The sequence below is a fragment of the Photobacterium sp. 270122K genome (assembly GCF_059941365.1).
The window spans coordinates 115,343-230,685 of the sequence record NZ_JBPOEN010000005.1 but is presented as its reverse complement, the minus strand read 5'-3'; the positions used below and the strand labels follow the sequence as shown (position 1 = coordinate 230,685).

General features: G+C 47.1%; 102 protein-coding genes, 1 tRNA gene and 1 pseudogene (2 of these 104 running past the window's edge). 57 read left to right on the top strand and 47 right to left on the bottom strand.

Annotated elements, in window-relative coordinates; all coding sequences use genetic code 11:
* The 7 genes from ACSF8W_RS11550 to ACSF8W_RS11520 form a co-directional block, all read left to right on the top strand.
* Positions 1 to 37: the 3' end of a TolC family protein gene (locus ACSF8W_RS11550; RefSeq protein WP_500847557.1), read on the top strand. The gene continues 1,625 nt to the left of window position 1, outside the view; the window shows 37 of its 1,662 coding nt (coding positions 1,626–1,662); its start codon lies beyond the left edge, outside the window; its stop codon occupies positions 35 to 37.
* 14 nt (positions 38 to 51) lie between these two features.
* A complete protein-coding gene (locus ACSF8W_RS11545; protein ID WP_500847556.1) occupies positions 52 to 255 on the top strand; it encodes a DUF1656 domain-containing protein in 204 nt (67 codons plus the stop codon).
* Between the two features lie 48 nt (positions 256 to 303).
* A complete protein-coding gene (locus ACSF8W_RS11540) occupies positions 304 to 1,206 on the top strand; it encodes an HlyD family secretion protein (protein WP_500847555.1) in 903 nt (300 codons plus the stop codon).
* A complete protein-coding gene (locus tag ACSF8W_RS11535; protein WP_500847474.1) occupies positions 1,199 to 1,912 on the top strand; it encodes a potassium channel family protein in 714 nt (237 codons plus the stop codon). Before ACSF8W_RS11540 ends, ACSF8W_RS11535 begins: the two co-directional genes overlap by 8 nt.
* Positions 1,905 to 3,002 carry an AI-2E family transporter gene (locus ACSF8W_RS11530; protein ID WP_500847554.1) on the top strand — a complete coding sequence of 366 codons (1,098 nt, stop codon included), beginning with the start codon at positions 1,905 to 1,907 and terminating at the stop codon, positions 3,000 to 3,002. Before ACSF8W_RS11535 ends, ACSF8W_RS11530 begins: the two co-directional genes overlap by 8 nt.
* A 152-nt stretch (positions 3,003 to 3,154) precedes the next feature.
* Entirely contained in the window at positions 3,155 to 4,324 is a 1,170-nt protein-coding gene (locus ACSF8W_RS11525) for a YcjF family protein (protein ID WP_500847473.1), read from the top strand.
* The gene (locus tag ACSF8W_RS11520; RefSeq protein WP_500847472.1) at positions 4,305 to 5,882 is read left to right on the top strand and encodes a GTPase family protein; all 1,578 of its coding nucleotides are present in this window, start codon (positions 4,305 to 4,307) and stop codon (positions 5,880 to 5,882) included. The genes ACSF8W_RS11525 and ACSF8W_RS11520 overlap by 20 nt, the downstream gene beginning before the upstream one ends.
* Before the next feature lie 69 nt (positions 5,883 to 5,951).
* Here the strand turns inward: ACSF8W_RS11520 and cra are convergent, their stop codons facing one another.
* Complete coding sequence (gene cra, locus ACSF8W_RS11515) at positions 5,952 to 6,986, bottom strand: catabolite repressor/activator (protein ID WP_500847471.1); 1,035 nt, start codon at positions 6,984 to 6,986, stop codon at positions 5,952 to 5,954.
* 387 nt (positions 6,987 to 7,373) lie between these two features.
* Between cra and fruB the strand changes: the two genes are divergently transcribed.
* Genes fruB through fruA form a run of 3 tightly spaced genes read left to right on the top strand, consistent with a single transcriptional unit; the run spans position 7,374 to position 11,216 of the window.
* On the top strand, positions 7,374 to 8,492 hold the full coding sequence (fruB, locus tag ACSF8W_RS11510; RefSeq protein WP_500847470.1) for a fused PTS fructose transporter subunit IIA/HPr protein: 1,119 nt from the start codon (positions 7,374 to 7,376) through the stop codon (positions 8,490 to 8,492).
* Position 8,493: 1 nt separating this feature from the next.
* The gene (gene pfkB, locus ACSF8W_RS11505; protein WP_500847469.1) at positions 8,494 to 9,438 is read left to right on the top strand and encodes a 1-phosphofructokinase; all 945 of its coding nucleotides are present in this window, start codon (positions 8,494 to 8,496) and stop codon (positions 9,436 to 9,438) included.
* Positions 9,439 to 9,458: 20 nt separating this feature from the next.
* A complete protein-coding gene (fruA, locus tag ACSF8W_RS11500; RefSeq protein ID WP_500847468.1) occupies positions 9,459 to 11,216 on the top strand; it encodes a PTS fructose transporter subunit IIBC in 1,758 nt (585 codons plus the stop codon).
* A gap of 376 nt (positions 11,217 to 11,592) precedes the next feature.
* Here fruA and ACSF8W_RS11495 read toward each other — a convergent pair whose 3' ends face one another.
* From ACSF8W_RS11495 to ACSF8W_RS11480, 4 genes are all read right to left on the bottom strand, one after another.
* A complete protein-coding gene (locus ACSF8W_RS11495) occupies positions 11,593 to 12,270 on the bottom strand; it encodes a hypothetical protein (RefSeq protein WP_500847467.1) in 678 nt (225 codons plus the stop codon).
* Between the two features lie 308 nt (positions 12,271 to 12,578).
* On the bottom strand, positions 12,579 to 14,435 hold the full coding sequence (gene malZ / locus ACSF8W_RS11490; RefSeq protein WP_500847466.1) for a maltodextrin glucosidase: 1,857 nt from the start codon (positions 14,433 to 14,435) through the stop codon (positions 12,579 to 12,581).
* 150 nt (positions 14,436 to 14,585) lie between these two features.
* Positions 14,586 to 15,041, bottom strand: coding sequence for a DUF4174 domain-containing protein (locus tag ACSF8W_RS11485; protein WP_500847465.1), 456 nt, complete (start codon positions 15,039 to 15,041; stop codon positions 14,586 to 14,588).
* A 182-nt stretch (positions 15,042 to 15,223) separates the two neighbouring features.
* On the bottom strand, positions 15,224 to 16,147 hold the full coding sequence (locus ACSF8W_RS11480; protein ID WP_500847464.1) for a LysR family transcriptional regulator: 924 nt from the start codon (positions 16,145 to 16,147) through the stop codon (positions 15,224 to 15,226).
* Between the two features lie 218 nt (positions 16,148 to 16,365).
* Here ACSF8W_RS11480 and ACSF8W_RS11475 point away from each other — a divergent pair, with 218 nt between their 5' ends.
* Entirely contained in the window at positions 16,366 to 17,559 is a 1,194-nt protein-coding gene (locus ACSF8W_RS11475; RefSeq protein WP_428477626.1) for a glycine C-acetyltransferase, read from the top strand.
* A 108-nt stretch (positions 17,560 to 17,667) separates the two neighbouring features.
* Entirely contained in the window at positions 17,668 to 18,699 is a 1,032-nt protein-coding gene (gene tdh, locus ACSF8W_RS11470) for an L-threonine 3-dehydrogenase (RefSeq protein ID WP_500847463.1), read from the top strand.
* A gap of 142 nt (positions 18,700 to 18,841) precedes the next feature.
* Here the strand turns inward: tdh (ACSF8W_RS11470) and ACSF8W_RS11465 are convergent, their stop codons facing one another.
* The 6 genes from ACSF8W_RS11465 to ACSF8W_RS11440 form a co-directional block, all read right to left on the bottom strand.
* Complete coding sequence (locus ACSF8W_RS11465) at positions 18,842 to 19,684, bottom strand: AraC family transcriptional regulator (protein ID WP_500847462.1); 843 nt, start codon at positions 19,682 to 19,684, stop codon at positions 18,842 to 18,844.
* A 146-nt stretch (positions 19,685 to 19,830) separates the two neighbouring features.
* Positions 19,831 to 20,049 carry a hypothetical protein gene (locus tag ACSF8W_RS11460; RefSeq protein ID WP_500847461.1) on the bottom strand — a complete coding sequence of 73 codons (219 nt, stop codon included), beginning with the start codon at positions 20,047 to 20,049 and terminating at the stop codon, positions 19,831 to 19,833.
* Between the two features lie 10 nt (positions 20,050 to 20,059).
* Positions 20,060 to 21,205 carry an FMN-binding protein gene (locus tag ACSF8W_RS11455; RefSeq protein ID WP_500847460.1) on the bottom strand — a complete coding sequence of 382 codons (1,146 nt, stop codon included), beginning with the start codon at positions 21,203 to 21,205 and terminating at the stop codon, positions 20,060 to 20,062.
* A gap of 119 nt (positions 21,206 to 21,324) precedes the next feature.
* A complete protein-coding gene (locus ACSF8W_RS11450) occupies positions 21,325 to 21,636 on the bottom strand; it encodes a VcrB family reductive dehalogenase putative membrane anchor (protein ID WP_500847459.1) in 312 nt (103 codons plus the stop codon).
* Complete coding sequence (locus ACSF8W_RS11445) at positions 21,636 to 23,153, bottom strand: reductive dehalogenase (protein ID WP_500847458.1); 1,518 nt, start codon at positions 23,151 to 23,153, stop codon at positions 21,636 to 21,638. Before ACSF8W_RS11445 ends, ACSF8W_RS11450 begins: the two co-directional genes overlap by 1 nt.
* 18 nt (positions 23,154 to 23,171) lie before the next feature.
* Positions 23,172 to 24,281: a tetratricopeptide repeat protein gene (locus ACSF8W_RS11440; RefSeq protein ID WP_500847457.1), complete on the bottom strand. Its 1,110-nt coding sequence runs from the start codon at positions 24,279 to 24,281 to the stop codon at positions 23,172 to 23,174.
* A 288-nt stretch (positions 24,282 to 24,569) separates the two neighbouring features.
* Here ACSF8W_RS11440 and tdh (ACSF8W_RS11435) point away from each other — a divergent pair.
* The 9 genes and pseudogenes from tdh (ACSF8W_RS11435) to ACSF8W_RS11395 all read left to right on the top strand — a co-directional run.
* Positions 24,570 to 24,758, top strand: a pseudogene (gene tdh, locus ACSF8W_RS11435) (L-threonine 3-dehydrogenase); the annotation flags it as partial.
* 248 nt (positions 24,759 to 25,006) lie between these two features.
* Positions 25,007 to 25,591 (top strand): hypothetical protein, encoded by a 585-nt coding sequence (locus ACSF8W_RS11430; protein ID WP_500847456.1) that lies wholly within the window; start codon positions 25,007 to 25,009, stop codon positions 25,589 to 25,591.
* 59 nt (positions 25,592 to 25,650) lie between these two features.
* Positions 25,651 to 26,046 (top strand): hypothetical protein, encoded by a 396-nt coding sequence (locus ACSF8W_RS11425; protein WP_500847455.1) that lies wholly within the window; start codon positions 25,651 to 25,653, stop codon positions 26,044 to 26,046.
* 571 nt (positions 26,047 to 26,617) lie between these two features.
* Entirely contained in the window at positions 26,618 to 27,037 is a 420-nt protein-coding gene (locus tag ACSF8W_RS11420) for a hypothetical protein (RefSeq protein WP_500847454.1), read from the top strand.
* A gap of 70 nt (positions 27,038 to 27,107) precedes the next feature.
* Positions 27,108 to 27,854 carry a nuclease-related domain-containing protein gene (locus tag ACSF8W_RS11415; protein WP_500847553.1) on the top strand — a complete coding sequence of 249 codons (747 nt, stop codon included), beginning with the start codon at positions 27,108 to 27,110 and terminating at the stop codon, positions 27,852 to 27,854.
* Positions 27,855 to 27,952: 98 nt separating this feature from the next.
* Positions 27,953 to 28,249 (top strand): hypothetical protein, encoded by a 297-nt coding sequence (locus ACSF8W_RS11410; RefSeq protein WP_500847453.1) that lies wholly within the window; start codon positions 27,953 to 27,955, stop codon positions 28,247 to 28,249.
* Positions 28,250 to 28,321: 72 nt separating this feature from the next.
* Positions 28,322 to 28,708 (top strand): SMI1/KNR4 family protein, encoded by a 387-nt coding sequence (locus ACSF8W_RS11405; RefSeq protein ID WP_500847452.1) that lies wholly within the window; start codon positions 28,322 to 28,324, stop codon positions 28,706 to 28,708.
* Positions 28,709 to 28,772: 64 nt separating this feature from the next.
* Positions 28,773 to 29,069 (top strand): hypothetical protein, encoded by a 297-nt coding sequence (locus ACSF8W_RS11400; RefSeq protein ID WP_500847451.1) that lies wholly within the window; start codon positions 28,773 to 28,775, stop codon positions 29,067 to 29,069.
* Between the two features lie 306 nt (positions 29,070 to 29,375).
* Positions 29,376 to 29,561, top strand: coding sequence for a hypothetical protein (locus ACSF8W_RS11395; RefSeq protein ID WP_500847450.1), 186 nt, complete (start codon positions 29,376 to 29,378; stop codon positions 29,559 to 29,561).
* 170 nt (positions 29,562 to 29,731) lie between these two features.
* On the opposite strand, the gene ACSF8W_RS11390 is transcribed toward ACSF8W_RS11395, so the two are convergent.
* From ACSF8W_RS11390 to ACSF8W_RS11365, 6 genes are all read right to left on the bottom strand, one after another.
* Positions 29,732 to 31,177, bottom strand: coding sequence for a xanthine/uracil/vitamin C permease (locus ACSF8W_RS11390; protein WP_500847449.1), 1,446 nt, complete (start codon positions 31,175 to 31,177; stop codon positions 29,732 to 29,734).
* A 152-nt stretch (positions 31,178 to 31,329) separates the two neighbouring features.
* A complete protein-coding gene (locus ACSF8W_RS11385) occupies positions 31,330 to 32,478 on the bottom strand; it encodes an iron-containing alcohol dehydrogenase (protein WP_500847448.1) in 1,149 nt (382 codons plus the stop codon).
* Between the two features lie 147 nt (positions 32,479 to 32,625).
* Entirely contained in the window at positions 32,626 to 33,522 is an 897-nt protein-coding gene (locus ACSF8W_RS11380; protein ID WP_428478057.1) for a sulfite exporter TauE/SafE family protein, read from the bottom strand.
* Positions 33,523 to 33,586: 64 nt separating this feature from the next.
* Positions 33,587 to 36,091, bottom strand: coding sequence for a (2S)-3-sulfopropanediol dehydratase (gene hpfG, locus ACSF8W_RS11375; RefSeq protein WP_500847447.1), 2,505 nt, complete (start codon positions 36,089 to 36,091; stop codon positions 33,587 to 33,589).
* Between the two features lie 194 nt (positions 36,092 to 36,285).
* A complete protein-coding gene (gene hpfH / locus ACSF8W_RS11370) occupies positions 36,286 to 37,260 on the bottom strand; it encodes a (2S)-3-sulfopropanediol dehydratase activating enzyme (RefSeq protein WP_500847446.1) in 975 nt (324 codons plus the stop codon).
* A 519-nt stretch (positions 37,261 to 37,779) separates the two neighbouring features.
* On the bottom strand, positions 37,780 to 38,760 hold the full coding sequence (locus tag ACSF8W_RS11365) for a LacI family DNA-binding transcriptional regulator (protein WP_428478054.1): 981 nt from the start codon (positions 38,758 to 38,760) through the stop codon (positions 37,780 to 37,782).
* A 499-nt stretch (positions 38,761 to 39,259) separates the two neighbouring features.
* Here ACSF8W_RS11365 and ACSF8W_RS11360 point away from each other — a divergent pair, with 499 nt between their 5' ends.
* Positions 39,260 to 39,751 carry a hypothetical protein gene (locus tag ACSF8W_RS11360; RefSeq protein WP_500847445.1) on the top strand — a complete coding sequence of 164 codons (492 nt, stop codon included), beginning with the start codon at positions 39,260 to 39,262 and terminating at the stop codon, positions 39,749 to 39,751.
* A 521-nt stretch (positions 39,752 to 40,272) separates the two neighbouring features.
* On the opposite strand, the gene ACSF8W_RS11355 is transcribed toward ACSF8W_RS11360, so the two are convergent.
* The gene (locus tag ACSF8W_RS11355; RefSeq protein ID WP_500847444.1) at positions 40,273 to 41,289 is read right to left on the bottom strand and encodes a helix-turn-helix transcriptional regulator; all 1,017 of its coding nucleotides are present in this window, start codon (positions 41,287 to 41,289) and stop codon (positions 40,273 to 40,275) included.
* Between the two features lie 212 nt (positions 41,290 to 41,501).
* Here ACSF8W_RS11355 and ACSF8W_RS11350 point away from each other — a divergent pair, with 212 nt between their 5' ends.
* Together ACSF8W_RS11350 and ACSF8W_RS11345 are read left to right on the top strand one after the other, a co-directional pair.
* Positions 41,502 to 42,779 carry an ADP-ribosylglycohydrolase family protein gene (locus ACSF8W_RS11350; protein ID WP_500847443.1) on the top strand — a complete coding sequence of 426 codons (1,278 nt, stop codon included), beginning with the start codon at positions 41,502 to 41,504 and terminating at the stop codon, positions 42,777 to 42,779.
* 688 nt (positions 42,780 to 43,467) lie between these two features.
* Positions 43,468 to 44,277: a YeeE/YedE thiosulfate transporter family protein gene (locus ACSF8W_RS11345; protein ID WP_500847442.1), complete on the top strand. Its 810-nt coding sequence runs from the start codon at positions 43,468 to 43,470 to the stop codon at positions 44,275 to 44,277.
* 87 nt (positions 44,278 to 44,364) lie between these two features.
* Here ACSF8W_RS11345 and ACSF8W_RS11340 read toward each other — a convergent pair whose 3' ends face one another.
* From ACSF8W_RS11340 to ACSF8W_RS11330, 3 genes are all read right to left on the bottom strand, one after another.
* Entirely contained in the window at positions 44,365 to 46,626 is a 2,262-nt protein-coding gene (locus ACSF8W_RS11340; RefSeq protein WP_500847441.1) for a carbohydrate binding domain-containing protein, read from the bottom strand.
* A 113-nt stretch (positions 46,627 to 46,739) separates the two neighbouring features.
* Entirely contained in the window at positions 46,740 to 48,167 is a 1,428-nt protein-coding gene (gene melB / locus ACSF8W_RS11335) for a melibiose:sodium transporter MelB (protein WP_500847440.1), read from the bottom strand.
* Positions 48,168 to 48,291: 124 nt separating this feature from the next.
* Complete coding sequence (locus tag ACSF8W_RS11330) at positions 48,292 to 49,644, bottom strand: alpha-glucosidase/alpha-galactosidase (protein ID WP_500847439.1); 1,353 nt, start codon at positions 49,642 to 49,644, stop codon at positions 48,292 to 48,294.
* 355 nt (positions 49,645 to 49,999) lie between these two features.
* Here ACSF8W_RS11330 and melR point away from each other — a divergent pair, with 355 nt between their 5' ends.
* From melR to ACSF8W_RS11310, 4 genes are all read left to right on the top strand, one after another.
* Positions 50,000 to 51,010, top strand: coding sequence for a transcriptional regulator MelR (gene melR, locus ACSF8W_RS11325; RefSeq protein WP_500847438.1), 1,011 nt, complete (start codon positions 50,000 to 50,002; stop codon positions 51,008 to 51,010).
* Positions 51,011 to 51,239: 229 nt separating this feature from the next.
* Positions 51,240 to 51,635, top strand: a complete 396-nt coding sequence (locus ACSF8W_RS11320; protein ID WP_428478049.1) for a hypothetical protein — start codon at positions 51,240 to 51,242, stop codon at positions 51,633 to 51,635.
* A gap of 82 nt (positions 51,636 to 51,717) precedes the next feature.
* The gene (locus ACSF8W_RS11315) at positions 51,718 to 52,257 is read left to right on the top strand and encodes a DinB family protein (protein WP_500847437.1); all 540 of its coding nucleotides are present in this window, start codon (positions 51,718 to 51,720) and stop codon (positions 52,255 to 52,257) included.
* 87 nt (positions 52,258 to 52,344) lie between these two features.
* Positions 52,345 to 52,812: a GNAT family N-acetyltransferase gene (locus ACSF8W_RS11310; protein WP_428478047.1), complete on the top strand. Its 468-nt coding sequence runs from the start codon at positions 52,345 to 52,347 to the stop codon at positions 52,810 to 52,812.
* Between the two features lie 38 nt (positions 52,813 to 52,850).
* Here ACSF8W_RS11310 and ACSF8W_RS11305 read toward each other — a convergent pair whose 3' ends face one another.
* Complete coding sequence (locus ACSF8W_RS11305) at positions 52,851 to 53,399, bottom strand: TetR family transcriptional regulator (RefSeq protein WP_428478046.1); 549 nt, start codon at positions 53,397 to 53,399, stop codon at positions 52,851 to 52,853.
* A gap of 191 nt (positions 53,400 to 53,590) precedes the next feature.
* Here ACSF8W_RS11305 and ACSF8W_RS11300 point away from each other — a divergent pair, with 191 nt between their 5' ends.
* The 3 genes from ACSF8W_RS11300 to ACSF8W_RS11290 all read left to right on the top strand — a co-directional run bounded on the left by ACSF8W_RS11300 (position 53,591) and on the right by ACSF8W_RS11290 (position 56,634).
* Positions 53,591 to 54,208 (top strand): hypothetical protein, encoded by a 618-nt coding sequence (locus tag ACSF8W_RS11300; RefSeq protein WP_428478045.1) that lies wholly within the window; start codon positions 53,591 to 53,593, stop codon positions 54,206 to 54,208.
* Between the two features lie 247 nt (positions 54,209 to 54,455).
* Positions 54,456 to 56,051: an ABC-F family ATPase gene (locus ACSF8W_RS11295; protein ID WP_500847436.1), complete on the top strand. Its 1,596-nt coding sequence runs from the start codon at positions 54,456 to 54,458 to the stop codon at positions 56,049 to 56,051.
* A 130-nt stretch (positions 56,052 to 56,181) separates the two neighbouring features.
* Complete coding sequence (locus ACSF8W_RS11290; protein WP_500847435.1) at positions 56,182 to 56,634, top strand: YaiI/YqxD family protein; 453 nt, start codon at positions 56,182 to 56,184, stop codon at positions 56,632 to 56,634.
* Between the two features lie 86 nt (positions 56,635 to 56,720).
* On the opposite strand, the gene ACSF8W_RS11285 is transcribed toward ACSF8W_RS11290, so the two are convergent.
* The gene (locus ACSF8W_RS11285; protein WP_500847434.1) at positions 56,721 to 57,293 is read right to left on the bottom strand and encodes a hypothetical protein; all 573 of its coding nucleotides are present in this window, start codon (positions 57,291 to 57,293) and stop codon (positions 56,721 to 56,723) included.
* A gap of 182 nt (positions 57,294 to 57,475) precedes the next feature.
* Here ACSF8W_RS11285 and ACSF8W_RS11280 point away from each other — a divergent pair, with 182 nt between their 5' ends.
* Positions 57,476 to 57,958, top strand: coding sequence for an NUDIX domain-containing protein (locus ACSF8W_RS11280; RefSeq protein ID WP_500847433.1), 483 nt, complete (start codon positions 57,476 to 57,478; stop codon positions 57,956 to 57,958).
* Positions 57,959 to 57,998: 40 nt separating this feature from the next.
* Here ACSF8W_RS11280 and ACSF8W_RS11275 read toward each other — a convergent pair whose 3' ends face one another.
* Entirely contained in the window at positions 57,999 to 59,162 is a 1,164-nt protein-coding gene (locus ACSF8W_RS11275; RefSeq protein WP_500847432.1) for a ParB/Srx family N-terminal domain-containing protein, read from the bottom strand.
* A 148-nt stretch (positions 59,163 to 59,310) separates the two neighbouring features.
* Positions 59,311 to 59,670 carry a glutathione S-transferase N-terminal domain-containing protein gene (locus ACSF8W_RS11270; protein WP_500847431.1) on the bottom strand — a complete coding sequence of 120 codons (360 nt, stop codon included), beginning with the start codon at positions 59,668 to 59,670 and terminating at the stop codon, positions 59,311 to 59,313.
* 280 nt (positions 59,671 to 59,950) lie between these two features.
* Here ACSF8W_RS11270 and ACSF8W_RS11265 point away from each other — a divergent pair, with 280 nt between their 5' ends.
* From ACSF8W_RS11265 to ACSF8W_RS11230, 8 genes are all read left to right on the top strand, one after another.
* Complete coding sequence (locus ACSF8W_RS11265; RefSeq protein ID WP_500847430.1) at positions 59,951 to 60,994, top strand: response regulator; 1,044 nt, start codon at positions 59,951 to 59,953, stop codon at positions 60,992 to 60,994.
* Positions 60,994 to 61,986, top strand: coding sequence for a sensor domain-containing diguanylate cyclase (locus ACSF8W_RS11260; RefSeq protein WP_500847429.1), 993 nt, complete (start codon positions 60,994 to 60,996; stop codon positions 61,984 to 61,986). The genes ACSF8W_RS11265 and ACSF8W_RS11260 overlap by 1 nt, the downstream gene beginning before the upstream one ends.
* Before the next feature lie 128 nt (positions 61,987 to 62,114).
* The gene (locus ACSF8W_RS11255) at positions 62,115 to 62,474 is read left to right on the top strand and encodes a DUF3802 family protein (protein WP_500847428.1); all 360 of its coding nucleotides are present in this window, start codon (positions 62,115 to 62,117) and stop codon (positions 62,472 to 62,474) included.
* A gap of 152 nt (positions 62,475 to 62,626) precedes the next feature.
* Complete coding sequence (locus ACSF8W_RS11250) at positions 62,627 to 63,349, top strand: tRNA-uridine aminocarboxypropyltransferase (protein ID WP_500847427.1); 723 nt, start codon at positions 62,627 to 62,629, stop codon at positions 63,347 to 63,349.
* Between the two features lie 203 nt (positions 63,350 to 63,552).
* Positions 63,553 to 64,464, top strand: coding sequence for an N-acetylglucosamine kinase (nagK, locus tag ACSF8W_RS11245; protein ID WP_500847426.1), 912 nt, complete (start codon positions 63,553 to 63,555; stop codon positions 64,462 to 64,464).
* A 180-nt stretch (positions 64,465 to 64,644) separates the two neighbouring features.
* Positions 64,645 to 65,892: a DEAD/DEAH box helicase gene (locus tag ACSF8W_RS11240; protein WP_500847425.1), complete on the top strand. Its 1,248-nt coding sequence runs from the start codon at positions 64,645 to 64,647 to the stop codon at positions 65,890 to 65,892.
* Positions 65,893 to 66,156: 264 nt separating this feature from the next.
* Positions 66,157 to 67,458, top strand: coding sequence for a GGDEF domain-containing protein (locus ACSF8W_RS11235; protein ID WP_500847424.1), 1,302 nt, complete (start codon positions 66,157 to 66,159; stop codon positions 67,456 to 67,458).
* 114 nt (positions 67,459 to 67,572) lie between these two features.
* Positions 67,573 to 68,553, top strand: coding sequence for a Gfo/Idh/MocA family protein (locus ACSF8W_RS11230; protein WP_500847423.1), 981 nt, complete (start codon positions 67,573 to 67,575; stop codon positions 68,551 to 68,553).
* An 85-nt stretch (positions 68,554 to 68,638) separates the two neighbouring features.
* On the opposite strand, the gene ACSF8W_RS11225 is transcribed toward ACSF8W_RS11230, so the two are convergent.
* The 4 genes from ACSF8W_RS11225 to ACSF8W_RS11210 form a co-directional block, all read right to left on the bottom strand.
* Positions 68,639 to 70,009 carry an SLC13 family permease gene (locus ACSF8W_RS11225; protein ID WP_500847422.1) on the bottom strand — a complete coding sequence of 457 codons (1,371 nt, stop codon included), beginning with the start codon at positions 70,007 to 70,009 and terminating at the stop codon, positions 68,639 to 68,641.
* Between the two features lie 650 nt (positions 70,010 to 70,659).
* A complete protein-coding gene (locus ACSF8W_RS11220; protein WP_500847421.1) occupies positions 70,660 to 71,331 on the bottom strand; it encodes a SanA/YdcF family protein in 672 nt (223 codons plus the stop codon).
* Between the two features lie 152 nt (positions 71,332 to 71,483).
* A tRNA-Pro gene (locus ACSF8W_RS11215) sits at positions 71,484 to 71,560 on the bottom strand.
* A gap of 161 nt (positions 71,561 to 71,721) precedes the next feature.
* On the bottom strand, positions 71,722 to 72,735 hold the full coding sequence (locus tag ACSF8W_RS11210) for a ribonuclease T2 family protein (protein ID WP_500847420.1): 1,014 nt from the start codon (positions 72,733 to 72,735) through the stop codon (positions 71,722 to 71,724).
* Between the two features lie 503 nt (positions 72,736 to 73,238).
* Between ACSF8W_RS11210 and ACSF8W_RS11205 the strand changes: the two genes are divergently transcribed.
* From ACSF8W_RS11205 to ACSF8W_RS11195, 3 genes are all read left to right on the top strand, one after another.
* Complete coding sequence (locus tag ACSF8W_RS11205; protein WP_500847419.1) at positions 73,239 to 73,547, top strand: hypothetical protein; 309 nt, start codon at positions 73,239 to 73,241, stop codon at positions 73,545 to 73,547.
* A 412-nt stretch (positions 73,548 to 73,959) separates the two neighbouring features.
* Entirely contained in the window at positions 73,960 to 74,850 is an 891-nt protein-coding gene (locus ACSF8W_RS11200) for an ABC transporter ATP-binding protein (protein WP_500847418.1), read from the top strand.
* Complete coding sequence (locus tag ACSF8W_RS11195) at positions 74,847 to 75,692, top strand: ABC transporter (protein WP_500847417.1); 846 nt, start codon at positions 74,847 to 74,849, stop codon at positions 75,690 to 75,692. Before ACSF8W_RS11200 ends, ACSF8W_RS11195 begins: the two co-directional genes overlap by 4 nt.
* 150 nt (positions 75,693 to 75,842) lie before the next feature.
* Here the strand turns inward: ACSF8W_RS11195 and ACSF8W_RS11190 are convergent, their stop codons facing one another.
* The 4 genes from ACSF8W_RS11190 to ACSF8W_RS11175 form a co-directional block, all read right to left on the bottom strand.
* Positions 75,843 to 76,046, bottom strand: a complete 204-nt coding sequence (locus tag ACSF8W_RS11190) for a helix-turn-helix domain-containing protein (RefSeq protein ID WP_500847416.1) — start codon at positions 76,044 to 76,046, stop codon at positions 75,843 to 75,845.
* Between the two features lie 100 nt (positions 76,047 to 76,146).
* The gene (locus tag ACSF8W_RS11185) at positions 76,147 to 78,981 is read right to left on the bottom strand and encodes an Hsp70 family protein (RefSeq protein WP_500847415.1); all 2,835 of its coding nucleotides are present in this window, start codon (positions 78,979 to 78,981) and stop codon (positions 76,147 to 76,149) included.
* 208 nt (positions 78,982 to 79,189) lie between these two features.
* Entirely contained in the window at positions 79,190 to 81,025 is a 1,836-nt protein-coding gene (locus tag ACSF8W_RS11180; protein WP_500847414.1) for an Hsp70 family protein, read from the bottom strand.
* Complete coding sequence (locus tag ACSF8W_RS11175; RefSeq protein WP_500847413.1) at positions 81,025 to 81,684, bottom strand: DUF2760 domain-containing protein; 660 nt, start codon at positions 81,682 to 81,684, stop codon at positions 81,025 to 81,027. Before ACSF8W_RS11175 ends, ACSF8W_RS11180 begins: the two co-directional genes overlap by 1 nt.
* Before the next feature lie 346 nt (positions 81,685 to 82,030).
* Here ACSF8W_RS11175 and ACSF8W_RS11170 point away from each other — a divergent pair, with 346 nt between their 5' ends.
* Complete coding sequence (locus tag ACSF8W_RS11170; RefSeq protein WP_500847412.1) at positions 82,031 to 82,387, top strand: YajD family HNH nuclease; 357 nt, start codon at positions 82,031 to 82,033, stop codon at positions 82,385 to 82,387.
* Positions 82,388 to 82,476: 89 nt separating this feature from the next.
* Here ACSF8W_RS11170 and ACSF8W_RS11165 read toward each other — a convergent pair whose 3' ends face one another.
* Entirely contained in the window at positions 82,477 to 82,770 is a 294-nt protein-coding gene (locus ACSF8W_RS11165; protein WP_500847411.1) for a winged helix-turn-helix domain-containing protein, read from the bottom strand.
* A gap of 173 nt (positions 82,771 to 82,943) precedes the next feature.
* On the opposite strand from ACSF8W_RS11165, the gene ACSF8W_RS11160 reads away from it, so the two are divergent.
* The 6 genes from ACSF8W_RS11160 (at position 82,944) to lpxL (ending at position 89,390) form a co-directional block, all read left to right on the top strand.
* Positions 82,944 to 83,081, top strand: coding sequence for a periplasmic nitrate reductase, NapE protein (locus tag ACSF8W_RS11160; protein ID WP_428478019.1), 138 nt, complete (start codon positions 82,944 to 82,946; stop codon positions 83,079 to 83,081).
* Between the two features lie 120 nt (positions 83,082 to 83,201).
* A complete protein-coding gene (gene napA / locus ACSF8W_RS11155; RefSeq protein ID WP_500847410.1) occupies positions 83,202 to 85,694 on the top strand; it encodes a nitrate reductase catalytic subunit NapA in 2,493 nt (830 codons plus the stop codon).
* Between the two features lie 12 nt (positions 85,695 to 85,706).
* On the top strand, positions 85,707 to 86,162 hold the full coding sequence (locus ACSF8W_RS11150) for a nitrate reductase cytochrome c-type subunit (RefSeq protein ID WP_500847409.1): 456 nt from the start codon (positions 85,707 to 85,709) through the stop codon (positions 86,160 to 86,162).
* An 11-nt stretch (positions 86,163 to 86,173) separates the two neighbouring features.
* Entirely contained in the window at positions 86,174 to 86,755 is a 582-nt protein-coding gene (locus tag ACSF8W_RS11145; protein WP_500847408.1) for a NapC/NirT family cytochrome c, read from the top strand.
* Positions 86,756 to 87,066: 311 nt separating this feature from the next.
* Positions 87,067 to 88,029, top strand: a complete 963-nt coding sequence (locus tag ACSF8W_RS11140) for an LpxL/LpxP family Kdo(2)-lipid IV(A) lauroyl/palmitoleoyl acyltransferase (protein ID WP_500847407.1) — start codon at positions 87,067 to 87,069, stop codon at positions 88,027 to 88,029.
* Positions 88,030 to 88,460: 431 nt separating this feature from the next.
* On the top strand, positions 88,461 to 89,390 hold the full coding sequence (gene lpxL, locus ACSF8W_RS11135; protein ID WP_500847406.1) for an LpxL/LpxP family Kdo(2)-lipid IV(A) lauroyl/palmitoleoyl acyltransferase: 930 nt from the start codon (positions 88,461 to 88,463) through the stop codon (positions 89,388 to 89,390).
* Between the two features lie 143 nt (positions 89,391 to 89,533).
* Here lpxL and ACSF8W_RS11130 read toward each other — a convergent pair whose 3' ends face one another.
* The 6 genes from ACSF8W_RS11130 to ACSF8W_RS11105 all read right to left on the bottom strand — a co-directional run bounded on the left by ACSF8W_RS11130 (position 89,534) and on the right by ACSF8W_RS11105 (position 97,731).
* Complete coding sequence (locus tag ACSF8W_RS11130) at positions 89,534 to 90,823, bottom strand: serine/threonine transporter (RefSeq protein ID WP_500847405.1); 1,290 nt, start codon at positions 90,821 to 90,823, stop codon at positions 89,534 to 89,536.
* A gap of 504 nt (positions 90,824 to 91,327) precedes the next feature.
* Positions 91,328 to 91,810: a YajQ family cyclic di-GMP-binding protein gene (locus ACSF8W_RS11125; protein ID WP_500847404.1), complete on the bottom strand. Its 483-nt coding sequence runs from the start codon at positions 91,808 to 91,810 to the stop codon at positions 91,328 to 91,330.
* Between the two features lie 85 nt (positions 91,811 to 91,895).
* Positions 91,896 to 92,954, bottom strand: coding sequence for a 3-deoxy-7-phosphoheptulonate synthase (locus tag ACSF8W_RS11120; RefSeq protein ID WP_500847403.1), 1,059 nt, complete (start codon positions 92,952 to 92,954; stop codon positions 91,896 to 91,898).
* Positions 92,955 to 93,406: 452 nt separating this feature from the next.
* The gene (locus tag ACSF8W_RS11115; protein ID WP_500847402.1) at positions 93,407 to 94,492 is read right to left on the bottom strand and encodes an acyltransferase; all 1,086 of its coding nucleotides are present in this window, start codon (positions 94,490 to 94,492) and stop codon (positions 93,407 to 93,409) included.
* 190 nt (positions 94,493 to 94,682) lie between these two features.
* Complete coding sequence (locus ACSF8W_RS11110; RefSeq protein ID WP_500847401.1) at positions 94,683 to 96,281, bottom strand: protein adenylyltransferase SelO; 1,599 nt, start codon at positions 96,279 to 96,281, stop codon at positions 94,683 to 94,685.
* 97 nt (positions 96,282 to 96,378) lie between these two features.
* A complete protein-coding gene (locus ACSF8W_RS11105) occupies positions 96,379 to 97,731 on the bottom strand; it encodes a hypothetical protein (protein WP_500847400.1) in 1,353 nt (450 codons plus the stop codon).
* Between the two features lie 309 nt (positions 97,732 to 98,040).
* Here ACSF8W_RS11105 and ACSF8W_RS11100 point away from each other — a divergent pair, with 309 nt between their 5' ends.
* Complete coding sequence (locus ACSF8W_RS11100; RefSeq protein WP_500847399.1) at positions 98,041 to 98,880, top strand: CvfB family protein; 840 nt, start codon at positions 98,041 to 98,043, stop codon at positions 98,878 to 98,880.
* Positions 98,881 to 99,019: 139 nt separating this feature from the next.
* Positions 99,020 to 100,636, top strand: coding sequence for a peptide ABC transporter substrate-binding protein (locus tag ACSF8W_RS11095; RefSeq protein WP_500847398.1), 1,617 nt, complete (start codon positions 99,020 to 99,022; stop codon positions 100,634 to 100,636).
* Positions 100,637 to 100,766: 130 nt separating this feature from the next.
* On the opposite strand, the gene ACSF8W_RS11090 is transcribed toward ACSF8W_RS11095, so the two are convergent.
* Positions 100,767 to 102,032 (bottom strand): metal-dependent hydrolase family protein, encoded by a 1,266-nt coding sequence (locus ACSF8W_RS11090; RefSeq protein ID WP_500847397.1) that lies wholly within the window; start codon positions 102,030 to 102,032, stop codon positions 100,767 to 100,769.
* Positions 102,033 to 102,302: 270 nt separating this feature from the next.
* Here ACSF8W_RS11090 and ACSF8W_RS11085 point away from each other — a divergent pair, with 270 nt between their 5' ends.
* Positions 102,303 to 102,854: an OmpA family protein gene (locus ACSF8W_RS11085; protein WP_500847396.1), complete on the top strand. Its 552-nt coding sequence runs from the start codon at positions 102,303 to 102,305 to the stop codon at positions 102,852 to 102,854.
* A gap of 101 nt (positions 102,855 to 102,955) precedes the next feature.
* Here ACSF8W_RS11085 and moeB read toward each other — a convergent pair whose 3' ends face one another.
* On the bottom strand, positions 102,956 to 103,711 hold the full coding sequence (gene moeB, locus ACSF8W_RS11080) for a molybdopterin-synthase adenylyltransferase MoeB (RefSeq protein ID WP_500847395.1): 756 nt from the start codon (positions 103,709 to 103,711) through the stop codon (positions 102,956 to 102,958).
* A gap of 143 nt (positions 103,712 to 103,854) precedes the next feature.
* Positions 103,855 to 105,087: a molybdopterin molybdotransferase MoeA gene (gene moeA, locus ACSF8W_RS11075; RefSeq protein ID WP_500847394.1), complete on the bottom strand. Its 1,233-nt coding sequence runs from the start codon at positions 105,085 to 105,087 to the stop codon at positions 103,855 to 103,857.
* Between the two features lie 213 nt (positions 105,088 to 105,300).
* Between moeA and folE the strand changes: the two genes are divergently transcribed.
* Both folE and ACSF8W_RS11065 read left to right on the top strand, forming a co-directional pair.
* Positions 105,301 to 105,954, top strand: coding sequence for a GTP cyclohydrolase I FolE (gene folE / locus ACSF8W_RS11070; protein WP_500847393.1), 654 nt, complete (start codon positions 105,301 to 105,303; stop codon positions 105,952 to 105,954).
* A 96-nt stretch (positions 105,955 to 106,050) separates the two neighbouring features.
* The gene (locus tag ACSF8W_RS11065; RefSeq protein ID WP_500847392.1) at positions 106,051 to 107,067 is read left to right on the top strand and encodes a LysR family transcriptional regulator; all 1,017 of its coding nucleotides are present in this window, start codon (positions 106,051 to 106,053) and stop codon (positions 107,065 to 107,067) included.
* 168 nt (positions 107,068 to 107,235) lie between these two features.
* On the opposite strand, the gene ACSF8W_RS11060 is transcribed toward ACSF8W_RS11065, so the two are convergent.
* Positions 107,236 to 108,108 carry a YjjW family glycine radical enzyme activase gene (locus tag ACSF8W_RS11060; RefSeq protein ID WP_500847391.1) on the bottom strand — a complete coding sequence of 291 codons (873 nt, stop codon included), beginning with the start codon at positions 108,106 to 108,108 and terminating at the stop codon, positions 107,236 to 107,238.
* On the bottom strand, positions 108,074 to 109,606 hold the full coding sequence (locus ACSF8W_RS11055) for a YjjI family glycine radical enzyme (protein ID WP_500847390.1): 1,533 nt from the start codon (positions 109,604 to 109,606) through the stop codon (positions 108,074 to 108,076). Before ACSF8W_RS11055 ends, ACSF8W_RS11060 begins: the two co-directional genes overlap by 35 nt.
* Positions 109,607 to 109,956: 350 nt before the next feature.
* Between ACSF8W_RS11055 and ACSF8W_RS11050 the strand changes: the two genes are divergently transcribed.
* Positions 109,957 to 111,711 carry a L,D-transpeptidase family protein gene (locus tag ACSF8W_RS11050; RefSeq protein WP_500847389.1) on the top strand — a complete coding sequence of 585 codons (1,755 nt, stop codon included), beginning with the start codon at positions 109,957 to 109,959 and terminating at the stop codon, positions 111,709 to 111,711.
* 116 nt (positions 111,712 to 111,827) lie between these two features.
* Here ACSF8W_RS11050 and ACSF8W_RS11045 read toward each other — a convergent pair whose 3' ends face one another.
* Positions 111,828 to 112,772 carry a TerC family protein gene (locus ACSF8W_RS11045; protein WP_500847388.1) on the bottom strand — a complete coding sequence of 315 codons (945 nt, stop codon included), beginning with the start codon at positions 112,770 to 112,772 and terminating at the stop codon, positions 111,828 to 111,830.
* Positions 112,773 to 114,790: 2,018 nt separating this feature from the next.
* Between ACSF8W_RS11045 and ACSF8W_RS11040 the strand changes: the two genes are divergently transcribed.
* A complete protein-coding gene (locus ACSF8W_RS11040) occupies positions 114,791 to 115,192 on the top strand; it encodes a hypothetical protein (RefSeq protein ID WP_500847387.1) in 402 nt (133 codons plus the stop codon).
* Positions 115,193 to 115,240: 48 nt separating this feature from the next.
* Here the strand turns inward: ACSF8W_RS11040 and ACSF8W_RS11035 are convergent, their stop codons facing one another.
* Positions 115,241 to 115,343 carry the 3' end of a basic amino acid/polyamine antiporter gene (locus tag ACSF8W_RS11035; protein ID WP_500847386.1) on the bottom strand. Its footprint extends 1,304 nt past the window's final position, so only the last 103 of its 1,407 coding nucleotides appear in the window; its start codon lies beyond the right edge, outside the window; its stop codon occupies positions 115,241 to 115,243.

Here is a 115,343-nt window from a genome sequence, read left to right as displayed (position 1 = left end):
AAATACGCCAGCCTTCCCGGCAGGAGGTGAGTCATGACATCGGTCAGTAGGGTGCCACATGAATTGGCATGGGGAGATATCTATTACTCGCCCTTGTTGCAGGTATTGATTGTGGCGGTGATTGCCGCGTGGGTGACGGTGATTGTACTGAATAAAACCCGTTTATCACGTTTGATCATTTATCCGTCTACGACGTTTTTGGCCATTACTGTTTTGTACGTGGTGGCGATAGATACATTTTGGCTGCCTTTTTAGCCATCAAGAGCAAGGGATAAGATCGGGGGAGAGGTAACAATGAAAGCCATAAAAAAATTGCTCGTGGTACTGATAAACGTCGTGATTATTGGCGCGGCGTTGTATTGGGGCTACGGGAAATACCAAGCCTATTTCGATAATCCATGGACGCGTAATGGCCAAGTACGGGCCAATATCGTCAAAGTGGCGCCACGAGTGTCAGGCCCGGTGGTGCAGGTGGCGGTGGTGGATAACCAATTTGTGCGAAAAGGCGAGTTGCTGTTTGAGATTGACCCCACCACGTTTGAAGTGGCGTTGGCACAAGCGGAGTCATCGCTAGAGCGAACCACGATCAGTGCGCGGGGCAAGAAAATCGAATATGACCGCTTACTTGATATTCAGGCCAAGGATCGCGGCGCTGTCTCTCGTAAAGATTTGACCCGTCGGCAGATAGCCTATGAAGAGTCGCTGGTACAAATTAAAGTCGCGGAGCAAAAGCGGTTGTCAGCGATCTTGAACCTCTCTTTTACCCAAGTGCATGCCACGGTTGATGGTTATGTGTCTAACCTTGATATTCAAACAGGTACGCAAGCCGTGGCCAATCAGCCGTTGCTGGCATTGGTGGATGTGAATAGTTTTTGGGTGTCGGGGTATTTTCGTGAAAATCAATTGGCCAATATTCAGATTGGCAATGAAGCCAAAGTAACGTTAATGGCGTATCCCGAACAGCCCATTGAGGCGGTAGTGGATTCATTAGGCTGGGGGATCGCCCCACAAGACGGTTCCGTGGGGTACAACTTGCTGCCGAATGTGAATCCGGTTTTTCAGTGGATCCGTTTAGCGCAGCGTATACCGGTCAAAATTACCCTGCTGCAATTGCCGGAAGGGGTCAACCTGCGCTTTGGTATGACGGCCTCCATCATGGTGCAGGCGGACGACGAGAAAACGCGAGGAGAACACCAGCATGAATGATAAGCCGACGACAAGCGTGAGAAAAAAGATCACATCTCAAAATAACTTTTTCTATCTGACATCGGCGCTGATTTTATTGCTCCTGAGTTCGTCATTGTCACAGGTGGTGCGTTCTGGGTGGGTTGATATGTTGTCTCAGTGGGTGACGTTACTCACGTTTGTGGTGTGCTTAGCCAGTTTGCGGTTTGACAGTGGCTGGTACCGTTTTCTGATCTCACTGGTGGTGGCCTGGGTGATCCTTGCCGTGGCCAAAAGTGCCTTTGGATTTACGCAGACCAACGTGTTGATGTTAGGGCTGATGTTTGTGTTCTTCTTTGGCACGTTTAAGTCCATCGCAAGGCAGATCTTATTTACCGGCACGATTGATAACAACAAGGTCGTCGGCTCCCTCGCGTTATTCCTGTTGCTCGGCTTAATGTGGGCATTGTCCTATCTGCTCATCTTGGAGTTTTCGCCTGCTGCGTTTACCGGTTTAGAGAAAAAAGCGTGGGGGGAAACCTTTGCCAATGCCGCCTATTTCAGTTTTGTCACTTTAACCACATTGGGCTATGGCGACATCAGCCCGATCACCCCGTTTGCTCAAGTCATTGTCTATTTAGAGGCGATTGCTGGCGTGTTTTACATGGCGATCGTGGTCGCCAGTTTAGTGGGCGCCAGCCAAACCAGCCAAAGCAATCAAACCAGTCAGGAAAATAATGATGGATAAACAAGTCGAAGATAAAAAGCGCAGTATATTCATTAATAACATGCTGGAGTCAGCCATACGAATCGGGCTGTTGTTTGCCCTTGTGGTGTGGACGTACGGCATCATCAAACCGTTTATCATCCCCGTATTATGGGGCGCCATTATTGCTGTCGCTTTAATGCCGCTGACCCTTAAATTGGAAAGGCGAATGAAGGGCAAGCGGGGGTTGTCGGCCACCATACTCGCCTTGCTCGGGGTCGCTATTTTGATTGTGCCTTTGGTGCTAGTGATGGGCTCACTGTACGACGGTATCGTGGCGGCGACGGATCTGCTGAAAGATGCAGAATCGATCACCTTGCCTGGGCCAACGCAAAAAGTGGCTGACATACCATTGGTGGGCGACAAGCTGTATGACGTGTGGGCGCTGTTTGCCAATAACATGGCGCAGGCGATTTCTAAATTTATGCCTGAAATTAAAGCGGGGATCAGTGCCTTCGCCGGCGTGCTGGGCAGCGGGTTGGCGACCGTGGTGATGTTTATTATTTCACTGCTGATTGCAGCCGGTTTTATGGCGCATTCTGACAGCATGGCCGAAGGCGTGAGACGTGTCGCCATTCGTGTGGTCGGGCCAAACGGAGAGGCGTGGGCTTCGCTCATTGCGGCAACCATTCGCAGCGTGTTGTTGGGCGTGGTGGGGGTGGCCTTTATTCAGGCTATTTTGGTTGGGGCCGCGATGTTCGTGTTTAAGATCCCTGCGGCTGGCTTGATTACGTTGATCGTTTTTTTCTTAGCCATTGCGCAATTGCCCGCCTTGTTAATTGTACTGCCTGTGATCATCTACGTGTTTTCTTACATGGAGACAACGCCAGCGACCATTTTCACCGTGTGGGTGCTTGTGGCTGGGTTATCGGACAACTTTTTGAAACCCATGTTGATGGGGCGCGGTGTCGACATTCCGATGCCAGTGATTTTAATTGGTGCGATTGGCGGGATGCTCCTCGCCGGGATCATCGGTTTGTTTGTGGGGGCGGTGGTCTTGGCCATTTGGTATGAGCTGTTTACCTCATGGATGAAGATGCCAGAAAACAGTGCAGACAGTTCAAAGATATAACCCTATAACTCGTGTCATCACTCGGGCATCGCCAATAAATCGCATGTAATGCGTTATTTTGCCTGCGTTATCTTTAAGCACCTTGAGATAACGCAGGTAACTGAGGTATCGTCACTTCTATGCCTTCATAATAAGTCGCGATGGAAGTGACGATGCAGCAATTTTTCAAAAACATTTATCAGTATATTAATCCACCGGAAGACCCGGATTTGTCTGCGGCCAATCAGCAATGGGAAGCCCAATTACCGACCTTATGGTTGATGGGAAAAACCGGCGCAGGCAAATCGACCCTGATTGAAACCCTGACGGGCAATAATAGCGTTGAAATTGGTAATGGTTTCCAGCCTTGTACACAAACCGCCTTGTCGTATCAATTTCCTGAAGATAATCCCATTCTCCGCTTTCTCGATACCCGTGGCTTATCGGAAGCCAGTTATGATCCCACCGAAGATATCACGGCCTGTCAGCAACAAAGCCACGCCTTGATTGTGGTGATGAAAGCGGAAGAGCCTGCGCAGCACGATGTATTAGCGGCATTGAGCAAAATTCGCAAAGATGGTCGGATTAAAAACCTATTGTTGGTGCATACCGGCTGTTTGTCGTTGCTTGATGCCAGCCAGCGCAAGCAAGCGATCGGGCATAACCAAGATCAGGTCGATCACGTCTGGGGATCGCCTGTTAATGCGGTGCAGGTGGATTTTCTGGTAACAGAGCCTGAATTGACGACGGCTGCGGCAGGCGCAACGGATGACGGTGCCGCAACATCGCTTCCCTATGGCGTAGAAAACCTGCAGCAACAATTGGCTGAGCTATTGCCGGTGTTGTATTTGCTGCAAGGGGACCAACAACATCATGATGCGGAACAACGTAATTTTGCCAAGTTACAACGTGAAATTATGTGGTATGCGGGCAGCGCCGGGGCGTCAGATGCCTTGCCGGCGGTGGGGTTAGTATCGGTGCCGGCCATTCAGGGAAAAATGCTGCACAGTTTGGGGCGGCATTATGGCGTGGTGTGGAACCGCCAGCGTTTTACGGAATTTGCGGGGTTAATGGGTGGCAGCTTTGTGGTGAATTACGTGGCGCAACTCGGTGCGCGTCAGTTGACAAAATTTATACCGGTTTACGGGCAAACTGTCGGTAGCGCCTTGGCCGTCGCCATGAGTTTTGGACTGACTTATGCCATTGGTCGGGCAGCGTGTAAATACCTGTACCATATCAGTAAAGGCGAGCCGGTGAGCAGCGATGCGATTAAAGCGGTGTTTGAGCAAGCCTTAAAGCAAGTGAAAGAGAGCCAGAAGCGTAATGAAACGAACAAAAAATAGTGTGAGTTTATTGTCACGAACATCGGCAGGCGTGATCCCCCTGATTCTGATGGCGTTGGTGTTGCCGGTATTGGCTCTGGCCGGATTGGGCTTGGTCAGCGTGGTGGAAAACGGTTATTGGTTAATGCTGTCGCTGGTACTGGCTGGGAGTTCTTTGCTGGTATTGGCGGGTTACTTTTGGGTACGCCGCCAAGGCGCAGAGCCGGATGTAACGGCTGATGATTTGAAAGGCGAGTTGGATGTCGCCCCATCTGGTGAATGGGGCGCGTTTGATCGCGAAGTGTGGCAAAGCCTGAACGCCCGCAGCAAAGACTTGTTGGCGCAAGATGACAGTTGGCCTGCGTTACGTGAACACAGTATGGCGCTGGCGATGGATGTGTCAGCCCGTTACGCTGCCATGCGCAAAGGTAAAATGCAACAGGGCGGGCAGGGACAAGAATGGGCGTTTACCGCGCCGGAATTTTTGTTGATGATGGAGCAGGTGAGTAAGCGTTACCGCCATTTCTTGCTGAATCACGTGCCGTTTGCTGAGCATTTGAAAATCTCGACGTTGCAGCAAGGGTACCGCCATAAAGAAAGGCTGGGGGCGGCGAAAAAACTGTATGACGCTTACCGTTTATTCCGTGCGTTTACCCCTGCGGGTATTGTGGCGGAAGCGCGAGGGCAGATTTTCGGTGCCTTGTTTGATCAAGTCAGTGATGACGTACAGCGCAAGTTGAAAAAAGTGCTGCTGCAAGAAGTCATTTCTGTAGCGATTGAGCTCTACAGTGGCCGTTATGTGGTGACAGATGGCGAACTGGGTGAAAGCACGGTGAAGCAGCAAGACGAAGGCCGTTTGGCTGAAGAGATTGAACCGCTGCGCGTTGCGCTGGTGGGGCAAGTGAGTGCGGGTAAGTCTTCGTTCGTGAATGCATTTATCGGCAGCATGGTGGCAGAAGTGAGCGCCATTCCATCGACTGATAAAATTGTGGTTCACCGCTGCCATGTGGAAGGCGTGGATCTTATTCATTTGGTGGATTTACCGGGCATTGATGGCAACGAAAAAACGCACGCTTTGTTGCTGGATCAAATGACGCAGAGTGATGTGATTTTCTGGGTGGTGAAGGCCAATCAGCCTGCGCGTCAGCAGGATGTGGCGCTCAAGCAGCTATTTGATGACTTCTATCTGCAACCCAAAAATCGTAGCCGTAAGAAGCCACGGGTTATCATGCTGCTCAATCAGGTCGATCGCCTGCAACCTGCTAACGAGTGGGCACCGCCGTATGATTTAACCCAGCCGACCGATGCCAAAGGCAAAATCATCAAAGCTGCGTTTGATTTCAATATGGATCAACTCCAGCCGGATGAAGGCATTGTGGTGGCGATGCCCGATCAACAGCCGTCATATAATATGGCGGAAGTCGGCGAAAGCCTATTGGGATCGTTTGAAGAGGGCATCAACACGCAGCTTAACCGTCGTCGTCTTGATCATTCCAGTGCCGCGCTTACCCAGCAAGCCAAACGGTTGTACTCGCTAGGTAAAGTCGCAGCGAAGCATTGGCTGAAGGATCAGGATTAAAATAGCAGGTTCTAAAAGAACGGGACTAAAAGAACAGGACTTAAAGAACCATCAAGCGGTATAAGCGCCTTAACGGCGCTTTATTTTACGCGGTACCACTTCCACGCCTGCCCGATAACGTCCGGCTACCGCATTCAATGTCAGTTCCAGGGCGTTATCGGCAATCACTTCAAATTGCTGCGGCAGCGACTGAATTTTGATCGGCAAAAAATCCAACAAACGGTTATCACCAAAGGTCGCCAGTCGGGTGGTCGCCATGTGTTCAGGGTTTGCCAATAAGCCATCTAAAATCCCTTCAAACAGCGTGTAGGATGTGGCCAAAATCGCGTCTGGCAGCATGTCATTGTCTATCCACTGTTGTACCAAACGCTGGCCTTCTGCTTGACTGAAGGTGTGGCCGTAGGCGGTGATGGCGGTAAGCTCTGCTGACGGATTACCTTTTGCGGTCAACTGTTTGCCGTGCGCGCGGATCGCAGACAGGAAACCTTGTTCACGTTCTTTCGAGACGCCTAATTCTGGCACCGCACCGATCAAGCCAATGCTGTTGCCCGTATCGGGATCCGTATCGCGAAAGCTTTCCAGCAAGCTTTCGGTTAAATCAAACGCGCCGTCCAAGTCTTCACTGATCACGGAAGCGAACGTCTCATCATCTAAGGCACGGTCAATGGCAATGACTGGCACTTTGCTTTTTTGAATACGTTTGTAGAAATCGTTATCGGCCGGTAAGGCACTGGCCACAATCAGCGCATCAATACGGCGACTGAGCAGGGTGTCAGCCACTTTCATTTCGGTCTCTGCATCATCATCGGAACAGGAGATGATCAGTTGATAACCGGCTTTACGTACATTGCTTTCCAACAATTTAGCGAGCTTGGCATAACTGCTGTTTTCCAGATCCGGAATGATCAAGCCAAATGATCGGCTGCTGCCCGCACGTAAAGACGTGGCGGCATGATCCGGGCGATAGTTATGCTCATTCACCACGGCCATGACTTTGGCTTGGGTTTTCTCACTGATACGGTATTGCTGGGCTTTACCGTTAATGACATAACTGGCGGTGGTGCGTGACACACCGGCGAGTTTGGCGATTTCGTCTAATTTCATGGGAGTGTCTTACCGTCATAAACCGCTCGAATCATGTCTCTCAATGGTTGAAAAAGACAGTGGAATTCTCACAAGGAATAGAAAATTGTGCGTGAGATCATAGATCCAAAACAGATCTGGCACAGAACAATTGCAATACTAGCTGAAACCATTCAGCATGTCAGCTGAAAGGTTTCAGCCTAGCCTTACACCTTGCGATTAACACGTCTAAACGGCGCAGTATGCGTAAGCGGGTGGTACAGAACGACCATGCAGGGCGTTCAGATTAGGCTGAGACTTTTTCATTTGCTGAAAAGCTGAAACGATTCAGCTTTGAGTGGGCTAGACTTAGTAGCGGCTGACGGTCTGTACGTCAGCATGGCATGAGAACACAACGGGAGTGAACAGATGCTGTCATTATCAACCAGTGATATTCAGCTCAATCAAGTCGCGTCAAACAAGCAAGACGCGATCAAAGCCATTGCGGCAGGTTTAGAGCAGCAAGGCTTGGTCGAAAACGGCTATGTGAACGGCATGCTTAACCGTGAAGCACAGAATTCGACGTTTTTAGGTAACGGTATTGCGATCCCACACGGAACAACCGATACCCGCGATTTAGTGAAACAAACCGGTGTACGTGTGCACCATTTCCCGCAGGGTGTGAACTGGGATAACGACAAGACGGTGTACCTTGCCATTGGTATCGCTGCGAAGTCTGACGAGCACCTGGGCATTTTGAAGCAGTTGACCAAAGTGTTGTCAGCCGATGGCGTGGAAGAACGCCTGAAAAACTGTAACAGCGCAGAAGGCGTGATTGCCATTCTAAACGGTGAAGTGCAATCCGAAGCCGATGTCGACACATCACTGGTACAACTGGCGTTCCCTGCCACTGATTTGGTGCAGTTAACCGCTGTAGCCGCTGGGTTGGTGAAAAACCATCAGGCGGCGAGCAATGCCACCGTGGCGGATGCGATTGCACAAGGTGCCACCCATGTGGGTCAGGGCTTGTGGGTAGCAAAAAGCCAGAAAGAGGTAACACGTACCGCAATCTCGTTCGTGACACCAGCTGCACCGTTTGAAGATGCAGGCATCACCGTAAAAGGCCTGTTGTTTGTGGCGGCGTGTAATGGCAGTCATGGTGCAGTGATGCACAACCTTGCGCAACTGCTTTACAAAAAACAGGCAGACAAGCTGTTCACGGCTGATGCGGCTGGTGTGGTGTCACTGCTGACAGAAGAAGCGCTGGACGGCACCACCGCTGTGTTTGCGATTCGTAACCCACATGGCTTGCATGCCCGTCCGGGTGCCATGTTGGTGAGCGTAGCGAAAAAATTCAATTCAACCTTGCTGGTGGCGAACCTTAATGGTGACGGCAAAGCGGTGAATGCAAAGAGCCTGATGAAAGTGATTGCCCTTGGCGTGAAGAAAGGCCACGAGCTGCAATTCACAGCGCAAGGTGATGATGCTGATGCGGCACTGGAAGCGATTGGTCAAGCCATTGCTGATGGTCTGGGTGAGGGAAAATAAGATGAATAAACCTAAAGTTGTAACCGTTACTCTTAATCCAGCTTTGGATCTGACCGGTAGCTTATCCGTACTGACCGCCGGTACCGTGAATTTGGTGGAAAGCGGTAGCCTGCATCCGGCCGGTAAAGGCGTGAATGTGGCCAAAGTGCTGGCAGAATTGGGTGCGGATGTGACCGTGACCGGTCTGCTGGGTGCTGATAACCAAGAACCGTTTTGCCAGTTGTTCGAGCAACTGGGCGTGCAGGATGCGTTTGTGCGCGTAAATGGCGCGAGCCGCATCAACGTGAAACTGGTCGAGCAAGATGGCCGCGTGAGTGACATTAACTTCCCGGGTGTGGAAGTGAGTGCCGATGATGTTGCGGCATTTGAGAAGACCTTGTTTAGCTTGGCGGAATCGCACGATGTGTTCGTGATGGCCGGCAGCCTGCCGCGTGGTTTGTCACCGGAGCAATGTGCAGACTGGATTGCCGCGCTGCATCGCCAAGGCAAGCAAGTGTACTTCGACAGCAGTAAAGCGGCATTGGCTGCGGGCTTAAATGCGTCACCGTGGTTAGTGAAACCAAACGATGAAGAACTGTCGGATTGGGCAGGCCGCGAATTGACCACCGATGCTGAGCTGAAAACGGTCGCTGAGCAATTGGCGGATAACGGCATTGCCAACGTGGTGGTGTCACTGGGCGCCAGCGGCGTAATGTGGCTGAACCAAGATGGCTGGTTGCGTTCGCAGCCACCGAAAATGCAGGTGGTGAGTACCGTCGGTGCCGGTGATACTTTGGTCGCAGGCTTATGCTGGGGCCAACTGAATCAATGGAACAAAGAAGAGACATTACGTTTTGCAACGGCGGTATCGGCACTGGCAGTGAGTCAGGTCGGCGTTGGGGTTGAAGATATCAATCGGGTGCTTAGCGTGAAAGAAAATGTCCAAATTAGCCGCGTGAACGCGTAACTCGAGCAGAGGGGATTGAGATGAAAATTGCAGTAGTAACAGCTTGCCCAAGCGGTATCGCGAACAGCGTGATCGCGGCAGGGCTGATTGAAAAAGCCGCCGCTGATCTGAAGTGGGAAGCGAGCATTGAATGCCAGTCGAGCGTGATGTCGGTGAAAACCCTGACGGATGCACAAATTGCTGCGGCTGATGTGATTATCGTGGCTGCTGATAAAGCGGTGGACCTATCACGTTTTGCGGATAAGCGCGTATACCAGAGTGCGGTATCAGCGTGTTTTGACGACCCGAAAGCATTTCTGGAAAACGCAACAGCCAACGCTGACGTGCTGAGTGCAGCACAACTGGCCGCAACCGCACAAACAGCATCGGCGGCAGGTGTGGAAACAGAAGGCGGCGTAAAGCGCATTGTTGCGATTACCGCTTGTCCAACCGGTGTGGCACACACCTTTATGGCGGCAGAAGCGCTGGAAGAAGAAGGCCAGCGTCAAGGTCATCAAATTAAAGTGGAAACCCGTGGCTCAGTGGGCGCGAAAAACCAGCTCACGGCAGAAGAAATTGCCGCAGCGGATTTGGTGATTATCGCAGCTGACATCGAAGTGGATCTTTCTCGCTTTAATGGCAAGAAGCTGTACAAAACCAGCACCGGTCTGGCACTGAAAAAGACCACCGATGAAATGGACAAAGCGTTTGCGACGGCGACCGTGTATCAACACCAAGCCGGTGCGCAAACCGAGCAGAAACAAGAGAAAACTGGCGCATACAAACACCTGATGACCGGTGTATCCCACATGCTGCCATTGGTGGTTGCGGGGGGCTTGTCGATTGCGTTGTCATTCGTATTCGGTATCGAAGCGTTCAAAGAAGAAGGCACATTGGCCGCCGCGCTGATGACCATTGGTGGCGGCTCTGCATTTGCCTTGATGGTACCGGTATTGGCAGGCTTCATTGCTTTCTCGATTGCTGACCGTCCGGGTCTGGCACCGGGTTTGATTGGCGGTATGTTGGCAAGCACAACGGGCGCGGGTTTCTTGGGCGGTATCGTCGCGGGTTTCCTTGCCGGTTACAGTGCCAAGTGGATTGCGGATCACGTTAAGTTGCCACAATCGATGGAAGCATTAAAACCTATCCTGATCATTCCATTGGTAGCCAGTTTGTTCACCGGCCTGATCATGATTTACGTTGTGGGTGGCCCGGTTGCTGGCGCGATGACGGCACTGACCACCTTCCTGAACAACATGGGTTCTGCAAACGCCGTACTGCTGGGTATTATCCTGGGTTGTATGATGTGTTTCGATCTCGGTGGCCCGGTCAACAAAGCGGCATACACTTTCGGTGTGGGTTTGCTGGCCTCACAAACGTACGCACCCATGGCGGCGGTCATGGCGGCAGGTATGGTGCCGGCATTGGGTATGGGCTTGGCGACGTTCTTGGCGAAACGTAAGTTTAATGCCAGTGAAAGTGAAGCGGGTAAAGCATCATTCGTGTTAGGTCTGTGTTTTATCTCTGAAGGCGCTATTCCATTTGCGGCGCGCGATCCAATGCGAGTGATCCCAAGCTGTATGGCGGGTGGTGCACTCACCGGTGCGTTGTCGATGCTGTTTGGCGCAAAACTGATGGCACCTCACGGCGGTTTGTTTGTGCTGTTCATCCCGAATGCGATCACGCCAGTGTTCATGTACTTGGTCGCGATTGCGGCAGGTACGCTGGTAACGGGTGTGACGTATGCGATGCTTAAAAAGCCGGATGAAGAGATGCTGGCAGCCGTCAATGCAAAGTAAGAAGCATTTATTTGCTATCTCGGTTCACTGAACTCGAACTATCCATAATATTGGACAGGTCGTAAAATACAGTGAATAAAAGAAGCCCCGACATACGTAATGTCGGGGCTTTTTGCCACCGCCGCCTACTATTTTGTTGCGTTTGCCCTAAACCCAATTCGGGATGATAGTGTGTTGATTCCCCCAAATTACACAATGTGTAAAGCACAAAACACTATCGACATACGTATATTGTGTAGACATTCCTTGCGATAAAAAATGAAAGCGCATGATGTTGTCTAATTATTATTCCCCAATTATTGTGACTCTTTTTTTCGTGTTTCTTATTATGGTATTGCTGATTATAGTATTTTAAGTATTTATTGTTTTTTGATGATTACCTTTCTTCTGCTGCTAACAAAAGATCTTCCCCGTTAACGATTAATAGATACGATTTCCCTATATCTAAATCACAAATATCGGTTGGGTTCGCCCCAAGGTACAATTCCCCACTACAATTTTCTAAGGTCATATGCGGTGAAAATTTGCCTTTTTTAACTTCCATGGTTGATACCGCTGTCGACACCACTTGTACCCAAGTATCAGCGATAGAAAAAATGCGGATATGGTACTTATCTTCAAGCGGGGCGGGCATTTCCACATCGGTAGACAAGGTCAATTCATCCCCGTCTTGCCACGCAATCGCCCACAATTTCTCGGTGTCATTGAGTACCACATCATTGACTTCCGTTTGTTCCGTTTGGCTGTTGGTATCTTCAATACCGATATCAATTCTCATCGGTGAAGCAGATGTCCAACTAATGCCATGATACTGGGTGTCATAATTAGGATTAGACGCCACTTTGTTACCCGTATCAAATAATGGATTGGTGTCTCCAGTTTCTCGAATGTAAAAATCCACGGGTTGCGATGAAATATTGACAAGATCAATACCAATCTTTCTAACACTGATGTCATCCATGGAATTCACTGTCGGCGCCGGGCTATCGCTGGAGCCGCCGCCACAGGCGATTAATAAAGCGGTTGTCATTGCTGTTAGCGCTGGCCTAATCATGTTAGGAACCTCGTTATCATTATTTCTGAAGCTCAAATTAAGCATATTTCAAGAATGGAAAGTTTTTTGGTGAATAACAGGGATAAAAATCAGAAATAAATAAGTGACTGAAAAACTATCATTTTATTGCTCTCATGAATGAGATTAGTGCTGAGACAAAGATAAGAAACTCATATTGGCACGTTTTTTACGAAAATAGGGAGAGATATCACGTTAAAGAAAATGCTGTGTGGCTAAAAATACGCGAAAATAAAAAGCGGATCCCAAATGAGGATCCGCACTTGTCATTCATCGCCTGTTTCAAGCATTTACGCCCTTACCGACAGCAACATCCCTTCTTTGCCTGCCAAGGTCAGGGTCAGGATGCCGTCTTTCACTTCCCACTCATCGCGGGTGAAACTCTCCACCACATTGGCGTTGTTTACGCCAATTTTCCACATCGGAATAGATAGTGTTTTCGCGTATTGGCTGTTGTTGATCAAACAGATCTGCTGTTCCTCACCGTAAGAACGGGCAAACACCAACTGCTGATGTTCGGCGTATAGCCATTGCAGACTGCCGGATTGAAGGGCAGGGGATTGCTTACGCTGCGAAATCAAATGTTGTAGATAATCAAACATCGGATGCGGTGTCTCAGTACGTTCCCACGGGAAGCAGCGGCGGTTATCCGGATCTTGCCCGCCTTCCAGTGCCACTTCGGTACCGTAATACACACATGGCGTGCCGACATAAGTGAATAGCATCAGCAAGGCCAATTTCATGGTGTCGGTATCACCATCCAGCAGCGTGAGGAAACGCATGGTGTCATGGCTGTCGAGCTGATTAAGCTGTGACAGCTGATTGAACCACGGGATTTTACTGCGCGCTTCGTTTAGCCAGTCAACCAACACTTCCGCATCAATGTGGCAGCTGTGGTAGCTGATGTCTTGATGGGCAAAGAAGGCGCGCAGTGGGTGGGCGAAACCGTAATAGTTCATCGCACCGTCTTCTTGATCGCCATGCAGCCAGGATGTGGCTTCAAAGAAATGTTCGCCTAACACGAAACAGTCCGGGTTCACGGATTTGGCGGCGTTGCGGAACGCTTTTACGTAATGGGCGTTATTTTTCGCGCCTTCCCCTTCGCCCAGCATATGGATCACGTCAAAGCGCCAGCCATCAATGTTGTAAGGTGGACGTACCCAGCTTTTGATCACCGCATCGTCACCGGCGTAGATATAATCCTGTACCTCCGGATTAGAGAAGTTCAGCTTCGGTAAGCTGTCGATGCCTTTCCAGCCAATGTAATCGTTGCTGTCGCCACTGAATTGATAGAAATTGCGATAAGGTGAATCGGGATAATTGAAAGCGCCGTGTGTCTCGGCTTGCTTGCCGTAACGATCAAACCACGGGTGATCAACAGACGTGTGGTTGTAGACCGCATCCAGCATGATTTTCATGTCACGCTGGTGTAAGTCAGCCACCATGTCGACAAATTGGGTGTTGGTGCCTAAATGCGGGTCGATATTGCGGTAGTCAGCGGTGTCGTACTTGTGATTGCTGGGGGCGGTAAAAATGGGGTTGAGATACAGGGCCGTGACGCCAAGATCTTGCAAGTAATCCAGCTTATCGTGAATGCCTTGTAAGTCACCGCCAAAAAATTCATTCGGCCCGTTCTGGCCATGTTCTGAAACCGGGTGTCCCCATGGCAGCGCAATAGTGGGACGTTCATCGCCACGCAGGCAATATTCATCGGTTTTGACGCTGATAGACGGATCGCCATTGTGGAAGCGGTCCGGGAAAATTTGGTAGAAAACCTGAGATTGCATCCATGCGGGCGGCTGGTGGACACGGTTGTATTTGAAATGGCTTTCTCGCCCCGGTACACGTGGGCTCACACCGTTACCGTGTAACCACCATTGACGACTGTTTTGCATGATTTTGAAACAGTAGTGCGTAATGGGTTGGTCGTTATTGAGCGGGATACTCGCATGCCAATATTGCAGGCGATTACGTTGCTCACCGCGCGTCATGTCGATGAGCTCTTCTTCATTGTCAGGGTCACAACGAACGAAAATGGTAGAGATGAGTGTGTCGGCTTCACTGACAAGGGTTAAATGCAGCTGATGTTCGGTGATTGCTACCCAATTCGGGTCTTGTCCATGATAGAAAAAGGGCTTATTGGTCATTGTTGTATTGCCTATAGAGTCATTGGAAAAGTATCAATATGAATATCAACATCTACCATACTGCTTTTGGCAATAAAGAGAATCCTCCTCCGTCAAATTTTAGAGGCGTAGCAAGGGGCGTAGAGTGTTACCGCGTGTAAAACGCGAGCGCTAGATGGAACAGCGCCCCGTTGGCATGTATGCCATCTCTTTGATACGTAAGGGCATACGGTCAATCAGTGACGTGATGTACTGCCAATTGGTTTCTTTTCCCCAACGGTGCTTTTCTTGGCCATCTTTGCCCACCAAAATGGCTGTGTGGCTATCGGTGGCAATACCGTATTTTTCCGTCAGCAACGTGATTTCTTCAGGGCTAAACAGGTTATCCGGTTTGTTGTAGCCATCTTGGGTGATCACGATGACTTGAATATCCCGCTCTTTTAATTGGCAGTTATTCATCAGGGTTTCTTTCACAAAGGTTTTGACGTGCTGATCATGCACAGGGGCAAAGAAGAGAATGCTGCGGTGGTTCCAGTGCATGGAGCCCATCGGATAAGCCTGCGCGGTTGCAATCATGCCACACAGTGAAGAGGTCAACAGTAAACCGAACACGAGCCAAAGTTTCATCGTCGTTTCCTTACTTGCATAACGGTAAGGGAGTGAGAGAGCGAAGTGATGGGGGAGCCCGTTATCACTTCACGCATTCATAACTAACGACAATCCTGTCAAAAGGGATCAAAGCCGAGACGGTGTCTTGTTCTTAGTATTGTGTCTTTGCAAGTATATACCGAACTGCTAGATGGCGCCGATTAAGAAACTGTGTACTCAGACAGGTGCGCCGTCACGTAATCAATAAACACCCGTAAACGGGCAGGCATGAACTTGGTCTGCGCAAACTGCAACGCGATATCACCTTGGTAGTTGCCTTTGATCGTCCAATCCGCCAAGACCGGGCTGACTTGGCCGTCAGCTAAGGCTTGTTTAATGACAAAGTCCGGGAAAATGCCGATACCAAAGCCGTCAATCACGCCTTTTAAGCGCATTTGTGAGTGATTCACCGCATAGCGACCTTTTACCGCAACGGTGTGGGCTTCATTGTCTTTCACGAAATCCCAGATGTGATCTGTGGTGGTTTCCCCCAAATACAGACAATCATGCTGACGCAAATCCGTTGGGTGAACCGGCGTGCCGCGTTCGGCTAAATAGTCAGGGCTGGCACACAGGCGTAAGCTGACTTTCCCCATGTGTTTGACGACTAAACCTTCGCTGGGTTTTTCTGTGAGGCGAAATACCGCATCAATCCCTTCTGATATCAAATCAATCTCGCCATCGGTGGCTTTGAGCTTGAGCTCAATGTCCGGGTATTGCAGCAGAAACGGCTTCACCATCGGTTGCAGCACTATGCTTAAAAAGGCTTTCGGCGCCGCGACAGTCAGGGAGCCTGATGGGTTAGCGTGTTCAGAGCTGGTGAACTCCACCGCTTGTTTGGTGGCTTCCAACAGGGTACAGCATTGGTTGTAGATCCCCTTGCCGGATTCGGTGATCACCAACTTGCGGGTGGTGCGTTCAAGCAGCTTGGCTGACAGGGTATGTTCAAGGCGTGAAAGCTGTTTACTCAGGGCGGAAGGGGTCACGCCCAGTTTTTTGGCCGCAGCCGTGAAGCTGCCTTCATCCACGACGATTTTGAAGATCGCCAGTTCTGGCATAAGGGCAATCAGTTTATTAGTGTTCATGGGGCAAGAGTCCTTTTCCAGTGGAAGGGATAATAGTCTGAATGCGCTTTGATTAAAATGATTACCGACTAAATCCAGTGAAATGAACATAAACTGTTTAATGGAACTATTAAAAGGGAGACAGAGTATCCTGTTTGCCTTGGTCGAATGTGGTAAAACCCTTAATTCACAGGGAAAACAGCCCGCATCGGCAATAAAAGAATCTTGAGAGGAACATCATGTCTGCTGCATTTTACGATCAAATCAATCAGCAATTAGAAGAAGTAAAAGCTGAAGGTCTTTACAAGTCTGAACGTGTGATCACATCGGCGCAAAAAGCGTCTGTATCAATCAGCACGGGTGCGGAAGTGTTGAACTTCTGTGCAAATAACTATTTAGGTCTGGCTAACCACCCTGAGCTGATTGAAGCAGCGAAAGTGGGTATGGATGAGCACGGCTTCGGCATGGCCTCTGTTCGCTTCATTTGTGGTACACAAGATTCTCACAAAGCCCTAGAGCAGAAGCTATCGACTTTCCTTGGCATGGAAGACACGATCCTTTACACCTCGTGCTTCGATGCAAACACCGGTTTGTTTGAAACCATCCTAGACGCAGAAGATGCGATCATCTCTGACGCCCTAAACCACGCGTCTATCATTGATGGTGTTCGCTTGTGTAAAGCGAAGCGTTTCCGTTACTCCAACAACAACATGGAAGAGCTAGAAGCACAGCTGATCGCCGCTAAAGAAGCTGGCGCACGTCACACGTTGATCGTGACTGACGGCGTGTTCTCAATGGACGGCGTCGTGGCAAACTTGCCTGCTATCTGTGACTTGGCTGACAAGTACAACGCATTGGTAATGGTAGATGACTCTCACGCTGTTGGCTTCATGGGCGCGAACGGTCGCGGTACCCACGAATACCATGACGTGATTGAGCGTATCGACATCATCACCGGTACCCTAGGTAAAGCCATGGGCGGTGCGTCAGGCGGTTATACTTCGGGTAAGAAAGAAGTGATTGACTGGTTGCGTCAGCGTTCTCGTCCGTACCTGTTCTCAAACTCTGTGGCACCTGCGATTGTTGCGGCGTCTCTACGTGTATTGGATTTGCTGGCTGAAAGCGGTTCACTGCGTGATCACCTATGGGATAACGCGGCACACTTCCGTGCACGTATGGAAGGCGCAGGCTTCACCATGGGCGGTGCGGATCACGCAATCATTCCAATCATGCTGGGTGATGCAAAAGTAGCAGCAGAATTTGCTGAGCGAGCACTGGAAAAAGGCATCTACGTGGTCGGTTTCTCATTCCCAGTAGTACCAAAAGGCCAAGCACGTATCCGTACACAAATGTCAGCGGCGCACAGCCGTGAACAACTTGATCGTGCTATTGATGTGTTTATCGAAGTGGGCCGTGACATGGGCATCATCTAATTCATCTAGATGAATACATCAAAATAGAGATGTGGCGTCATTGAACGCGACAAACACACAGAAGATTTCTTTGCTTCGCATTGCGCGGGGCAGTAGTGAGAAAACACAATGAAAATTAAAGCACTATCAAAGCTAAAGCCTGAAGAAGGCATCTGGATGACCGAGGTTGATAAACCTGAAATGGGTCACAACGACATCCTGATCAAAATTAAGAAGACCGCAATCTGTGGTACCGACGTACACATCTACAACTGGGATGAGTGGTCACAAAAGACCATTCCTACGCCTATGGTTGTGGGTCACGAATACGTGGGTGAAATTGTGGCTATCGGTCAGGAAGTGCGTGGTTTTGCTATTGGCGACCGCGTGTCTGGTGAAGGTCACATCACTTGTGGTCACTGCCGTAACTGTCGTGGCGGCCGTACTCACCTGTGCCGTAACACCATCGGTGTGGGCGTAAACCGCGAAGGTGCGTTTGCTGAATACTTGGTGATCCCTGCGTTCAACGCATTTAAGATCCCTAAAGGCATCTCTGATGACCTAGCGTCTATCTTTGACCCGTTCGGTAACGCGGTACACACTGCGCTGTCTTTCGACCTAGTAGGTGAAGATGTGCTGATCACCGGCGCTGGCCCAATCGGTATCATGGCGGCAGCGGTAGCAAAACACGTAGGTGCTCGTCACGTTGTAATCACTGATGTGAACGAATACCGTTTGGATCTAGCGCGCAAGATGGGCGTAACCCGTGCGGTTAACGTAGCAGAAGAGAAGTTGGAAGATGTGATGTCCGATTTGGGCATGACAGAAGGTTTCGATGTGGGCCTTGAAATGTCAGGTAACCCATCTGCATTCAATTCTATGCTGAAAACCATGAACCACGGTGGCCGTATTGCGTTGCTGGGTATTCCACCATCAGACATGGGTATCGACTGGAACCAAGTGATCTTCAAAGGCTTGGTGATCAAAGGTATCTACGGTCGTGAAATGTTTGAAACCTGGTACAAGATGGCATCTCTGATCCAGTCTGGTCTGGATCTCACACCAATCATCACGCACCACTACAAGATCGATGACTTCCAAGCAGGCTTCGATGTGATGCGTTCAGGTATGTCAGGTAAAGTGATCCTGGATTGGGAGTAAGGGCACGACAAGGTCAAGTTAGACTGGTTGCGGTTTAACCCATCAAATTGTTGCCCATACAGCTAAACAGTAAAAAGGTGTCTCATTTTTCAATGGGACACCTTTTTTATTAACGTTATATACCTCCTACACGGAGGCATTTTCATTGATTCCTCAATCCTATCCGGCACAGTTGACGAAAATCTTTTGGGCTGACGCCAGTATGACGTTTAAAGAATTTGGTCATATTGGTGGCTTCGTTAAAACCAAGTTCGGCGGCGATGTCCGCAATGGCGTATTGACTGAAGGCCAGTTGTCGCTTGGCTTCAATCAGCACCCGCTCATCCAGCAACTCTTTTACGCTAATGCCTGCATTGTCTCTGGCGAGTTTGTCTAATTGGCGAACACTTTTGCCTAATATTAGCGCTATTTGTGCAACCGAAGGACGTTGGCTGAAGTGTTCATCAATGTGGTTTTTTAGGCGGTAAAAATCGTTGGTTGCAAGTGTTTGAGAAGAGGTCACACCTTGTTTGTAAATAGGAACAATCGATTTTAATAAAATGGTGCGCAATAGATTTCGCATTATTCCGCAACGAAATTCAGAATCAGAGTAAAATTCATTGACCATGATGCGAAGAAGCGCGTCGATTTCAGGGCTGACATCGTCAACGCAATTGATTTTGACTAATGCGGCAGTAATGGAATCAAAATAAGGGTCCTCTCTACTTTCATTTAAAAAGGTGCAGTTAAAGGGGATCACAAAACCATCAACAGTACGTTTTTTGGCAAAGGCGTGGATCTGGTTTTTACCTAGCACAATGAGTGTGCCTTTTTTCAACTGATAACGTTGGTGGTCAATGTAGTGCACCCCTGCACCGTCAGTAATATAGATCAGTGCACTAAAGTTAACGCGATGATGAGCAGTGATCTCTTCCAGTCTCCGCGCAGCATAAAGCTCCGAAACTCGGTGCATGTAAGGATTGGTTAATCCAGATTCAGCGCGCATACGCTCAATGGGAATGCTTTTACAACACATAGAGGAGCTCAAAAGTGGCAACCGCTCTCAGCAAATAGACAAGTGCGGACTTGTTGCTTTGCACCGAATGGTTGCATCAAAAGATAGAGAGCATTATTTAAGGAATCGGTACTTGATCAGTACTCTACGGCTTCCAAATCTAATGCCAGTTTTTTATAGTCGATTTGCGGCATACTCTCTACGACTTCCGTCGTTTTTTCTACTCGCTTAGTCACACTGTGAAGCAATTGCTGCTGACTTTTCTCTTTATTTAAAGTGATCACACTGGTCGCAAGCTGCAATAGGATCACAACTGAAGCCAAACAGTAAAAAGCGAACGAGATTCGTTGTCTCATGATGTTATCCCTATTTGATCGCCCTACGGAGAGCTTTATTTTTTTGACTACGTGTTTGTTTAGCCCAGTTTTTATTGAACACAAGGAAGTCGGTCATTGCATTGACAGGGCATAAGCTTTGGCACCAAGGTCGCCGTACGACGAGAGACGTCAAAAGAATCATCACGGTCAGTACGAATAGGTACATGCCGCCAATCATGCCAAAGGCAATGCCGAATGGTTCATACACAAACCCCGCCGGGCTGCGGAAATACGCGCCTAAGCATAAGGTCGCAAGCAGCAGTATGCGCGGAAACCAGATAAAGATCTCATGACGAACAGGCGACGCTTTGGCATTGCCTACTTTCGCTAAGCATTTTTGCACGGCACCAAATGGACACAAGCTCTCGCAGTACAAGTTACGGTTGTAATAAAAGATGTAACCGATACTCAGTGCCAGCAAGATAAAGGGTGTGTAGTTGGCGACACCGGAAATCCATGAACCATAAATAGCGCCACCCATGGTGGAAGCGGAATACAGTGAAGCCGAATGGAAGCCAAATAAGAGGGTAGAGCCCGCTAAGAGCGCGGTATTCATTTTCACTTTGTGTGCAGAGCGAGTACGGCTCACCCAGACGGCAAGTGCAAAAAAGGCCAAAGCAGCCGCATCCAACCACTTGAAATAGCCCCACACGGATACCGGTTCAGAAAGTCGATAGCCAAACAGTGCCTCACGAACAGGGTCGGCCGCTTGCTCTACCGCGAGGGTATAGGCGTTCGACGTTAACGTGGCGCCTGTCACCCCATCTGCGGTAAGTGCGCGTTTGATCGATTGGCCTAACAGGCTTTCAGGGAGTTTCTCTTCCACCACTTTATCGAAGTAAGAGCTGGTTTCTTTTGAAGAAAGTAAAGAGATGGTGTCGACGTCTCCCGTTGGGCTAAACACCACCCCAACGGCAAGTTCGCCGCCATAGCCAATTCCTGTGCCAAAGCTCACCCACTTAGCGTTTGCTTTGTTGCCATCCACTTCAACCAATTGATACAAATCAGCCGAAACTTCCACGAGTTCACTACTCGCCGAGGAAACGTGATCAATGAATTGGGAGAGTGAGGTGTCGGTACGTAAACCACCCAAATACCATGAAAAGATCAGCAGCAAAATGGAGCCAACGCTCATGATCTTTTCAACGCTTTTGTTGTTTTTTTTCTTTTGTTTTCGTTCAGACATAACATTAACAAGCCACCAGTGAATACAGTACGGGTGGCTTGCTCCTTAACTAAATTACAAAATGCCGATCAGTGTACCGTCTTTGGCTTGAGTGCGATAAGCACACGCAATAAGACAGCCCCGCCAATAACTAACCCCGTACCAACAAAGCCAAGGAAATACCAACCCGCCATGCCTTCATTTTCACCGAGCAAGGTAAAGGCTCCGGCGATAGTGAGAATCAGCGATGCCCACCATCCTCCGACGACGGTCCATTTCCACCAGTTCATGCCAAGTTGATACTGTTTCGCCCATTGATTGGCGCCTGCGAATACCAAGACTTGCAGTGCGCCGAATACCATCCAAAATAGTGGATCGAGTACTGTTGATTGCGGAAACATTAGAATCCCTCCCAGTTGCCGTCGTAATCCCAAGTTTTTTCTACTTTTAGGTAGTTCTCACTGCGTAGCCATTCAGGTGGCTGATGGTAGCCAGCAAAGCGTCCACCGTTCCAATCTCCGTGGTACGCCTCGGCTTCTGGGTAATAGAAGAAGTTATGTTGCATCGCAAGCAAGCTCTTGCGTGTTAATCCGGTTGGATCACGTGGGTCGGCTTCCTTGACAAGCGCATGGATCCAGTTGTTTTTACGTGTGTAAGGACACACGGAAATACACACGCGACAACCCATTCCCGTTTCAGTCGGACCTTGGCGCCACATGGTCCAGCAACTGTCTTGGTTGAACGAGAACTTACGATAACCACGTACGACGTCATCCGGTTTATCGGCTTTACTGATCGAGCCACTTGGGCAAGCGTCAGCACAGATCTTACACTCTTCACAGAAGTGTTTTACTTTGGTATCAATCGGTTGATCGGGCTCTAAATCGAGGTCGGTGATCACCGCCGCGAGACGAATGTTTGGCCCTAATTCTGGTGTCAGTAATACACCGTTTCGGGCCGCTTCTCCCATACCCGCTTTAATGGCTAGCGGTGGTACGACGATTTCGTACTCGCGCCCCGGCCATTGTGGGCGTGCCGCATAACCGAGTTCACCAAGGAAAGCCGCCATTAAACCGGAGGCATTTTTCGCGCGGAAGTAACCGTCATAAGAGGTGGAATAGCCAATCGCTGCGTACATCGGATCCCAGTTCATTGGCGCGCCAAAGATGATGACGTTCTTCCAGTGTTTGGGAATGCTGTCATCCCAATCTGGCATGCCGCGCATGGTGTTCTTAAACACAAAGTTAGGGTCAAGTTTGGTGATCCCGACGATACTCATGCCAAACTTAAATGCCATTTTTTTGATCAGTTCAGAGGCATGCTTTGGTGATTGGAATTCTTGTCTCGGACGATCTTTCACCCACTGGAAATCCACTTCATCTGGGTGGCCTTCTGGTTTTGGTGGGAAATTACTCGTCACGCCACGGTAGTAAGCGGCAGAATATGCCCAACTCAGGGCAAAGCGTGGACGGTTCTTCTCAACGTTAGCATCATGTTCTGCGGATTCAGCGAAAGATTCGTACATGTCGGCCCAGCGCTCAGGAAAGCGAGAGTAGTATTCTCGTGTGCGCTCATGGGGGATATCACGCCAATCTTTGGTCGGTGTCCAACCTTTGGTGATCGCTTGCGCAAGTGCCGTAGTACGATGGAACAGAAAATCTCCCCATTCAGGACGCGTGAGCTCACCAGCGACTTCCATTGTTGGTGGTACACTGACACGAAAGGGTTCGCGATTGAAATACATATCATGGCCGGATTCGGTGCGCCCCCAGCCCACATTTGCATCAGGATCTCGACCTAATACAAAACCCGCTCCCGCAGCGGCACCAACGGTTGCAGTTGCCGCAGCCACCCCGCCTAGCTTTAGAAAATTGCGCCGAGACGTATCAGCAACGCCGGATTCAACATTATTTTTCACAATAACTCCAAAATTTTACTAAGAAATTTCTAATACATTCAGACTCAAATGCTTGTTTATCGTATTGATCTGTTCTCGATAGGTAATTTTGTAGTGACGCGTTAAGCGGCTAAGTTCAACCATCACCCTTTGTGCATCTGTCCACTGCTGCGAGTGAAAGTAACAAAGGAAGAGTTGCTCTAGGCACCATTCGTCATGGGGTTCAAAACTCAGAAGCTGCTTAAGATCGGCTTCGAGGTCTTGGTACTGACCAAGATCCACTTTTACACGGGTACGAATGTTGAGCACATCGTAGCTACTTGGATTAATGGTTAAGTAGTGATCAAGTGCCTCTAATGCCTCGTCTAGTCGACCATGTTGATGAGCCGAAATACCGGCTAAACGCACTAACTCAATGGAGGAAACTTGATTGTCGATCGCGGCATTGATCCATTGCTCGGCTTTATCTTTGTTACCAAGCGCGAGATAAGCGCTGATCGCGGTGACGTACGTTGAAACTAGTGACTTGTCACAGGCATAGGCTTGTTCCGCATAATTGGCGGCCAATTCGAAGTCGCCTGCCTGATAGTAAAGGCCCGCAAGGTTTTGGTAGCCAGCGATAAATTCTGGCGCTATTTCGGTTGCGCGCTTAAACAGCTCGGTTGCTTTGTCACTTTCTCCCATAAATAAATGGTTGAAACCTAAATGACAGATCAGCATCGGATTCGCTGGATTGATTTCGGTCGCTTCTTCAAGCATCGATTTAGCCATGTCATAGTCGCCAAGCTGCTGATAAACCAGGCCACACTGAGTCTTAAACTCATCATCACTCAATTGAGATTTGAAATGATTGCTCACCACCATGGCAAGTTGACACATTTGCGCTGCCATTAAGGTTTCGAACAGAAACTGCACCTGCGCCTTATTGAGTTCAAGATTGTCGAGCAGGTCGCTCATCACAAGCGTCATGCTTTCGTGCTCTAGCCAGTCGGTTTTATTGTCATCGTGTTGTTCACTGACTTTGCTAAATTGAGCACGTAAAAACATTAAGCGGGCATTGAGCCTTTCTTTAATATCGTTAAGTGGCGGAAGAGTGGGGATTTGTCGGCCAAGATATTGGTAAAGTTCTAGCCATTTACTACTGATCATGTAAAGCATCCTACTGAAATTTCAACGCTAATATTCAGTATTTAGTAAATGGTCAAAAGGTTGTTTTTTACCGAAAAGTGGTAGAAATTTCCCTTTCAAAATAAAACATGATTTTGATCAAAATGGACACAGCCGTGAAAAGAAAACACCGTTATTTCAGTTGCTCGGGATTGATAAACAAGATATCTATCAAAAATAAACAGACACATGTAGCTTTGACTGATTGCTGCAACCGAAGCGGGCGCGTGCCACAAGCTGATCGTGACTGACAGCGTGCTCTCAATGGATGGTGTGGTGATCAAAGGTATCTACGGTCGTGAAATGTTTGAAACCTGGTACAAGATGGCATCGTTGATCCAGTCTGGTCTGGATCTCACACCAATCATCACACACCACTACAAGATTGATGACTTCCAAGCAGGCTTCGATGTGATGCGTTCTGGTATGTCAGGCAAAGTGATCCTAGACTGGGAATAATTCCCCGTTACACGGAAAACATGCATAAATGAGAAACGGGCCGAAAGGCCCGTTTTTTTGTACCTGAAATTTTAGTTGTGTCGGTAACAGATAATTTAAAAAACAGGATGCCTAGAATGATTTAAACTTTCATGTGGGTGGGAGTTAAGTTTATGATATTTATCAACTTATTTGTTGTTTGTTAGGCGTATGCTAACTGTAATGTATAGAGTTCTAATACAGGACAATTTTATATAAGGCGTTGTTACATGCTTGGAGGAAAAATGAGAACAACGGTAATTCAGCAATTGATAGCCAGATCTCGTGGTGCCCAAGAGGCAAGTAAGTTTCATCAATTTAACCTAGATTCCCCTCAGCCGTTGATTGAAACAGCCAAAGAAATCATGTCTACCATACAGCCTAGTTTTGGTGCATGTGCCATGTTGAGTGCAGTATGGGCTGGCATGTTAAATGATCACTATGACATTCCAGCGATTGTTGTAGCAGGAGACTTAAAAATTGCGGGTAAGCCTGTTTTCAAGTGTAAGAAAAATATACTAGTAAACGGGAGCTCTGAAAAATTGTTGAATCAAAAGTGGGATGGCCACTGTTGGATAGAAATTGATGGCTTTATCGGTGATCTGTCAATTTTCAGAACAGCATACTCGTTACGGCACCCAAGTGTGTTGAGAGAGTTTATTGAGTCAAATTTTGGTCATGGGCGAGGGGCTTTGCTTTCTCCTGTTGAGGATATACCTCAAGGTATGCAGTATATTCCAAAATTTGTGTTAGATGACACTCAAGTTAATGGACTTATTACTGGCTTGAGTTATCAACTTGAACAAAGCTTTTAACAATTGCTTCCAGTATGACAATGGACTGGACGCGTATTGAAGATCTGAGGAGGTAGGCGTTGAGTTTCCACATTAATGGAGTTGAGCCAGATATAGCTGGGAAACAGTGCCAAGGATTTTACTTAATTCAACAGCAAGAAGGCGAAGACATAACAGATCCTGCGAATGTTGCTTATTTCAAATTTGAAAACCGATGGCTAAAGCTCTACTTTGACGGTGAAACCATATTTTGGATAACTGGAGAGTTGCCTTCTGAGCCTGTGAACAGTTGTTTATCAACTTGCTTGGTTATATTAAATTTAAATGAGTTTGATGGTGTTGTAGGCAGTACTCTCAAAGAGGTTACATATGGCAGCAACAATGAAGTTGTTTTTGCTGATTTCGAATTTACTAGTGGCAAAGTCCTTAAATTTCAGCATTATGGTCACGATGATTATACATCTATCAATTGCTAACAAGGCCATCACGTCGGAATCGTAACAGCTTGTACGGTTCTACTTCGTTACACATTTTAGCAAGCTATTACTCACCGTTTATGGCAGCGGTACATTCCTAAGGTAGTTAATGTGAGAAATATCGACATTTTTGGTCAGTTGATAGCCAAAGACTTGAGGGATTCAGCATTAGAACGATGTCTTGATATTCTTCAGGAGAAAGTTAAGTCTAAAGATTGTTTAGATATCCACAATGGGTTGTCAGATTTATCGGATGAGCAACTATCTGTTTGTAGTGTCGTGGTCAGCCAAAAGTGGCCACAGTTTTAGATTTTACGATGCGTTGCTTGAGATGGGACGGGGCGATACCACCACTTCGCAATGCGTTAAATGGACATCATTGAGTATCATAAATGGAATTTGAAACGTTACATGCCCGGGCGAAAAAAACACTCAATCCGAGAGAGATTTCACCATTCATATCCGCAAGCGTAGCAGGGGATGTTTTTCTGTGAGAATTGTAACTCACTGTTTTATATGGATTAAGTTCGGCATAAACGGTTTATAAAACGGTTAAAAACAAGGAATGTAAATGTATAAAATCATATTTTCAGGTAGAGCTCTCGTTGATAGTGGGAAAGACAACGGTGATGGGACAATCGCATTGACGGAAGAGAGTGCGATACTGAAATCTTTGGATGGCCTGAGTTATGAGGATGAAGCATTCTCAGATTACCTGGCGGATGATGAAGACACCGCATTCCTTGCTGACGATATCTCGGGTGGGATTCTCACGTTTGAATACATTGACAGTCAAAACGCCTTGATCGGAAGCATTGAATACCAAGCTGGGCGAAAATTATCTAGCGACGACGTTGAAATGTTGAAGGCGTACACCATCGATCAGTTGTTAGAGGGGATTGGTTCAAACTTTACGCAAGAGCGGATGTTAAATGGTGGGCCAACACCGTTGATTAATCATGATGGATGGGTGGTTGAACAGAGTCGCTAACAATACGACGCCATGCCATTCGTCAGTTGAATAAGGACATTTCGTGAATATTGTAGAACCATTAACAGGTATGTTAACGCAAGTATGGTATCTCATCCCTTTACTACTTATTGTCTCTATATGTAAGAGTCGTTGGTTTAAAGGTGTTTTTGGTGAGTTTTTGGTCAATAAATTATTATCTCAACTGCCCGAATCAGACTATACGTTGATTAACAATGTCACCTTGCCGACAGAGGACGGTACAACTCAAATCGATCATATTGTTGTATCCAAATTCGGTATTTTTGTCGTTGAAACAAAAAATATGAAAGGGTGGGTTTTGGGTTCTCAAAAGCAAAAACAATGGACTCAAAAAATCTACCGTCACTTATCAAAATTTCAGAATCCACTCCATCAAAATTATAAGCACGTAAAAACACTGGAATCATTAATCGGGACTGATTTTGTAAATCTACATTCTGTGGTTGTATTTATAGGTGATAGTACGTTTAAAACAGAAATGCCAGAAAACGTCACTTATGCACGTGGTTGTTTAACATACATCAAACAGTTCAATCAAATCGTATTTTCAGAGAACGAATACAACCGATTAATTGACGCTATCAATGATATCAAGTTAAAGAAGGGCATAGTGACAGATATTAAGCACCGCCAGCACGTTAAAGAACTCGTTGCATCTAATGAAAAAATTAAGCAATGCTCACGCTGTGGGTCAGAAATGATAATGCGTGAAGCGAAGCGTGGTGAAAATAAAGGCAAGACGTTCTGGGGGTGTTCGGCATTCCCTCATTGTAAAACAATGGAAGACATTAATTAGTACCTACTTTACAAAGGAGTGTAGTGACATAGTGATTTTGGTCACTGAAGCAATATTTGGCAAGACCAATACTATTCATTATACCTAAGGAGGCAGTTTTGTTTCAGGCACCTTGGTCAGATATAAGCGACTATCCTTCTAAGCATTCTAATGCATTACTTCAGGAATTAGCGTTGGAAATATCCGAAGGCCACCCACTTTTTGGTAAAACATTTAAAATCCTAGGCAAGAGAGAAGATCGCGACGATATCCTCGTTGAAGACAATGACTGCTTTTTCATTGTTCACCTGTCTTGGAAGGGGATGAGAGAGACGCTGCCTTATCCAATCTTTGAATTTTTTACGGATATCGACGCTTTAAAAAGCAAGCTCGAAGATGACACGCTGAATTTTTGAGGTAGTGGCATAACAACACGACCTGATATTGATAGCGCAATATTCATTAGACTTTATGTTGAAAGGGGTTGAATGGAATATATAGATAAACCGATAGGTGCGACTCAAGAAGATATTCACTTGCTCGAAGCCACATTTGAGGTAACGTTACCTGAATGCATGACGAATTGGTGGATTTCTAGCAATGGCCCCATCGTGTACTTTGGATTCAAAGAATTGCAGTTTTTCTCTGTCACAGAGATATGTGATGATGCATATAAAACAAGGAGCTACATGTCAGGTGCTATGCCCATTTGTTTAGACGGTAATGGCAATTTATGCGTGGCCAAAATTGAAGGCGGTGCAATATCAGGTTTCTATGTTACGGGTACTGGCGATCTGGATTGGGGAAGTGCTAGAAAGAACTGCCATGATTTTTACAGTTTTGTACATGATGACTCCTCACCGAGTGATACTTAATCACTGTTTGGCATAGTCTGAATGAGAGTAAATCCATGATATGTATCATTATTTCGGAGAGACAATGATCGAGTTTAAGACACTTTTTGAATGCGTAAGGCCTGAGTTTATTTGTAATCTGCATGCTGAACGTCCGGAAGACCAGTGCATTTTAAAAGTGACACTTCAAAGAGAAAACCAGCATATCATACTTTACGGTTTCGACGGTCTAGCTGACTCTGTGAGTGATTTGTTATCGGCAGAGCGAATAGTGATTTCCGAAGAATTAAATACCTGTAGAGAATTTGGCACAATACGTATTGAATGTTGGGTCGATGAGGTTTATTCAGAGTATTGGTGTGATCGCGCAAACTCAGAATAAATGTACCAGTGCTACACCAATACAATGAAAATTTGAACATAATTTGGTTGCAGAGTAATTATTTTCTAAAGCGAGAAGTATGGTGGGACTTTAACTCAATAGTGAGAAGTATCACAGGTATTTATGCTATTTTACGAAGACATCTCACTATGATTTTAGAGCGTTATAACGTTTTATGCATCAAGATGTTCTCTACAGGGTTGTAGAGGTAGATAATGTTTTATTAATGATCATTTAGTGACGAGGCGGTAATGCATGCGTTATCGGTGATGTTGCGTTGTTTCTGTAAAATTAAGGATGGATTTTATGTTGCAAAAAATAATGGCTATACCTGTGTTTTTGATGGGTCTTGTAATCTTAGTTGCTGGGGGCGGGTTCCTGTCACTCATCCCTATTATTATGGCGATAGCGATGTTTACATGTTCGAGCAAAAATTTTTCTTTAACTTTTAATTCTGACGGTGGCGACTCTTCAGATGGTGGTGGTGATTAATAATAACGATCGTAGAAATGATAAAAGTAGAGCGCAATAATTTTTAATACCACTTCTGGTTCTACTTTTTTATCATTCCGTTTATTGTTAAGCACGATAAAAACGCCCCAGACATCACTGGGGCATTTTTAATTATTCTAGCCTGACAAATCTACTGCCTGCTGTAAACTTTAGCGGCCACTTGCCATGCTGGGTTTAGGTGGGCTTGGCTTAGATGGAATAGCCTTCGCGGGACTGGCTTTCGCGTTATCGCTTACGGTGGACGGTTCTAATTCCGCAGCAATTTCACTCTCATGACGTTGGCTTTTACCCAGATTCACAAACAGACACAGAATGATCCCTGCGCCTAAACCTAAAGCGGCGCCTTTGGTGGCAATGACAGCCGCCATCACACCCGCAATGCCCAAGTCATTCACCGTTTTTGATTTGGTGACGCCCACTCGGAACGACACAAAACCTTGAATCAGCAGGGTGGCAGCCAGTGCGATACCCAACACTGGTTTCACCAAGGTCACAATCGGCAGTAAAAAATAGCCAACTAAAGTGCCATAGCGGTAGGAGATAGCACCGCTGTTGATTGAATCCATGGTTTTGGGGCCAAGTTTGAAGCGTTCACATACCACCACTTGCATGGCGGCGGCAAGCGGGCCGCATAACGTAATGGTGGGGCCGAAAATGCCCATCAACACATTGCGCGCACCAAAAATCATGTTGGAGCGGTTGGCGTTGAAATCAATTTTCTCATCAGGGCGTTTTTTACCGGCGTCTTCTAACAGGCATTTCGCCTGGATCACATCACCAAATAAAATGATGTACGTCGAAACGACAGCAGGCAGACCCATCACGAACATTTCTAGTGGTGGCAGGCCTAAGCCAAAGATTGTCCAGTTTTGAAATAATTCACCAAAGGCGAGGGTGGTAAAGCCCCATTCCAGTTGCGGCCAAGGGATTTCACCGACCAAAGGCCCGACGACAATCGCCAGCAGGATGATAGGCAGTGACCCTAAATCGGCGAGAAACTGCGTGAATCGGTTGTAGTTTCGTTGGCTCTTAAAGTGACTAGAGAACAACAAATAGAAGCCGACACCGGTACAAATGACGATAGAAATAGGCGCTTGCTCAAAACGACCACCTTCAACGAGTACCGAGTTAACGGCGGCGATGCCCGCACCAATGATGATGCCTGATTTCATGGCATCGGGCACGATAGAGGCAACGCGCTGCCCTAAGCCGGCCACGCCCAAAAGAATGGCAAGTACGCCGAGGGATATCTGAAAGGCAATGAGCGCATGAACGCGTTCTGGCCCGATTTCATATTGGTTGAGGTATAAAATGACAATAGGGATCGCGGGGGTGATCCATCCAGGGATGATGGGGTCACCCAGCGTAATGTGGAGGAAATAGAGTAGGCCATTAATGACAACAATGGTCATCGCGACTTCAAATGGCATGCCCAAATATTCTTGTAGAATCGGAATCATGCCCAAACAGACGGCACAAAGCAGCAAGCCTTGCATGAAATCGACTTTTTCAAACCCTACATGAATGAAAGGCACCCTGATTTTAAAGGGGCCCGCCGCTATATACGGTTGCTCCTTACCATGTTCTCTTTTCATAACAAATAATCTCAAAAAATTCCATTTATAACCACTCGTGATGTCCGGGTGATGTGCGCTCGGATTGGCCGAAATACTAAGAGGTTATATATTGAATTTTTGTTATTGCGCTCTCGCTATTGTCAGTGACTGACGAGAGCGCAATGGGTCGATTAGATCGCTTGCTTGTAAAGCTCAATCATATCTTCAAGCGTGGTTTCACGCGGGTTACACAGCACGTTGCCGCTCTTCATCGCGTCTTTGGCCATCTCTTCGATAAGATCGGTTTTGACACCGACTTCCGACAGGGTTCTTGGGATGTTGAGGTCATCGTTTAGCTGTTGGATCTCTTCGATGAGCATGTCAGGCGTAAAGTGTTCAACCGGGGTGTTTCCTTGGCGGATGAAGTTATAAATCACTTCATAGCGGCCTTTGTCTGCCACGGCGTTAAACTTCATGACGGTAGGCAGTAGAATCGAGTTCGCGACACCGTGTGGTACGTGGTAGAAGGCACTCACTGGGTGGCTCATGGCATGCACGTTACCGAGGCGCGCCCAAGCAAAGGCGATACCGGCGAAGTTACTGCCGACCATCATGGCGCACGCGGCGTCTTCATCTTCACGGTTGGCCACGAATTTACGCAGGTTCGCACCAATCAGCTGCATGGCTTTTTCTGCCATCGTATCGGTAAACGGCGAGGCATTTTTCGACACATACGCTTCAATCGCGTGAATAAGTGCGTCAACACCACAGGCTGCGGCAATTGATGCTGGCGCGGTCATGATCAGTTGTGGGTCTAAAATCGCGTATTTAGGCAGTGTTTCGTAGCTAACGACAGAGAACTTATAGTTAATCGCTTCATCTGTAATAACAGACGATGCCGTCGCTTCGCTGCCTGTGCCTGCCGTTGTTGGAATGGCGATCATCGGTACGATAGGGCCCGGTACTTTGTTCAGACCTTCATACTGTTTAATGTCGCCACCAAATTTCGCCAAAATACCCACGGTTTTCGCTACATCAAGCGGGCTACCACCGCCGAGCGCCACAATGCTGCTTGCGCCGCACTCTTTGTAGAGGGCAACGGCTTCATTGACGATCGTAATAGTCGGATTAGGCTTCACATCCAAATATGAGGTGCATTTAATGCCGCCAGCCTCAATGATTGCTTGTACTTTTGCGACAACGCCAAGGCTTTCAAGCCCACGGTCAGAGATCAAAAAGACGTGATCGGAGTTATTGTTGCTCAGAATTTCCGGTAACTTATTCAAGCTGCCTAGGCCAAATTCAATGTTTTGTGGAATTTTAAAATTAAAGTCTTTCACTGCATGATCCTTAACTAACAAGCACGCCGTGTGGTCGCGCTTGTTAGGTTTTAAATAGTTACCCGTCGCCACATGGGTGGCTTGGGGTAGATAAACTGATTCGAATAAATAACGCTGAGTCAATGAATTAGATGAGGCGGCACAACATTACAGCGCCTGCACCTTCTCAATATTCACTTTGCGTTTTTTGAATACATTGAATGCGTAACCGGATAGCACAATCACGGTGCCGACCATTGACATCATTTTGCTGTCAGCCGTCCATGGAATGTTGCTCAGTAGCATGTTGGAACCGATGATAAGCAGCACTACGTACACGATACGTAGGAATTGCTCACGGTTGATTTTCTCTAGGAAACGCATGCCGAAGAAGAAACCAATGCCCGCAAGAGGTAGACCCACTAACAGTGCGCTGTTCAGTTCGCTGGTAAACGCGCCGTTTTGGTGTTGGTTGAACAGGTTCCAAGAGTTGAGTACCACCCATAGCATGGTCATGGTGTTACGGAATTTCTTCTTGTCTTTTACCGCTTCCAGCGTGTACACCGTGATCAGTGGACCACCGATGTTAAACGCGCCGTGAACGATGCCGCCCAGAATCAAACAGCCGTAACGGAAGATGCGCTTCACAAGTGTGTCAGCCACTTCATTTTCTTCGATCTCTTTGATCACCAGTGGCTTAACGACGTATTTGTGCAGGTTCATCAGGGCAATCACCGTTACCATGGCGCCGATCAGCACTTTGGCGGTTTCTGGTGAAATTTGGTAGAACAGGTATTGGCCGATCAGAATGCCCGGCGCGCAGAGCAAGACGATTTTCCCTAGATCTGGCCACGAGATATCTTTACGGCCTTTGATCGCCAAGTAGTACAAGAACGGGATAGTAATGGCGGTACCGTAAGGCACACCCATTGTTGTGCCCAGTAAGCCATTGGTGATTGGAGCGGCGATAACGGTACAGCCAAAGCCTGTGGTTCCTTGAATAAAGAAACCAATGACTTGCATTAGACCAACCAACAAGTAGTCGAGTTTAAAAGCGAAATCCACGAGAGAGTCTCCACGTTAGGAGGATAGGCCAGCTATCCTCCTGGTTGTATGTCAGATGATGGAATTAGAAGCGAAGCTCAGTACGAGAAATCAAATCTTCTTGCAACGGCTTGCCCAGCTCAACGAAGTACGCACTGTAACCCGCCACACGTACCAGCATGTCTTTGTACAGTTCAGGGTTCTTCTGAGCTGCTCGCATTTTGTCGGCACTCATGATGTTGAATTGCACGTGCATACCGTGTTTAGACATGTATTCATCAATAAAGCTGATCAGAATGTCTCGACCTTCGACTTCGGCCACTGAATCTTCCGGGAAACGTAGGTTCAGCAGGGTACCGTTGGTGGCTTTACTGTGATCCACTTTCGTAACCGAGTTCACTACGGCGGTTGGACCGGCATAGTCGTGCGAACCCCCCGCTGTGTGCACTGGGCCCATGTTGTCTGAAATCGGCTCTAGTGCTTTACGGCCATCAAGAGACGCATTCATAAACAGACCCATGCCCACGTTGGCGTTAACAGTGTAAACACCAGGGCTGAAAGTGCCGCCGCGAACGGTTGGACGACCGGAGATGTTTTTGCAGTAGCATTCAAACATGTATTTGAATAGCTCATCAGCTTCGTCGATATCATTACCGTAATGTGGGATCTTGGTGCTGTTGACCAGTGCATACAGCTTGTCGTGGCCTTCCCAGTTATCACGTAGAGCTTCCAGCAGCTGTGTGCCGGTGTATGACTTGTCTTCAAACATCAGTTTTTTGATGGTTGCTAACGAGTCCGCACAGGTCGCAATGCCCGCTGCTTGAGGGCCGATGCCATTGTATTTCACGCCGCCAGCGGTCATGTCTCGACCTGATTCGATACAGCCTTCGAAGAACGCCGAAATAAACGGTGTTGGTTTAAGCGCAGCATGCACTTTATCGGTGATGTTCAGGCTGCTACACAGCTGATCACACCAGAATTCAAACTGCTTATCGACGCTGGCAAGCACTTCATCAAACGATTGGTACGTTTCTAAACTGCCCGTATCCGGCCCAAGCTGAAGATCGGTATTTGGACCCGCAACCAGACGACCATGGTTAAGCACCATTTCCATCATCTTCGCGGCGTTAATGTAGCCCGCATCTTGCCAGCCGTGTTCTTTGCCCGGAATGGTTGGTTCAACACAACCCACCACGGCATAATCACGCGCTTCTTCCAGTGTCATGCCCTTGGCAAGCATCGCTTTGATTGCCGGTGCATCGTTAAACAGTTTCGGGTGGCCGTAACCGGCACGGATACATTCGGTAACTTTGACTTTGAGTTCGTAAGGGGTATTTTCGTGCATGCGCACACACACCCACGGGTTCATCATGCGTGTATGCACAGAAGCTTCTAGCATCAGCATGGTCAGATCATTTGTGGCATCATTGCCTTGCGTATCGATACCGCCGATCGTTAAGCTTTCGCCACCAAAACCACGACCGTTACGCACGCGTACCGTGCCTTTGTCTTTCAGCTTGGTTGGGTTGTTCATCTTGACGTAAAGCACTTCAAGCAGTTCAAGAACGAATGCTTTCGACGTGCCGTTGTTTTGTGTATCCGCCAAGTAAATAGGGTGCAACCACTGATCCATACGGCCGTAAGAAATCGAGTGACCGTTGCCTTCAATTTGCGTCAGTGTGGTCGCGAAGTTAAACAACTGCACGGCTTGCCAGAAGGTTTGTGGTACGCCGCCCGCAATTTGGTAACAGTTCTCTGCCATTGCGGAGAGTTCTTGTTTCCGGGTTTCATCCGACTCATTGGCTGCCATTTGGTTGGCCAAATCAGCGTAGCGGGTGATGTATTGTTTCGCTGCGTTTTGGGTGATCAGTGTGGCTTTGTAGTAGTCACGCTTGCTGGCAAATTCCGGGTCGCGTTTAGACAGTGTCGCTAACGCGTCTTCGGCTTGTTGAATAACGCCATCAAAGCCTTCGTTCATCAACTTCGCAAAGTCCATCGCGAAGTGGCCGATGCCTGCAAAATGGTAGTTGTTGGTTTGGAAGATTTTCTCACCGATGTGAGAGCCATTCTTTTGGTCTTGGTCAAGCGTGGCAGTGATCATCTCATTCACTGTTTTGCCTTTCCAGTACGCACAAAGCGCTAGAATTTCAGCACGTTCTTCATCGTTGCGAATATAGAATTGGTCGTTGGTGCGCTCTTCAAAAGGTGAGTGGGTGATCTCATCAATGATCCAATCAACAGAAAATTCTGGGTAGATAGGAGAGGCTTTGGCTGGCGCGGCGATCTCACCAAGAATAAGGTCTTGGTCATAAATATGAAGGGTGGTGTTAAGCAGGATATTTTCAAAGGCATAAGCACTTTGCAAAATGCGCGGCGCGACTTCATGCTGTTGGAATGCTTCGGTCACCAAACGTAGTCGCTCGACATCAATCTCATACGGGCGATCTAAAAAGGTTTGGCGCAGATAGTTAACACGCGGGTACGGTGACCAGTCATCGTGTCCGACTTCATACCCAAGGCCGTATACTTTATCAAACGTATCAACACCGCGAGCGGCGGTCGTTTGCTTATTTGCTACTGCTTCGTACATGTAACATCCTTATATTTTATTAAATGCAATAAGAAAGAAGATAAGTGCCATCCTCTTTGTTATTACATTTATTGCGAATGTGAGCGTCATGCTCACTCGACAGTTAATATTCTCTCAAGGTATCTACCTCAAGGTTTTAGCTCAAAGGTATTAACCCCAAGGTATTAACTGTTGTTACAGATGATGATTTCCGGTTACTTTTCTTTTGTGCCGACAACACAATGAATACCTCGGCTGTTGAAGTACTCGGCGATCTTTTTGATCTTTTGTTGGAATGCCTGTCTTTCAAAAACAACATCTGTCATTGGATAGGGCAAACCTAATGATTGATATTTTTCTTCACCAAGACGCATAAAGCTTAAGAGTTGTAGCGTTCTGACTTTGTTATCTAATTCATTCACAATAAAGTCAGCAGTTGCTTGAATATTCTTTTCATCATCATTCACGTTCGGAATGACCGGAATGCGTAGAATAAAGTCGATGTTCTCTGCCGCCAGTTTTTTGAGGTTGGCTAAAATTCTCTCGTTATACACACCGGTATAGGCTTTATGGATTTTCGTATCCATATGCTTAATGTCGGAGATGACCAAATTCGTATGCGGCAGGATTTTTTCCAATTGCGACCACTTGCCATAAAAGCTGGATTCTAGGCAGGTATGGATATCTTCTGCTTGGCAGGTTTTGAACAGTTTCGCGACAAAATCAGCCTGACCAATCGGGTCGCCACCAGACACGGTGACACCGCCGCCAGAACGTTGATAAAACCCTTTGTCTTTACGAATGATTTTCATGCATTCATCAATAGACAGGGTATTGCCCCATTTTTTGACCGCATCAGAAGGGCAGGCGTCATGACATTTCAGGCAGTTGGTACATTTACCGCGGTCAATATCCGTCAACTTACCGTCCACAAACGTGAGCATGCTGCTGTCAGGGCAGACGTCGATGCATGCGCCACATTTATCCTTGCCGATGCATTTGTTCGTATAAATGCCAGGTTGAATATAGTGCTTAAAGCTTTCGGGATTTCCGCACCAGTGGCAACGCAATGGGCAGCCTTTTAAGAACAACTCTGTACGAATGCCCGGCCCGTCATCGAGCGTAAACAATTGGATATTGAATACATTGCCATGCAGTTTGTCATTGTGTGCTTTGTTACAGAGAGTCATTTTGATTGGCGCTTCCTTGCCTACGTATGCAAAGAAATTTAGACGATTGCATTTTTCTATTTATTGACATAAATCAGAATACGGCAATTTATGGCGATACATACCTCTTTAGTGTGATGCTTATCACCTACATTATCTGGTTCGGTCTGATTTATGAGCGATAACTGGTCGGTAATTGGGCGAGTGAGGGATAAACAGAGTAGCAATGGATGAAAAGGCCGAGTGTTGGATAAAACGTATCCAGTCAATCAAAATGCCTGTGTTGTAATTAATCTGTTGAATTTGTGTTTTGTTATTTGTTTTGTGGTTTGATTGCAAGTGTTGAGCAGGAATGGCATGAGGGCCAAAGGGAAGGCCTATCCGGTAAGTCCTCATATCGAGGGCATTTTGAGATTACGAGAGGCTGGTGAAATGATGGGATTTTATTTGAGCGGTGCTAAGAAGGGGAGAGTAGTCGAGCATCATCGCTAAAGTGGGGTGATGCTCGACTATCCAGAAAAGAGGTGTGACAGTTATCGGTTAAGACGCGCGTTCGACTAAGGTGCCTTTAAATAAAATATACTCGCCGGTTTTTTCGTTGTTGCCGTGAATGCGGTCAAACAGATCGTCGACGGCAGACTGACAGATGCGATCTGTCGGTGGCTTGATTGTTGACAGTTGGTAAGAAGGCCAGGATGCCATCGGGATATCATCGACACCGATAATTTTATAACCGGTATGATTATGTGCTTTTAACCCTTCAATGAACCCAATGCCGATAATGTCGTTAGCACAGAAAACGGCATCAACGTTATGGTCGCTGTTGATCAATTGCTCGGCGGCTTGCATGCCTGATTCAATGTCGAATGACGCAGGTATTCTAATCGGCTCTGCTAATCCCAGTTCCATGACTCTGCGGCGATAGGCATTCCAACGCAATTCACAGGTCATGGATCCTTCTTCACTGCCCACAAACGCGAACACCGAACAGCCTTTTTTGAAAAAGTAGTCAGCGGCTTGATTGCCTGCATCATCATTATCAAGGCCCACACTGTTGGCTCTGACGTCACCAATGTATCGATTAATAAAGCTTAAACATACCCCATATTTTTCGCACTGCTCAATGACGTGACTGCTTAATCGGCTGGTGGCAATGATTAAACCATCGACTTGATATTCAAACGCTCTTTGAATGGCAGAATCAAGATCGCCATTTGAGATAGGGCAGAGAATGGCATGGCCGCCTTTCGCCTGTATTTCTAACGCTAGCATACGGGCTTGCAAGTCATACATTGGGTTGGCGCTACTGTCCAATGCGATGGCAATGAGTCCCGAACGTTTCGAGATCAAGCTGCGCGCTAACGCGTTAGGCTTATAGCCCAACTTTGCCGCACCCTCTAAGATATAAGCACGTTTGTCGTCGCTAATACTGGCATTCGGGTTAAAGGCGCGAGAAACCATCGATTGGGAAACACCCAGTTCTTTGGCGATATCATTGGACGTCAGATTCGGCTTTTTCATAAAATTCTGTGCAACTTAAGTCAATGTTTTGCTTATACATTCGCATTTCAGTGGCGTAATGTTAGTCTTAATTCATATCGACATCAATCATTGTCGGGACGGCATGCGTGGTTTTTACCTCCTTGTACGGTCATTTGGCGCTGTATGCACATTGTTGAGAATATGGGATGAGTATGCTTTACTCTGCCGCAGAGTAGCTTCGTTCAATAAATTGTTTAAGATTAATGCATGACGTGTGGGATTTATACAGTGCTTTAGTTTCTGTGATTGAGGTGGTTTGCGATAGCATCGGTATTGCATAGCTCATCCCTTAACTGGGCTATGTGCCTGAGCCAACCATTGATAATAGAAAGTTAAATACCATATTTCACAGGGTGACTGTAAGCTTATGATTTAATTTGTATTTTAAAGGTCTTATCAAAAAGCGTATAAATCAATATGATAATAATTCGGGTGTAGAATGAGTTCTAGTTTTGACAAATTCAAGTTTACGAGTGAAATGATTGTAAGCTTACAAGCTAATTTTAAATTAGTTGCTAAAAACGTCAATTTGATGGATATGACAAGAAACGATATCGAGTTAGAAATCTGTCATTCTTTGCAAAAAGATCATTGTAACGTTACTGGTGTGTATTTCTGGGTTATGGAAATTAAGTCTCAACAATATAGAGTCTATGTTGGAAAAACTAAATCTCTGAAGAGGAGATTATCTGATTATTTCAACAATTTTCAAATTCACTCTCCTAATGACTATAAATTGAATTTTTTCCAAAACTACGTGTTAGGACTGTACCCTGATGCAATATTTGACTTATATTTCATGCCATGTGAAATTTCTGAATACACACAAAATGAAACAAAAATGGTTAACAAATTTTCTCCACTAATTAATGAACGACCTAGAGTTTCACAAGAAACTAAAAACAAAATGAAACAAGCTTTTCGTGAGTATTATGTCTCAGTGTTTGAAGCTAAAATTAAAAATTATTGATTGAAAAATGCACATAACAAATGATGACTAATGTGTTGCGCAGTCAACACTAAATTCCGAGTATTGGGCAGGTCTTACAGTAAATCGTACGATTTGGTTTGTTTTCTCAGCACTGTCATCTATTTTTTTGTGTTACTTGCATGTAATAAAACAGACTCATTAAGAGTGGTACAACATTGTAGCCGCTTTCATGGAGCAGCTGGTGTACGATAGTCATTGAGTAGGCTTGAGAAGTGAGTTAATGAGAAAGATGGGCAATCCGATCACTTAGAGTAGAAAAAGAACGACAAAACGGTAGGAGTAGGTGAACGGAATAAACCGAAACGAGCGATCGCAATCATCAGGATACTCAATTGCTCCTTACTAAGCCAAATTTAAGTGATTTGGTCGGTCTTATGAATTAAGTCAGCGACATTGATTTTAGGAATGGTGAGTCGACCGAGTGATACTCGGCGACTCAAACCATAGTGCTAATAAAACATCTGACATCAAATTCCGACTAATGTCATAAAGCCACGACATCATGAGTGAATGTTGTACATTTTTAATCCAGATTTGAGGTTGTCGATCATTTTCTCTCTCAGTGTGAGTGGAGTAACTACCTCGATAATATTGGCATGCTTCATTAACCACCATTCAAAAGCATGACTGTCGCGAACTTCGGCTTCTATTGTGGTATAGCCATTTTCATGGCCGAGAATTTTTTGTTCGGTAGAAAGTAAGGTCTCTTCAATTAGGTGCAGGCCATGGTAGTTTTCAATTTTAAGAACGACTTTCTGGATATCTCCGCCAAAAAAGTGGTGCGCATTCTGCTGTACATATTCACGAATATTAAACTGTTCTAATGTTTTTGTACTGCTAAAGCTGAGCTTTAGGCTATGAATACGGTGCAGAGCAAAAATACGAAAGTCATCGAGTGTGCCGGGAACGAGCCCAACAAGATAAAAACTATTGCCGTGGAGAAACAGCCCTAAAGGGGTTGAAAGGTAACTATTAGGCTCTGCCGCACCACGTTTTTGATAAGTAAAAGCAATATCTCTTTTATTCAGTAGCGCAGTTTCAATCAGCTTAAAAAACGTATTGTTAACAGTCGGGGCGAGCAAAGGATGTTCGTTTTGGAAGTAACAGAACCGCTCTCGCCATAGTTTGGTTTGTTTCGTATTGACTTGCTTAAGTGATGAAAAAATAGCATTAACATCAGAGCGGAGAGTAGGGGGGAGCATTGCTTTGATTTCTTTTTCAATTACTTGTAGAGAGACCACGGAAGACATGCCATCGGGCTTGATAGGGTGACGATGACCCTTAGCAATTTGGTATGAGTATGGCCTGCTCTCATCATATATCTCAATGCTCTCGTGGTCTGCCACGACAGCATTGATACAACGCTGAACCGTGCGCAATTGGCTTTTTTCATCAGCTTTGGCATTCAGTAGCCCTGCTGATTGTAATCGCTCTTTGATCTCTAGGCTTGAAATGCACTCTGGGTAGCAGGGAATAGACTCTAAGACTTTTTGATAACGTTGTATTTGTAAACTCATGATTCGACCGATGAAAAATTCCAACAGGCGACATTTTTTGTCGCCAATGTCGTTAGTATAGCGCTCATAGACAGTAAATAGGAACGGAAAAATGCACGTTCCAGATAGTGAAGAATGTAAAGCGAAAGTGAGCATGATACCGAAAAGAAATGTGGCCCATAAGATTCACCTAATGACAGTCAGTTGGCCAATAAATTTGAGAACTAAATAACGTGGAAACAGTAAAAGAATTTCAAATATCCCGTGCAACAGGTGCATTGTTAGGACTTGCAGCAGGCGATGCCTTAGGCACGACCTTAGAGTTTAAACCCAAGGACAGTTATACCGCTTTAACCGATATGGTAGGGGGCGGCCCATTTGATTTAGAACCTGGGCAATGGACTGATGATACATCCATGATGCTGTGCCTGGCAGATAGTTTGATTGAAAAGGGCGATATGGACCTAAATGATCAGATGCAGAGATATGTTCGTTGGTACCGTCATGGTGAGAATTCTTGTAATGATACGTGCTTTGATATTGGTATGACGGTTCAAACCGCGTTATCCAGTTATGAAAGTACAGGCAATCCTCAATCAGGATCTACGTCTCCTTTTTCGGCAGGCAACGGTAGTCTGATGCGTGTTGCGCCGATAGCTTTGTTTTTCGCACATGATAATGAGCAACAAGCGATGCAGGCGGCCAAGTTAAGCTCACTGACAACGCATGGAGAAGAGCGATGCGTTCAAGCGTGTGAAATCATGACATTGCTCATTCACCGATTGCTAAATAGTGAACACATACCTGATCGTGAAGTGTTTTTGAAAACGACACTTACGGATTACTTGCAGCTTTCAAAGGATTGTCACCCTGAGGTTCGTGCTATTGCAGAGTGTCAGTTCTTCAGTAAATCACGAGCAAGTATTCATGGCACGGGTTATGTTGTTGCCTCTTTAGAGGCCGCACTTTGGTGTTTTGTAAATAGTGAAAGCTTTGAAGATGGCGCTCTATTGGCTGCTAATTTGGGTGATGATGCTGATACGACGGCAGCAATATTTGGTCAGCTTGCAGGGGCTTACTATGGCTCATCAGCTATACCATCAAAGTGGCAGCTTAAGTTAGCGTGGGAGAGTCAAATTAGTGATACTGCCATGTGGTTACTCCAGCGTCCGACTAATCAGCAGGTCAAAGACTTTGTTTCTGAAGTCTCGGTACACATTGAGCGTCAAGACCCTGCAGATATCGCATTGTATTCGATGGCATATAAGCATGATCTCATGGTTACACATATTGACTACAATGCTCCCTTTTATGTTAACGATATCGACGCATTCACTGATTTAGGCGCATGGTTACATCAAGCCTCTTTTCGAGATTGTATTTGCTGGATGATACGCCTTGTGAGAACAGAGCGCTTTTGGGATGGTGTGATTGAGTCAAATATCAGGAATGGGTCGGTGACACGTTGGCTAAACAATATGCATCGTTTACTGAGTATGCAGGGTGAATAAATTAATTAAACATTCAAGTCTTTCTTCGGGATATTAAACTATGGCAATATCAACATTGTTTGTATGCACGTATTGCAAGAAGAGTATCGAATCTTGGTCTGACGCTAATGCATATTACCTTGATGATAAGGGACAAAAGCGTTACGTATATCACCCATATATGGATGACTTATCACATTGTATAGGTAATGATGACCCACATTTATGCCTAGGGTGTGGTCATGAATTCATGGTTGATTCATTAGCACCCACCTCAGTTTGTCCAAAATGTGTATCCGCTAATATCATTTCTGATCAAAAATTGAACGGTGAAGTGTGCCCTTGTTGCAAAAAAGGGACGTTTGAGGTGGATCCCTTTTCTTTTTCCGTATCGTAGTCTGAATTGTGATTGAGCAAAGTCCGTTGTACTAATTCAGACTTGATGTGACAGTTATCCATTTCAGGTTTTTACTGGATCTATCCACTTCCTGCAACTTTAGAACAAATAAGCGTCTTGCCCATATTCAGCCTTTAGCTTTCCATGTTTTGACTATATTTACCGGGTGGTGATATTACAATCCATCCCATTTGGAGGCTATGTATGCTGTTTGCCCTCGCTTTATTCTGCATCTTTCTGTTGGGGTATCTCGCCCAAACAACAGGCCTTTGTATGGTTAGGGGCGTTAAAGAAGCAACAAGCGGATCGCCAATGTTTCTTGTGGCAATTGTGTTAAGTGGTTCGTTGGCTTGGGTGTCGATGGTGTTAGGTTCGGTAATGGAAGGGCGTGTCTTATCTGCCGCTTTTTTACCGAGTCTGTTTTCACTGTTTGGTGGTTTTTTGTTTGGTATTGGCGCAGCGATTAATAGTGGGTGTGGGGTATCAACAATCAGCCGTTTAGCGCGTGGCGAAGTGGTTATGCTGGCAACCATAGTAGGGTGGTTAGTCGCGTGGTTGTTTTTTGCTCCGGCGTTACCTGCTGAGCTCAAAGGAGAAAAATTGGTTGTATCTGACTTGTCACGATACGCATTCCTTGGGCTTATTTCGTTCGTCATTATGGTGAGTTGCTATTTTATGACGGCGAACAATCGAAAGTTGTGGCTCTCTATGTTGGGTATTGGGTTAATGGCGGGCTTCGTTTTCTTGTATGAACCGCACTGGACACCGAGTGGGTTATTGAAATCCATGGGTACGTCGCTATGGCATGGGAGAGCAGAGGAGTGGCCAAGCAGTGAGCGGTTCATATTGATGGTATCGCTGATAGCCGGGATGGTAAGCACCGCGTTATTTACCGGGTCATTTGCACTGAGATGGAGTCCTATGACGCGATTAGCTAAACACTTAGTGGCGGGTGTGCTGATGGGATTAGGCGCGGTGATGGCAGGGGGAGGTAATGATACTCAGTTGTTGGTCGCGATGCCTGTGTTATCGGTAGCGGGCTTATCAACCGTTGTTTGTATTCTGGTAGGCATCTATGTTGGTATCAATCTCCCACGAAATAATAGAATAGAGAGTGATTGATTTAAATACTTGAAAACGCCTTCGAACAGGTCGAAGGCGTCTTTTTTATTGCGAGAAAAGTGACACTTCTCTTACAGAGAACAAGCGTTAAGATTCGTGGGATACTGTCTCTACAACCTGTGTCGTGTCACCAGTCACGCTGACATCGACATAGCTGACAGGTTGCCCATTGACCACTTTGTGCTGAGCGTCAATCACTTTGCCATTCACCAGCAAGATAGGATGTTCGCCATAGAACCATGCTTGCCAAGTGAGCGTGCCGGATGATTTATTGGTTAGGCTGGTCTTCTTCACGCCTTCGTGATTAATGGCCAGTTCAAAATCGCCCATGATGAGGTTATCCACCGCCAGCCAGTCTATATCGTGCGTAAGATGCGACGCGGTAATAATCCGGTCATTGGCGGCATCCGGTTTGATCCCCATTAAACCTTCAATGGTGTTTGAAATGAAGGTGAAGGAGATTTCTGGGTAATCGCCGTTCGTCCCCTGTGTTGGTCGTTCATGCGGCAGATCTTTTACGTCCATAATGTACTGCATCCACTTCCACGCTTCCTCATTGCGGTTGTAGGGGAAGTACGTTTCGGGAATGTAGGTGTAAGCCTCGATATTGTGTGGTGCTTGCGGCGTTGAACCAATACCATTACCCAGATTCTCGGCGATAAAGTCGAGATAACGATCATTGCGCGCTCCCGGTTCGGTGATTAATTTCATCGGCATAAACCAACTGTTCTCTTTCCCGAAGTCATTCATTCGGAAACCGTCTTTTTGCACAATATTGACGTAGTTTGCTAATGGGTCCGACGAACCTGCATCACTCCATTGCTGATTGAAGAAGCCTTTCAGTTGCTGCGCTTTTTCTTGCCAGATTTTCGCTTCGCCATATTCCTCTTTGGCCTCTAGCATTGCGGCATAGGCGACGGTTGCTTGATATTGAGAGCCAATACCGTCACCGGCTTCAATCGGAAACTCGCCGCGTTCATTGTAGGTTGCAGATCCTTCAAAAATGCCGCCATAACCTTCTGCGATACCGTTCGGGTCTTGATCGTCATGAAGGGCGATATAATCAGTCAGTACTTTGGTATAGAAACGCCATAAATCAGGGTCTTCGAGATAACGTTTATCGCCGGTCCACTGATATTGTTCCCAGGCTTTTTCTATAAACTCGAACTGGGCCGGCACTTCGCGCACGAACCATTCATCATGTTTGTAATCAATGGTATGCGGTGAACCATCAAAGTTGACTGCCCATAGGGTGTACCACTTGCGAGATTCAGTTGAATGCTTCGCAAAGGTTTGGAACATAGAGAAGTTCTCGATATCCAAACCTGCCAGTTGTGCCCCCGCTGCCTGATGCAAAAAGTCGCGAGAATAGAAGGCGGTACGATCAAAATATCCGGCCCAGTAAGAGGGGATATAGTCCGCGGTACCACTGCCATCGTTGTTAAATTCATCACGGTTGACCAAGTCGTTTTGGCCGGTCATGACAAATTGGCGTGTTTTTTCTATTGCCCAGCCAAAGGAGTCTTGAAGCTTTTGATTTGAAGATGTCACCATAACTTCTTTTTCTTGCTCAATGGCCGTCAGTTTCCAGCGCTGGGTTTTTCCTTTTTCATTGACCAGTTTAATTATCATGGGTTCACTGGCGTCAATAATATCGCCGGTTTTGATGGTTGCTTTGGTGCCGGATGAGTACTGAGCGTTGCTCACGCGTATATTTTCCAGATCAGTACCGTAAGGGAGGGCGATCTGAATGTGTTTCTTATTTCTGTTGATGATTGTCTCACCGGATTGTTGCTCTACGCCAAATGCCACGACTTGATTAAAGCTCAGCGGTTTGTTTTTTGAAGAGGGATGTAATGATACGTCATCGACACTTACACCTCCTTTGGATGAGCCAGAAAAGAAGACTTGTAATGTTTCCCCTTTTTCCAATGGGATGTTCTTAAGTCGATTGTATTTATAGCGCTGACTCTGTTGTAACGGGGTCGAAATAAGGGTTTCATTGGCGAGATTTCGCAATCCCATCTTAGCATTGTCATTAGGGCTTCTGACATAAGCGGATAAGTCATAATATCCCGTTTTAGGTACGGTGATTGTTTGTGCAATGTAGTGGTTTTTTCCTTGAGCAATACGGCCTCGATAAGTGCCAGAATAGGCGTCATCACTTTTTATATTGGCGAACCAATAGCTCCAGCCAAGACCTTTATTTTCAAAGCTTGGATTGTTAATGAGATTATGTTTGCCGTGGGAAGAATATGGCGCTACATCAGATAAAGAAGATGCCATGCTGGTGGATATATTCAGTGTAAATGCTGCGGCAATAATGGGGGCCAATCGTTTTAGTTTCATCTTCATTCTCGTTATTGTGGGCAAGGTATTGATGGTTATTGTTATTGGATAGACCTTTAAAAAGAGCCTCTTTACAGAGGCTCTAGGTGGAGTCGTTCATGTAACTTGAACGGTTACACCGCTGGAGCCGGTTTCACTGTGCCTTTGTCACCGTCAGCGTCCGCAGGATCCGCTGTTACATGCGCATATTTCGCGGTGAGGTGATCTTGGATTTGCTGGTGGTACGCGCCATTAAGCTTGTAGTAGCGGTAGTAGAGCGCTAACGCGATGGCAAAGAAGATGCTCGGCAAACCAATCATCACGCACTGCATACCAAAGATGGTTTCCGGTGATTGCTCAACATTTGGCACGTAGTTAACGATGGTTAGCGCAATACCAATAAAGAAGGCGGCAAAGGCGGAGCCTGCTTTTACGACCAGTGTTTGCACCGAGTACGCAATACTTTCACAACGCACACCCAATTTGTATTCGCCGTAATCCACCGTGTCTGCCACCATAATCACGTTCAATACCCAGAACAGAGCAGTACCGATTTGCAACAATACACCGGCCAGTGAGATCAGAAGGATGCTTTGTTGGTCGTACATGCCAAGGTAAATCAGCACTAAGCTACCAAGGATAGGGAAGCCTGATGCGCCCGCCCATAGCACGCGGCGTGAGAACATTTTCGCCAGCTTAGGGAACAGGACAAGGGTGACAAGGTTTGCGATCCCAGCGTACGCCATGTAGTACGGGAAGAGTTCTTCGTTGCCGACCACATAGGTGAAGTAGTACACCGCGAAGGCTGTGATGATATTGGTGGCAAGGTTATACGACAGTGCCATCACTAACACGCAGGACAGTTGGCTGTTTTTGTAAATCAGCGACACCATTTCCTTGAGTGAAATTTTCTCTTGTGGTTGGTCTGCATCCAACTTGTCGGACGAGTAGCGTTCTTTGACATTACGCAGTGTAATGTATGTAGAGAATGCGAAGCAGACAATCAACAGTACCGTAAAGATTTGGAAACCAAAGCCTTTATCCTCACCACCGACATAGTTGATAAAGGGCATCGCGATAGCCGCTGTTACGACCCAAGCAAGGCTGGCAAAGAAGCGTGGATAAGGCACTAACTCTTCACGCTCACGCTTATCCAAGGTCAACGTCGGCACCAAAGACCAAAACGGAATGTCCATCAAGGTGTACGTCATGCCCCACAATATGTAGGTCACGGCAGCGTAGGCGATCAGCCACGGGCCTTCAAAATAGTGCGCATTAAAGAGTAGGTAGAGGACAACCGAGTTCGCCACCGTACCAATAAAGATCCACGGCTTAAATTTGCCCCAACGGGTTTGGGTATTGTTCACGATCCAACCCATGATAGGGTCATTCACCGCATCCCAGATCCTCGCCACAAGGAAGATAGTCCCCACTACGCCGGCCGATATACCGGCAACATCCGTGTAGTAAAACATCAAATACATATAAACGATGGTGATAGCAAAGTCCTTGCCGAAAGCACCGAAGCCATAACTCAGCTTGGTATTCATAGACACACTCATTGGGTCTCCTTACCCCCCGCACTCAGGGGGTATGTCTAGTAATGTTCACGTAAGGTTGATGTATTGCTTTTCTATTTATTACTTTGATGTAAACGTTTTATTTCAAGGCTTACTTGTGGCGCCACTATTGATGGCACCATGCAGGTAACCAGCCTTGATGCGCGTCAATTAAGTCATCGACCAGCGCATAGATTTCCTCGATGCCCAATACTGCCGCTGTGTGCGGGTCAAGCATGGCGGCGTGATAAATCCGGTCACGGTTTTCCGTCAAAATGGCTTCTGTCAGCAGGGTCTGAACATTGACGTTTGTCTGCATCAATGCGGCTAAATGGTTAGGGATTGTACCGACTTTCGTTGGCTGGATCCCATTAGCATCCACCAGACATGCCACTTCCACACAGCAGCCTTGCGGCAGGTTGTCGATCAAACCGTTATTTTTCACGTTGCCGTAAATCACGCTCGGGATCCCTGTCCAAATGGCATTCATGATGGTGCTGGCATATTCATGTGATTCTTTCACTTCAATCTTATCGGCGGTTTTAAAGGATTCTAAATCCTGCTTCCAGCTCGCGATTTGCTCTACGCAGCGTTTTGGGTATTCGTCGAGTGGCACTTTGTAGCGTTCAATCAAATCAGGACGGTTCGGCTTGATGAAGTAAGGGGTGTACTCGGAAAAATGCTCAGAAGATTCTGTGACGAAATAGCCCAGCTTTTTGAACATTTCGTAGCGCACCAAGTTCATACAGCGGCCGTTGTGATGCAGCCCCGGCTTGGGGACATCACCACGCTCAAAGGCCGCGAGCATGTCTGGGTAAAAGTCGACGTACTTACCGTCAGCCGTTTTCTTTTCTAGCGTCAAGTAGTAGGCCATATGGTTGATACCGGCGCAGGTAAAACGTAAGTCACGGTAATCAATATCTAAATCGCGCGCTAACTCTTCAGCGGTACCTTGTACGGAATGGCACAACCCAACTTGTTTGATGTGTGGGTATTTCTCATACATCGCCCAAGTGTTCATCGCCATCGGGTTAACGTAGTTGAGCATGGTGGCACTCGGGCATACTTCACTCATGTCTTCACAGATTTGCCACAAGTGAGGAATCGTACGTAGCGAGCGCATAATGCCGCCAGGGCCTAAGGTATCGGCGATGGTTTGCTCTAACCCGTGGCGCTTACACACGTCAAAGTCGGTGACGGTGCAAGGCTCGTAACCACCGATCTGGAAAGCCACGACCACAAAGTCAGCGTCTTGCAGGGCGTCTTTCTGATTGAGGTGGCAAGTAATGTGGCCGTTCGCACCGGCCGATTCCATCAATTTACTGACGACGATTTGGGACTCTTCTAAACGGGTCTCATCAATGTCCATCAAGGCAATGTCGGCATTTTTCAGGGCCGGTTTATGGAAAACGTCGCCAAGGATATTTTTGACGAAAATCGTCGATCCTGCGCCGATAAATGTGATTTTTGGGGTTTTCATTGTTTGTATTCCTGTTATGTATTCTGGCTTTAAGAATGTGTTTTGCTTTGGGTGTTTCAGGCTATGTACAAACATTACTCTTCCTATCACGGTGCATTCTTCACGATTACAATCATCAGTGTCCTGTTTTCTCAGATCGGCTTTTGCGGCTCTGAAAATCTGAGGAAATAGGAGATAAAAGTGGAATTTAGGGAGTGTTAACGGGGTTGAATAGTCGGGAGTGTGTGGCTTTGTTACCGTGATCTCGTAATGACCGTTTTATCACGGCATAAAATGCAAATTATGAGGGGTTTCATAGTTATTTAGACCATTACTTGGTAGAAGAAGATTTTGTACCGTTTTCTAAGGATGACTCATGCGTACCCCGGATGCTTCCGCGACGACCCTTGCCAAGCAGGAACAATACAGTGATGCCAACGTGTCAGTCAGCCCGTTATCGCTGTATTCCACCTATGAACAAGTGGATGCGATATTACGCGCGCCGCATAGCATGCCGGGATATCACTGGCACGGTCAGATAGAAGTGAATATTCCGTTTGGTGATGATGTTGAATACATGATCAACGGAGAGGCGGTGGTGGTAAAAGCCGGTCATATCGGTATCTTTTGGGCATCGGTACCGCATCGACTGACCGATCCGGGCAACAGTCATAACATGGGGATCATCAATATCCCGATCCATTTGTTTCTTTCCTGGCCGTTAAGCAAAGAGTTGGTCAACCAAATCACCCACGGTGCAGTGCTGCAATCGGCAGGTAATGCGTTAGTCAGCGAGTTTGAGTTGGCAAGATGGGAACAAGAGATGCGGCACGATAAAGAGAGCCGCAAGCAACTGGCGACCGATGAAATTTGCCTCATGCTAAAGCGTGTCTGTTTAGACGGTTGGGCACCGTTAATGAGTGGGCGAGGGGAAGCCAAAACGCTCAACGGCGTGTCTAAACATGCGCAATTCTATGTCAGCCAAATGCTGGAATACATCGCCAGTCATCATGATTCGGCCTTAACGGCGAAGGAAGTGGCTAATCATGTGGGGTTACACATGAACTACGCGATGGGGATATTTCAACGGGTTATGCAGATGACCATCAAACAATACACCACCGCGATGCGGATCAATCACGCGCGAGCCTTACTCAGTGATACCGAAAAAACCATTCTCGATATCTCTCTCACGGTGGGGTTTAACTCTTCAAGTCGTTTTTACGACACTTTTCAGGTTTATCTTGGTGTCACGCCGAAACAGTATCGTCAACTCAGTCGTGAAGATCATCGCTGGTCGCAGCAAGGGGTGAGCCCGCTGCAAAACGTTGAAAAAGGGGCTTGTGATGGGACTCGTCCTGTTACGCTGACAAAGGCGGGCGAATAAAACGGGCCGTAATTTAGAAAGCTAATCCTGGAAGCCAAATTTTGCGAATTCAGCACTGCAACAGGATCCCTGTGTCGCAGTGGAAGCGTTGACTCTCTCGCAAGAACCTACGGGCGATATATTGTCACTCGCTCAATGCCTTGTCTGCACAATCGTCATTATGGATACTGAAAAACGGCAAGTAAGCCCGAATGAATGATTGAGCCAGACTAGGGACGGAGAGCAGATAATGAATGTGATAACGCCACCCAATGGAGCAAAAACGGGTGTAGGGCGCGTAGTGTATGCGGTGATAGGGCTGTTGGGTTTCTTATGGGGCGTACTTATCGCATTTACAGCACTGGCAAATGGCATTACGCCATTCTCGCACTATTTACTCTTGGCGAGGCAGGGATCACATGAAGCGGCTGGTATGGCTTTTGCGGGTGTGCTGGGTTCTGTGTTGTTGATGTTATTCGGTGTTTGGATGAGCAAAAGAAGTGCGCGTCTTATGTCAGGGTGGGCATGGAGCATTGAAAAGAACGGTAAGCCATCTTATCTTTTTCCGTTAAAAATTCCTGTCATAACGGTTGTGGTATTACTGCTGGGGAGCATTATCGCTAACTTTTTCTTAGCGGGTGTTTAGTTAAATCAAGACGATCACTTCGGTACCTTAACAGGGTGTCAAACTCGTCGTTGAGTTTGGCGGCGGCCAATAAGGACGGCATATGGATGGCCAGAATCATTTTTTATTAATGGCGCATTATAATGCGCGAATGAACAAACAGGTGTTTGAGCAAGCCCGTACACTGAGTGATGACCAGTTACATAGTGATAGAGGGGCGTATTTCTCCTCTGTCATGGGGACGTTGAACCATATATTGGTGGGTGATCTGATATGGCTGGCGAGGTTCTCGATATATTCAGAACGCTATACATCATTAGTGGCATTGTCATCGATTAAGCGTCCTCAGGCGCTTGATGATATGTTGTATGCATCCATCGCGGATTTGTTTGAAGCAAGGATGTTGGTGGATAGGACGATTATTCAGTGGCTTGAAAGTGAAGCGATAGCGTCTGATTTCGCTGAGGTACTTGAATACAGTAATACGAAAGGTATCGTGAGTAAGCGAAATTTTGGTGAGCTTGTCAGTCATCTTTTTAATCATCAGACACATCATCGCGGGCAAGTGTCTACATTGCTTCATCAAGCCGGGCGTGATATTGGTGCGACGGATTTTTTGCTGGATATTCCTGTGGAGCCGTGAGCAATATTAGCGTATGACGTTGTTCTTTGACTGTGTTGTGACTGACGATTGTCGATTATTGATTGATGTTTTTTGATAGGGGACTGAATGGAACTCATCGAGTTGGCAAATACGGACGCTCTTTACAAAGAGGCTCTCGATTTACGGTATGAATTATTTTTCCGTGAGCCAGGCCTGCCACGAGATATTTTGTTTGATGCGCTAGAAAAAGACAGCGTTCATATTGCCGGGATACAAAATGGTGCATTATGTGCGTATGGTCGACTCAGTGAAGAAAGTCCTCGACGATTTAAAATATCTCAGATGGTCGTTTGTCCAAAGCGACAAGGGCAAGGTTTAGGTACGCGTGTGCTCACGGAGCTGATCCATATTGCTCTTGAGATGAATGCTGAAGAAATATATTTAAATGCCAGACTGCATGCCGTATCCATGTATCAAAAGTTGGGTTTTGAGCTGTCAGGGGATGTTTTCATAGCAACGAGTACGGGTGTTCCTCACATTCAGATGGTTAGGCGCGATGACATGACCCCAAGAGGGACTCGGGGCTGCGATTAAACACAAATCTACTGTGTATGCCATCTTCTTTCGCGTATTTATGCTTTTTCATCAGGCGTAAGCGCCAAAATCCAATCCGCTATCAGGGTAATATCAGTTTGCTTGCCATCTAAAAAACGCATGGTGAGTCCGCCAAACAGCAGTGCCAATGCCTGTTCTGCGTGCTGTTGCCCGACAACTTTGCTCAACTCATGCTTGAATTGTTGGTTGGCCATGACTAACAGATTGTCGTCACCCACTTGCTGATCATTCTTGTGCTTGGTGTATTCAAGCATCAAGGTGAGCTCACCGCGAAATCGTGTATCTAATGCAGCGATCAACAGCGTGAGCATGTGTTTCTTTTCTTGCGGTACCGCTTCACCCTCCGCTAAACCATATAGTGTGCTGGGTGCCAAAAACATTACTGTACTGGCTTTAAACAGCTCTTCTTTACTTGAAAAGTAGTGGTAGAGAGCGCTTTTTGAGATGCCAAGTGCGTCTGCGATACCACGCATACCTAAGCCATTGAAGCCGTGTTCAGTAAAAATATCGACGGCCCTTAGCGCCAACGCTTGACGGTATGCGCTGTGATCAACAATTTTGGGCATGGAAATCTCCTTTGTAGTCCATGTGGACTATATTGATTTTCATGTAGTCAGTCTAATGAAATTTTATTATAGACCATTTGGACTAAAAAATTGACAGGGTAAGTTTTGATCGATTAAGCTTTTTATAGACCAGGTGGTCTTTTTAAATATCACTTACCCATTTAACCCAGTCAGCACGTAGAGGTGTGACGATGTCAAAGCGTAAAACCACGATCAACAATGCCCATATCAGCTGGGATTGTGAGGGCAAGTTCAATTTCACGACCGGATTTGGTGCCACCAAAGCAGAATCGGTAATCGCAAACTATGCGGCGCTGATTGCTCCTGTCATTTTGTACTTTTTCTCCTGGCAATATTTAGGCTGGAGCTGGGTGCAAATCATTGTCGCGGCGTTGCTGACGTTAGACATGATCGGCGGGGTGTTGACGAATTCATTAGGCTCAATGAAGCGGTACTTGCATACTGAACAATCATTGGAGGTGTCTTGGCTGGGGAAATTGGTCGGCAGCAAGTTTTTGTTTCCCGCTGTGCATTTTCAGTTGTTTGCGGTGCCACTGTGTTTTGATATCGCGTGGTCTTATGCGTTCTTCTGGTATGGCTTAATGATGGCTGCGATTATTGTGCTTCATTGGTTGCCGATGTATTTACATCGCCCTGTGGCATTGCTGGTGGTGATGTTATCAATCATCCTATCAACGTTAGTGCCATCGCCAGTCGGTTTGGCATGGCTAGCCCCGATTTTCATTATTAAATTGGTGTTATCTCATGGTGTTCGTGAAGAGCCATACCGCCCAACATTAGCGGATTAAGATTGGTCAAGCAGTGAGTGTAACTGCCAGATTGCAGGTACTTTATCGGTAAATGTCCACGTCAGTGAGGCAATTTGCATAAATGCCTTAGCCTAAATAATCAAAAAAGCGTTCAAAATGGGGCAACAATGGGCTAAGGGGTGATGATCATCACAAAACCTGTTATACTCCTGTCAACTTAGTGAGAAAGTCGTCCTTCAAGGCGGCTTTTTTATTGCTTGATAGTCATCATTATTGGAACAGTACATTGATTTCAACAGCTAATATCACAATGCAGTTCGGCGCGAAGCCTCTGTTTGAGAACATTTCAGTTAAGTTTGGCGAAGGTAACCGTTACGGCCTGATCGGGGCGAATGGTTGTGGTAAGTCAACATTCATGAAAATCCTTGGCGGTGAGCTAGAGCAGTCCTCTGGTACTGTTTCAAAAGATCCTAACGAGCGTATGGCTAAACTGGGTCAGGACCAGTTTGCTTTTGAACAGTACACCGTTGTTGACACCGTTATTATGGGTCACAAAGAACTGTGGAAAATCAAAGAAGAGCGTGACCGCATTTACTCGATGCCGGATATGTCTGAAGAAGACGGCATGCGCGTTGCTGATCTTGAAGTAGAATTCGCAGAAATGGACGGCTACTCAGCAGAAGCTCGTGCGGGTGAATTGCTGCTTGGTCTTGGTCTTCCTGAAGATCTACACTTTGGCCTAATGAGTGCCGTTGCACCGGGTCTGAAAGTACGTGTTCTATTGGCGCAGGTTCTGTTTGCTAATCCAGAAATCATGCTACTTGACGAACCAACGAACAACTTGGACATTCACACCATTGCATGGCTTGAGCGTGTCCTTCTTGAACGTAACTGCACCATGATCATCATCTCGCACGACCGTCACTTCCTAAACAGCGTATGTACACACATGGCTGACTTGGATTACGGCGCACTTCGCCTATTCCCTGGCAACTACGATGAATACATGACCGCTGCTGAAGCGTCTCGTGAGCGTCTACTTGCGGATAACGCGAAGAAGAAAGCACAGATGGCTGAACTGCAAACGTTCGTAAGCCGTTTCTCTGCGAACGCATCAAAAGCGAAGCAGGCGACATCTCGTCAGAAGCAGCTTGATAAGATCCAGCTAGATGAAGTAAAAGCATCAAGCCGTCAAAACCCATTCATCCGTTTTGAGCAGGAAAAAGAACTGTTCCGTAACGCGTTGGAAGTGGAAGGCCTGAAGCAAGGCTACGGTGACAACATTCTTATCAATGGCGTGAAGCTATTGGTTGAAGTAGGTGAGCGCATTGCGATCATCGGTGCGAACGGTATCGGTAAATCAACCCTACTGAACACATTAGCGGGTCAGATGGCACCGATGGAAGGTATGATCAAGTGGTCAGAAAACCACAACATCGGCTTCTACGCGCAGGATCACAGTGCTGATTTCGACATTGACATGAACCTTGTTGATTGGATGAGCCAGTGGAAACGTGAAGGTGATGACGAGCAAGTTGTTCGTGGTATCCTTGGCCGTATGCTGTTCTCTCAGCACGACATCAAAAAGTCAGTACAAGTACTGTCTGGTGGTGAGCAAGGTCGCATGTTGTTTGGTAAGTTGATCATGCAACGTCCAAACATCTTGTTGATGGATGAACCAACCAACCACATGGATATGGAATCTATCGAATCATTGAACCTTGCACTAGAGAACTACAAAGGGACATTGATGTTCGTTTCTCACGACCGTCAGTTCGTATCGTCTATTGCAACACGTATCATTGAAATCACGAAAGATGGCGTGGAAGACTTCCACGGCACTTACGAAGAATACTTGGCGAAGAAAGGCCTAGAAGGTTAATTGCCTTTTAGCTTTAGCTGATTATTATGAAAGCCGCCGTTAAGGCGGCTTTTTTCTAGGACACGTTTTTATCCTTGTACGCTTCATGCCGAAGATGGCGTGTGATGAGTGGGATAATAAGAGAGGAAGCATGAAAATTTGGGTTGATGCCGATGCGTGCCCAAATGTCGTTAAGGACATTTTATTCCGCGTTGCTGATCGTGTGGGTATCGAGGTGACGCTGGTGGCGAACCAATATATTCGTACGCCGCCATCGAAGTTCATTCGCTCTATTCAGGTAGAATCCGGCTTTGATGTGGCGGATAACTATATCGTACAGCAATCCGAGCCTGGCGATTTGGTGATCACCGCAGATATTCCACTGGCGGATGAGTTGATCACGAAAGGGGCGCATGCCTTAAACCCACGCGGTGAAATGTACACGAAAGAGAACATTAAGCAGCGTTTGCAGATGCGTGATTTCATGGAAACCATGCGCAGTTCAGGTATTCAAACCGGCGGCCCAGCACCGTTAAATCAGGCTGATCGCCAGAACTTTGCCAACAAACTGGATACCTTTATTGCCCGTCATTTTCGCAAATAGAGGACAGTCGGCAGCGATAATGTGGTGCATAGTTGTCATAGACCTTCGATAGAACCATACCATAAGCCAGCATGATGCTGGCTTTTTTATTGGAAAAAAGGTGGCTGGTGAGAAGGGAGAGAGGGGTGTTTAGATGATGGAATCGCAGCGTGTTTTTGTTTGATATGGCTGACGATCATGTCGATATCTGCTTTTGATTCGACCCCGTTAAATAGCGAAATCGTCTTCCCTTCTGTCGTCAGCATGGTCAGTGAGTAATGTTTGACCTTTTCCCCCTTGCTGGTGGAGTGAAGCTTATGGGGCGTAGGATAGATATTTTCAATATGATTGAGATAAATGATTTGTTTTGTTTTCCAAGGGAGTGGGGCATTATATTTTATAAGCATATTATCATTGATCACTAAGATAGTGTGATTAATGCAAGTCGCAAAAAATAAGTAGCTCAATATAAACCAGGAAAAGAAAAAATAGTGTATGCTGAAAAAAGTGATGTATTCTTTACTCAGTACGCTGTGTTGAATCACCATGCCAGTCAGTTGAATTAACAAAAAATAAACGGCCAAGAGAATAAGGCTTTTAAACGTAAACCAAGACTTATGAATATGTAAGACTTCGCCTTCATGATGTGTTGTTACTCTATTTACAGCATGCTCACTCATAAAATGGATTCGCCTTATATGAAGGGTGAAATCGATTACATTAATGGTGATAGACGGTGGAGTGAAAATCGACGTGCCATTATCCGTTAGACATCACGCTTTATTACATGGTATTTCATGGCGTTTCTGCATTACTCTATTCTTTGTCGATAAATTCAGTTTTGAGGGGAAAAATAAAGCGTATGAAATATCGTATTAGAGCGGCTGGGATCCTGATAGAACATGAAGCGGTTTTATTGTTAAGGGTAAACGATGCCAGCGGCGAGTATTGGATCCCACCCGGTGGAGGCGTTGATGCGGGGGATATCAGCACCAAAGAGTGTCTACGCCGAGAGTGCTTAGAAGAGGTAGGGCTTACGGTGACGGTCGGGGAACTGTTGGCGGTACGGGAATTCCATGAAACCACCACGCAGCGTTATCATGCTGAGTTTTTCTACCACATCGTGGCTCATCAGGGGGATCCCCATTTGAATAATTTGCAGGGGCTCAATGATGAACACTATATTCAAGGCTTCGAATGGGTACCGCTGCACAGGCTTACCACATTACGGACGTATCCGACCGATATCACCGTCCTAATTGATCGCGCCATACAGCAGCACTATAGCCTGCATCTAGGCTGCTATATACAGGGGAATGCTGATCGAATTAACCACCTGAAGTAAGGGGAGCCTTAATGTTTATCCATACATCACGCGCAACACATTAGGGCTTTTCTGTGGTTTCATTGATCGCGTTTGGCTGATCATTATCTGCTTTTTTATTTTCGGTTTGTTTATCGGCATTAGATTGGGGTGACTCGGTTTTATCCCCGTTTTTTTCTGCGTCGTTTTTGTTATCAGCGTATTTTTTGTCACTGTTTTTATCGTCGTCTTTCACCATGAGTGATTTGGGCGTGGACTTTTCTTTTTTCGCGAGTCGATAAGCCATCGCTAATGAAAAGGCGGAGTCTTTGTCTGTGAGTAGTTTCTCAAGGGCCTCACTGTCTACTTGATCAAATTTCCCCATCTCTTTTGCGGTGCGTTTTGACAGGCCAATGTTTTGATCGTCGGGAGTATCCACCATGATGGTTGCCGCCTCGGTAATCGCCGTCGCATACTCATCAGGATCATTCAGGTTATAGTCCGAAATCTTCATTTTCTTGCGCAATGTTAATGCCCAATGTAAGGCAAGAAACGGGATGTCAGCCTGTGTGTTATCTTTACCATCAGGTTTCGGCATCGCATAGCTGATGCCGTCAAGATAGTTAGCTAACGAGTAATATTTATCGTGTTTGAGTTGTTTCAAACCAATGTATTCCGGTAAATCATCCGGTGCTATTTTTTTCCCTTTGTAGTTTCTCAGCCATACTTCGTGGTCGTTATTCATCTCTGCCCAAAAGTCGTCGCCAGAGGCCAATAAGTTATGGCTGATTTTCACCATGACTGGCACGCTGGTGCCCCCATTGGGCATATCCCAAAAGCTGGATAATACCGTAAGGTGATCCACAAGATAGAGAATGCCCTCTTCCGGGCCAATAATGACGTTACTGAGTGCATCCACATCGGTGCCAGCATCGGCTTTGCAGGTGTAACTTTCGGGATCAAGCGGAGAGGCATCGTCATCCCACTTTTTAATTCCTTTCGCGCCATTAACGCGGCATAACGTATCGAAGATGTGTTTACGGTCATTGGCATAATATTGCAGCTTGGCGTATTCCGCATCGTAATCGAGCACCGCCTTTGTCGGCAGCAATTGATCTAAGGTGACGGTGATAACATCACCATTTTTTAAGGTGCTGTACGTGATCTTTTCAGCCAGCGCGCTTGGCGGCAGCAAAAGGGCGGTGAATCCAAAGTAAGCAAGAGGGAGCACGTGCCAGCAACGCATAAGGTATCCTCATGGAGGGAGTTATGCATAAAGTCTAGCAAAGGAATACGCAGATAGAGGGAGTTGGCTTGTACAAATAAGGAGAAAATGAAAGCGTAACGCACTGAGCAAGGGTGACATTACGCTGACATGTGGATGACGGTGGCTATCAGGCGAAGCGTTGTTCTAAGTAGGCGATGATATCGTTGGACTCATACATCCAGCTAACGGTGCCCGCCTCGTCTTCGATACGTAAACAAGGGACTTTGCGTTTACCGCCTCCGGCAATCAGTGCTTCTTCATGTTCGGCTTGCTTTGCATCACGGATCTGTAGAGGCAGGTTGAGACGCTTCGCCGTGCGGCGTACTTTGACGCAGAACGGGCACGATTCAAACTGATATAACGTAATAGCTTGCAATTCTTGTTCGACTTTTTGCTGTGATTCGCTGTCACGTTGGATGGATTTAGGGGAAAAAACAGCATTGAGTAATAAGATTAACTTGCCAAGCACAAGGCGGATCACTTTCATAGTTTGACTTCCTTTTATTGAGTTATCACATGATCCTACTGTATCTCGTCATTGAAGTGCAATCTCTGACTGCTTTGCATTCAGGTGTCGTCGCGCGTGTTATTGACAAATTAAATAGGGCATTCAGTGTATGCCTTTTAAAAATAAACAAGACGAAGCTCTGTTTTTATTTGCAAAAGGCATTATTGGTTCAAATATAAAAGCTGACCTAGCTCACTGCCTGAATAATTTCTGTGCGAGTTAATATCAATATAGATGAGATTCATTATGATTAATCATTATGCATGAAAAGGCATTGTGCGTGCTAAGAAAAGTATCAATATTAATCTGTGATGACTCGCCAATTGTGCATCGCGCCATGTTAAAGCAGCTAGGTTGCTTTGATGGTGTCATGTTGTATTTTTCTGAAAATGGTCAAGAAATCCTTGAACGTTTAGCGACCTCAGAAATTGATGTGTTGTTTTTGGACTTAGCCATACTGGACTTGCTCGTGCTAGAGATGGCTGATTTTGACGAGCTTAGGCAACGTGCTGTTAACGCGTATTCTACCCAGATCATCGTGCTGTCGACGGAGGGACATGAGCAGGCGGTTGACCCCCGCTTAACGAACAGTACGGTTCGTTTTTTGCCCAAGCCGTTTACCCAGCAGCAATTGCTTGAAACGCTGACACAGTGCGGCTTTCCGTTATCTGTAGAGCGTGCCGCTATGCCGAGCGTTTACAGTGCCACGTTGGCGCAGTCCTCCTTTTCGGACTGTGAGGAATACATCACGACGTTTAAAGATGTGGCAAATGTAGCGCTAGGGCGAGGAGCCGCGATTATTTCAGATCATTTTGGTGAGTTTATTAAAATGCCTTTTCCCAATGTGGCGATGCTCAGTGCGGGTGAATTGGCGATGGCCATTAGTGATATTAGGCAGGCACATCAAACGACGGCGATCGCGCAACGGTTTGTGGGGGGAGGCATACACGGTGAAGCGTTGGTGTGTTTATACGGGAAAGACATCTATGCGTTCGGTGAACGTTTGGGGTTTAGTCAAGTTGATGAGTATAAAAGTGAAATCGTGATCGATATTGCTAACCTTATGGTGTCGTCATTCTTGGTTTCATTGTCAGAGCAATTGGCGATCCCATTTTCTGTTCGTCAACCCATACGCATGGAAGAATACATGGCATGGGATGAAAGAAAATGCGAAATAAATGAGTTATTTACCGTAGAATACCGCTACCAGTCTGAATTGCTGGATGTTGAGTGCCATGTGCTCTTCATGTTGGATCAACATTCCACTCTGGTGATCAAAAAAATGATGGAGGCATTGCATTGATGGATCAAGGAGGCGTTGCTGATAGCCATCTCACTATGCAAATTATTGACAATATCGACGCTGGGGTGGTCATGTTGGATAAGGCGTACCGGGTGTTGTCATGGAATACGTTTATGCAGGCGTACAGTGGGATCAGTGATGATCAGATCATCGGAAAAAATTTGTTCTCAGTGGTGACTGATTTGCCTGAAACATGGTTGAAGAATAAAATTCAGTCCACGTTTAAATTAGGTACGCGCTCTTTCAGTTGTTGGGAAGATCGACCGCATGTGTTTCAGTTCAGTAATTTCAGTCCTATCACCGGCGGTTCGTCATCAATGTATCAAAATTTATTATTAACGCCGCTAAAGTCAGGGAAGGGGGCGTTTACCCATATTTGCCTGATGTTAACGGATGTCTCGGATATTGCGAAAAGTAAGAATCACCTGCGTGAGTCGAATGCGCAGTTAACACACTTGAGCATGACGGATCGATTAACGCAGTTGTACAATCGAGGGCATTGGGAAAGTTGTTTATCGGATGCGTTTGAGCAGTGTCATCAAAGCCAACAGCCTGCCAGTTTGGTGATGTTTGATATTGACCACTTTAAATTGGTCAATGATACCTTTGGGCATGTGATCGGTGATGCGGTAATTAAAAATATTTCCAGTATATTGCGCCGTACCAAACGCCAAAGTGATATGGCAGGCCGTTATGGGGGGGAAGAATTTGGCATTATTCTGCCGCAAACGACTGCTGAGTTGGCATTGTGCTTTACTGAACGGTTACGTCAACGTGTCGCAGAAGATATTGTGACGGTCGATGTACGGGACGTGAAGGTCACAATCAGCTTGGGGATCTGTGAATGGTCCCCCAAGCTAAAAAACTATGAGCATTGGCTAGAATGTGCCGATGCGGCGTTGTATAAATCGAAAAAAAGTGGGCGTAATCAAAGTGCCGTCCACTACATTGCGGGTGTGGATAGCGGGACGGGCATGTCCTCAATGGCGTAACACATCGGCGTATTGCGAATGCATGTTTATATTGGCTTATGATGATGTGCAAAAGGGCGAAGAGTCGTTTGCCATGGCTGCCAAAATCATAAGTTAGGTTTAATCAGTAAAAAGAGTTGAGTTGTACCATGGTTGTAGAGTCTGAAGGTTATCACGCACTGATCGAGTATTTTACCGAACACCTGTCACTGTTTGAAAAACCGGCCGCTGAAGTTTGTGACGAGACAGTGGAAGATGTAGTAATGGATATGATTGCGACCAATATTATGGCCGTGTTTTCCCAAAATCCAGATTTGCACCCTGATCTGCGCTTCAAGTTGATGCAAGAAGCGGATGCGGTAATGGCAGATCTGAGTGAAGTGCTGGCCGGGGCGTGGTCGCGCAGCCCGACCAATGAGCAAGTGATCTTTCTTGAGGATTATATCGGCTTGGTCAAAAATTTATTTGATACCGCCATCAGCCAGCAAGCCGCATTAATGCCGGCGTAATCTTGATTGAAATCTGTCAGTAACGTCCGCCCCCATACCCGCCTTAACGCGTGCCAAATACGGGAAGGAGGGTACGACGTTTATCAATAATGATTGCAACCCACCATGACGCCAGTACAATGCTGGCGTTTTTTGTATTTGGTTGAATCGTTATGCGTATACATGCTGTCCATACTTTATATGATGAGCGCCTTGCGCGTTCTACCCGTCCTTTCCTTGCTCGCGGAGGGAAAGTGGAGCGTTGTGGTTTTTGCATGTTACGTACACACCTGTGTATTTGTGCCAATAAACCAGAGATTGACTCCAACGCGGCTTTCTTGCTGGTGATGTACGATGATGAAGTGCTTAAACCTAGCAACACTGGACGCCTGATCGCCGATCTGTTTAAAGACACGTATGCCTATATTTGGTCACGCACGGAGCCGAATGCGGACATGTTGGCATTGTTGGCCGATCCGCAATGGCAGCCGTATGTGGTATTCCCTGCAGAATATGCAGAGCCGGAACGTGTTGCTCCGACGGTGGCCATCGCAGACGGCAAGCGTCCACTGTTTATTATGTTGGACGGGAGCTGGGCGGAAGCGAAGAAAATGTTCCGTAAGAGCCCGTACCTGAATCAATTCCCGGTGTTATCTATTAGCCCTGAGAAGCCGTCACGTTATAAAGTGCGCGAAGCGTCGAAAGAGAACCAACTGGGTACCGCGGAAGTGGCTGCGCGTATTATTGATCTGTATGGCGAGCAGAAAAATGCCGACGTACTGGATCTTTGGTTTGATGTGTTCCGTGAGAACTACATTACCGGCAAAATGAACCGCCTGTTGCCGGATCACAATAGCATTTCACAGCTCCAATCCTACATGGCTACGTATGCCTAATTGATCGCGATTGCGCTTTTCATTGGTAAGTTAATGACAAAGAAGGCGTCATTTTTGCAAAGAAATGACGTTTCTTTCAACAAACGCGAGAAATCTCATAGTAAAACAACGTTAACTTGGTGTTTGGTCACAGTCTGTAGGTGTAGAACTGTGGATAATTTTTTCAGTTTTGTTTTTTTATGATTTTTATCGGAGAGTGCAGGATGTACTACGGCTTTGATGTAGGTGGAACCAAAATTGAATTTGGTGCGTTTAATGAAAAATTAGAGCGAGTGGCCACGGAGCGCGTACCTACACCGGGTGACGATTACAACAAACTGGTTGATACCCTGGCTTCAATCATTGAAAAAGCAGACAACGAGTTTGCGTGTGAAGGTCATGTGGGTATCGGTATTCCGGGTATTGAAGACGCGGAAAATGGCACCTTGTTGACGTCTAATATCCCCGCTGCAATGGGACGTAACTTACGCAAAGATTTGGAAGAGCGTTTAGGTCGCAGTGTTTCGATTGATAACGATGCCAACTGTTTTGCGCTGTCTGAAGCGTGGGATGAAGCGCTGCAAGGCGAAAAATCGGTACTGGGTTTGATCTTGGGTACGGGTTTCGGTGGCGGCTTGGTGTTTGATGGCCAAGTGTTCTCGGGCAAAAACCACGTGGCGGGTGAGTTAGGTCATACCCGTATGCCTATCGACGGTTGGTTCCACTTGGGGGAAAACGCCCCGTTGTTTGATTGCGGCTGTAAGAACAAAGGTTGTATCGATAACTACTTGTCTGGCCGTGGTTTTGAGCAGCTTTACGCGCACTACTACGGTGAGAAACTAAAAGCGATTGAGATCATCACACGTCACGCAGAAGGCGAGGCGAAAGCGGTTGAACACGTTGATCGCTTCATGGAGTTGTTGGCAATTTGCTTTGCAAACTTGTTTACCGGCCTTGACCCACACGTTGTGGTATTGGGCGGTGGTCTGTCAAACTTCGAGCTTATCTACACAGAAATGCCGAAGCGTCTGCCGAAGCACCTGTTGTCAGTGTCTCGCGTACCGACCATCATCAAAGCGAAGCACGGTGATGCGGGCGGTGTCCGTGGCGCAGCCTTCCTGAATATCAAACAATAAGGCGCTCGTTGCTGAGTTACGCCTTGATAGTGAATAGAAATTGATGCAAGCACAGCATGGGGTTATCCCTGCTGTGCTTTTCTTTTTCTGCACGTTTTTCCCCTCGAAAACACATCATTCGTATTCCCTGACGGGTAAGTTTGTTAGAATCCGGCTCTTTATATTACGCCGGAACTTTCCATGTCTTTCCAATCTTTGGGCTTAAATGGCCAACTTCTTGAAATAATTAACGAAATTGGTTTTACTGAGCCGACCCCTGTTCAGTCTCAAGCCATTCCAGAGATTCTGGCCGGTCATGATGTCCTTGCGGGTGCGCAAACGGGTACCGGTAAAACCGCAGCGTTTGGTTTGCCATTGATCCACCACCTGTTAGCGCGTCCCGTCGTTGAACGCAGTAATAAACAAATCCGTGCTTTGGTGTTAACGCCGACGCGTGAATTAGCCCAGCAAGTGTATGAAAGCTTGACGCAGTACAGCCAAGGGCTCGCTGTGAAAACGGCCGTGGCTTACGGTGGTACTAGCATGAAAATGCAAATTCAGGCGATCCAAGCGGGTGCCGATATTTTAGTGGCAACCCCTGGACGTTTATTGGATCACGCACACGTGGGTACCGTGGATCTGCGTCAGGTTGAATTCTTGGTGTTGGATGAAGCTGACCGCATGTTGGATATGGGCTTTATTGACGATATCAAACGCATCATGCGTCGCATGAGAGTCGAGCGCCAAACGCTGTTTTTCTCTGCCACGTTTGGTAAGCAAGTGAAAAAACTTGCCTACGATATTTTGACTGACCCTAAACTGATTGAAGTGACGCCAGCAAACTCGACCGCGGTCACGGTTGAGCAGATGGTATACCCGGTGGATAAACACCGTAAGAGCGAATTACTTGCTTACCTCATTGGTTCGCGTAACTGGCAGCAGGTATTGGTGTTCACGAAAACCAAGCAGGGTTCCGATGCACTGGCCAAAGAGTTAGGCAAAGACGGCATTAAAGCCGCCTCAATCAATGGCGATAAAAGCCAAGGGGCACGTCAGCGTGCTTTAGATGATTTTAAATCAGGCAAAATACGCGTGCTGGTGGCGACAGATGTTGCTGCGCGTGGTCTGGATATAGAACAATTGGAATACGTGGTTAACTTCGACATGCCATTCCAAGCGGAAGATTATGTGCATCGTATCGGCCGAACGGGTCGAGCGGGTATGACGGGGCATGCTATTTCATTGATGAGTATTGATGAAGAATGGGCGCTGCGTGCCATTGAAGATTTGCTGGATAAGAAATTACCGCAACAATGGCTGGAAGGTTACGAGCCGGATCCAACGATCGAACCGCCAGAAAACCAACGCCGTGGACGTTCGAGTGAGAAGCGCCGTGCGAAAGCTAAGCATAAAATTCACAAAAATCGAGGTCGCCACTCAGCGCGATAGCGGTTAATTTCCTCCCAAAGCACTGCCTAGCGCAGTGCTTTTTGTTTTTTTGAAATACATCAAAACAACAAATAAGATAATTATAAATAAGAAATGTCGGTGTGATCTCGTTGCACTAAGAATCCGTTTGGTATGTGCAACTCATTCTGATAGTGTCATCAAATTGTAATATATGCTTATAGCGTGTAGTACAGATGCAGACTGTTTCTGTTAATTTACATGGTTGTTTTAGGTGTCAATAAGTTGTCATGAGTAGGTATTTCAATGGATAAGTTGCGCCGTCATTTGCGGCATACTGCTTACGCATTATTATCCTTTTCTTTTTTTTCCTATCTGTTTTATGCGTTAGGCGGTTTTGATAAAGAATACAGCATCAGTGCGAAGAACGCGTCGGTAAAGTATATTGATGATCGTACTCAGGGGGGCAATACCGTATCGGAAATCGATATCAGTGGGCAATCATTGGTATTGAATTGTGATATGGGTGATAAAGGTCAGTGGCCTTATTGTGAAATAGCGATTGATTTATCCAAGACCACAAAAGGGCTGGATTTGAGTGATTTTCACTCCGTCGGTATTGATGTGGATTACTTTAGCGCAGTGGAAGGCGAACGAATTCGTATTTACTTGCGTAACTTTGATCCTGCGTATTCGAGTCAAGAGGATCCTGTCTCACTTAAGTTTAATGCGATTGAATATGCGCCGGGGATTGACCAAGGCTTAACCGTGATCCCGCTAGACGCGTTTCAGGTTCTGTCATGGTGGATTGCTGAATATGAACTGCCGATTGAAACATCGGGCCCGCAGTTTAATAACATCCTACAGATTGAAATTGCGACGGGCAGTTATGTAAAGCAAGCGCATTACACCCTCCAATTGAACCGTTTAGTCTTTTACGGTGAATGGGTGAGTGAAGAGTTGTTGTTACGCATTAACATGGCGTTGTGGGTATTAGCGGCCGCCTGTTTCTTGTTTGTGGAACGCCGTCGTTTGAATGTACAACTCAAAGAAATGGTCGCCAAAGCGGAATTCTTAAAAGATGCCAATGATAGTTTGCATGAACAGTCATTGAAATTTGAAGAGTTGGCGTATACCGATAATTTGACGGGTGCGCAAAATCGCCATGCTGTCGACTGTTGGTTAAAGGAAATTTTAGCCTTCTCAACATTGAACGGCCACGCTTTTTCTATGGCATATATTGATATTGATTATTTCAAGAAAATCAATGATACCCATGGGCATCGTATCGGTGATGAAATTTTGAAAGAGTTCGCTCGGGTATTGAACTTACGCGCCAGAAAAACGGACGTGGTTGTACGCTGGGGCGGGGAAGAGTTCATCGTGTTCTGTCCTGCGACGGATCTTCGCGGGATCAAAGAGTTCGCCGATATGATCCGGACGATCATCGAAAGTTATCAATGGTCAAGTGATCTCACGCTGACATGCAGTGTTGGGGTATCGGAATACATTTCAGGCGAAAGTATTGATAATTTTATTCAGCGTGCTGATCTCGCCCTGTATAAAGCGAAACGACAAGGGCGCAATCGCGTCGAGTCTATGGTGTGATGAGTCTTTAAATAGAACCAGCCCTTGTGGCTGGTTTTTTTATATCGCGGATTTTTTATAATGGCAGCATGATTGATTTGATACACTGCCAAAAAACAAACGAAGGAAGCACGCATGATCCGTTTAGGCATTATTGGCACCAACTGGATCACCGATCAGTTTATTCGTGCAGCATTAGCGACTGGTCAGTATTCACTGAATGCGGTGTATTCACGCACCATGGACACGGCGCAGCAATTTGCGCAAAAGTATCATGTCACACATTGCTTCGATGCTCTGGATGCCATGGCGGCATCGGGAGAGGTGGATGCGGTGTACATTGCCAGCCCTAACTCGCTGCATGCCGAGCAGGCGCGTGTTTTTCTTAACCATCAGATCCATGTGATCGGTGAGAAGCCGTTAGCCTCAAACATCGCCGAAGTGGAAGACGTAATTGCGTTGGCTCAGCAGCAAGATGTGGTGTTATTTGAAGCGATGAAAACGCCATACACCCCTAATTTCGAGGTGATTCGACACGCCTTGCCAAAATTAGGCCGCTTACGCAAAGTGTCTTTTTCGTATTGCCAATATTCTTCTCGTTATGCTAAATACCTGCAGGGCGAGAACCCGAATACGTTTAACCCTGCGTTTTCAAACGGTTCATTGATGGACATTGGTATCTACCCATTGAGTGCGGCTATTAGCCTGTTTGGGGAGCCAAATAGTATGACGGCGCAAGGTGTCCGGTTAGATTCTGGTGTCGATGCCCATGGCACACTGGTGCTGCATTATCGCGACTTTGATGTGACGATCAGCCACTCTAAAGTCAGTGATGGTTATATCCCGAGTGAAATTCAGGGTGAGCAGGGCACATTGCTGATCGATTTTATTTCGGAATGTCATGGTGTGCATTTACACCGTCGCGGTGAACCTGCCGTGAATCTAACGGTTGAACAAGATGAGAATGCCATGGTGTACGAAGCGGCTGAATTTGCCCGTTTAGTGCAGAGCAAGCAAAGTGCTCACGGCGGGTTAACCCGTACACACATTGTGAGCGCAATAATTACGCAAGCACGAGAAATCATGGGTGTGCGATATCCGGCGGATGACTTATAACGCTTAGCGGATTAGTGGCGATTAGTCGCAATGTAGGAATAAAACAAGGTGGCGAAAGGCCACCTTGTTGGTTTATGTGTACGTGTTACCAGAACAGGTAAGCCATCACGGACAAAGCGCCAATACAGGCAAGGTTTAAGTAAATCCCGACCTTCATCATCTCTGTTTGCTTGATGTGGCCAGACCCAAACACAATGGCGTTTGGCGGGGTCGCCACGGGCAACATAAAGGCACAAGAAGCCGCAATCGCAATCAAGGCAGACAGAATCACTGGAGAAACACCGAGTGCTTCTGCCACGGTCGCAAAAACTGGCACTAACAACGCGGCACTGGCCGTATTACTGGCGAATTCTGTTAAGAACACGACAAAGGCCGCGACCACCAAAATGGTAAAGAACAGGCCAGCTTGTGCCAGGAAGCTCCCTAAACTGTGTGCCAAGAACACGCTCGTTCCCGTCGCTTTTAGAATGTTACTCAGGCAAATACCCCCACCAAAGAGTAATAGCACCCCCCAATCTGTCGATTTCTCAATGTCTTTCCATTGCACAACGCGAGAGGCGCCCAACATGACAATGGCAGACAGGGCCACAAGCGTATCAAATTTACTGAACCCACCCAGAAAGGCATTGATCGGTTTACTGAAGATCCAAAGAAAGACGGTAATGGCAAAAATAGCCAGTGTGATCAGCTTACCGTTGCTCCATGTGACCGGTTTATGATCAAGCTCAAAGGTGTGTTTCAGGTTGGGCTTGAGGATCATGTACAGCATGAAAACGGTCAGCGGTAACAGGGCCAATGAAATAGGCACACCAAAGGCCATCCATTCGGTAAAGCTCAATCCGACCTCTGCTGCAGCAATGGCATTCGGTGGGCTACCCACAATGGTGGCGATCCCGCCGATGCTGGCACAGTAGGCGATCCCTAACAGCACAAAGACGTAGGTGCTGCGTTCGCTTTTCGCGTTCACTTTATTCAGGACACCGAGAACCAGTGGCAACATCATCGCGGTTGTTGCGGTATTACTGATCCACATGGAGAGCACGGCGGTGACGCCAAATAGCATGAACACGGCGACAGACATACGGCCTTTGGCGATCAGGAGCACTTTATCCGCGATAGCTTTATCCAACTCTTGCCGATGCAAAGCGGCTGCCAGAGCAAAGCCCCCTAAGAATAAGAAGATAATGGGATTGGCAAAATTACTTAATGCTTGCGGGGTTTCAAAAATACCAAAGCCGATAGCCAGAAGCGGGACAAGGATAGCGGTGATGCTGACATGCAGGGCCTCTGTCAGCCAGAGCACAGCAATGAAAACTAAAATACTGAGTCCTGTGACGACATTTTGCTCAAACGGTAAGGTATTTAACAGCACAAGAAATAACGCGATATCAGCGAGTAATATCATGCTTTTTTTATCAAACAGCCATTTTTGTATTGTCATGGTCAGGGTAGTCATAGTGATTCCTTTGCTTGATTATAGTTATTGTAGGGCCATGTATTTCCTTGGCTAACACAGTGAATGCTAACAAATGTTTTGTTTTTGTTAATTGACTGCTTTCTTGTTGTGGATATTTCGTGTCGAAAATTTTTAGTGCTGTGAGCTGAGTAGAATTAATGGTGTGAGCGTATCTTGTTGTTATTTCAAATACGCATAATAGGCTGGTGATGTCGTGCGGTATGTAGGATACATATCTAAAAGGCATGAAAAGGAATGTATATTTCTGTGATGTGAGTCTAATACTTTTTATTTGTTATTATGGGCGTATTCTGCTTAAAGAGTGGCTTGGTTATTATAGAGTCATTCAAGGATGATGATTACTATAATATAGGCTAGGGAATGGATAAAAAACAACGTGTTATGCGACAGCGCGTTCAGCGTGACGTGCAGACTCACATGCGCAGCGTGCGTGCGAAGTTTATGCGGTCATTTGGAACGGCAGAAAAGGCGGAAAAACAATAATATGCGATGGTGATAGTCGTATATCAATGAAAGCCACTGAAGGACAGTGGCTTTCTTATTTTCATGATGGTCATTTAGCAAAATGCAAAACAGTGCATAGAAAAAAGAGGGGGCCAATATTGTGATGATGGCAACGTGTCCATGCGCTATTTATCTGATAACGGACTTTCTGACTCAGGCGGTGTGATCGGCTCTTTGGGGCCTAAAAACTTTGGCTTCATATCAAGAATGTAAATATCCATGATGGCTTTAATGCGTGCGAGCACTTCGCGCGTGCGAATTTTTAATCCTGCAAGGCCCTTAGGTTCCGGCACGGCTAAACAAATGGCATCAATGTTATTGTGATCGGCGATAAACAACGCCCGTTCACAATGAAAGCGTTGTGTAATGATCACAAAGTGATCGGCATCGAAGACGCGTTTTGCTCTGACAACCGAATCTAATGTTCTAAATCCTGCGTAATCTAACACGATGTTCTTATCCGGTATGCCGGCTTTGAGTAAATCACGTTTCATTGTCCACGGTTCATTGTATGACCGGTGGGCGTTATCTCCGCTTAGCAGTAAGACGTCCACTTTATCCTGCTGGTATAGGGTAATGGCGGCATTAATACGGTACTGGTAGTAAGGGTTTAAGGACTTAGCGATATATTTGCTGGTGCCGAGTACTAAACCAATGGAACGCGAAGGGATCTCGGCCGGGGAGTCAAAAATGCGTGATGAAGCCTGCGCTGAAAGCCACCGGTCGACCAGTAAAATAGAGGCGACCAGAACAATACAGACCACTGCACTCAAACGGAAAAAATTCAGCAGCTTCATAAAAACCTAGAAACAAACAAAAATAGACAGTAAGCCTAAGTATACTACCTTAATTATCTGAAAATGTTGTGTAAAAAAGTCGTCAAAAAACAGCAAAGCGTGATGAAGGGAAGGTGAGGGATAGTTCAGTAATCATTCAACAAAAAGCCCTTTGGTCGGACATACTGGATTCGAACCAGCGACCCCTACTCCCCCAGAGTAGTGCGCTACCAAACTGCGCTAATGTCCGCCAAATGGCTTTTTATTCATTGCGTTAGCAACTTACCGGATCAGTGTACAAGAGGCCGAATAGAATGCAAGAGAGGGAATATGAGAAATCATACCGACATCCCATATTCAACATTTAGCGGTAGGTAACTGTGCAAAAAAACAGCCGATGTTTTATTGCCCTTACTCTTCAATATGGATAGTTGCTGAGCAATTACCGCGGAAGTTACGGGTTGTTGGGCCTGCTGTGAGTTTTTCTTGCAGCGAAGAATATCGCTCAAAATCATTACTGAGGTTAATGCGCACTTCTTGCAGGTAGCGTTTCTTCAAGCAAGAAAGCTGGATGCGTTGAGTCGCTTCGCGCCCTAATTGCTTGGTTAAAGTGCGCTGAAAATCCACCACGGTCACGGAATCCCCCATGTGCGCCTTTATATATTCACCGATCGGTGAACTGTCCACTTGCTTGACCAGTCCGGCAGCGAGCAAGAAATACGCATCATCATCACGGGTTTGGCAGGTGCCATGCTTTTTCCATTGGTAAGCTCCGAAGTCTTTTTCATAATAGAAATTAGGCATCCACGGGGCAATTGTGTTGATAGTGCTAGGTGACAGAGACATTTTGTTATTGGGGGCGCAGTGACCGTATTTGATGCCACACGCACGCTTATTGGGCCACAAACCGTGAAGCGTCATATTGTGGATAGTGCGCTGTCCTTTTGCCATGGCGACACATTCTGGTTTTTTCGTTTTGCTGTTACTGTGTTCACAAAACCCGGGTTGCCAACTGACAGCAAGCACATAGGAGTCATGTAACCCTTTGGTTGTACATTGATTTTCATTAGATGTTCCTGTGCCTGAAGCCGCGCCTGATGCGGTATTATTGGCTTTGTTCTTACCGCTGCCGACAGGGCTAAACGCAGCGTTACCACAGCGTATATTGACCCAGCGCGTGTTAGGTGTGGCGTCTGGCACGCGAATTTGTACCCAATCCCCATTCACCTTATTGAGGAATAAGGCCTGATATTTCGTCCCAATGTGGGTGTTGTGGGCGCCGGGGTTACTTTTTTTCTTGATGGATTGATAAACCGGGCAGGTGTCTGTCGCGGTAAAGTGTCCGTCTATTTTCACCGAAGCCAGTGCAGGGGACGCGATAAAATAGCTGAGAGATAAAATGAAGATGCGAATGAGTGTATGCATGGGAGTTAGGCAATTTATTATCAGAATCAAAATATGAACCTATTATACACGAGTCTATGCGAGGTCTGGTTATACGTGAGTGCCAGTCAGGGGCTGGCGGGTAAGTTCAGCAGTATATTGTCTTTATTCCAAATGTAGCACACCCTGAGTTGCCAAAGTGAAAACTCTGAACCAAACTACTGGTATATGCATCTCTCAATGCCTTTCAGTGTGCGATTCAGTGGATGATAGATTCGATAAAATTTAAGTTCACTTACTTGGAAACAAGAGGTATCATCGGCGCATCTGCCTTGTGTGGTCTTCAGCTATTGCCACAACCCTTGCTTTCAAACGAATCAGTGATCTGCATCGTATGTGGTTCAATATTACAGAGATTTTCTCTCTCGATTGAGATAATTTTATTCGTCATCATTTTCGATCGCCGTGTGCGGCATTACATCTGTTTATTGGCTTATGCTAAGCCTGTCGCACAATCATGGTATTCGGTTTAAGAGGTAATATTCATGGATAATTTTGCAGCTGCTGAAAAAGCATTGTCAGCAATGCTTAAAAACGTTGATACAAAAACAGGTTCAGTGAAAGAGGAGCGTGCTGACTACCGTCAAATGCTGATTGATTTCGCTGATGAAGTACCAGGTCGTCAGAAGGCTGTTATTAAGCGTATGCCTATTCATAAGATTAATAATCTTATTGCGGTACTTCATGAGTTTAAAGACGAAGCGCGTCAGGCACGTATGAACGAAATTCTTGCTCAAATGGAAAAAGACGGTGTACACCCTGAAGAATTACTTGCATTCGAAAAGGGCGAGTAATACCCAATAGCTTGCATACAATGCGTGTCAATCCTGTTTATTTGACAAGCAATAAAAGCAAAACGCGACTCGTAGGGAAAAATTCTTAGCCATTCTTTTTCTTACTCTTATGCGTATTCTTATTTCAAGATGTACTTGCTTTGACAGTACCACTTGAGATTGACTTATTTGCGTCGCTTTTGTTGTGCAATCCGTCATCCCCGATAAACACGCTGCGATCTGGCAGAATAAATTATCCTACCTTTTTAGTGTGCCAAGGGATCTTGGCGCACTTTTTTTGTATGTCGTTTGATGGCGATATTGCTCATTGTTATGGGAGGGACTTAACACTTTCCCTTTACTGATATCATACAGAGACAATGACAATATACACGACGGCGTTTAGGATAAATCTTTAAACGTGCGTGAATGAATGGCACGCATGCTTGTGAATAAAAGGCAAAATACCGTGGAAACCTTGATTCAATCACACCAGTTGGGAAAGTCGTACGGACACTTTCGTGCATTGATGGGTGTTGACCTTCAATTACAAGCGGGACAAGTGCTGGGGTTACTGGGTCACAATGGTGCCGGTAAATCAACGCTGATCAAAAGCCTGCTTGGCGCTCATGATTATGAAGGCACATTGTCGGTGTTTGGTGTAGAGCCACAAAAACACCGTGTGACTATCGTGCAAGATCTCGCTTATATATCGGATGTGGCTTTATTGCCAGAATGGATGACGGTAAAGCAGATCATTAAATATATGGCGGGTGTGCATCCAAAATTTGATGCAGACAGGGCGTACCAATATCTAGCCAATACAGACATTCAGCCAAAGGTGAAAATTGCTCGGCTTTCTAAAGGAATGAAAGTGCAGCTGCATTTGGCGTTGATTATGTCATCAGAGGCGCGCGTGCTTATTCTTGATGAACCGACGTTAGGGCTTGATTTACTCTTCCGTGAACGTTTTTATCAGCAGTTAATGACGTGGTTTCAGCAAGGGGAGCGCGCATTAATTATCGCAAGCCATGAAGTGAATGAAATTGCCCATTTACTGACGGATGTGTTGATGCTTAAACAGGGTAAAGTGGTGTGTGAAGGCCCATTGGCGCAAGTCACGGCACGCTATGCCAAAGTTGATGTACCGATGGACAAAGTGAAAATGGCAGAAACGGCCAAGCCGTTATTGATGCAATACGGGGAGAAAGGCGCAGTGGCGTATTACGAGGATGCTCGACCAGAGAAACTGGCGACGCTCGGTGTGGTTTCTTGCCCGACACTGGCTGAAATCTTCATTGCTGTTCAGCAGGTGGCATCATGAAAACATTATTAACCTTGCTGGAAAAAGAATTATGGGAATATCGCATTGTCGTTAAACTCCCGCTATTTCTTGCGCTGTTTGCGGTGTTGAATTTTGCCTTTGTGATGATGGGCGATAATGTGACATTTTCTATTCAATCAAGCGGTAATGGTGTCATTGATTGGGGGTTAACCCAAGATGGCTTTGCGGGGTTAATCGGTAAGCTAAATGTACTGATTGCCGGTATGCTATACCTCATCTTGTTTATGATTTATGTGCCGAAAACGCTACGTAAAGAAAAACAAGAAGGCAGCCTGATGTTTTGGCGCTCCATGCCTGTGTCTGACCATTTAACCGTCGGGGCGAAACTCCTCTTTATTTTGGGTGTGGTACCGCTGATTGCTTCTTGTTTGCTTATCTTCTCCGATCTGGTGGTGTGGTTACTGGCTATGCTGTGGCTACCGGCAGATATGATGCAGTCTATGCATATCTCGTTATCGGGTATTGCGCTGCATTGGGGGCAGTTTATGGGCACATTAGCCTTGATGAGTCTGGCATTATTGCCATTGGCATGTGGGTTATTGGTGGTGTCACAGTTGACGCGGTACCCATTGTTGACCGTGATGTTTGTGATTGTCATTATCAAAATTGCCCTTTTCCAAGCGACGGGCAGTGGCGAGTTAGGCCGTCAATTGACGGAAATCTATTGGTTGCCGGTCGACATCCTTATCAGCGGTTCTGCGCTTGATGCTTACCTCGCATTTGGTGTCATTGCGAATGGATTGATGCTGGTGGCGGGAATCGCGTTGTATTTTGTGACCTGCTGGTTACGCGGCCGTGATGATGCGACAAAAGCGGTCTGACAGTGATGAGAGGGGATTATTGTTGGATTGCTTTAGTGGCTAATCCCTACTGAATATCCCACATATCGCATATAAAAATTAAGACAAAAAAACGGAGAATAATCGTATTATTCTCCGTTTTTTTGTATCTATTGATCGCTTGGGCGACAGCTAAGCGGCAGCAATGTTCTGAAGATATTGAACCTCACGCTTGTACTTGCGTACATTGCGTGACAGGGTACCTTTAGGGACATCAAAGCGTTTCTCAGCTTCATAGCTTGAGAGGCCTTCAAAAATCACGGCCTCGACGGCTACACGCTGGTTCTCAGATTTAAAAATCCGATCCGCAATAATCTGGTATTGTGTACGGTTCATATAATACTCGCTAGACAAAATTTCAAAGCAATGTGCTAAGGAATAAAAAATTCGTTCTCATTTATGTCTTCGAGAGTACCAGCCGAACCCTAACAGAACCTTAATCGATTAAGCGTAATCCTGTTGGTAAGGCATCCCCGAATACCCGCTTTGTTTCGCTTTCCGTTAATACCTTCACGGTTGATACCATCTCAATCCAGCTTTCCGGTACTTTGCTTGACTGCAATTTTTTCAATACTGCCTGACGGTTAGCGTCATCAACATCCAATGTACGGTCTCCCGTCATGCGACACATCATGACCGCCGCAAAGGCAATGTTGGGATCTTTACGCCAATCAAAATCCATTAACTCAGGTAAACAAAAAGCGATATGTTGCGGTGTGAGCAGGTTGTGCGCACTGCCAGAGAATGGACTACGGGTCGCGATACGACCAATGGCCCACCAATGGGCTTGCGCATATTGAGTTTTTTGTAAACGACCAAAAATCCATTCAATTAACTGCAGCTTTTTATCGAACGGAATATTTTCCAATGACGCCGCCAAACGAACCATGTCTTCGTAACTGCGCTCCTGCATCTCTTTGGCAAGCTTGCTGTCACGCGTGGCACTTGGATTGATGTACTTCGCGATGTCTTTGTAGATCACCAACTGCTGTTCTTGGCTGAGGCCGCCTGCAATACGGCGCCAGAATGTCCACCAGTCGCTCCAGGTTTGCGTGTTACTCTCAGATTGGATGCCGTGCTGATACAGTGCCCACACTTGCTCCATACGCCACTCATCGGTGGGGTAACCAAAGCCCGGACGTAGGGCAAAACCTGTGAGTTTAAGCCAATTACGTTCGTGGATATCTGAACGGCGACGGCGTTTTTTACTCTCGAGCAGAGAATCCGCCAATGCACGTAAGCATGGAGTTTCCCAGTTATCACGTTTACCTAAGCGCTTTTCCAGTTGGTTACGCAGGGTTTTGATGGTGCTGGTGTCTGCGTTTTTGGTGCTGCCGCCATAGGCTTGTTTGACCAGCGCGATGGCGTCGTCCATGTGCGCGGGAAGGGCAGACTCGGCCAAGGTACCGTCGTGTTTGCCTTGGTTTAGCTTGGCAATGTCTTTACGGATCGCAAACTCCACTTTCCAACGCTTGTTTTCATCGTGCGTACTGACACATTCAATTTGCAGTGTGCCGACTTCGGTGAGTTGACAAGCCAGTGTCACTTCTTCGCGATCTTTTTGGTTCGCCGCTAAGTCTGCGCGATCTTTTTCGCTGTCTAATGTGGCGATGAATGGCGGCAGTGCCACAAAGCTGTCGGCTTCGAGGGTGTACAGACCGCCTGCTTGGGTATGGGTGTCATCGGTGGATGACATTAAATTAAAGCGAACCGGTTCACCTAATGTGAGGGCAAACTTTCGGTCTTTGAGGCGGATCTCTGTGCCTTCATCCAGCCCTTTCGGTAGGATACACAATCCTTGCTTAGCCTTCTTTTTGCCTTCTAACACCAAGAAGAAGGAGCGCGCTGAACCGCCACCAATTTTCAATTGTGCACCATGGCGGGCTTTGGCATAGGCCACTGCACCATAAGCCACCGCGAGATCCGGGTGCGGGTTGTTCAGTTCGATGACTGGTTTCCCGCGCCATTGCGAAAACGTGGATAGCACACGTTCAGACAATAAGGGACTATTGAACACGCCGCCATTCAACAGCACGGCCACCGGAATCGCAGGTTGCGATGGGGAAATGTTGACCCCTTGCGCAGCAAACGATTCACGACACACGGTATCGTGCAGATCGATAAATTGGGCGATATGCTTGCTGACGGCAGGATCGGCCGCATACGGCAACCCAAATTCCACCACGGCGGCTTGGCGTTGGTTAGGCTGATCAGTAAAGTCGGTTTGCGGGAAAAAACCATCCAGCGCCACGCGGTGGACTTCATCACGGGTAAGATCGACGCTTTTAGCCCCGCCAATGAGGCGAGAGCCACTACCCAGCATGGTCACTTTCGCGGTGTCTGGTGCATTGCCGGAGAGGAGTTTTTCTTTGACCTTGCGGGTTTGTTGGATCAATTTCGACAGGGCGGCCGCACTGAGCTTTTTATCGCTGCCATGCAAACGTTGTTCTGCCAAGTGAGCCAAGGCCAAGTCAATATTGTCACCACCCAGCATGAGGTGATCACCCACGCCGATACGATCCAGCGTCAGTTTGTCCTCTTTGGTGCCGACCTTGATCAAGCTGAGGTCAGTGGTGCCCCCACCGACATCGCACACCATCAGTAGGGGGATATCTTTCAGTAACACATCGGCTTGTGTTTTGTGGCTGGCATACCAGTCGTAACAGACCGCTTGTGGTTCTTCTAGCAGCAAAATGTTATCTAATCCCGCTAATTTCGCCGCTTCTAATGTCAGTGCGCGTGCCGCTTCATCAAACGAGGCCGGTACGGTTACGACGACTTCCTGCTCATTGAGCTTGTCGCTAGGGTGGTGGTAATCCCATGCTTGACGCACATGGTTTAAGTAACTGGCACTGGCAACAACCGGCGAGACTTTATTGATGCTGGCATTCGAGGACCAAGGCAGAATCGCTTCATTACGATCCACGCCCGTGTGTGACAACCAGCTTTTGGCACTGACCACTTGACGGCCTTCGACTTTCGCCCCCAGTTCACGGGCGAATTCGCCGATAATGGCGTAGCTGATATCGCCGCTGACTGGGTGGTGATCCCAAGGGAGAACCAATTGTGTGGGATCCATTTCGCCTTCTGCAGGGTGATAACGGAAAGAGGGCAATAAGGGCTTTCGGACGACTTCCCCAGGCGCGATGAGCTGGTCTATCTCAAAGAGAGTTATAGGACTGGACTCAAGGTCGTCAGAGATCGGGGTATAGGCGACAACCGTGTGAGTTGTGCCGAGGTCGATACCAACAAGAAAACGAGGGGAAGGCATGCGTTACTCCAGAGCAGATCGTTCGATGTATAGCGATTCGGAATGACCGATTTTAGCGATAGTATACCGCTGTATAGCAATATTCGCGGAGATAAATCTTTGATTTCAGTCTGCGTTTGTATCAAATGATGTCGATGTCATCACACCATCATCATGAAGAATTCGGGGGATAAAAAAACGGCGCCCTGAGGCGCCGTTTTGATGGAGATTAGTTGTCGCGTACGTCGAACTCGACTTGCCACTTCTGACCGCCATCGGTCGGAATAGCTTCTAGGCACAACGTACCCAGTTCCGTTACACGCGATGCCAAGCGAACAGGCACAACTTCACCTGCGCTGCGACCTTCAACGACAGGCAAGGTCACTTGAATAGACGGCAACTCTTCAAGCTCTTCCGGCTGCCACCAATCAAGGTGTGTACCGGCAGGATCTTCACGGCGAACCGTTGAACCGAAGAACTTAAATTGTACAGGCTGGCCAATCACCAGACCGAATTCACGGCTTGGGACATCGGCATGTGTGCCTTCTTCCATACCAAACGGTGCCACACAAAGGGCTTCCACTGGCGGTTCCATGCCTGGAATCGCTGGCATAGAGCTTTCGATACCCACGTAGTAGCTGCTGGCAATACCACCACGGATACGTACGCCTTTACCTTTACGCACAGAACCGTAGTAAGACGCGCCGCTTGCTACCGCAAGATCCAAATCAAGACCTGTTAGACGCTTGGCTTCGTCGCTGCCCGCGGTTGTTAGCCAGCTGTTGATGATCGCCATCAGACGATCAGACAACAGATCAGACTTCAGCACACCACCGTTGAACAAGACTGCGGTAGGGCGAATAAAGCCTTCGTGCAATTGCTCGTATTTTTCAAACAACTCGTCGACCGCAGAAGACTGACGACTAAGGAAACCCGCAACGTGGCGCGATACAGCTGCATCTTGTGCGTATGGCAGACCCATTTGGGTCAGGGCGCCGCGCTGCATTTCAACCGGATGCTCTTCAATCGCAGTACGCGGGAAGAAACCTTCTACCAGCGTTTGCTGGACTTCTTCTTGGGTCAACTCAGTTTGCAGTGTGCCACCTAGCAGTTTAGAACCACGGCTTGGTACCACGATTGGCACGGCTTGCAGTTCTGCATCGCTAAGTAGGGCTTCTTTTGCATCACGACACGCGTGTGTGATCGCTTGGATCTGCCATGGCTGTAGTGGCTTGCCTTCTTGCGCCAGCTTCATCTTCAGGCGGTAGGCAAGGGCCAAGTCCATGTTGTCGCCACCCAATAGGATGTGATCGCCAACGGCTACGCGGTTCAGTGTCAGGTTGCCTTCTTCTTCCGTCACGGCCACCAAAGACAAATCCGTGGTACCACCACCGATATCAACAACCAAAATCACATCGCCAACCGTTACCTGATCACGCCATGTTTCTTCGTTATTTTTCAGCCAGCTGTACACAGCCGCTTGCGGTTCTTCTAGCAACGTCATGTGCTTGAAGCCCACTTCACGTGCCGCTTCAGCGGTTAAATCACGGGCCGCAGGGTCAAACGAAGCCGGTACCGTGATCGTCACGTCTTGTTCAAACAATGGTGAGTCAGGGTGTTGGTGATTCCATGCGTCAGCAAGGTGCGCCAAGTAATGACGTGTTGCTTCAACAGGAGAGGCTTTGATCACTTCTTCAGGGCTGTTCAGTGGCAAGAACGCATCACGACGGTTAACACCACCGTGGCAAAGCCAGCTTTTTGCACTTGAAATAAGACGGATAGGGGTCTTGCTGCCAAGGTTACGCGCCATTGCACCGACGATAGCGTTCGGTTTAGCGCTCCATGGCAGTGCCGTATCGCCTTCGGCCAACTCAGATTCATGTGCTTGGTACATGAAAGAAGGCAGCTGATCCTTTTCTTCCACATTGCCCGGCGTGGTCAATTGGGCAATCGGCATGACAGTGACAGCGGCGTCTTCGTCTTGAAGGTCAACATACGATAAAACACAGTGTGTAGTACCTAAGTCGATACCGACGCTGTAGCGGTGTTCTTGTGTGTCTTGCATTACAGTTCAACCTCAGCCGCGGCAACAATCTTCGCATCGTGGCCTTCTGCCAGTTTTGGCAGTTTCACATCAGTAACTTTCCAGCCACGGTGAATAAGGGTGCCGGTAAATGGTGCTTCACCTACAACGTTACCTGTTAGGCGGACTTCAGAGGCATTGAAGCCTTGTGGTAGCGTAATGCGTGATTCTTCTTCTTCGTCACGCACTGGGGCAAAGCGGAAATATTCGTTAAGGACTTTCTGACCACCTTCGTGGATCACACGGGCAGCCGCGCCAATTTCAGCATCGGCAAAGCCTTTCAGATCTTCTTGCATGAAGTCGATAAAACGCGCTTCCTGCTGAAGCAACGACAATAGCTGAAGTGCTGCATCAGGGGTAGAGGTTTTCAGTTTCGGTTCAACCTCAACAATCTTCTCTACGATTTTTTCTACTTCAACGACTTTCTCGACTTCGACAATTTTCTCGACAGGTTTTTCAACCTCGACAATCTTCTCGACTTCTTTTTCGACGACTTTTTCGATTTCAACCGGTTTGCCTTTCTTGGCGATGTAAAGTACTAGCATGACCAGCAATAAACCACCTAGCCAAGCATGCCCCATGTCGATCGTTGTCGGCATTGCCGATAAATCCACAGTTAATTTAGAAAAATCAAAAGCCATAATCCGTCTTCTCTATCAAGTGAGATTACATTCACAAATTAGGTAGAATATTATCATAATCAAGGTGCATTACACTGTTGCGCATGAACTTTTTGACCGATTTGAACCATTTAGGATTCTTGTCGGCTAATTAAACAGCAACTCGCGCTGACATAGCCCTGTCATAAGCATATAAACAGAGTGATATGCTGTGATATTTTCCCCATTTTCTTCCACTTCCCCTTCATTTTTAGTGCAAATTGTCGGGAACGGTGAGTGAATTCATGAAATTGTCGCAAGATTACGGCACTTCAAGCAGAATTCGGTTAATATCGGCAGGTTAAACATTATCTATTTAGGTGAGAACATGTCATCAGACTATTACGGAACCAGTGCAGCCTATGCACGTCAAGAGCAAGGCTATCGTGAAAAAGCATTGAAGTTATACCCTTGGGTATGTGGTCGCTGTTCCCGTGAGTTTGTTTATTCTAATCTGCGTGAACTAACCGTCCACCATGTGGATCATGACCACACCAATAACCCGGCTGATGGTAGCAACTGGGAATTGTTGTGTTTGTTCTGTCATGATCACGAGCATGAGAAGTACACCGAGCACGATAACCAAATGGGTAGCGTGGTGAAAGCCGGTGATAACGATCATGTGGCGGCGACATTCAATCCGTTTGCGGATTTGAAAGCCATGATGGAAAAAGGTAAAAAATAACAGGGTGAACAGCCCTGTGTCGGCCTTGGCCTTTGTTTACCGATAACATGTGCTTATTTATAGCAACGGTGTAGCGATAAACAATCGGCTTAGGGATAATCCAGCAGCGTTTTTATCTCGTTCAGGTTATCGGCGATCCACTGTTTGTTGATCGCCCCCCAATCACTGATTTCATAGTGACCACTGCGGTTACGCGCCCCTTCCTCCTGCACAAATTGGCAGCTGATATCCAGCTCCGCCAAGCTTTTTATCGTGTCTTGCGCGGTTCTTCGTGGCATGCCGGTATAAGACATAATCCCTGGCACGCTTGCCACGCCATGATCAATTAAATACGCCACATAGAGCCGCCTGTAAAAACTGGCTTTGGTTTTGCTTACCGTCATCCCGTACATCCTTTTTCTTGGAATGTTAATTCGTTAGCTATCAGGGTAACACATTCCCCCTGCGCTGCGGCGGCATTTGTTGTACCTCTCGGGCGGCGAGCTTTTACTGATTGGGTTATCAATTTCTCAGAAGCTAACTAGAGTTAACAGTATCGAGTGAAAGGGAGGACGTCATGACAGATGACAATCGACACCGTGCTGAACTCAAAGCTTTCCTGTTTATTACCATTATTTTGTTTCCGATCTTGGCGGTTGCGGTTGTTGGCGGCTATGGATTCTTTGTGTGGTTTTTGCAGGTAGTTACAGGGTAACAAAGCAGTGTTAGACCGTAATGCTGACGCAGCGAGTGCGGCTTTTCGGCGCGAAGAATGTAAGCAATAACAATCTTACCCCGTTCATAAAGTCAATTAACAAAGCAGAGTGAGGGAGCAATGACGTGTTCTCGGCGTAAATTTCTTAAAGCACAGGCTGCGGCCAGTGCAGCGGCTGTGGCCGGTATTTCACTGCCCGCAGTGGCCAGTAATGTGGTGACAGACGCCAGCCAAACGAAAATCACATGGCGAAAAGCCCCTTGCCGATTTTGTGGAACGGGGTGTTCGGTGAATGTGGGGGTGAAAGAGAACCATGTGGTGGCGACCCATGGGGACATCAAATCACCGGTCAATCGTGGCCTGAATTGTGTGAAAGGCTACTTTCTGTCCAAAATCATGTACGGCGATGATCGCCTGACCCAGCCTTTATTGCGGATGACCGATGGCAAGTTCGATAAGAATGGGGAGTTTACCCCGATCTCTTGGGATCAAGCTTTCGACATTATGGCGGAGAAATGGAAGGCGACGCTGAAAGCCAAAGGACCGGAAGCCATTGGCATGTTTGGCTCGGGGCAATGGACTATCTATGAAGGCTATGCGGCCTCGAAATTGATGAAAGCCGGTTTTCGCTCGAACAATATTGATCCAAATGCACGACATTGTATGGCGTCAGCCGTGGTGGGCTTCATGCGTACCTTTGGGATGGATGAGCCAATGGGCTGCTATAACGACATTGAGGCGGCCGATGCCTTTGTGTTGTGGGGCTCGAACATGGCAGAGATGCACCCCATACTCTGGACCCGTCTCACCGATCGCCGTTTGTCGAATCCTGATGTGAAGGTCGCCGTACTGTCTACCTACACCCATCGCAGCTTTGAATTGGCCGATGTTCCCATCATCTTTACGCCGCAAACCGATTTAGCCATTCTTAACTTCATTGCGAATTACATTATTACCAATAACAAAGTGAATCAGGACTTTGTCGGTAAACACGTGAATTTCAAACGTGGGGCGACGGACATCGGTTACGGGTTACGGCCTGATAACCCGTTACAGGAAAAAGCGAAAAACCCCGACAGCGGCGCTTCGGAGCCGATGAGTTTTGAGGAGTACAAGGCCTTTGTTTCTGACTACACGGTTGAGAAAGCCAGTGAGATGTCGGGTGTACCGAAAGAAAAGCTGATTGAATTGGCCAAACTGTATGCAGACCCGAATGTGAAAGTAACATCGTTCTGGACCATGGGCTTTAACCAGCATACCCGCGGCGTGTGGTGTAATAACTTGGTGTACAACATCCACCTGTTGACGGGCAAGATTTCCACCCCAGGCAACAGCCCATTCTCGTTGACAGGGCAACCCTCTGCCTGTGGGACAGCGCGAGAAGTGGGGACGTTCTCTCACCGTTTACCGGCCGACATGGTCGTGACCAATCCTGAACACCGCAAAACCGCCGAGAAAATCTGGAAGCTGCCAGAAGGAACCGTACCGGAGAAGGTCGGTGCCCATGCGGTGCTGCAAAACCGATTATTAAAAGATGGCAAAATCAATGCCTACTGGGTGCAGGTGAATAATAACTTGCAAGCGGCGGCCAATATCAATCAAGAAGGGCTGCCGGGGTACCGTAACCCTGACAACTTTATTGTGGTGTCGGATGCTTACCCAACGGTTACGGCACAAGCGGCTGATTTGGTCCTGCCTTCGGCGATGTGGGTGGAAAAAGAAGGCGGCTACGGGAATGCGGAGCGCCGTACGCAATTGTGGCACCAAATGGTGGAGGCCCCTGGAGAGGCGAAGTCCGATCTCTGGCAATTGATGGAGTTTTCCAAACGATTCACCACGGATGAAGTGTGGCCGGCTGAACTGTTAGCGGCGAATCCTGCGTATAAAGGAAAAACGCTGTTTGACGTGCTGTACGCTAATGGCAATGTTGATGCGTATCCATTGGAAGATATTCCGAAAGATGTCACCAACAGTGAAGCCCAAGTGTATGGCTTCTATGTGCAAAAAGGGTTGTTTGAGGAATATGCCCAATTTGGCCGTGGACATGGCCATGATCTTGCGCCCTTTGAACGTTATCACGAGACCCGAGGATTACGTTGGCCAGTGGTGGATGGCAAGGAAACGCTGTGGCGTTATCGCGAAGGGTCCGATCCGTATGTGAAAGCCGGGGCGGGGTTTGAGTTTTATGGCCATGCAGACGGCAAAGCGATTATCTTTGCCTTGCCTTATGAGCCGCCGGCAGAAAGCCCGGATGATGAATTCGATATGTGGCTTTCTACGGGGCGGGTGTTGGAGCATTGGCATTCTGGCTCGATGACCCAACGGGTGACGGAGCTGTATAAAGCGTACCCAGACGCACAAGTGTTCATGCATCCCGATGATGCCAAACAACGCGGACTACGACGCGGGGATGAAGTAAAAGTCGTGTCCCGACGCGGGGAGATTTTAACGCGGGTTGAAACACGTGGGCGGAATAAGCCGCCTAAAGGGTTAGTGTTTGTGCCTTGGTTTGATGCCAGTCAGCTCATCAATAAAGTCACCTTGGATGCGACCGATCCCTTATCCAAGCAAACGGACTTTAAAAAGTGTGCCGTGAAAGTGGTGAAAGCCTAAGGGGGACTGAGCATGAACAAAATGATTTCGCTGCTTCTATTGATGTGGGTGAGCACCATCGTTGGAGCGGCAGGGGTAATAGAAAGCGATGATCTCGCCACCTTGCGTCACTTTGAGCTAAAAGGGGAGCCCGAGCCGCCATTGATGAGTAAAACCATTAATAACGACCGGATCCCGGCGCGCAGTTATCCGATGCAACCACCGATTATTCCGCATAAGATCGATAACTACCAAGTTGATTTGAACGTAAACAAATGCATGGCCTGTCACGCGCGCAGTCGCGTAGAGGAAACGCAGGCGACGATGATCAGTGTCACTCACTATATGGACAGAGACGGTAACTTTTTGGCGGAGCTGTCACCGCGACGGTATTTCTGTCAGCAATGTCATGTGGTGCAGACCGATGCAAAACCCTTGGTCGGCTCCACCTTTACCGATCTCGATACGCTGCTCGATGAAGAGAAATAAGGAGGAGGCGTATGTGGCAATGGTTAAAGAAATGGTGGGCACTGCTGCGTTCACCGGCCAAGTACTTCAGCTTGGGCTTCCTGACATTAGGGGGGTTCATTGCTGGGATTATTTTCTGGGGGGCGTTTAATACAGGGATGGAACTCACCAATACCGAAACTTTTTGTGTGAGCTGTCATGAAGACAATGTCTATCAGGAAATCCAAGGGACAATCCATTTTACCAATCGTACCGGGGTGCGGGCGATCTGTTCTGATTGTCATGTTCCGCATAATTGGACCGATAAAATGGCGCGAAAAATGCAGGCATCCAAAGAGGTCTGGGCATGGATGACCGGATCCATTTCAACGCCTGAGAAATTCGAGGCGCGTCGATTGCACATGGCGGAAAGAGAATGGACGCGGATGAAGAAGAATGATTCATTGGAATGCCGTAACTGCCACGAGTTCACCTACATGGACTTTACCCAGCAATCTCAGCGTGCTTCCGTGCAGCATTCCACCTCACTGGCGGATGGGTCGAAAACCTGTATCGATTGCCACAAAGGCATCGCGCACCACTTACCGAACATGCAAGGAGTGGAAGGCTTTTAGTGTCACAGAGAGCGGAAAAAGTTGGCTGTAGACACGGTTTTTTGATGATAAAAACGGTTATTGTTGCTTCATTGTGGGAATACTGGGCGCAGTAGCCGTTTTTGTTTTTATCTTCGCATCAAAAAGAGGGCAGTTTTTCAGAGATTTATTGCGTGTGATGGTTTTTTTTAGGGAGAACGCCCTGTTCCAAAATATGACAGTGGATTTTGCTATTTTTTTCGTGCTGCAGAGCGTATGATTCGAGCCCAATAACTGGTGGCATCGCCACTCGCAATGACTCCCTTTCGAGCTTATGTAATGCGGTTCCTTTTATGAGTAAATCTACTACGCCTCGTTTTTCTTGGACGTTTTTAACCCCTCGCAATTGGCCAACGTTGCTATTGATACTCACGATGTATCTGATCAGCAAGTTGCCTTATACGTGGCTACGCCGTCTTGGTCAGGGTATTGGTCGTACGGCCATGCGCTTGATGAAAAAACGCCGCTTCACCATTGAGCGAAACCTAGCATTGTGTTTCCCCGATATGTCGACCGCGGAACGTGAAGCGCTCATTAAGCAGAACATCGATAATGCTGGCTTAGCGCTGTTTGAAACGGCCATGGCGTGGTTCTGGTCTGACGCGCGTGTAAACCGTCATGTGCGCATTGAAGGCATGGAACACATGGAGCAACTCGAGCGAGAAGGGAAAGGCGTTGTGTGCATTGCGGTGCATTCGATGAACCTGGAGCTAGGTGCTCGCGCTTTTGGTATTCATAAATCGGCGAGCGGGGTGTACCGCCCGAATAACAACCCTTGTTATGATTACTTTCAGCATAAAGGGCGCTCACGTTCAAATCGTACGCTGATTGATCGACGAGACGTAAAAGGCATGTTGAAAGCGCTGCGTAATGGCGCCCGTGTGTGGTACGCACCGGATCACGATTACGGTCGCCGCCGTGCGACGTTTGCGCCACTCTTTGCGGTAGAAAATGCCTGTACGACCATGGGCACCAGCTTGCTGGTGGATAACAGTGGTTGTGAAGTGTTGAGTTTCACCATGGTACGTGAATCAGATTCTGGCCAGTACGTGATCCGTATTTCTCCGACCTATGCAGATTTCCCGCGTGATCAGCCTGAAGAAGCCGCGGCTTATGTGAATAAGATTGTGGAGTCTTCCATTATGCAGGCCCCAGAACAGTATATGTGGTTACACCGCCGCTTTAAGACACGCCCAGAAGGTGAGCCGTCGTTGTACTCGAAAGAGGAACCCGAGCTGACACCGCATTCAGCGTAAGCGTTACGGCTGTTATATTACTGTTGAACGATATAAAAAGAAGCAAGCTTGAACGCTTGCTTCTTTTTTTTGTGCTGTTATTTTTCCTGCGTCCTGCGTCCTGCGTCCTGCGTCCTGCGTCCTGCGTCCTGCGTCCTGCGTCCTGCGTCCTGCGTCCTGCGTCCTGCGTCCTGCGTCCTGCGTCCTGCGTCCTGCGTCCTGCGTCCTGCGCTAATTGATAGCGTTGTTATCTGATATGTGAGCAAAATCTCATCGTTGGCTTAATACAAGCTGAAAAGTCGGTGGACAGTTTTATAACGTCTTGCGAATAAAAAATCCTGACAATAATATGCTGCTCTCGAATAACTTTTCGTATGCAAATATGTGTGTGGCAACGTATTGATTCAGCTAACATTGAATACGGAATAACAAGAAAAACGGGATCTGAATGTATGAGTAAGTTCATTGCACCCACTTTCAGTAAGTCATTACTGCATCCGCGCTATTGGCCTGTGTTGTTCATGGTCGCTATCATGTACTTATTGAGCTGGCTGCCTTATTTTATCCAATTTCGCTTAGGGCAATTGGTCGGGCGAGTAGGTATGCGCATTGTGAAAGCGCGTAAAGCGACCATTATTCGCAACCTTGCGTTGTGTTTCCCGGAGATGCCGCCTGAAGAGCGGGACGCGATTGTCAAAAAGAACATCGACAATACGGGTTTAGCGCTGTTTGAAACCAGCATGGCATGGTTTTGGCCGGATCTTCGTGTACAGCGTCATGTGACCTATGAAGGGCTCGAGCATATCCATCAGTTAGAAGCCGAAGGGAAGGGCGTGCTGCTGATTGCGGTGCATTCGCTGAATTTGGAATTGGGGGCCCGCGCATTTGGCCTACAAACCCCGGGTATTGGGGTGTACCGCCCAAATAATAATCCTTGTTTTGATTATTTTCAGTACCACGCTCGGTTGCGCTCAAATAAAGTCATGGTTGATCGAAAAGATGTGAAAGGCATGCTGCATGCCCTGCGTACAGGCGAGCGTGTATGGTACGCCCCGGATCATGATTATGGTCGTCGTCGTTCGGCGTTCGTGCCGTTGTTTGCAGTTGAGGATGCGTGCACGACGACAGGAACCAGTTTACTGGCTGATGCGTCACATTGTGCATTAGTGCCTTTTGCGATGATAAGAAATACCGATTCAGGCCAATACACCCTGAAAGTATTCCCACCGCTGGATAAGTTTCCACACCGTGATGAAGAGGCTGCTGCCGCGTACGTGAATAAAGCCGTGGAGCGTTCGATTATGGAAGCCCCTGAGCAATACATGTGGCTACACCGTCGGTTTAAAACTCGTCCAGAAGGGCAAGGTTCGCTGTACAAATAGTAGCGCGCAGTACCAAGCGTATTCATGGAAGGGGTTAGACTCTAGACGTATATCGCGAAAAGCACTTCATCAGAAGTGCTTTTTTTATGCATAAAAAAGGCGACCCAAGGTCGCCTTCATGCGTGTTGCTTATTGATTGCGTATTACTGTGCTAGCGAGTAGAAAATCGCAGACATAGAAATCAGACCAATGATCACAACGAATACGTTGCTGATTGCGCCTGAGTACTGACGCATAGCCGGTACTTTCTTGATTGCGTACATCGGCATGATGAACAGTAGCATCGCAATGATCGGACCGCCAAGGCTTTCAATCATACCCAAGATGCTTGGGTTGATGGTCGCAACTGCCCATGTTGTTACTAGCATGAACAACGCCGTGATGGTATCCAGCGTCTTGTTGCTCACTTCTTTACCGCGGCTACGTACCATTTTCAGCATCAGACCGTTCATGCCTTCACTTGCACCCAGGTAGTGACCAAGGAAAGACTTCGTGATAGCAATGATAGCCACAATTGGGGCTGCGTATGCGATCATTGGTGTGTTGAAGTGGTTAGACAGGTACGTCAGGATAGAAACGTTCTGTGCTTTCGCTTCTGCAAGGTTAGCAGGCGACAAGCTCAATACGCAGCTGAACACGAAGAACATCACGGTGACAACCATCATGATGTGGCTGCGAGCAAGAATGCGTGCACATTGCTTTTCAGCTTGCTCACCGTATTCTTTCTGCTTCGCTACCGCAAATGATGAGATCACTGGTGAGTGGTTAAACGAGAACACCATAACAGGTAGAATCAGCCAAACCGCCATCAGTACGGTGGTCATGCCGCCTTCTGCTGGCATTACGTGTTCGAAAATCGCACCGTTCCAGTAAGGTACCAAGTACATTGCCAGCATTAGCAGTACAGCAACGAATGGGAATACCAATACGCTCATGGCTTTAATGATAAGTTGCTCGCCCAAACGAACAATCGCCATCAGAGCAACGATAAGCACAAAGGCCAATACCGCACGCGCTGGTGGTTCAATGCCAAGCTGGAACTGCATGAAGCTTTCAACGGTGTTGGTCAACGCCACGCTGTATACAAGCAAAATTGGGTAGATCGCAAAGAAGTAAAGCAGTGTGATGACTTTACCCATGCCAGCGCCGAAGTGTTCTTCTACTACTTCAGTGATGTCAGCACCTGGGTTTGAGCTCGAAAGGACAAAACGTGTCATGCCACGGTGAGCATAGTAGGTCATTGGCAGCGCAAGAATGGCCATAACCAAAAGTGGGATCAAACCACCCACACCTGCGTTAATTGGCAGGAATAGTGTACCTGCACCGACAGCAGTACCGTATAGGCCTAGCGCCCATACTGTATCGCTTTTGCTCCAGCCCAGCTTTTTATCGCTTGCGGCAGATGATGCAGTATTGTTTTTCACAGAGTCCATTATGGACATCTCCTTTTTAGGTATCGTTTATATAACCTTCAAAGGGTTCTCGCTGTGTATCTTCCATGCTTTGTCATGAAGCATTCAATGACAAAGGAATATGAGCAGGATGCGGCGTTAAATCGCTGCATTCAAAGGTGAACATGGCAAAGGCAAGTGGTGAGAGAGGCGCATTTTATAGTTAAATGGCTTCGTTGATATCCGTTATCTTTCGGTGCAATTCCCTGCGAGCACATCGCGAGTGGATCATGTCTGCTCGATATCTCTAATTAATAAAACCTTTAAAACGACAAATTGAACCCTAGATAGGACGGGGCAGTATAGGGGAATATCCATACCAGACCTATGGATTTCCACTGTTAGTTCGTCTGTTTGCACAAATATCGGAAACTCTGGTCAGAGTCTCGCCAGTCATAAAGCAGAGGTTTGCGGCTACCGCAGGCATAAAAAAAGGAAAAGCCATCGCTTTTCCTTTTTAGATTGTGCTGTTACTGACGCGAACAATTAGTCGCGGAAGTTATCAAACTGGAAAGGTTGACCAAATTCACCTTCGCGGATCAGCGACATAACCGCTTGTAGGTCATCACGCTTCTTACCGGTTACGCGGATCTTGTCACCTTGAATCGCAACCTGCACTTTCATTTTGGCGTCTTTGATCGCTTTAACAACTTTCTTTGCGATCAAGCTTTCAACGCCTTGTTTGAAAGCCACTTCTTGGTAGAAGGTCTTGCCTGAGTGAACGATGTCTTTCAGTTCCATCGCTTTCGCGTCAACGCCGCGCTTTGACAAGTTACCGCGGAAAATGTCCATCATCTGGTTGATCTGGAAATCAGATTCTGCAGACACTTTGACGACTTCTTTGCTTAGGCTGAAGCTGGCATCAACATTACGGAAGTCAAAACGTGTCGCGAGTTCACGGCCAGAGTTATCTACAGCATTCTTCAGTTCTACGTTATCAACTTCAGAAACAATATCAAAAGATGGCATGGCTAAATCCTAAATGATTACTATCTAAAACAGTGATGATTATATTGTGTCTCATCCTGGGGGACGAGACCGTTTATTATAGTGATTATGACTGGCGTGTCGCGATGGCATCCGCCAGCATGTTCAGCATTGTTACCGTATCGTCCCAAGCAAGGCACGGATCGGTGATGGACTGGCCATAGGTCAATCCATCGAGATTGTTGATATCGACGGCTTGGTTGCCTTCAACAATGAAGCTCTCGGCCATGATACCGGCAACCTGTGTACTGCCTGAGACAATCTGCTGACAAATATCCGCGGTCACATCCAATTGGCGTTTGTGTTGCTTCTGGCAGTTGCCGTGACTGAAATCCACCACCAAGCGCGCAGGCAAGGCAAAGTTCGACAGTGTATCGCACGCGGCGGCCACATCTTCACGGTGGTAATTAGGCATTTTACCGCCACGTAGGATTACGTGGCCGTAAGGGTTACCGGATGTGCGGTAAATAGTCATCTCACCGTCTTTCGATGGTGAACAGAACACGTGAGACTCACGGGTCGCACGGATCGCATCAACAGCGATTTGAATGTTACCGTCAGTGCCGTTTTTAAAGCCCACAGGGCAAGATAGGGCAGACGCCATTTCACGGTGAATTTGTGATTCTGTGGTACGTGCACCAATCGCGCCCCACGTGATCAAATCCGCCAGATATTGACCGGTGATCATATCAAGGAATTCGGTGGCGGTTGGCATGCCAAGGCGATTGATGTCCACCAGCAGTTTACGCGCGGTGTGCAGGCCTTTGGCTAAATCCAGGCTGCCATCAAGGTTCGGATCCGACACCAAGCCTTTCCAACCCACAACAGTACGGGGTTTTTCAAAGTAGGTGCGCATCACAATGAAAAGTTGATCGTTGTATTGTGCCTGTACATCGAGCAAACGCTTAGCGTAGTCGATAGCGGCATCAGGGTCATGCACAGAGCAAGGACCCACGATAACAAGTAGACGACTGTCATTGCCGGTTAGAATGGCTTCAACCTGACGACGAGCGTGTGCGATGTGATCCGCAATGGCATCAGTGACGGGGTAAGCGGCTTCCACCTCTGCGGCCGTTGGCATTGGGCCAAGGCTAACGGTGCGGAGTTCATCTGTTTTCATTGGCATAGCAGTTGCCTATCTCGGTATTACAAAAATTAACGACGCGTAAAGATAGCCCAAAAGGCGTCAGGAATAAACCAAACTTGTGATATAGCTTAGTTTTTTATTCTTAACCTCGTTGCTTTTATTCAAATTTTAGCCATCTCGATCAAACCGTGAGGATTTTTATTCAGAGAAAAAGCAATGAGGCGGCATTACGTGCGGATAAAAATGTGTCTTTATCCTTTTAAGCAACGGATTTGTACTCTGGGTACGGCAATCAGGGAAAGGGGGGCTTTTAGGCTGGATTTGGCGCGAGTAGGTATTCTTAATTCCTTGATTATGCGCGTATTGTGTTGTCGTTAAGTGGAGGGCAACTGACATATATAAAAAACCAGCTCTCGCTGGTTTTTTATATGAGGGAATGGCGTCTCGACGACGAGTGCCTATCTATCTATCTATCTATCTATCTATCCTGCCTACGCACTGTGGCGGTGGGGTGTGCTTTGGGATGCATGGGGTTCAACCGGCGGTTTTTTGTGTGGTCGCAATAGCCATGGGCTGAGCGGGCTGCGCTCAATCAACACAACTAAGCCAAACGATAGGACGATGCATAACGCAATTCTCAGTACGTCTTCAATGAATAAAGGTAACCCAAGCAAAGGCAATACATTCATGAGTACCACTAATACCAATAGATGACACAGATAAACGCCCAACGTGCGCTGACTGAGCTGAGAGACAACGTCTGATGTGCCTAACGTTCGGTTGCCGGCTAAGAACAGGAAGATACCCGCCGTCCAAAATGGTGTACCAATTAAGTAGTCATGCTCGATAAAAAGCATGTCATAACGGGTTAAGAAGAAGGCTTCAGCAAAGTGCATCATCATGCCAACCACCGCCAGCATAATTGCAACCGGTTTAGATGCATGGATATTGTGGTGGCGGAACGTAAAGCCGATGGTGAGTAACAGGGTGCTAAAAAAGGGACCGTTACGGGTGAAAATCGGTGATTCCGTCATAAATATCGGTTCGTAACTGCCCGCAGACAGCCCATATGCATACAGGGTGATCCCAACAGGCAACAGCCATTTTTGCTGTTGCATTTTGCACAATTGCGCCATTACCGCTAAGCCACACAGCAAACCGGGAATGTACCATAAATGGACAAGCCCCCCTTCGAAGAGGGTGTTTAGCGGGTTGCTGAGTAAGTATTGCCAATAGCCACTGCGCTCGGTGAGGTACCCTTGTTCGATCACGGTCATGAAGTTAAACGGCATGAGCAGGTAAATCGCACTCCATGCTAACCACACGGTAAGCAGTGGTGAGGCGTATTGGCGAAAGGTTTCCCAGGGGGCGTTTTTCAGCTTTGGCATGATGAAGTAACCCGCCAACAAGAAAAACAGAGGCACGGCGAAACGACAAGATTGATTAATTATCATGCCGACCCAAGGCTTTTCGTTAATGAGCGGTGCCGTGAGGAAAGCTTGAGCATGAAGGGTAATAACGGCACAGAGCGCAGCGACACGTCCCCATTCAAAGCTCGCAATACGTTGTGTATTCATAAATCCCTAAACCAAAGAAAGTGAGCGCTTGAATTTTTATTGTGAGCGAAGAAATCTAGCAGGGTATGATTTATAAATTTACAAGCTAGATCAAATATTTGATTTATTCTCCTATATTGTGAACGTGCCACGATAAAATCGTGAAATGCCTCGCATAAACCGTGGATAATTAACGTGCGAGTTGGATGAATTATGACGAACAACTGATTGCTAAGGTTTTGCCCCACGCCGGTGGCTGTTCAGCAAGATGGGCCAAGTGTGAGTGTTCGTTGTAAGGGGATTGCAAAACAGTGAGTAAGTCATCAATCATGCTGTAATCACCCCGCTCGGCTTTTTCGATCGCTTGCTGAGCCAAATAATTACGCAGAATGAACTTGGGATTATGTTGTTGCATCCGTTGACGTCGTTCTGGATCCGACAGTGGGTCGAGTTGTACCCGCGCCATGTAATCCTGCAGCCACGTTTTTACCGGTGCGAGGTTGCTTAACAGCGAGGCAAAATCATCGCCGGACGTTGCAAGGGCATCCGCGGGGATCTGTGACAAGGTATAAAAGAACAGGGTGTAATCGACCCGCTGCTGTTTCAGTAGGGTAAATAGGGCAGAAAACAACGCGGTATCTTGATCTAAGGCTGACACAAGGCCTAATTTGTTACGCATGTTGCGGCTATAGGCTTTCTGTAATGCGGGCTCGTAGCCGTGTAGCGCATCATCAATCGCTGTTTTACTGATCAGTGGGGTAAGGGCGTAACCCAGTGCCGACAAGTTCCACAGGGCGATCGATGGTTGCTGATAAAAGGCATAACGGCCACTGTAGTCAGAATGATTACAGATGAAGGATGGATCGTAATCATCCATAAAGGCATAAGGGCCGTAGTCAAACGTGAGTCCCAACACAGACATGTTATCGGTGTTCATCACACCATGGGCAAAGCCGATGGCTTGCCAGTCTGCAATCATGGTGGCGGTGAGTGTGACGATCTCCTGAAACAGCAACGCATAACGGCTTGTCTTTTTATTTACCGCCTCTTTATTTAGGGCCTCGTTATTTACTGCCTCGTTATTCATTGCCTTTTTATTAATCACTTCGTTGCTACTCGCGTCTGTGCCCATCGCAGCTTCGCTAGCGTGTTGGTCGGCCGATGTATCAAGATGCGGGAAATGATGACGAATCAAGTAGTCAGCCAGCAGGCGAAGTTCATCATGTTGTTGGGTGTAAAACAGGTATTCAAAGTGACCAAAACGCACATGGCTTTCTGCCACGCGTACCAAGGTTGCGCCGCGTTCTTCCGTTTCTCGATAAACCGGTGTGTCACTGCCCAGTAACGCTAGTGCATGGGTGGTGTTGATCCCGAGCCCTGCCATGGCAGCACTGGCCAGATATTCCCGGATGCTTGAACGCAATACCGCCCGTCCATCACCTTGACGGGAATAAGGCGTTAATCCGGCTCCTTTCAGGTGGATATCCCACTTTTTACCGCTTGAGGTCAACACTTCCCCTAACAGCAGGCCACGGCCATCACCTAAATCGGGATTGTATTGGCCAAACTGGTGGCCGGTGTATTTCATCGCAATGGGATCAAAGGCGGGGTGGGTGGCGTTACCGGTGAACAGATCGACAAAGTAGGGGGTATGGGCTTGTTGCGGATCCAGGTCGAGCCATTCGCACACGTGCGGATTCACATGCACCAAAAAAGGGGCATCCAACGGTTGTGGTGACAATGGCGTGCCAAAGGCGGTCGGCAGTTGGCGGTAGGTATTGTGGCAAATCAGCTGGGACAGTGTTTTCATAAAGGGCTCAACAACAGTGATGATCCCTTTAAGCATAACAACTTGAACGGTACTTACAACGGAGAGAAAGTAAGGCTATTGGTTGGCAGTCTGTGCGTTATTTATCCACATCAATCGGTTCGATATCCACGATTTTGGAACGGTTCATAATGATCTTCCAACGTTGGATACGCACGGTTTTGTCTTCGTCGGTTTCACGCGTGATCAGGTTGATCAAATGGCGTTTTTCGACCGACTCTTTCGCCACTTGGCCATCTTTCAACTGGTAAATCTTCTGCGATCCTTTTTCCATCAGCTTGGTGATGCTGCGAAGATCCAAAATGATGGATTCACGTGTTTGCTCGTAACCGGTTAAGAACTTCGTCGGCGACATGCGGGTGGTGCTTTTATAGTGCAAAATCGTTTCTTCGTGCTGCGATACTTTGTGTTTGCGCACACGGCGGATCTCTTTATCCAGCGTTTTATAGGCTTGGTATTCCATCCATTCCAACTGACGGCCGATCAATTGGTTGGAGTTGGCATCAAAAAATTGTTTACGCCATTTAGGTTTACCTTTACGTACCCAACGCCACAGCATGACTTTCAAGTCATCTTTAAAGACTTCACGGGCGGCGTAAATAAACGACAGCACCAAAATGAAGGAGGCGGTGATGTCACCCAACACACCCCGGGCTTTCATCAGCATCAAGGTGACGAAAATCATCACAAAACCGGCAGCGAACCCCGTAACCACCTTGCGGGTGTTTTGACCCAGTTCCGTGGTTTTTTCTTTCATGGTGACCGGGTATTCAATCAAGCGGCGCAATAAACGCATCTTGTTCGACATACGGGTTAAGTCATCCATGGCTTTGCTGGAGTTATACTTCAACTCGATGCGGTGCGCGGATTCGGCGGCAGAAATATCCAGCAACAAGGTTTTAATGTCACTGTAATCGCTGCTGCGGGGCAGGTGCGCGACTAACTCCAACAATTTCTGTTCGGTAAACCAAGACAGGTAGTTGTCGACATTTTCGTAATATTTGTGCAGCTTTTGATCGCTTGGCACATTTCGACGCAGACGCTTAAGAATGCGAATGGTCAGTTGCGCGACTTCTTCTACCTCTTCGAGTGACCGCTCTTCTTTGTCGTCGAGCAGCATTTGCGTCGTTTTTTCAAGAGCGAGCGCATACTGGTAGGCGTACAAGCTCAAGCTGAGTCGATACTGTTCAGTCGACAGTTTTCCTCGGCTGGCTAAGCGGCTGTGTACTAACGGTAAGTGGTTAATGTCACTGTAGTAAGTGCGTTTACCCACAATGGCATTATGGAAGAATTCTTCTTCTGTGATGATATGTCGGTTCAGTCCCAATTCACCGGGCACGAAAATATAGAGATCCAGCTCTCTGTTGGTTGTTTCTTGAATGACGTGTGAAATCTTTAGCTTGTGGCCGTCTTTCTTTTCAACAGTGATCACTATACTCAATAACCTCGGTAAACAGACTGATAGGATAAACAACGCGTACAGTATCGTGTCGACGATTGTGCTTGCATGCAGAAGAGGCCTAATTTTAGATGAATTAGCGGGTTATTAGCAGCGGTATTTTTCCTTCGTTCCTTTATTAGCGTGAAAAACAGGCAAATAATTGAAGATAGGTCAGGCATGGCAGAGGAACATCACGTATAATGCGCGACCTAACGATGACGTTGAGCGTGATCACATTTTTGTTACTGCTCGGTGCATAGCGCGCAGAGCTGTTCGAGTTACCCAGAGAGTGTCGAGATAATGATTAGAATTGGACAATACAACACATTAGAGGTCGTCAAGAAAGTTGAATTTGGCGTATTCCTTGATGGTGGAGAGGACTTCGGTAATATTTTACTGCCGAAAGCTTGTGTTCCTTCTGGCACGGATCTGGGTGATCAACTTGAAGTGTTCATCTACTTTGATTCAAACGACGAAATCATTGCGACCACGAAGCAACCATTTGCTACCGTTGGTGATTTTGCGCTGCTACGTGTTGTTGGTATCTGTGGTTTCGGTGCCTTCGTTGATTGGGGTCTGGATAAAGATCTGCTTGTGCCGTTCAGTGAGCAGCGTCGCCGCTTGGAAGAAGGTCAAGACATCATGGTGCGCGTGTACACAGACAAAGCGTCTGGCCGTATTGTAGGTTCAACCAAATTCAACCGTTTCTTGGACAAGACGCCCGCTAATTACACCGTGGGCCAAGAAGTGCAGGTGATGATCGCTGAAACCAGCGAACTGGGCTACAAAGCCGTGATTGAAGAGCAGCACTGGGGCTTGTTGTTCCGTACTGAATCGTTCGGTAAATTGTTCCCAGGCAAGAAACTGAAAGCGTACGTTAAAGAAATCCGTCCAGATGGCAAAATCAACCTGTCGCTACAAAAAGCGGGCCGTGCCAAAGTTGATGATTTGGCAGATAAAGTACTGACTACGTTGGCGCGTAAAGGTGGCTTCATGCCATTGAGCGACAAATCATCACCGGATGAAATCTTCAAAGAATTCCGTACCAGTAAAGCAACGTTCAAGAAAACCATCGGTGGCCTGTACAAGCAAGGCATGATCGTTATTGAGCGTGACGGTATTCGTTTGAACGATAACTGATCCGTAGTGACAGACTCAAATTAAAAGAAGCCGGTGTGAATCACCGGCTTTTTTGTGCCTGTTAGACTATCGTGTTGTGAAGTTTAGCGGTATGTTAATAATTCACTGATGAATAACGGGTATCTAGGAAGGATAGAATATGCAAGGAAGTACGCTAACGGTTATCGCTGCGGCGGTTGCGCTGCTTGCTGTCGCCCCAACATGGGCGGCTGATGTGCCAAATACTGTCAGCTTGGCAGAGGTGCAAGAGTTGGTTCGGGGGAATGGCGATGAAGTGCCGACGCTCGATCCCTCGTACTCGTCGGACACCGCCAGTTCGCGCGTCATTTCAGATATGTTTGAAGGGTTAGTGACGCAAAGCCCGGAAGGGGAGATCATTCCAGCCTTAGCCACCCATTGGGAAACATCCGCCGATGGCAAAGTGTATACCTTTCATTTGCGAGACAATATTCGCTGGTCAAACGGCGACCCCATTGTGGCGATGGATTTTGAATACAGCTTCAAACGGGTCATCGATCCGCACAAAGCCACACCGTATTCTTGGTATTACACTACCGCGCACATTTTAAATGCCGACAAGATCAGCCAAGGAAAACTGTCACCAGACAAATTAGGGGTGAAAGCGCTGGATGCGAAAACCGTGCAGATCACGCTGGATCGCCCCGTGCCGTATTTAGTGAAAATGTTAACCCATGAATCCACGTTTCCGGTCTACCGTCCCGCGATTGAAACCTACGGTGATGCGTGGACCAAGCCTGAAAATATCGTGACCAGCAGTGCCTATAAGCTGACCCATTGGACACTGAACGAGCGTATTGTGCTGGAGCGCAACCCGACATACTGGAATAACGATAAAACGGTGATTGAGCAGGTGACGTATTTACCAATCGCGGATCTCACGGCGGAATACAATCGCTTCCGCACTGGCGAAATTGATATCACGTCTTCATTCCCGCTTGAGCAATACAACGCGATCAAAAAACAGCGCGCCGATGAGTTGCTGACCATGCCATCGTTGGGCACCTATTACTATCTGTTCAATGTGCACCAAAAGCCGTTTGATGATCCGCGCGTGCGTAAAGCGTTAGCTTATGCCATTGATCGTGACATTGTCACAAAAGCCATTTTAGGGCAGGGGCAAGTGCCCGCTTATGGTGTGACGCCGCCGTCCGTAGATGGCTTTGAAGCACCGGTATTGGCATGGGGTGAGCTCAGCCAAAAAGCGCGGAATAAACAGGCCAAAGCCTTGTTAGCTGAAGCCGGGTACGGGCCGTCTAAGCCATTGTCTTTTGAGTTGGTCTATAACACGTCAGAATCACACAAAAAATTGGCCATTGTGATGTCGTCGATGTGGAATAAGACACTGGGCGCGAAGGTGGATTTGGCGAATCAGGAATGGAAAACGTTCTTGCAGAAACTGGGTCAGCAAGACTTCTCCGTGGCCCGTTATGCGTGGATGGGGGATTACAATGAAGCCTCGACCTTCTTATCGTACTTTGAGTCCGCCGGAATGAACTATGCCCGTTGGTCTGATGCTGCTTACGATGAAGCGATGAAACAGGCGATTCAAGCTCCCACCAATGCGGCCCGTAATGCGTATTACCAACAAGCGGAAAGGATTTTTGCCGATGCCATGCCTGCCATTCCGCTTTATCACTACACGCGCTCAGTCTTGAAAAATACCAAAGTCGGGGGCTATTCCACCACGAATGCGTCTGAGCCGCGTTATACCCGCGATCTGTATATGATGAAATAAGCAGTGATATCATGAAAGTAAGTCAATGACAGCAAGCCGGCCTTGATTGAATGATTGGCCGGCTTTTTATTGTGCGAGACCCGAGACCCGAGACCCGAGACCCGAGACCCGAGACCCGAGACCCGAGACCCTAGCGCAGTGTGTTTTTGTAGATCACCCCGTCTTTCATGATCACCTTTTGTGTTTCAGGATTAACCACACAGGCCACGCCTTCCAGTGGGTTGCCTTCAATGATCAGTAAATCCGCGTAAGCCCCTTCCGCAATGACACCCAATGTGCCGTCTTGGTACGGATGTTGATATGTTGACAAGTTAAATAGCTTGGCACAGTTAGAGGTCACCATGCGCAAGGCGGTGAGGGTATCAAAGACCTGTTCAATGGCCGCCAGTTCGTGTGACTGGGTGGCATGGACACCTAAGTCGCCCACGCAGTCAGTCCCAAAGCAGAGGTTGTTAATGTCATACTTTTTGATCAGCGCTGCGGATTTCAACATTGCTTTACCGACGCGTTCGGTCTTTTGATAGAGCGACTCTGATCCCAATGGAATTTTACGTTCAGCAATGAGTGACGATGTAAAATAGGACGGAATCACAAAAATGCCTTTTTCTTTTATGATCTGGGCAATCTCATCATCCATGATAGTGGCATGTTCAAACGACATGATACCCGCTTCGGCAGCACGCTTCATCGCGGGTGTCGTGTGGATATGTGCCGCGACATAGGTACCGTAATCAGAAGCCGCTTCAACTGCGGCTTTCAGTTCGTCCAGTGTGTATTGCAGGGTATCCAGTGGATCAAAGGTTGATGATGCGCCACCGCCAGCCATGATCTTAATTTGTGATGCGCCCATGAAGAGTTGTTCACGCACCGCTTTAAGCACTTCTGCTCGCCCATCGGCAATGGCGAACGCTCCGGTTTTCATTAGCGGTGAATCTTCATGGCCACGAAGACGTTGCTGACCGCGATTCTGACGGTAATCGGAATGGCCAGAGGTTTGGGAAATTGCAGCTTGTGACGGGAAAATACGCGGGCCGGTGGCATAGCCACTGTCGATGGCGGTTTTAAGGCCGATGGTATTACCGGCCACATCCCGCACAGAGGTAAAACCGCGCATGAGCATGCCTTCTGCCACTTTGGCAGAACGAATGGCGATCTCTTCACGGGTCATGGTGTCGAGAACATGTGGCGCGGCGGACAGGGAGATGTGCACGTGTGCATCGATAAGGCCGGGCATCACGGTATGGCCTGTGGCATTGATGACCTGCTCAAAGCCAGCCTCATTGATAGGCTGGTGGCTGATGGTTTCGATCCGGTTGTTGTTGACCACAATGTCGACCGCTTCTAGCAGGGTAGGGTCAGTGCCATTGAATACATGGGTATTTTTGATAAGTAGCATGATAAGTCCTCAAAACGTGAGCCGTCTTACACTCTGGGTGATCCATATTGATATGACAGACTGTATCTGCTGAGAGGAAACGGGTTTTATCATTTCACGCCATGTGAAGTAGAAATAGTAATTCGGCACAATTTGAAAGAATTCGCTATTCGCTTGCAAATTTGATTGTGAAGTATCTCCATACTCTACTTTTTCGCTCAGATGTAGAAAGCGCCTTTTGATAAAGTCATTTATTCATAGGGTTTTGCTTTTTCTTAGCGTGGTGTTTAAATGAAAGTTGTATGGGTATTATTATTCTCCCTGTTTGTTGTAGGGTGTGCGTCAACAAGTGAAGAAGTGGTCACAAAGACGAAAACGGTCTCGAAAGAGAAAGTGAATGCGTTTTTGAACCAAAGTCTTCGTGATGTTCAAGCGGTCGTGGGCCGTGATGTGGGCAGTGTTGCCCGTAAAGGCGATCAAGTCTTGATCACACTGAAAGGTGATCAGAGCTTCAATCATGACAGTGCAACAGTACGCGCAGAAGGTGAAGATGTACTTAGAAAGCTTTCTGGTATTTTGGTGAATGAGAAAAATTCACGCATCTTTGTCGGTGGTCATACAGACAGCGTTGGTTCTGATGAGTATAACCGCGTATTGTCGACCAAGCGTGCAACGTCAGTGTCAGATCTACTGACCACTTACGGCGTCGACAGCAAGCGCGTAGGTGTGTTCGGTTTTGGTGAAAGTGCACCGATTGCAGACAATAAGAAAGCGTCTGGTCGCCAAGACAACCGCCGTATTGAAATCCGTTTGACGCCTATTTTTGATAATTTCCTCGAGTAATCGGCCAGCGTCAATCGCATGAGTGACAATGCACACAACATAAAAAAGGAAGCCATGGCTTCCTTTTTTCTTTGTCCTGTTTTATCCGCGCGTAAACGAACTCAGGCCCCTGAGCCACATACCGAGCAACGTGGTTGCTTACTCAGTTTCATTTCACGCCATGCCATGTTCATCGCATCCAACATCAGGATCTTACCGACCAGCGGTTGGCCTAACTGACTGGCCACTTTAATCGCTTCCATCGCTTGTACGGCGCCGACAATACCGACAACCGGTGACATGATCCCCGCTTCTACACAGGTTAATGCCTGTTGACCGAAAAGGGCACTCAAGCATTGGTAGCAAGGGGCATCGTCTTCATAAGTGTACACGCTGATTTGGCCTTCCATTCGAATCGCAGCCCCTGAAATGAGTGGCGTTTTCGTCTGGAAACACAAACGGTTGAGTTGGTTACGCGTATCCACGTTATCGCAGCAGTCGAGTACAAGATCATGCTGGGCGATTAACGCTTGCAGTTCCTCATCACCCAAGCGACGCGCGAATGTCTCGATCTGGGTGTTTGGGTTAATCGTACTCAGCGCCTGCTTGGCGGAGTCCACTTTTAACATGCCCACGGTCGTGTCGTTGTGCAGCACCTGGCGTTGTAGGTTAGACACTTCGACTTTGTCATCATCGATCAAAGTGAGTTTGCCCACACCGGCCGCTGCCAGATACTGGCTAGAGGCACACCCTAAGCCACCCGCGCCTAAAATCAGCATTGAGCAAGCTTTCAGGGCTTCTTGCCCCTCAAAATCAAATTGTTTCAGAATGATTTGGCGGTTATAGCGCAGCATTTCCGCATCGGTAAGTTCTACCACGGGATTCTTCCTGTTGTGTTGTCTCATTGTGGTGTATCAAAAACGACAACGTGGCACCAGTGTGTCGTTACCTGCCACGTTGTGTGTTTGCAAAGACGATTATGAGCCTTTGATTAATACAGACGGGTTTAATACAGACGGGCTTAGTACATCGTGTGATTAAACAGTTCCACCATCACGTCTTCACCTGGCATGACACGACCGCGATCTTGTTCAAGCACCACAAAGCAGTTGGCTTGATGCATTGAACTGAATGCGCCTGAACCTTGGTTGCCGGTGGTAGCGACTTCCAATTGGCCTTCTGCGTTGATCTGGTAAACACCACGCTGGTAATCGGCACGTCCAGGGCGTTTTTTAAATACGCTGGTGGCTTTCGCTTTTAGGCGCGTCGGTGGCTGGTAGTGGCTGTGACCAGCCAGTTTTGCCAACATCGGCTGCACCAATTGGTACAGTGTCACCATAGCCGAGACAGGGTTACCCGGTAGTCCGCAGAACCATGTGTTGTTGATGGTACCAAAGGCAAAAGGTTTGCCCGGTTTCATGGCGATTTTCCAGAAACCAATTTGGCCTTGTTCATCCAAAATGTCTTTGGTGTAATCCGCTTCACCGACACTTACGCCGCCTGATGTCACCAATACATCGGCTTGTGTCGCCGTTGTGAAGGCTTCACGCAATTTTTCAGGGCAATCAGGGATAATGCCCAGATCGATCACATCACAACCGAATTTTTCCAGTAGCGCACGGATGCCGTAGCGGTTGCTGTCGTAAATTTGGCCAGCAGCCAACGGTTCACCCACAGGGCGTAGCTCATCACCGGTCGAGAAAAAGGCCACAATAGGGCGGGCGAAGACAGGCAGTGTCGCAATGCCCAGTGACGCTAAGAGTGGCATTTCACGGGCTGTAATACGGTTGCCTTTCGCGACAACGACGTCGCCTTGTGCCACGTCGTCACCAATCGGACGAACGTTATCCCCGTGAGGGGCTTTGGCCGTGAAGCGAATGGTGTTGCCATCGACTTCCGCTTCTTCCTGCATGATCACCGTATCGGTACCGTCCGGCATTTGTGCGCCCGTCATGATACGGATACATTGGCCTGCTTGGCAGGTGCCTTCAAACGGTACGCCCGCGAACGACTTACCGGCCATGTCGAGGGTATCGGTGTGTTCAAGATCGGCACTGCGCAGTGCATAGCCGTCCATCGCGGAATTGGCGAAAGGCGGCACATTAATTGGTGAATGAATATCCTCCGCTAATACCATGCCCATCGCCTCAGAGAGGGCAACGGTCTTTACGGTATCCAGTGGTTTTACTTGGTCCAGAATTTTATTCAGAGCCTTTTCAACCGGCATCAAGCCTGGCGCGTCACAACATCCCATAGTGGTATCCGTCTACATCTTCTTATTATCTATAGCCATTATTATGACAAAAAAAGGGTAGGAGGACTAATACCTGAGTAAATTCGTGGTGTAATTCTTTTCAATTACAGGTATCCTGCGGGCTGAAATATGGCTGGCACGCTTTTTTAAACAGTTAAGTATTTAATAATGCTCAATGTTTGCTCTACAAGCCCAGCGAGTTGGAGGAAGAGAATGACTGCATTTAGCGAATCTGCGCAACTGGTGCGCCAAGCACTGATTGAACGCGGCCTTGAAACGCCGATGACTGATAAAGTCGTTAGCCGCGAAGAGAAAAAAGAGAAAATCGAGTATCACATGCGTGAGATCCTCGAATTGCTTTCCTTGGATCTGTCGGATGATAGCTTGGTAGAAACCCCGCATCGTATCGCGAAGATGTACGTTGACGAAGTGTTCTCTGGCTTAGACTATGCCAATTTCCCGAAAATCACCGTCATTGAAAACAAAATGAATTGTGATGAAATGGTACGGGTAAAAGACATTACCTTGACCAGTACCTGTGAGCACCACTTGGTGACTATCGACGGTAAAGCGACAGTGGCGTATATCCCACGCGGCAAAATCATTGGTCTGTCTAAGATCAACCGTATTGTTCGCTTCTTTGCCCAGCGCCCACAGGTGCAAGAGCGCCTGACGCAACAAATTCTCGTGGCATTGCAGACTTTGTTGGAAAGCGATGATGTGGCCATCACGATTGATGCGACCCATTATTGCGTGAAAGCCCGTGGTGTGATGGACGCAACCAGCGTGACCACCACGACCGCATTGGGTGGGATATTCAAACGTAATCCCGCAACACGTGCAGAATTTCTGCATGGCGTGCGTTAATCTTCATTTGACGCATATTCAGATTTATTTATTATTAAACAAGCCAGTAGAACGTTCTACTGGCTTTTTTTATCGACGATAACCAGTGCAGCGACTATGGATTTAATCAAACTTTCTCGAATCAGTATGAAGCACCTTGTGACGCTTCATGTCATGTTGGACACACTCAGTGTGACAGCCAGTGCGGAGAGACTTTGTTTAAGCCCTTCTTCTGTCAGTAAAACCTTGACCCAGTTGCGTGAAAGCTTGAATGATGAGCTTTTCTACCGCCATGGTAATCAGCTGGTGGCCACCCCGCTTGCACGTCGCTTGGGGCCTACCGTGCACCAAATGATCAATGAAATGAATCAGATGCTGACACAAGAAGCGTTTGATCCCGCGTCTTATCAAGGGCGCTTTTCGTTGGCAATGCGTGAAAGCACGTTTGAGCTACTGGCAGCAACGCTGACGGCCCGCGTGTTGCAGTCGGCGCCCGGAATGCGATTAGAAATTTGGTCCCGAGAAACCATGGGACTCGACAGCCTGTCAAAAGGGCAGTTGGATTTCATTTTATTGCCCCATGATAAAAGCCAGCCACCCAGTGCCAACACCAATTTGGTATGGGAAACCCTGCTGGATGATGAAATGGTGTGTTTGATGAGCCCGAATCACCCGCTGGCAGATCAATCAATGACGGTGGAAGACTATTTGCATTATGGTCACGTCAGTATCATGGACGGTGATTTGAATGTGCCGTTTTTTGAAATGCAGTTGGCGCAACAGCACCATAAACGCCGTATCGCGGTCACTGTGCCGGACTTCGGCAGTGCAGCGGTCATGTGTCATCATAGCGAATTGTTGTTTACCTGCTCTCGTCAGTGGGCCGATGTGGCGTTACAAGCGAAAGGGCTGGTAATTAAACCTCTGCCGTTTAATTACGGGCAGGTGTCTTACAGTTTGGTATGGCATCAGCCGAGCATGAATGATCCGGCGCAACGTTGGTTGTATGAGCAAATCGTGGACGTTGCTCATGCCTCACAGCAGCCTCTAGTACGTCAATGTGCAGAAGGCCATTTAACAGAAGACAATTTAGCTGAAGGCAATTTAGCGGAAGACGGGCACGGTATCGCCTGATAAGACGGGTGGCATTGATGATTCAAAGAAGATGCACGAACACTGAATAGCAGATAAAAAAACGCCTTCCGTAAGGGTACGGAAGGCGAAAACGGTGAAATATTCCGTTAATGTAAAAGCAGCGTTAAGCGAGATTAACGCTGATATTCCGACGTGTAGCCGTGAAAATTAGCCACCTATCGGTTCGCGGTAGGTCACCGTCAGGCCTCGTTGTTCAAGTTGCGTCGCAAAGGCGCTGATGGCCTCATTGCTGCAAACATCCCACGTTAATGCTTCCCCCGTCACACCATGGTGCTGAAACGCATTTAAGCGGATCGTTGTACGCGAAGGAAGAGTATGCAGGTACGTACTGACGGCATCAATTTCGCTGTCGTAGTCCGTGATACCGGGAATGTGTAATAAGCGAATTTCTTCTAACTTATCCTGTGCGGCTAACAGGTTAATCGACTGCATCACACGGTGGTGACTACGTCCGGTTAACCAGCGATGTGTCTCTTCCTGCCACGCTTTCAGATCAATCATGGCACCATCAAGCACGGGTAAGAGTTTTTCCCATCCCGTCATACTCAAGCTGCCATTGCTGTCTACCATGCAAGATAAATGCTTCAGTTCGTCATCCGCTTTTACTGCATTAAACAGCGCAACAATGAAGGGCAGTTGTAAGGTTGCTTCGCCGCCACTCACCGTGATCCCCGAAAGGAAAAAGTGCTGCTTGCGGATCAAACCTACTATCTCATCCAGCGTCATCACCTGTGTTTTGGGATTCGACTGATTAGGACACACCGTCAAACACAGATCACACTGTGTGCAGAGGGTGGCATCCCATTTGACCTTTCCTTCTTCCATGCGCAATGCATTCGCAGGGCACGGTGCAACACAATCACCACAATGGTTACACACACCAATAGTGTGTGGGTTATGGCAATTTATGCACTGATAGTTACATCCCTGCAGAAAGATAACGAGCCTGTTGCCAGGCCCGTCAACGCATGAGAAGTTGAGTATTTTACTGACCGTCGCTGAAACGTGGTGCTTGCTCATGACTCACAACTCGTGGTGCGCGATTCAGGATACCTGTCGTCGCAGCAGCTTCTTCACCCAGACCGGTCGTGTTAGTACGCGAACCTTGCTCTTTGAACTTAGCAATGTCTGATAGCTTGATCATGTAACCTGTTACACGAACCAAGTCGTTAGAGTGTACGTTTGCCGTAAATTCACGGAAACCGATAGCCAGTGCACCTTTACATAGCTGGTACATTGCTTCTGGGTTTGCTTTTACGGTTTCATCGATAGTCAGAATGTCACTGATGCCCGATGTGTAGTACTGGTGGTGCTCTGCCAATGCTTGTACGTGGCTCACTGGGTCTGGTTCTGTGCCGTAAGGAATACGTACGCCCGGTGTGACATCGACATCTAGGCTGATACCGCCTTGAGAGTGCAGTAGAGCACGGCCGTTGTAACCGTATTTCACCGGTGTTGTTGTCACAATCTCGCTCAAGCGACGAGAGATGCTGTGACCCAAGCGGTTAGCGATATCCGCATGACCGTATTGGCCTTCTGCACCGTCTTTCTCCATCAGAGTGTTAACCGCTTCCGCCATGCCGAAAATGCCGAACATTGGGGCAAAACGGTCTTCATCGATCACGCCTTCAGTGACAAGGAAGCTGTTGAAGAAACCAGACTCTTCGTGCAGGAATGCCGCACGAGCTTCAATCAGTTCAAACATCGTCGAACAGTACTGTGGCAGTACGCTGTCGAAGAAGTGTTGGCTTGATTCTGCTTTTTTCGCTACTTCTTTCAGGTTCATACGCACTAGCGTATTTGCACCACCTGCCAATGGCAGTGAGTTGTAGCAGCTTACGATACCAAAGCCGCGCGCATCGTATGCGTTGGCGTGCATTGGGAAGTTAGCAATGTGAGGCTTGCTGCACTCACAGATGTTCTGGTTGGCCACGCGCAGTAGATCGTCAGGCGTAACAGCAGGGTCGTACATGAAGGTCAGGTTTGGCGCAACCTGCTTCAGTTCAGCATCTACACGTAGAATAGTACGGCAGATAATGTTGTCTGTTGGGCCGATGTTCACGTGCATGAAGGCATCCGGTAGGGTGCGGTCAAGCATGATCCAGAACATACGCAGTTTGCGGTATACCGCTTCGTCGTCAAGATCGCCCACATACGGCAACAGCACGTCATCCAACTGACCCAAGTAAACCGGGATGTTCGTCACTGACGGTACGTGATGGTAAATGATCGTAAGGTTGTTTAGTGCCTCATCGAAATCCGCTGCTGGCGCCAGTTCAAGGTACTCAGAACCTTGCTTTAGGAATTTAGCGTAGTCAGGCAGAACATAACGTGGTTTGAAAGGGGCATTACCCTCAAACATGTCACACAACACCGCGTCTTTCATCGCTTGTGTTACAGCATCCGAAACAGAGATATAGTCCAAGCTCGCATCGGCTTCAAGCGCAAGGTAGCTTGATTTTTGCTTAGGAGAAAGGGTTGGATGGGTGATGATTTGTTTAAATTTTTCTTGTGTCATGATGTTATTAACCACGTATTGTCTATGGGTACTAAGATACCCGATCCTCTGTGATTTCTTGAAGTGAAAATAATAACTTTGTAGATTTCCAAAAAAGAAATTCGATGCGCTGATCACATAAAAGTGCAGAGTGGCAGGGGGATGTAACGGGCTTTTTGGAGTGGCTTGGAAAAGTGAATTTATAGTAGTGTCAATATTTTAGGTTATAAAGTTGTCATTATGTCACTATTTTGACTAGAACTAATATTATGCGTTGTGCGTCGAAGAAGCGATAGCCCGCATTGATTATCATGCCCCGTTCAGGGATGAGCCTCATATAGGTCAATGTTCGCAGCTCAGGATAGTTTGTAATGTTTTGCACCCGCTCTAGTTCACGTCAGGTCAACCTCTTCGGGTCTTTAGCCATCACACTGTGTGCTTCTGCTTTCAGTGTGAATGCCCAGCCTACCAATACCGTGAGTGATGCATCTGCTCAACCGGCAGTGCCTGTCACGGCATCAGTGAGTCCCCCCTCTGAACAACGATTAGCGGTGGATTTAGTACGCCCAGAAGCGTTGAAGAGTTATCAGCAACTTTGTTTGAATAATCTTAATGCACTGTGCTTTAGCGAGCCGATAGAGCGTATTTATGCCACGAATGGTTTCATGCCGCTGTGGCAAAATGCCGAATTACGGGAAGCGTTGTACACTCGCTTGAGAACCTTGGATTACGCACAACTCATGCCGGGCATGGCAGAGCGTATTATGGAGTTGGAATACCTCGAAGCGCAGCATGACCAGCGTGGTTTTGATATTCTCGCGACTGACTCGTATTTGGTGTATCAGGTGTTGATGCAACAAATGATGAAAAAGCCCAGCATTCTGTTTCGTCATCAAACCTTGACGCAAGTGAACCATCAGATGTTGGCGGCATTATCGATGGGGCCAGCCAGCACGATGTCGCAGTTTGGCACCAATGAACAAGCATTGATGATGAGCTTGCGGGCGGATGAAGCGGCATTCACCACAACCCAGCGCAGTCTGGTACAGGCTAAACGTTATCAGCAACTGCCTGAGCATGATTATGTGCCCGCAAGAAAGCTATTGGTTAAAGAAGGGAAGCCCATTCCCGATGGCCAAAAAGTGGTTGAGATCCTTTTCCAGCATGGTGATTTACCCGAGGCGGAGTATGACTGGCTAAAGCAGGAAACCGTGGTGACCAACAGTGGCCAAGTGCATACTGCACTGAAGCGTTTTCAGCAGCGTAATGGCTTACAGGTCGACGGGGTGTATGGCCCAGCAACAGCACGACAACTTGCCTTGCCTTATCATGAAGTGGCACGTGTTATCGCCCTGAATCTGCATCGCAATCAGTTTGGGGCAACAGGCGCAGAACGGCCAAGTATTCGTGTCAATATTCCTGATTACCACATGCAGATAACACACAAAGATGAAGTGGTTTTTGAATCAAAAGTGATTGTCGGGCGTACGGCACGCCCCACCAATCTGTTTTCATCGGCGCTGAGTGTCATGGTGGTGAACCCGCGTTGGAACGTACCGGAAACTATCAAGAAAGAAGATGTCATCCCTGGCGTGAAAGCTTCGCCGGATTATCTGCAACGTAAGAACATGACGATTATTCATAGTTGGCGGGATCGCACCGAAATCCCTATGGAGCAGATCGAATGGAGCACGGTTGATCCTGAAACCTTCCCGTATGAATTTATGCAAGGGCCGGGCCCGACGAATGCCTTGGGGAATGTGAAATTCTTGATGCCAAACGACTATTCCATTTACTTGCACGATACCCCCGCGCGCAGTTTATTCGGCCGCACCAAACGTAATCTGAGTTCTGGGTGCGTACGTGTCGAAAAAGCGGCAGAGTTGGCGGATTACATTCTGGATTACCAGCGTCGCACGCAATCTTACAAGCACTTAGTGAAAACGGAAGGGATCGATAACATCGACTTACCAAGAAAGATTGATGTGGACTTTACCTACGTGACGGCATGGGTGGATGAGAATGACGTACTGCAAATGCGTGAAGACATTTACGGCTACGATAGGCCTATTCGTGAACCGGTGGAAGACAAATTCTCGACGTTAAAGAATTATCGCCGATACTGATGTGCATTTGCTGATACAGCAGATTATTGGCGCTCAGCACGTTCAACGGATAAAACAAAGCCCCACTGAAGTGGGGCTTTTTGTTTGCTTATTCACAGGTGATGTCTGGGGCGTGATTACGCTTTGACTTCACGTGTTTTCCACAATGAACCCACGATTGCAATGGTGATGGTCAGAACAATCACACCAAGCGAAATCACGGTTGGGATAGCATACGCTGTTTCCATAAGCAGCATCTTGATACCGATGAAGCTTAGGATAAACGCCAGTGCAGGGCGTAGGTAGCAGAAACGAGTCAGCATGCCTTCCAGTACGAAGTACAGAGAACGTAGACCCAATAGGGCGAATACGTTAGCGGTCATGACCAAGAACGGTTCTTTCGTTACTGCGAAGATCGCAGGGATAGAATCCAGCGCGAACATTACGTCAGTCAGTGCAATGACGGCGATAACGATCAACAGTGGTGTTGCCAACCAACCTTTGCTGTCTTTAACAAAGAAGCTGTTGCCTTTGTAATCATCGGTTACACGGAAACATTTCTTCACTAAGCGTACAGGCAGCGATTCAGAGAAATCTTCTTGCTCTTCTTCATCTTCACTCCACAGTTTGTAACCCGTGTAAAGAAGGAAGGCTGCAAAGATGTATAGGATCCAATGGAACTGAGTAAGCAGCTCAGAACCCACCATAATCATGAATGCACGTAGGATCAACGCACCAACGACACCCAGCATCAATACGCGAGGGCGGATCGATTCAGGTACAGCAAACTGGCCGAAGATCAGGGCGAAGACAAACAAGTTATCAACACTCAATGATTTTTCTAGCAGGTAACCGGTTAGGAAAGCGGTTGCCGCTTCGCTATTTGTATATGCGCTGTCTGGTGCCATTTGTGGCCAGTACATATAAATAACAACGTTGAAGGCAAGGGCAAGTGCAACCCAGAATAGGCTCCAAATGGCCGCTTTTTTGATAGTGACTTGTCCGCCACGCGTTTGGTATAAGTCCAGCGCCAACATCAAGATGGTCAGAACAAAGAACCCTTCATAGCTAAAAAGGCTCATAGTTTTCTCCTTTCACGAACGATCGCGCAAAAGGACAGGAAATAGGAAATAAACCGGACCTTTCGCGCATTAAAAAAGACGTTGTTTCTTAGGTAGGTGACTAGCCAAAGATGAGCAACATCCTGCAATGGTATGCATGATTAATGGCGTTGGTCTCGTCAAGATGGTGCGGTGGTGCGCATGATCCATCCCCGGCTGCCGGAAGCTTTTGGCTTCGAGATGACGACAGGCGAACAGTTGGTGACTACTCCCCAAAGCAGCGGCATTCTAAGAGCAAAACTTAGAGATCGCCAGCATTTTCTTAAACAAATGTCATGCATCTCTTCTTGAGAATGCTGCATGGGCGAAATGTTAGCGTAACGGTGTTTGACTTTTAACCACTGGCGTTAATACTTTGTTGGTGTTGCATAAGGTATTTTTTATTGACTAAAAATTGCCATAGTGAATTTATGTAAACGTATCAATCTGTTGAAGTGGGTAAGCTAACCCTGAATGCATTCATGAAGAGGATGGTTATGGATAGGCAAGTGCTTGTAAGGAATATACGTTATATGGAAAGAGAACTGGGCGAAATGCGAGAGCAATTATCAGCTCTCGATAAGCAACAAGAACAGCGTGAGCCATTAGATCCGCTGGATAATGTTCTTTTTCTAAAGCAAGGATAGTTGTCTGTCCATATAGCTTGTCCCTGTTAAGCAGGTATGATTAAACGCGGTTGCCATTAGGGAATCGCGTTTTTTTATGGGGGGATTGTCGCTATGTTTCCCCTCTGAAATAAAGGGGAGGAGCACCGCTGGATGTAAGGTGGTATTGCTACTCGATTTCCCCTGTAGCGGTCAATCAATAAAAACGTGACCGCGTCACTTTATTTGTAAATGGGATGTATATAATCACCGTTGCTTGTGTGTTTTTTGTTCAAAAAAGCACGTACTGGTTCGAAACTGTAATGGAAAATTTATTCGCATTTTTCGGGAAATATAGCCGTATATTGTTTGGTGATAGCGAAGAACGTGTAAAGTTTACTGTTGTCGTTTATATTTTGTGCTAATAGAATCTTAGCCATATAACCTGCGAGATGTTAACGGTTATTGGCTTTTTGAGTAAAAAATCACTCATAATGACAATTGTCATTATAAGGATTACGGCGAGAATAGTTTGTGATTAAAATAACGGCATGACGAATGGCGAAAAATCACACATGTATTAAAAATAGTAAGGATAATACTATTTCTATATGATGATGACTGGTGCTGGCAAAAATCTGCTTTATTAACATTTAGATTATAATGTTGTGCATCTATAATAAAACAGTGGTTTTTTATTTGACGATGTTAGTGTCATAGCTAATTCAATATCAAGTGAATTTCTCGTGTCTTACTGTATTTCAAACAAAGCTGAAAGTATGTAACCTTTTGTTTTTGTTGTGTTCGTGTGGTTTTTGTACCTTGTGGTGCGTATTGTTATGCCTGTTGTGCGTATATTTCGGTTACAGCCAATGCCTTAATGGCGTGTAATTTTGAACGCTGGTTTTTTGTTACCATGCTGATAAGCCTCCCCAAAATCCATATCAAAATAGTGTCAAATCAAACACAATATAAATCATCATTCGATCTTTTATCAACGGAGAGAGGAGGGAAATATATAATATTGGTATAATTGAACATATCGTCGGTATTTAAATGCACAGTGATTTTTATTTTAGTCGTGATGAGAAAAATGAAAACAGTTGTACGCTGTTTTATTTAAATAATTTTCATATTTCACAACGTATTTATAAAATAGATCGTTATCAGAATGAAGTTGTCTGTGTGTAATAGATTTACTTATTGTTAAGTAATTGTTTTGTTTGTATATAAATTTTGGTTTTCTGGTGGTAAAAAGAAGATCAAGAGCATGTTTTCATAAATTAGACATACATCATACTTCAGTTAGTCGTATAGTATTCTCAGCTTACTCATGTAGCCACACGATGCATCGAGTTATAAACAACAGAAATTATGTTTCTCTTAGGGATGAATATGGAAACATTCGTTGAATTCTCAAATAACAGCAATGTTGTGTTTAACTACACGTCATTTTTGTCAGCATCTTGCAAGCAGCAACTGACGTTGGTTGATGCGCTTAAAGCGTTGATCCCTTCCTTTGAAGTGACGCGCACTTCTGCCATTCATGACAGTGGATTAACGGCGTCTGAAAAACTGCAGGAACAAGCATTAAAAGTGCTTTCAACCAATATTAGCGATACGAATAATTTGATCAGGCTATTGCGTTTGGCGCGAGCGGATCATATTGATGAGTTGATGATCCAGTTACCGTATTCCTTGGATGAAAATCAGCTTTTGGAAATTGAAACCAAAGCAGCTTGCAAGATCATTATGCTAGATGAAGATGGGGAAGTGTTACGTGCACATATGCTTTAAGTTATTAGTAAAAGAGCCGGCAATTTGCTGGCTCTTTTATTAATAGCGTTATAGTCCTCCCTGCCACAGTAAAACGGCTGCACTCGCCGCAATGACGATCAGTACACAGACGCCCACCTTTTCATAGCCTGTAAATGGCGTTACGGCCTGT

Excerpts from the sequence above, each read along its gene's own strand:
- ACSF8W_RS11235 (WP_500847424.1), top strand. The coding sequence starts at position 66,157 with ATGGATAAGTTGCGCCGTCATTTGCGGCATACTGCTTACGCATTATTA.
- ACSF8W_RS11050 (WP_500847389.1), top strand. The coding sequence starts at position 109,957 with ATGTTTTGCACCCGCTCTAGTTCACGTCAGGTCAACCTCTTCGGGTCT.
- ACSF8W_RS11260 (WP_500847429.1), top strand. The coding sequence starts at position 60,994 with ATGGATCAAGGAGGCGTTGCTGATAGCCATCTCACTATGCAAATTATT.
- ACSF8W_RS11520 (WP_500847472.1), top strand. The coding sequence starts at position 4,305 with ATGAAACGAACAAAAAATAGTGTGAGTTTATTGTCACGAACATCGGCA.
- ACSF8W_RS11440 (WP_500847457.1), bottom strand. The coding sequence starts at position 24,281 with ATGATCAGTAGTAAATGGCTAGAACTTTACCAATATCTTGGCCGACAA.
- ACSF8W_RS11365 (WP_428478054.1), bottom strand. The coding sequence starts at position 38,760 with ATGAAAAAGCCGAATCTGACGTCCAATGATATCGCCAAAGAACTGGGT.
- ACSF8W_RS11525 (WP_500847473.1), top strand. The coding sequence starts at position 3,155 with ATGCAGCAATTTTTCAAAAACATTTATCAGTATATTAATCCACCGGAA.
- melR (WP_500847438.1), top strand. The coding sequence starts at position 50,000 with ATGCGTACCCCGGATGCTTCCGCGACGACCCTTGCCAAGCAGGAACAA.
- ACSF8W_RS11180 (WP_500847414.1), bottom strand. The coding sequence starts at position 81,025 with ATGCAAGACACACAAGAACACCGCTACAGCGTCGGTATCGACTTAGGT.
- ACSF8W_RS11405 (WP_500847452.1), top strand. The coding sequence starts at position 28,322 with ATGGAATATATAGATAAACCGATAGGTGCGACTCAAGAAGATATTCAC.
- folE (WP_500847393.1), top strand. The coding sequence starts at position 105,301 with ATGACTGCATTTAGCGAATCTGCGCAACTGGTGCGCCAAGCACTGATT.
- ACSF8W_RS11045 (WP_500847388.1), bottom strand. The coding sequence starts at position 112,772 with ATGAGCCTTTTTAGCTATGAAGGGTTCTTTGTTCTGACCATCTTGATG.
- ACSF8W_RS11175 (WP_500847413.1), bottom strand. The coding sequence starts at position 81,684 with ATGGCTTTTGATTTTTCTAAATTAACTGTGGATTTATCGGCAATGCCG.
- ACSF8W_RS11240 (WP_500847425.1), top strand. The coding sequence starts at position 64,645 with ATGTCTTTCCAATCTTTGGGCTTAAATGGCCAACTTCTTGAAATAATT.
- ACSF8W_RS11420 (WP_500847454.1), top strand. The coding sequence starts at position 26,618 with ATGTATAAAATCATATTTTCAGGTAGAGCTCTCGTTGATAGTGGGAAA.
- ACSF8W_RS11165 (WP_500847411.1), bottom strand. The coding sequence starts at position 82,770 with ATGACGGTAAGCAAAACCAAAGCCAGTTTTTACAGGCGGCTCTATGTG.
- ACSF8W_RS11040 (WP_500847387.1), top strand. The coding sequence starts at position 114,791 with ATGGAAACATTCGTTGAATTCTCAAATAACAGCAATGTTGTGTTTAAC.
- ACSF8W_RS11225 (WP_500847422.1), bottom strand. The coding sequence starts at position 70,009 with ATGACTACCCTGACCATGACAATACAAAAATGGCTGTTTGATAAAAAA.
- ACSF8W_RS11400 (WP_500847451.1), top strand. The coding sequence starts at position 28,773 with ATGATCGAGTTTAAGACACTTTTTGAATGCGTAAGGCCTGAGTTTATT.
- ACSF8W_RS11285 (WP_500847434.1), bottom strand. The coding sequence starts at position 57,293 with ATGAGTGAGCATGCTGTAAATAGAGTAACAACACATCATGAAGGCGAA.
- ACSF8W_RS11170 (WP_500847412.1), top strand. The coding sequence starts at position 82,031 with ATGTCATCAGACTATTACGGAACCAGTGCAGCCTATGCACGTCAAGAG.
- ACSF8W_RS11495 (WP_500847467.1), bottom strand. The coding sequence starts at position 12,270 with ATGATTAGGCCAGCGCTAACAGCAATGACAACCGCTTTATTAATCGCC.
- ACSF8W_RS11150 (WP_500847409.1), top strand. The coding sequence starts at position 85,707 with ATGAACAAAATGATTTCGCTGCTTCTATTGATGTGGGTGAGCACCATC.
- ACSF8W_RS11330 (WP_500847439.1), bottom strand. The coding sequence starts at position 49,644 with ATGAAAACCCCAAAAATCACATTTATCGGCGCAGGATCGACGATTTTC.
- hpfH (WP_500847446.1), bottom strand. The coding sequence starts at position 37,260 with ATGACTCTCTGTAACAAAGCACACAATGACAAACTGCATGGCAATGTA.
- ACSF8W_RS11535 (WP_500847474.1), top strand. The coding sequence starts at position 1,199 with ATGAATGATAAGCCGACGACAAGCGTGAGAAAAAAGATCACATCTCAA.
- ACSF8W_RS11390 (WP_500847449.1), bottom strand. The coding sequence starts at position 31,177 with ATGAAAAGAGAACATGGTAAGGAGCAACCGTATATAGCGGCGGGCCCC.
- ACSF8W_RS11090 (WP_500847397.1), bottom strand. The coding sequence starts at position 102,032 with ATGCTACTTATCAAAAATACCCATGTATTCAATGGCACTGACCCTACC.
- napA (WP_500847410.1), top strand. The coding sequence starts at position 83,202 with ATGACGTGTTCTCGGCGTAAATTTCTTAAAGCACAGGCTGCGGCCAGT.
- ACSF8W_RS11315 (WP_500847437.1), top strand. The coding sequence starts at position 51,718 with ATGGATGGCCAGAATCATTTTTTATTAATGGCGCATTATAATGCGCGA.
- ACSF8W_RS11100 (WP_500847399.1), top strand. The coding sequence starts at position 98,041 with ATGATTAGAATTGGACAATACAACACATTAGAGGTCGTCAAGAAAGTT.
- ACSF8W_RS11085 (WP_500847396.1), top strand. The coding sequence starts at position 102,303 with ATGAAAGTTGTATGGGTATTATTATTCTCCCTGTTTGTTGTAGGGTGT.
- cra (WP_500847471.1), bottom strand. The coding sequence starts at position 6,986 with ATGAAATTAGACGAAATCGCCAAACTCGCCGGTGTGTCACGCACCACC.
- moeA (WP_500847394.1), bottom strand. The coding sequence starts at position 105,087 with ATGGGATGTTGTGACGCGCCAGGCTTGATGCCGGTTGAAAAGGCTCTG.
- ACSF8W_RS11145 (WP_500847408.1), top strand. The coding sequence starts at position 86,174 with ATGTGGCAATGGTTAAAGAAATGGTGGGCACTGCTGCGTTCACCGGCC.
- ACSF8W_RS11210 (WP_500847420.1), bottom strand. The coding sequence starts at position 72,735 with ATGCATACACTCATTCGCATCTTCATTTTATCTCTCAGCTATTTTATC.
- fruA (WP_500847468.1), top strand. The coding sequence starts at position 9,459 with ATGAAAATTGCAGTAGTAACAGCTTGCCCAAGCGGTATCGCGAACAGC.
- ACSF8W_RS11480 (WP_500847464.1), bottom strand. The coding sequence starts at position 16,147 with ATGAACACTAATAAACTGATTGCCCTTATGCCAGAACTGGCGATCTTC.
- ACSF8W_RS11455 (WP_500847460.1), bottom strand. The coding sequence starts at position 21,205 with ATGAGCGTTGGCTCCATTTTGCTGCTGATCTTTTCATGGTATTTGGGT.
- ACSF8W_RS11345 (WP_500847442.1), top strand. The coding sequence starts at position 43,468 with ATGTTTCTTGTGGCAATTGTGTTAAGTGGTTCGTTGGCTTGGGTGTCG.
- hpfG (WP_500847447.1), bottom strand. The coding sequence starts at position 36,091 with ATGTACGAAGCAGTAGCAAATAAGCAAACGACCGCCGCTCGCGGTGTT.
- ACSF8W_RS11475 (WP_428477626.1), top strand. The coding sequence starts at position 16,366 with ATGTCTGCTGCATTTTACGATCAAATCAATCAGCAATTAGAAGAAGTA.
- tdh (WP_500847463.1), top strand. The coding sequence starts at position 17,668 with ATGAAAATTAAAGCACTATCAAAGCTAAAGCCTGAAGAAGGCATCTGG.
- ACSF8W_RS11485 (WP_500847465.1), bottom strand. The coding sequence starts at position 15,041 with ATGAAACTTTGGCTCGTGTTCGGTTTACTGTTGACCTCTTCACTGTGT.
- ACSF8W_RS11270 (WP_500847431.1), bottom strand. The coding sequence starts at position 59,670 with ATGAAAGTGATCCGCCTTGTGCTTGGCAAGTTAATCTTATTACTCAAT.
- ACSF8W_RS11280 (WP_500847433.1), top strand. The coding sequence starts at position 57,476 with ATGAAATATCGTATTAGAGCGGCTGGGATCCTGATAGAACATGAAGCG.
- ACSF8W_RS11200 (WP_500847418.1), top strand. The coding sequence starts at position 73,960 with ATGGCACGCATGCTTGTGAATAAAAGGCAAAATACCGTGGAAACCTTG.
- lpxL (WP_500847406.1), top strand. The coding sequence starts at position 88,461 with ATGAGTAAGTTCATTGCACCCACTTTCAGTAAGTCATTACTGCATCCG.
- ACSF8W_RS11340 (WP_500847441.1), bottom strand. The coding sequence starts at position 46,626 with ATGAAACTAAAACGATTGGCCCCCATTATTGCCGCAGCATTTACACTG.
- ACSF8W_RS11190 (WP_500847416.1), bottom strand. The coding sequence starts at position 76,046 with ATGAACCGTACACAATACCAGATTATTGCGGATCGGATTTTTAAATCT.
- ACSF8W_RS11415 (WP_500847553.1), top strand. The coding sequence starts at position 27,108 with ATGTTAACGCAAGTATGGTATCTCATCCCTTTACTACTTATTGTCTCT.
- ACSF8W_RS11120 (WP_500847403.1), bottom strand. The coding sequence starts at position 92,954 with ATGCCAATGAAAACAGATGAACTCCGCACCGTTAGCCTTGGCCCAATG.
- nagK (WP_500847426.1), top strand. The coding sequence starts at position 63,553 with ATGTACTACGGCTTTGATGTAGGTGGAACCAAAATTGAATTTGGTGCG.
- ACSF8W_RS11290 (WP_500847435.1), top strand. The coding sequence starts at position 56,182 with ATGAAAATTTGGGTTGATGCCGATGCGTGCCCAAATGTCGTTAAGGAC.
- ACSF8W_RS11125 (WP_500847404.1), bottom strand. The coding sequence starts at position 91,810 with ATGCCATCTTTTGATATTGTTTCTGAAGTTGATAACGTAGAACTGAAG.
- ACSF8W_RS11115 (WP_500847402.1), bottom strand. The coding sequence starts at position 94,492 with ATGAATACACAACGTATTGCGAGCTTTGAATGGGGACGTGTCGCTGCG.
- ACSF8W_RS11130 (WP_500847405.1), bottom strand. The coding sequence starts at position 90,823 with ATGGACTCTGTGAAAAACAATACTGCATCATCTGCCGCAAGCGATAAA.
- ACSF8W_RS11250 (WP_500847427.1), top strand. The coding sequence starts at position 62,627 with ATGCGTATACATGCTGTCCATACTTTATATGATGAGCGCCTTGCGCGT.
- ACSF8W_RS11395 (WP_500847450.1), top strand. The coding sequence starts at position 29,376 with ATGTTGCAAAAAATAATGGCTATACCTGTGTTTTTGATGGGTCTTGTA.
- ACSF8W_RS11450 (WP_500847459.1), bottom strand. The coding sequence starts at position 21,636 with ATGTTTCCGCAATCAACAGTACTCGATCCACTATTTTGGATGGTATTC.
- ACSF8W_RS11055 (WP_500847390.1), bottom strand. The coding sequence starts at position 109,606 with ATGACACAAGAAAAATTTAAACAAATCATCACCCATCCAACCCTTTCT.
- ACSF8W_RS11185 (WP_500847415.1), bottom strand. The coding sequence starts at position 78,981 with ATGCCTTCCCCTCGTTTTCTTGTTGGTATCGACCTCGGCACAACTCAC.
- ACSF8W_RS11360 (WP_500847445.1), top strand. The coding sequence starts at position 39,260 with ATGATTGTAAGCTTACAAGCTAATTTTAAATTAGTTGCTAAAAACGTC.
- ACSF8W_RS11310 (WP_428478047.1), top strand. The coding sequence starts at position 52,345 with ATGGAACTCATCGAGTTGGCAAATACGGACGCTCTTTACAAAGAGGCT.
- ACSF8W_RS11230 (WP_500847423.1), top strand. The coding sequence starts at position 67,573 with ATGATCCGTTTAGGCATTATTGGCACCAACTGGATCACCGATCAGTTT.
- ACSF8W_RS11205 (WP_500847419.1), top strand. The coding sequence starts at position 73,239 with ATGGATAATTTTGCAGCTGCTGAAAAAGCATTGTCAGCAATGCTTAAA.
- ACSF8W_RS11060 (WP_500847391.1), bottom strand. The coding sequence starts at position 108,108 with ATGAGCAAGCACCACGTTTCAGCGACGGTCAGTAAAATACTCAACTTC.
- ACSF8W_RS11430 (WP_500847456.1), top strand. The coding sequence starts at position 25,007 with ATGCTTGGAGGAAAAATGAGAACAACGGTAATTCAGCAATTGATAGCC.
- ACSF8W_RS11065 (WP_500847392.1), top strand. The coding sequence starts at position 106,051 with ATGGATTTAATCAAACTTTCTCGAATCAGTATGAAGCACCTTGTGACG.
- ACSF8W_RS11160 (WP_428478019.1), top strand. The coding sequence starts at position 82,944 with ATGACAGATGACAATCGACACCGTGCTGAACTCAAAGCTTTCCTGTTT.
- ACSF8W_RS11195 (WP_500847417.1), top strand. The coding sequence starts at position 74,847 with ATGAAAACATTATTAACCTTGCTGGAAAAAGAATTATGGGAATATCGC.
- malZ (WP_500847466.1), bottom strand. The coding sequence starts at position 14,435 with ATGACCAATAAGCCCTTTTTCTATCATGGACAAGACCCGAATTGGGTA.
- ACSF8W_RS11465 (WP_500847462.1), bottom strand. The coding sequence starts at position 19,684 with ATGCGCGCTGAATCTGGATTAACCAATCCTTACATGCACCGAGTTTCG.
- ACSF8W_RS11110 (WP_500847401.1), bottom strand. The coding sequence starts at position 96,281 with ATGAAAACACTGTCCCAGCTGATTTGCCACAATACCTACCGCCAACTG.
- ACSF8W_RS11530 (WP_500847554.1), top strand. The coding sequence starts at position 1,905 with ATGGATAAACAAGTCGAAGATAAAAAGCGCAGTATATTCATTAATAAC.
- ACSF8W_RS11095 (WP_500847398.1), top strand. The coding sequence starts at position 99,020 with ATGCAAGGAAGTACGCTAACGGTTATCGCTGCGGCGGTTGCGCTGCTT.
- ACSF8W_RS11460 (WP_500847461.1), bottom strand. The coding sequence starts at position 20,049 with ATGAGACAACGAATCTCGTTCGCTTTTTACTGTTTGGCTTCAGTTGTG.
- ACSF8W_RS11305 (WP_428478046.1), bottom strand. The coding sequence starts at position 53,399 with ATGCCCAAAATTGTTGATCACAGCGCATACCGTCAAGCGTTGGCGCTA.
- ACSF8W_RS11220 (WP_500847421.1), bottom strand. The coding sequence starts at position 71,331 with ATGAAGCTGCTGAATTTTTTCCGTTTGAGTGCAGTGGTCTGTATTGTT.
- pfkB (WP_500847469.1), top strand. The coding sequence starts at position 8,494 with ATGAATAAACCTAAAGTTGTAACCGTTACTCTTAATCCAGCTTTGGAT.
- melB (WP_500847440.1), bottom strand. The coding sequence starts at position 48,167 with ATGAGTGTGTCTATGAATACCAAGCTGAGTTATGGCTTCGGTGCTTTC.
- ACSF8W_RS11320 (WP_428478049.1), top strand. The coding sequence starts at position 51,240 with ATGAATGTGATAACGCCACCCAATGGAGCAAAAACGGGTGTAGGGCGC.
- ACSF8W_RS11355 (WP_500847444.1), bottom strand. The coding sequence starts at position 41,289 with ATGAGTTTACAAATACAACGTTATCAAAAAGTCTTAGAGTCTATTCCC.
- ACSF8W_RS11275 (WP_500847432.1), bottom strand. The coding sequence starts at position 59,162 with ATGCGTTGCTGGCACGTGCTCCCTCTTGCTTACTTTGGATTCACCGCC.
- ACSF8W_RS11140 (WP_500847407.1), top strand. The coding sequence starts at position 87,067 with ATGAGTAAATCTACTACGCCTCGTTTTTCTTGGACGTTTTTAACCCCT.
- fruB (WP_500847470.1), top strand. The coding sequence starts at position 7,374 with ATGCTGTCATTATCAACCAGTGATATTCAGCTCAATCAAGTCGCGTCA.
- ACSF8W_RS11300 (WP_428478045.1), top strand. The coding sequence starts at position 53,591 with ATGTCAAAGCGTAAAACCACGATCAACAATGCCCATATCAGCTGGGAT.
- ACSF8W_RS11265 (WP_500847430.1), top strand. The coding sequence starts at position 59,951 with ATGCATGAAAAGGCATTGTGCGTGCTAAGAAAAGTATCAATATTAATC.
- ACSF8W_RS11255 (WP_500847428.1), top strand. The coding sequence starts at position 62,115 with ATGGTTGTAGAGTCTGAAGGTTATCACGCACTGATCGAGTATTTTACC.